Source organism: Treponema sp. OMZ 855, from assembly GCF_024181145.1.
Classification (GTDB): Bacteria; Spirochaetota; Spirochaetia; order Treponematales; family Treponemataceae; genus Treponema.
This window is the reverse complement of the sequence record NZ_CP051194.1, coordinates 574,393-689,735: the sequence shown is the minus strand read 5'-3', so window position 1 is coordinate 689,735 and position 115,343 is coordinate 574,393. Positions and strand designations below refer to the sequence as shown.

At 45.9% G+C, this 115,343-nt stretch carries 92 protein-coding genes and 3 tRNA genes (1 of these 95 running past the window's edge); 31 read left to right on the top strand and 64 right to left on the bottom strand.

The annotated features are described in order from the left end of the window. Nucleotides 1-332, top strand: partial view of an epoxyqueuosine reductase QueH gene (locus E4N65_RS03180; protein ID WP_253674013.1) — the 3' portion only. It extends 295 nt beyond the left edge of the window; the window shows 332 of its 627 coding nt (coding positions 296-627); its start codon lies beyond the left edge, outside the window; it ends in the stop codon at nt 330-332. A gap of 357 nt (nt 333-689) precedes the next feature. Here the strand turns inward: E4N65_RS03180 and abc-f are convergent, their stop codons facing one another. Continuing rightward, the gene (gene abc-f / locus E4N65_RS03175) at nt 690-2,717 is read right to left on the bottom strand and encodes a ribosomal protection-like ABC-F family protein (protein WP_253674012.1); all 2,028 of its coding nucleotides are present in this window, start codon (nt 2,715-2,717) and stop codon (nt 690-692) included. Next, a complete protein-coding gene (locus E4N65_RS03170; protein ID WP_253674011.1) occupies nt 2,717-4,036 on the bottom strand; it encodes an SH3 domain-containing protein in 1,320 nt (439 codons plus the stop codon). Before E4N65_RS03170 ends, abc-f begins: the two co-directional genes overlap by 1 nt. A 97-nt stretch (nt 4,037-4,133) precedes the next feature. On the opposite strand from E4N65_RS03170, the gene E4N65_RS03165 reads away from it, so the two are divergent. Beyond that, nucleotides 4,134-5,378: an extracellular solute-binding protein gene (locus E4N65_RS03165; RefSeq protein WP_253674010.1), complete on the top strand. Its 1,245-nt coding sequence runs from the start codon at nt 4,134-4,136 to the stop codon at nt 5,376-5,378. 16 nt (nt 5,379-5,394) lie between these two features. Here the strand turns inward: E4N65_RS03165 and E4N65_RS03160 are convergent, their stop codons facing one another. From E4N65_RS03160 to E4N65_RS03135, 6 genes are all read right to left on the bottom strand, one after another. Beyond that, a complete protein-coding gene (locus tag E4N65_RS03160) occupies nt 5,395-7,068 on the bottom strand; it encodes a BamA/TamA family outer membrane protein (protein ID WP_253674008.1) in 1,674 nt (557 codons plus the stop codon). Nucleotides 7,069-7,226: 158 nt separating this feature from the next. Next, nucleotides 7,227-7,940: a phospholipase D-like domain-containing protein gene (locus E4N65_RS03155; protein ID WP_253674006.1), complete on the bottom strand. Its 714-nt coding sequence runs from the start codon at nt 7,938-7,940 to the stop codon at nt 7,227-7,229. Between the two features lie 37 nt (nt 7,941-7,977). Then, nucleotides 7,978-9,657 (bottom strand): DUF5312 family protein, encoded by a 1,680-nt coding sequence (locus E4N65_RS03150; protein ID WP_253674004.1) that lies wholly within the window; start codon nt 9,655-9,657, stop codon nt 7,978-7,980. An 8-nt stretch (nt 9,658-9,665) separates the two neighbouring features. Further along, complete coding sequence (gene dusB / locus E4N65_RS03145) at nt 9,666-10,724, bottom strand: tRNA dihydrouridine synthase DusB (RefSeq protein ID WP_052185444.1); 1,059 nt, start codon at nt 10,722-10,724, stop codon at nt 9,666-9,668. Then, nucleotides 10,721-11,494, bottom strand: a complete 774-nt coding sequence (locus E4N65_RS03140; RefSeq protein ID WP_044013259.1) for a TatD family hydrolase — start codon at nt 11,492-11,494, stop codon at nt 10,721-10,723. The genes dusB and E4N65_RS03140 overlap by 4 nt, the downstream gene beginning before the upstream one ends. 116 nt (nt 11,495-11,610) lie before the next feature. Then, entirely contained in the window at nt 11,611-13,431 is a 1,821-nt protein-coding gene (locus E4N65_RS03135) for a phosphoenolpyruvate carboxykinase (GTP) (RefSeq protein WP_044013261.1), read from the bottom strand. Nucleotides 13,432-13,667: 236 nt separating this feature from the next. On the opposite strand from E4N65_RS03135, the gene E4N65_RS03130 reads away from it, so the two are divergent. Both E4N65_RS03130 and E4N65_RS03125 read left to right on the top strand, forming a co-directional pair. Continuing rightward, on the top strand, nt 13,668-14,471 hold the full coding sequence (locus tag E4N65_RS03130) for a MetQ/NlpA family ABC transporter substrate-binding protein (RefSeq protein WP_044013263.1): 804 nt from the start codon (nt 13,668-13,670) through the stop codon (nt 14,469-14,471). A gap of 154 nt (nt 14,472-14,625) precedes the next feature. After that, a complete protein-coding gene (locus E4N65_RS03125; RefSeq protein WP_235619748.1) occupies nt 14,626-15,264 on the top strand; it encodes a tetratricopeptide repeat protein in 639 nt (212 codons plus the stop codon). An 11-nt stretch (nt 15,265-15,275) separates the two neighbouring features. Here E4N65_RS03125 and E4N65_RS03120 read toward each other — a convergent pair whose 3' ends face one another. Genes E4N65_RS03120 through E4N65_RS03110 form a run of 3 tightly spaced genes read right to left on the bottom strand, consistent with a single transcriptional unit; the run spans nt 15,276 to nt 20,931 of the window. Beyond that, nucleotides 15,276-16,208 (bottom strand): TIGR03943 family putative permease subunit, encoded by a 933-nt coding sequence (locus E4N65_RS03120; protein WP_235619817.1) that lies wholly within the window; start codon nt 16,206-16,208, stop codon nt 15,276-15,278. 48 nt (nt 16,209-16,256) lie between these two features. Next, nucleotides 16,257-17,300 (bottom strand): FAD:protein FMN transferase, encoded by a 1,044-nt coding sequence (locus E4N65_RS03115; RefSeq protein WP_253674002.1) that lies wholly within the window; start codon nt 17,298-17,300, stop codon nt 16,257-16,259. A gap of 34 nt (nt 17,301-17,334) precedes the next feature. Next, nucleotides 17,335-20,931 carry an alpha-amylase family glycosyl hydrolase gene (locus tag E4N65_RS03110; RefSeq protein WP_044013271.1) on the bottom strand — a complete coding sequence of 1,199 codons (3,597 nt, stop codon included), beginning with the start codon at nt 20,929-20,931 and terminating at the stop codon, nt 17,335-17,337. A gap of 123 nt (nt 20,932-21,054) precedes the next feature. Between E4N65_RS03110 and E4N65_RS03105 the strand changes: the two genes are divergently transcribed. The 3 genes from E4N65_RS03105 to E4N65_RS03095 all read left to right on the top strand — a co-directional run bounded on the left by E4N65_RS03105 (nt 21,055) and on the right by E4N65_RS03095 (nt 23,917). Then, on the top strand, nt 21,055-21,942 hold the full coding sequence (locus E4N65_RS03105; RefSeq protein WP_044013272.1) for a fructose bisphosphate aldolase: 888 nt from the start codon (nt 21,055-21,057) through the stop codon (nt 21,940-21,942). 382 nt (nt 21,943-22,324) lie between these two features. Next, nucleotides 22,325-22,525, top strand: a complete 201-nt coding sequence (locus E4N65_RS03100; protein WP_144389643.1) for a hypothetical protein — start codon at nt 22,325-22,327, stop codon at nt 22,523-22,525. A gap of 474 nt (nt 22,526-22,999) precedes the next feature. Continuing rightward, nucleotides 23,000-23,917, top strand: a complete 918-nt coding sequence (locus E4N65_RS03095) for an Rpn family recombination-promoting nuclease/putative transposase (RefSeq protein ID WP_044013275.1) — start codon at nt 23,000-23,002, stop codon at nt 23,915-23,917. Between the two features lie 122 nt (nt 23,918-24,039). On the opposite strand, the gene E4N65_RS03090 is transcribed toward E4N65_RS03095, so the two are convergent. Further along, on the bottom strand, nt 24,040-24,468 hold the full coding sequence (locus E4N65_RS03090; RefSeq protein ID WP_200877763.1) for a hypothetical protein: 429 nt from the start codon (nt 24,466-24,468) through the stop codon (nt 24,040-24,042). Nucleotides 24,469-24,664: 196 nt separating this feature from the next. Next, nucleotides 24,665-31,132, bottom strand: a complete 6,468-nt coding sequence (locus E4N65_RS03085) for an Ig-like domain repeat protein (protein ID WP_253674001.1) — start codon at nt 31,130-31,132, stop codon at nt 24,665-24,667. A 485-nt stretch (nt 31,133-31,617) separates the two neighbouring features. Between E4N65_RS03085 and E4N65_RS03080 the strand changes: the two genes are divergently transcribed. After that, nucleotides 31,618-32,889 (top strand): glucose-1-phosphate adenylyltransferase, encoded by a 1,272-nt coding sequence (locus tag E4N65_RS03080; protein WP_253674000.1) that lies wholly within the window; start codon nt 31,618-31,620, stop codon nt 32,887-32,889. Between the two features lie 107 nt (nt 32,890-32,996). Here E4N65_RS03080 and E4N65_RS03075 read toward each other — a convergent pair whose 3' ends face one another. After that, complete coding sequence (locus E4N65_RS03075; RefSeq protein WP_253673999.1) at nt 32,997-33,155, bottom strand: hypothetical protein; 159 nt, start codon at nt 33,153-33,155, stop codon at nt 32,997-32,999. A gap of 35 nt (nt 33,156-33,190) precedes the next feature. Between E4N65_RS03075 and E4N65_RS03070 the strand changes: the two genes are divergently transcribed. Together E4N65_RS03070 and E4N65_RS03065 are read left to right on the top strand one after the other, a co-directional pair. After that, nucleotides 33,191-33,469, top strand: coding sequence for a BrnT family toxin (locus E4N65_RS03070; protein ID WP_016523312.1), 279 nt, complete (start codon nt 33,191-33,193; stop codon nt 33,467-33,469). Continuing rightward, complete coding sequence (locus tag E4N65_RS03065; RefSeq protein WP_081984373.1) at nt 33,435-33,737, top strand: BrnA antitoxin family protein; 303 nt, start codon at nt 33,435-33,437, stop codon at nt 33,735-33,737. Before E4N65_RS03070 ends, E4N65_RS03065 begins: the two co-directional genes overlap by 35 nt. A 180-nt stretch (nt 33,738-33,917) precedes the next feature. On the opposite strand, the gene E4N65_RS03060 is transcribed toward E4N65_RS03065, so the two are convergent. Together E4N65_RS03060 and E4N65_RS03055 are read right to left on the bottom strand one after the other, a co-directional pair. Next, nucleotides 33,918-34,787 (bottom strand): alpha/beta hydrolase family protein, encoded by an 870-nt coding sequence (locus E4N65_RS03060; protein WP_253673998.1) that lies wholly within the window; start codon nt 34,785-34,787, stop codon nt 33,918-33,920. Nucleotides 34,788-34,884: 97 nt separating this feature from the next. Beyond that, nucleotides 34,885-35,751 carry an Rpn family recombination-promoting nuclease/putative transposase gene (locus E4N65_RS03055; protein ID WP_253673997.1) on the bottom strand — a complete coding sequence of 289 codons (867 nt, stop codon included), beginning with the start codon at nt 35,749-35,751 and terminating at the stop codon, nt 34,885-34,887. 197 nt (nt 35,752-35,948) lie between these two features. Between E4N65_RS03055 and uvrC the strand changes: the two genes are divergently transcribed. After that, the gene (gene uvrC, locus E4N65_RS03050) at nt 35,949-38,036 is read left to right on the top strand and encodes an excinuclease ABC subunit UvrC (protein WP_253673996.1); all 2,088 of its coding nucleotides are present in this window, start codon (nt 35,949-35,951) and stop codon (nt 38,034-38,036) included. A 45-nt stretch (nt 38,037-38,081) separates the two neighbouring features. Here the strand turns inward: uvrC and E4N65_RS03045 are convergent, their stop codons facing one another. After that, nucleotides 38,082-38,981, bottom strand: a complete 900-nt coding sequence (locus E4N65_RS03045; RefSeq protein ID WP_253673994.1) for a radical SAM protein — start codon at nt 38,979-38,981, stop codon at nt 38,082-38,084. Between the two features lie 6 nt (nt 38,982-38,987). Beyond that, a complete protein-coding gene (locus tag E4N65_RS03040; RefSeq protein WP_044016913.1) occupies nt 38,988-39,770 on the bottom strand; it encodes a sulfite exporter TauE/SafE family protein in 783 nt (260 codons plus the stop codon). A 485-nt stretch (nt 39,771-40,255) separates the two neighbouring features. Between E4N65_RS03040 and E4N65_RS03035 the strand changes: the two genes are divergently transcribed. Then, nucleotides 40,256-41,440: a hypothetical protein gene (locus E4N65_RS03035; protein WP_044013291.1), complete on the top strand. Its 1,185-nt coding sequence runs from the start codon at nt 40,256-40,258 to the stop codon at nt 41,438-41,440. Here E4N65_RS03035 and E4N65_RS03030 read toward each other — a convergent pair. The 7 genes from E4N65_RS03030 to E4N65_RS03000 all read right to left on the bottom strand — a co-directional run bounded on the left by E4N65_RS03030 (nt 41,422) and on the right by E4N65_RS03000 (nt 50,147). Beyond that, entirely contained in the window at nt 41,422-42,084 is a 663-nt protein-coding gene (locus tag E4N65_RS03030) for a hypothetical protein (RefSeq protein ID WP_253673992.1), read from the bottom strand. The two genes, E4N65_RS03035 and E4N65_RS03030, sit on opposite strands and share 19 nt — an antisense overlap. Nucleotides 42,085-42,103: 19 nt before the next feature. Continuing rightward, nucleotides 42,104-43,279 (bottom strand): tRNA uracil 4-sulfurtransferase ThiI, encoded by a 1,176-nt coding sequence (thiI, locus tag E4N65_RS03025; protein ID WP_044013294.1) that lies wholly within the window; start codon nt 43,277-43,279, stop codon nt 42,104-42,106. Between the two features lie 98 nt (nt 43,280-43,377). Continuing rightward, the gene (locus tag E4N65_RS03020) at nt 43,378-44,718 is read right to left on the bottom strand and encodes a hexokinase family protein (RefSeq protein ID WP_044013296.1); all 1,341 of its coding nucleotides are present in this window, start codon (nt 44,716-44,718) and stop codon (nt 43,378-43,380) included. 206 nt (nt 44,719-44,924) lie between these two features. Further along, nucleotides 44,925-45,962 carry an aspartate--ammonia ligase gene (asnA, locus tag E4N65_RS03015; RefSeq protein ID WP_044013298.1) on the bottom strand — a complete coding sequence of 346 codons (1,038 nt, stop codon included), beginning with the start codon at nt 45,960-45,962 and terminating at the stop codon, nt 44,925-44,927. Between the two features lie 144 nt (nt 45,963-46,106). Then, nucleotides 46,107-47,135 carry a glycosyltransferase family 2 protein gene (locus E4N65_RS03010; protein ID WP_253673991.1) on the bottom strand — a complete coding sequence of 343 codons (1,029 nt, stop codon included), beginning with the start codon at nt 47,133-47,135 and terminating at the stop codon, nt 46,107-46,109. Between the two features lie 8 nt (nt 47,136-47,143). After that, nucleotides 47,144-49,651, bottom strand: a complete 2,508-nt coding sequence (locus tag E4N65_RS03005; protein WP_044013301.1) for a hypothetical protein — start codon at nt 49,649-49,651, stop codon at nt 47,144-47,146. Between the two features lie 193 nt (nt 49,652-49,844). Next, nucleotides 49,845-50,147 carry a hypothetical protein gene (locus E4N65_RS03000; protein WP_044013303.1) on the bottom strand — a complete coding sequence of 101 codons (303 nt, stop codon included), beginning with the start codon at nt 50,145-50,147 and terminating at the stop codon, nt 49,845-49,847. Nucleotides 50,148-50,186: 39 nt separating this feature from the next. Between E4N65_RS03000 and E4N65_RS02995 the strand changes: the two genes are divergently transcribed. Then, entirely contained in the window at nt 50,187-50,981 is a 795-nt protein-coding gene (locus E4N65_RS02995; RefSeq protein ID WP_044013305.1) for an Rpn family recombination-promoting nuclease/putative transposase, read from the top strand. A 214-nt stretch (nt 50,982-51,195) separates the two neighbouring features. Here the strand turns inward: E4N65_RS02995 and E4N65_RS02990 are convergent, their stop codons facing one another. Then, nucleotides 51,196-51,939 (bottom strand): YebC/PmpR family DNA-binding transcriptional regulator, encoded by a 744-nt coding sequence (locus E4N65_RS02990; protein ID WP_044013307.1) that lies wholly within the window; start codon nt 51,937-51,939, stop codon nt 51,196-51,198. Between the two features lie 332 nt (nt 51,940-52,271). Here E4N65_RS02990 and E4N65_RS02985 point away from each other — a divergent pair, with 332 nt between their 5' ends. Continuing rightward, nucleotides 52,272-52,457 (top strand): hypothetical protein, encoded by a 186-nt coding sequence (locus E4N65_RS02985; protein WP_158506654.1) that lies wholly within the window; start codon nt 52,272-52,274, stop codon nt 52,455-52,457. 222 nt (nt 52,458-52,679) lie between these two features. Here the strand turns inward: E4N65_RS02985 and ligA are convergent, their stop codons facing one another. Continuing rightward, nucleotides 52,680-54,605, bottom strand: coding sequence for an NAD-dependent DNA ligase LigA (gene ligA, locus E4N65_RS02980; RefSeq protein WP_044013309.1), 1,926 nt, complete (start codon nt 54,603-54,605; stop codon nt 52,680-52,682). 385 nt (nt 54,606-54,990) lie between these two features. Between ligA and E4N65_RS02975 the strand changes: the two genes are divergently transcribed. Next, nucleotides 54,991-55,809, top strand: coding sequence for a transporter substrate-binding domain-containing protein (locus tag E4N65_RS02975; protein WP_044013311.1), 819 nt, complete (start codon nt 54,991-54,993; stop codon nt 55,807-55,809). A gap of 15 nt (nt 55,810-55,824) precedes the next feature. Continuing rightward, nucleotides 55,825-56,652 carry a substrate-binding periplasmic protein gene (locus E4N65_RS02970; RefSeq protein WP_044013313.1) on the top strand — a complete coding sequence of 276 codons (828 nt, stop codon included), beginning with the start codon at nt 55,825-55,827 and terminating at the stop codon, nt 56,650-56,652. A 35-nt stretch (nt 56,653-56,687) separates the two neighbouring features. Here E4N65_RS02970 and E4N65_RS02965 read toward each other — a convergent pair whose 3' ends face one another. Further along, nucleotides 56,688-57,971: an MFS transporter gene (locus E4N65_RS02965; protein WP_253673990.1), complete on the bottom strand. Its 1,284-nt coding sequence runs from the start codon at nt 57,969-57,971 to the stop codon at nt 56,688-56,690. 130 nt (nt 57,972-58,101) lie between these two features. Between E4N65_RS02965 and E4N65_RS02960 the strand changes: the two genes are divergently transcribed. Further along, nucleotides 58,102-58,788: a class II aldolase/adducin family protein gene (locus E4N65_RS02960; RefSeq protein ID WP_253673989.1), complete on the top strand. Its 687-nt coding sequence runs from the start codon at nt 58,102-58,104 to the stop codon at nt 58,786-58,788. 79 nt (nt 58,789-58,867) lie between these two features. Here E4N65_RS02960 and rpsG read toward each other — a convergent pair whose 3' ends face one another. The 17 genes from rpsG to E4N65_RS02875 all read right to left on the bottom strand — a co-directional run bounded on the left by rpsG (nt 58,868) and on the right by E4N65_RS02875 (nt 75,711). Beyond that, complete coding sequence (gene rpsG / locus E4N65_RS02955) at nt 58,868-59,338, bottom strand: 30S ribosomal protein S7 (RefSeq protein ID WP_044013319.1); 471 nt, start codon at nt 59,336-59,338, stop codon at nt 58,868-58,870. 12 nt (nt 59,339-59,350) lie between these two features. Then, a complete protein-coding gene (gene rpsL, locus E4N65_RS02950; RefSeq protein ID WP_016518396.1) occupies nt 59,351-59,725 on the bottom strand; it encodes a 30S ribosomal protein S12 in 375 nt (124 codons plus the stop codon). Nucleotides 59,726-59,812: 87 nt separating this feature from the next. Next, nucleotides 59,813-64,144: a DNA-directed RNA polymerase subunit beta' gene (gene rpoC, locus E4N65_RS02945; RefSeq protein WP_253673988.1), complete on the bottom strand. Its 4,332-nt coding sequence runs from the start codon at nt 64,142-64,144 to the stop codon at nt 59,813-59,815. Nucleotides 64,145-64,162: 18 nt separating this feature from the next. After that, nucleotides 64,163-67,660, bottom strand: a complete 3,498-nt coding sequence (gene rpoB, locus E4N65_RS02940) for a DNA-directed RNA polymerase subunit beta (protein ID WP_044013324.1) — start codon at nt 67,658-67,660, stop codon at nt 64,163-64,165. A 316-nt stretch (nt 67,661-67,976) separates the two neighbouring features. Next, nucleotides 67,977-68,366, bottom strand: a complete 390-nt coding sequence (rplL, locus tag E4N65_RS02935; RefSeq protein ID WP_044013326.1) for a 50S ribosomal protein L7/L12 — start codon at nt 68,364-68,366, stop codon at nt 67,977-67,979. A gap of 99 nt (nt 68,367-68,465) precedes the next feature. After that, complete coding sequence (gene rplJ / locus E4N65_RS02930) at nt 68,466-68,999, bottom strand: 50S ribosomal protein L10 (protein ID WP_044013328.1); 534 nt, start codon at nt 68,997-68,999, stop codon at nt 68,466-68,468. A gap of 1 nt (nt 69,000) precedes the next feature. Further along, nucleotides 69,001-69,681, bottom strand: a complete 681-nt coding sequence (rplA, locus tag E4N65_RS02925) for a 50S ribosomal protein L1 (protein WP_044013330.1) — start codon at nt 69,679-69,681, stop codon at nt 69,001-69,003. Further along, the gene (gene rplK / locus E4N65_RS02920) at nt 69,682-70,116 is read right to left on the bottom strand and encodes a 50S ribosomal protein L11 (protein ID WP_200877775.1); all 435 of its coding nucleotides are present in this window, start codon (nt 70,114-70,116) and stop codon (nt 69,682-69,684) included. It lies immediately after the preceding gene. Between the two features lie 108 nt (nt 70,117-70,224). Beyond that, entirely contained in the window at nt 70,225-70,779 is a 555-nt protein-coding gene (gene nusG, locus E4N65_RS02915) for a transcription termination/antitermination protein NusG (RefSeq protein WP_044013334.1), read from the bottom strand. A 9-nt stretch (nt 70,780-70,788) separates the two neighbouring features. Beyond that, entirely contained in the window at nt 70,789-70,968 is a 180-nt protein-coding gene (gene secE, locus E4N65_RS02910; protein WP_044013336.1) for a preprotein translocase subunit SecE, read from the bottom strand. A 21-nt stretch (nt 70,969-70,989) separates the two neighbouring features. Continuing rightward, a tRNA-Trp gene (locus E4N65_RS02905) sits at nt 70,990-71,062 on the bottom strand. A 46-nt stretch (nt 71,063-71,108) separates the two neighbouring features. After that, nucleotides 71,109-71,279: a 50S ribosomal protein L33 gene (gene rpmG / locus E4N65_RS02900; RefSeq protein ID WP_016523242.1), complete on the bottom strand. Its 171-nt coding sequence runs from the start codon at nt 71,277-71,279 to the stop codon at nt 71,109-71,111. A 26-nt stretch (nt 71,280-71,305) separates the two neighbouring features. Then, a tRNA-Thr gene (locus tag E4N65_RS02895) sits at nt 71,306-71,378 on the bottom strand. A 58-nt stretch (nt 71,379-71,436) separates the two neighbouring features. Next, a complete protein-coding gene (locus tag E4N65_RS02890; protein WP_253673987.1) occupies nt 71,437-72,903 on the bottom strand; it encodes a hypothetical protein in 1,467 nt (488 codons plus the stop codon). Between the two features lie 144 nt (nt 72,904-73,047). Beyond that, on the bottom strand, nt 73,048-73,521 hold the full coding sequence (locus tag E4N65_RS02885; protein ID WP_044013343.1) for an arginine repressor: 474 nt from the start codon (nt 73,519-73,521) through the stop codon (nt 73,048-73,050). Between the two features lie 162 nt (nt 73,522-73,683). Further along, on the bottom strand, nt 73,684-74,724 hold the full coding sequence (gene queA / locus E4N65_RS02880) for a tRNA preQ1(34) S-adenosylmethionine ribosyltransferase-isomerase QueA (protein WP_044013345.1): 1,041 nt from the start codon (nt 74,722-74,724) through the stop codon (nt 73,684-73,686). Between the two features lie 81 nt (nt 74,725-74,805). Next, the gene (locus E4N65_RS02875; protein WP_253673986.1) at nt 74,806-75,711 is read right to left on the bottom strand and encodes an RluA family pseudouridine synthase; all 906 of its coding nucleotides are present in this window, start codon (nt 75,709-75,711) and stop codon (nt 74,806-74,808) included. 165 nt (nt 75,712-75,876) lie between these two features. Between E4N65_RS02875 and E4N65_RS02870 the strand changes: the two genes are divergently transcribed. The 5 genes from E4N65_RS02870 (at nt 75,877) to E4N65_RS02850 (ending at nt 79,445) form a co-directional block, all read left to right on the top strand. After that, complete coding sequence (locus E4N65_RS02870) at nt 75,877-76,293, top strand: hypothetical protein (RefSeq protein ID WP_044013347.1); 417 nt, start codon at nt 75,877-75,879, stop codon at nt 76,291-76,293. 150 nt (nt 76,294-76,443) lie between these two features. After that, nucleotides 76,444-77,436, top strand: coding sequence for a DHH family phosphoesterase (locus tag E4N65_RS02865; RefSeq protein WP_253673984.1), 993 nt, complete (start codon nt 76,444-76,446; stop codon nt 77,434-77,436). A gap of 79 nt (nt 77,437-77,515) precedes the next feature. Continuing rightward, nucleotides 77,516-77,707 (top strand): 50S ribosomal protein L28, encoded by a 192-nt coding sequence (gene rpmB, locus E4N65_RS02860; protein WP_006189625.1) that lies wholly within the window; start codon nt 77,516-77,518, stop codon nt 77,705-77,707. Nucleotides 77,708-77,806: 99 nt separating this feature from the next. Then, nucleotides 77,807-78,463, top strand: a complete 657-nt coding sequence (locus E4N65_RS02855) for a DUF1007 family protein (protein ID WP_253673982.1) — start codon at nt 77,807-77,809, stop codon at nt 78,461-78,463. A 13-nt stretch (nt 78,464-78,476) separates the two neighbouring features. Further along, nucleotides 78,477-79,445: a HoxN/HupN/NixA family nickel/cobalt transporter gene (locus E4N65_RS02850; protein ID WP_253673980.1), complete on the top strand. Its 969-nt coding sequence runs from the start codon at nt 78,477-78,479 to the stop codon at nt 79,443-79,445. A gap of 131 nt (nt 79,446-79,576) precedes the next feature. Here the strand turns inward: E4N65_RS02850 and E4N65_RS02845 are convergent, their stop codons facing one another. Genes E4N65_RS02845 through E4N65_RS02830 form a run of 4 tightly spaced genes read right to left on the bottom strand, consistent with a single transcriptional unit; the run spans nt 79,577 to nt 81,597 of the window. After that, complete coding sequence (locus E4N65_RS02845) at nt 79,577-80,053, bottom strand: hypothetical protein (RefSeq protein ID WP_253673978.1); 477 nt, start codon at nt 80,051-80,053, stop codon at nt 79,577-79,579. 21 nt (nt 80,054-80,074) lie between these two features. Next, entirely contained in the window at nt 80,075-80,722 is a 648-nt protein-coding gene (locus tag E4N65_RS02840) for an RNA polymerase sigma factor (protein ID WP_044013372.1), read from the bottom strand. A gap of 3 nt (nt 80,723-80,725) precedes the next feature. Beyond that, nucleotides 80,726-81,097, bottom strand: a complete 372-nt coding sequence (locus tag E4N65_RS02835; RefSeq protein ID WP_044013374.1) for a hypothetical protein — start codon at nt 81,095-81,097, stop codon at nt 80,726-80,728. Between the two features lie 17 nt (nt 81,098-81,114). Further along, nucleotides 81,115-81,597, bottom strand: coding sequence for a flagellar basal body-associated FliL family protein (locus tag E4N65_RS02830; RefSeq protein WP_253673976.1), 483 nt, complete (start codon nt 81,595-81,597; stop codon nt 81,115-81,117). 80 nt (nt 81,598-81,677) lie between these two features. Here E4N65_RS02830 and E4N65_RS02825 point away from each other — a divergent pair. After that, a tRNA-Leu gene (locus E4N65_RS02825) sits at nt 81,678-81,761 on the top strand. Nucleotides 81,762-81,917: 156 nt separating this feature from the next. Then, nucleotides 81,918-83,738, top strand: coding sequence for a signal peptide peptidase SppA (sppA, locus tag E4N65_RS02820; RefSeq protein ID WP_044013377.1), 1,821 nt, complete (start codon nt 81,918-81,920; stop codon nt 83,736-83,738). A gap of 425 nt (nt 83,739-84,163) precedes the next feature. Here sppA and E4N65_RS02815 read toward each other — a convergent pair whose 3' ends face one another. The 5 genes from E4N65_RS02815 to E4N65_RS02795 all read right to left on the bottom strand — a co-directional run bounded on the left by E4N65_RS02815 (nt 84,164) and on the right by E4N65_RS02795 (nt 90,075). Then, on the bottom strand, nt 84,164-85,174 hold the full coding sequence (locus E4N65_RS02815) for an ABC transporter ATP-binding protein (RefSeq protein ID WP_044013379.1): 1,011 nt from the start codon (nt 85,172-85,174) through the stop codon (nt 84,164-84,166). A gap of 14 nt (nt 85,175-85,188) precedes the next feature. Then, nucleotides 85,189-86,250 carry an ABC transporter ATP-binding protein gene (locus tag E4N65_RS02810; RefSeq protein WP_253673974.1) on the bottom strand — a complete coding sequence of 354 codons (1,062 nt, stop codon included), beginning with the start codon at nt 86,248-86,250 and terminating at the stop codon, nt 85,189-85,191. A gap of 2 nt (nt 86,251-86,252) precedes the next feature. Then, entirely contained in the window at nt 86,253-87,329 is a 1,077-nt protein-coding gene (locus E4N65_RS02805) for an ABC transporter permease (RefSeq protein WP_044013381.1), read from the bottom strand. A gap of 8 nt (nt 87,330-87,337) precedes the next feature. Continuing rightward, nucleotides 87,338-88,267: an oligopeptide ABC transporter permease OppB gene (gene oppB, locus E4N65_RS02800; RefSeq protein ID WP_044013383.1), complete on the bottom strand. Its 930-nt coding sequence runs from the start codon at nt 88,265-88,267 to the stop codon at nt 87,338-87,340. Between the two features lie 206 nt (nt 88,268-88,473). Further along, on the bottom strand, nt 88,474-90,075 hold the full coding sequence (locus E4N65_RS02795) for a peptide ABC transporter substrate-binding protein (protein WP_044013385.1): 1,602 nt from the start codon (nt 90,073-90,075) through the stop codon (nt 88,474-88,476). A 173-nt stretch (nt 90,076-90,248) separates the two neighbouring features. Between E4N65_RS02795 and E4N65_RS02790 the strand changes: the two genes are divergently transcribed. The 3 genes from E4N65_RS02790 to E4N65_RS02780 all read left to right on the top strand — a co-directional run bounded on the left by E4N65_RS02790 (nt 90,249) and on the right by E4N65_RS02780 (nt 93,945). Continuing rightward, a complete protein-coding gene (locus tag E4N65_RS02790; protein ID WP_044013387.1) occupies nt 90,249-91,154 on the top strand; it encodes an alpha/beta hydrolase in 906 nt (301 codons plus the stop codon). Between the two features lie 8 nt (nt 91,155-91,162). Then, a complete protein-coding gene (locus E4N65_RS02785; RefSeq protein ID WP_044016916.1) occupies nt 91,163-92,407 on the top strand; it encodes a peptidase U32 family protein in 1,245 nt (414 codons plus the stop codon). Nucleotides 92,408-92,751: 344 nt separating this feature from the next. After that, nucleotides 92,752-93,945: a ZinT/AdcA family metal-binding protein gene (locus E4N65_RS02780; RefSeq protein ID WP_044013389.1), complete on the top strand. Its 1,194-nt coding sequence runs from the start codon at nt 92,752-92,754 to the stop codon at nt 93,943-93,945. A gap of 133 nt (nt 93,946-94,078) precedes the next feature. On the opposite strand, the gene recG is transcribed toward E4N65_RS02780, so the two are convergent. The 3 genes from recG to E4N65_RS02765 all read right to left on the bottom strand — a co-directional run bounded on the left by recG (nt 94,079) and on the right by E4N65_RS02765 (nt 99,846). Beyond that, entirely contained in the window at nt 94,079-96,145 is a 2,067-nt protein-coding gene (recG, locus tag E4N65_RS02775; RefSeq protein WP_253673972.1) for an ATP-dependent DNA helicase RecG, read from the bottom strand. Between the two features lie 108 nt (nt 96,146-96,253). Beyond that, on the bottom strand, nt 96,254-97,249 hold the full coding sequence (locus E4N65_RS02770; RefSeq protein WP_044016918.1) for a glycosyltransferase family 2 protein: 996 nt from the start codon (nt 97,247-97,249) through the stop codon (nt 96,254-96,256). 8 nt (nt 97,250-97,257) lie between these two features. After that, nucleotides 97,258-99,846, bottom strand: coding sequence for a hypothetical protein (locus E4N65_RS02765; RefSeq protein ID WP_044013393.1), 2,589 nt, complete (start codon nt 99,844-99,846; stop codon nt 97,258-97,260). Nucleotides 99,847-100,111: 265 nt separating this feature from the next. On the opposite strand from E4N65_RS02765, the gene E4N65_RS02760 reads away from it, so the two are divergent. After that, nucleotides 100,112-100,777: a DUF2715 domain-containing protein gene (locus E4N65_RS02760; protein WP_253673971.1), complete on the top strand. Its 666-nt coding sequence runs from the start codon at nt 100,112-100,114 to the stop codon at nt 100,775-100,777. Between the two features lie 195 nt (nt 100,778-100,972). Here E4N65_RS02760 and E4N65_RS02755 read toward each other — a convergent pair whose 3' ends face one another. Together E4N65_RS02755 and E4N65_RS02750 are read right to left on the bottom strand one after the other, a co-directional pair. Next, nucleotides 100,973-101,872, bottom strand: coding sequence for a hypothetical protein (locus E4N65_RS02755; RefSeq protein ID WP_253673970.1), 900 nt, complete (start codon nt 101,870-101,872; stop codon nt 100,973-100,975). Nucleotides 101,873-101,952: 80 nt separating this feature from the next. Further along, entirely contained in the window at nt 101,953-102,885 is a 933-nt protein-coding gene (locus E4N65_RS02750; RefSeq protein ID WP_253674861.1) for a LysM peptidoglycan-binding domain-containing M23 family metallopeptidase, read from the bottom strand. A gap of 95 nt (nt 102,886-102,980) precedes the next feature. Between E4N65_RS02750 and E4N65_RS02745 the strand changes: the two genes are divergently transcribed. After that, a complete protein-coding gene (locus E4N65_RS02745) occupies nt 102,981-103,226 on the top strand; it encodes a hypothetical protein (protein ID WP_253673969.1) in 246 nt (81 codons plus the stop codon). A 168-nt stretch (nt 103,227-103,394) separates the two neighbouring features. Here E4N65_RS02745 and E4N65_RS02740 read toward each other — a convergent pair whose 3' ends face one another. The 5 genes from E4N65_RS02740 to E4N65_RS02720 all read right to left on the bottom strand — a co-directional run bounded on the left by E4N65_RS02740 (nt 103,395) and on the right by E4N65_RS02720 (nt 113,759). Continuing rightward, nucleotides 103,395-103,565, bottom strand: coding sequence for a DUF362 domain-containing protein (locus tag E4N65_RS02740; protein ID WP_044013508.1), 171 nt, complete (start codon nt 103,563-103,565; stop codon nt 103,395-103,397). Between the two features lie 63 nt (nt 103,566-103,628). Further along, nucleotides 103,629-106,274, bottom strand: a complete 2,646-nt coding sequence (gene mutS, locus E4N65_RS02735) for a DNA mismatch repair protein MutS (protein ID WP_253673967.1) — start codon at nt 106,272-106,274, stop codon at nt 103,629-103,631. A 1-nt stretch (nt 106,275) separates the two neighbouring features. After that, nucleotides 106,276-106,794 (bottom strand): OmpH/Skp family outer membrane protein, encoded by a 519-nt coding sequence (locus E4N65_RS02730; RefSeq protein WP_253673965.1) that lies wholly within the window; start codon nt 106,792-106,794, stop codon nt 106,276-106,278. Nucleotides 106,795-106,807: 13 nt separating this feature from the next. Beyond that, the gene (gene bamA / locus E4N65_RS02725) at nt 106,808-109,249 is read right to left on the bottom strand and encodes an outer membrane protein assembly factor BamA (protein ID WP_044013514.1); all 2,442 of its coding nucleotides are present in this window, start codon (nt 109,247-109,249) and stop codon (nt 106,808-106,810) included. 100 nt (nt 109,250-109,349) lie between these two features. Then, on the bottom strand, nt 109,350-113,759 hold the full coding sequence (locus E4N65_RS02720) for a translocation/assembly module TamB domain-containing protein (RefSeq protein WP_253673963.1): 4,410 nt from the start codon (nt 113,757-113,759) through the stop codon (nt 109,350-109,352). Between the two features lie 335 nt (nt 113,760-114,094). On the opposite strand from E4N65_RS02720, the gene tmk reads away from it, so the two are divergent. After that, a complete protein-coding gene (gene tmk / locus E4N65_RS02715) occupies nt 114,095-114,724 on the top strand; it encodes a dTMP kinase (protein ID WP_253673962.1) in 630 nt (209 codons plus the stop codon). 3 nt (nt 114,725-114,727) lie between these two features. Then, entirely contained in the window at nt 114,728-115,342 is a 615-nt protein-coding gene (locus E4N65_RS02710) for a hypothetical protein (RefSeq protein WP_253673961.1), read from the top strand. The last annotated feature ends 1 nt before the right edge of the window (nt 115,343 follow it).

Sequence of the window (115,343 nt, the reverse complement as noted above, 5' to 3'; positions counted from 1 at the left end):
ATCAAGAATTTCTCGAAATAGCGGAAGGCTATACGGATTGCCTTGAAGGCGGGGAACGGTGTTTCCGCTGTTATCGGCTCCGGCTTGCAGCAACGGTACGCGAGGCAACAGCCCAAGATTTCGATTTTTTCTGTACAACGCTTTCTCTCAGCCCGCTCAAAAGTGCGGCAAAAATCAACGAAATCGGCATAGAGCTTGCCACAGACAAGTGCCGGTGGCTGCCGAGCGACTTCAAGAAAAAAGACGGCTATCTGGAGTCCATTAAACTGAGCAAGGAGTTGGGGTTGTATAGACAAGATTACTGCGGCTGTGAGTTCTCCCTCACCTTTTGAAAATATACGGCACATCATCAAAAGTGTACATCCTTGTACACTTTTGATGGCGAATTTCGGCTTTGCCGAAATATCGCTACTGTTTAAACCAGCGGCATCCGTGCCGCTACTGTAAGTAGTCCTCGACGTACATCAAGTACGCCTGCGGGTGTTTTTTGTACGCTCCTAGCATCTGCATCGTCTGTTTCAAAAGGCTTACGGAAAGGGTGCAGCTACTTCGTGCTGCACATAAATTAATCCTCAACGTGGCAGAAGCGGCACGGATGCCGGTGGTTCTAAACAGCAACCAGTTTGCTTGCAAACTGGCAGCCCAAAAATGTACACGGATGTATATTTTTGGGCGAGGACGGCGGTGGTTCAACTGCCTGAATCTTGGGCGAGAGCTTCCCACTGTTCTGTAAGTTCAGCGGAGGTTGCTTGTAAGGCATGAATCTGCTGCAGAATGCTGCGTGCTTTTTCGCCGTCGGTATAAACTTCGGGGTCTGCGAGTTGGTTTTCCAGTTCTCTTATTTTGTTTTCGGTTTCGGCGAGTTGTGCAAAAATACGTTCTTCTTCCTTTTCACGTTTGCGCTTTTCCGACCGCAGCCTTTTTTGTTCTTCATAAGAAAGAGCTCCGCCGCCGATACCGCTTAACGGCAGCTCTGTTTGTGAACCGGAAGACGCCATCGATGCTTTACCGGAGAAGGCACTGCTTGTTTTTCCGGCGCCCGGAGAATCCGCCGCCTGCCCCGGTTTTTCAATCGGACTATCAGCTGCCTCGGCGGCGATCCGGTACAGGTAATAGTCGTAGGTGCCCGGGAAGTTTCTGATACGGGTACCGGCGCCGGGCGTTGCCGAAGCTGTCAGTTCAAGGATGCGGGTCGCAAGCCCTTGGATAAAAAACTTATCGTGCGAAACAAAGATAACCGTCCCTTCGAACCGCTGCAGCGCATCGAGCAGCACATCTTTAGAATGAAGGTCAAGGTGATTGGTCGGCTCGTCTAAGATGAGGAGGTTAAGCGGCCTCAACAGCAGCCGGAGCAATGCCAGCCTGCTTTTTTCGCCGCCGGACAGCACGGAAAGCTGCTTATGGATATCGTCGCCGCGGAACAAAAAGGCAGCGAGCATATCGTAGAGTTTCGGTATAAGATGGGTCGGCGCTTCCCGCTCCATCAGCTGCATGATAGTTTCGCTGCCGGTAATCCGCTCGGCCTCATCCTGCGAAAAATAACCGGTGATGATGCCCGCCCCGTACTTCACAGAGCCGGTATACTCGGAATCTTCACCTGCCAGTATCCGCAAAAAAGTGGTTTTACCGGCGCCGTTTCGTCCTGCCAATGCGATCCGCTCTTGTTTGGTAACGGTGAGTTCCGCGTCTTTCAGCACGAGCCGTTCTCCGTATGCCTTGGTAATCCCTTCGGCTTGCAGAGCAATATTTCCCGAATGAGGGGCAGGCGGGAAACTGAAATGAATTTTCTTTAAGTGTTCCGGTAATTCGATGCGCTCAAGTTTTTCGAGCCGCTTTACCCGATCCTGCACCGCCGCGGCTTTTGTCGCCTTGTAGCGGAACTTCCTGATAAAGTCTTCTGTTTTTGCAATTTCCAGCTGCTGCTGCGCATATGCTTTTATCAGCGATGCAAGCTCTACCTCCCGCGTCTTTTCGTAGTTGGTATAGGTTCCGGCATAGCGCTTAAGTGTTCCGTTAAAAAGTTCATACGTTTCGTTAACCGTTGCGTCCAAAAACGAGCGGTCGTGACTAACCAGCAAAAAACCGCCGGTAAACTTTTTCAGCCAGAGTTCAAGCCAGCTGCGCGCTTCAATATCGAGATAGTTGGTCGGCTCGTCCAAAATGATGATATCCGCACCGCTCAAAAGAATCTTCGCAAGCGCAATGCGCATCTGCCATCCGCCGGAAAACTCATCGGTCAAACGGGTAAAATCTTCCGATGTAAAGCCGAGCCCGCGCAGCGTTTCATCTGCCAACCGCTGCCTAAAATACCAACCTGATTGTTCAAGCTCGTCTTGCAGGGCGTGATAATCGTGCGCAAGCCGCTCCGCCTTGGCGGTATCGGCTTCTTCGCTCATAAGCTTGCCGACTGCTTCGAGCTGTTCCACTAGCTGTGCCCCGCGGGAAAAAGCGGTATCGGCTTCTTCTGCCAGCGTTTTACCCCTGTGCACAATACCTGACTGCGGCAGGTAGGCAACACGGGTGTTCTTTTCCATCGAAATAGAGCCGGAATCTGCCTGCATCACCCCTGCAATAATCTTCATCAAGGTAGACTTACCGCTTCCGTTGGCTCCGGTGAGCGCCGCCTTTGTCCCCTGTGTCAGTACAAGCGTGATATTTTGGAGAATATCGCGATCGCCGAACGCAAGAGATATATTTGAAAGCTGGACAAACGGCATTATTCTTCCGTTCCTTCCGTCCCGAAAAAGAGGATAACCGGATTGAGGCTGCGCACGGAAGCAACACCGTCGGTAATATTCTCCGGCTTTACATACTCAAGCTTAACGCCTTGCTTTGACACCGTGTAAAAGAAATCAATCCAGTCTCCGCTGCCGTCAAATTTAAACGACAGAATCCCCATATATTCGGTTTTAAGTTTAGCACTGATAAAATATCGGATTGCAACGGAACCGGAATTCCCTACCCCCTTAGGAATAATCGTCGGGGATAACACTTGGTACCCTTTCCAATGGAAACGCCCGCCATCCGTAAATTCGAGCACACCGTAATTTACGGAATTAAACACCGGACCGGTTGTAACAAGGGTTTGCAGCGCATCGTTCCGGCGTTCCGTTTCCGCTTGCGCAAGTTCCTGCGGGTCTTCTTTTAGCGTAATAAAATACCGTATTTGTACCCGACCTTTCTCATCCGTATAATTGATGGCAATCGTATCCGAATCTCTGATTTGCAGCAGGAGCGGAGAACCTTCAAATTGGTAGGCTCCCATCCGGTTTTTTGTAATACCGGTATAAGAAAAAGCAAGCTGCTCATCTTTCAGCATAATACGTGCAACACCCGTTCCTTCTCCGGGGAAAAAGCCGAAATTATCCGTCATCCGTTCAGGATCGATCTGTTTCTTTCGAATCATATCGCGGTAATATTCGGGATACCATCGGCTTTTTAAGATACTTGTCAGAATCTCATCGGCTACCGTTTCCGTTGTCTGCCGGGATACGGATGGTTCCCCTTCATCATACATAAAGAGATTGTAAGAAAAACACCAACCGCGGGTGCCGTCGTTGGTCATCACATAAAGCCAATCACCTTCCAAAGGTTTATCCCGTGCGATAACCGGAGCCCCCTCCCCTTTCCAAAGAACTTTTACGATCTGACTTTCGCGCAGACGGTACACTTGCTTACCGGTGTTATCGGGCGTAGAGCGGAGCGGCAGACCGTCAAGCTTTACCGCGGCATACACAGAACGGTATTCGGCAGTCTTTTTGATATAGGCCTCTGCTTCACGCTTTGAAGCGCAAAAGGTGAGCTGCCAGAGCGGAATTTCTATCTTTTGTTTATTCAGCTCGGCAATATATACCTTCGAAATATTCGACCGGACGAGAATCGGCACTACATCCGATGCTGTCAAGTTATACTCAGGGATTGACCAATTGACAACGCCGTAACCGATTTTTTTTGAACACCCGGTTATCGTAAAAAAAACGAAACAAAGAACCGTTAAAATAAGCTTAGTATTATAAAAACAACGCAATTTTTTCATACTTACGGATTATACTTTAAAGCCCGTATCCGCGCAAGGATATTACACCCTTAAAGAGTCATTGACAAGGTGATTATTGTAGTCATAATGGATGAGTATGAAAAAATTCCTTTTTATTGCAGCGTTTGTATGTTGTATGCTATCTGCGTGCAAAAATGCTGAGGATTCGATTGCCGTTATTTGGACTAACCGTACTGAATTCATCTCTTATTGTGAGGCTTTTAACAACGCCCAAAGCCGTTATAAAATCACTGTCAGCTATAAAGAAAACCCATCGGATGCTTTAATGGCAGCATCCGAAGAACCGGATATCGTCATTGGCCCTTGGCTCAGAGGTGATGCAACTCGGGTAAAATTCAGTAAGTTAGGAGGGATGCTTTCTAAAAAGAAAATTGATCCGGATACTTTTTATCCGTTATTATTTGAACTGGGAAATATTAACGGGGCACAGTATCTCTTGCCGGTCAGCTTTAATTTACCGACCATTATTTTCTCCGCATCACAAAAAAATTTAGTAAAAACAAATTTTACACTTTCTCTTGAAGAAATGAGAGAGCTTGCCGCAGCGTACAATAAAAAAAGCGGCTCGGAATATACTAAAATGGGTTTTTCACCCCGCTGGGATACCGATTTTCTCTATGTTACCGCACAAGGCCTTGATGTATCTTTTGAAGAAACAAAAAGTCTCTTCTCGTGGAATGATAAAATGCTGCAGGAATTGATTACGTATACGCGGCGCTGGTCGGAAGAAGTCAATACAAGCGCTGCGGCTGAGGATGAATTCAAATTCAAATACCTCTATGATCCGCCGTATACGTTGATTACAAACGGACGCTGCCTATTCTGGTACTTACCAAGCGATAAACTGTTTTCATTAAATAACGAAAGACTAAAATCGCTCGATTATCGATGGATGAGTTACAACGGCAAAACACCGGTACAGGATGAAATTATATATGCAGGAATTTGCAAAAAGGCAAAAAATACGGCAGCGGCACGGGCATTCTTGCTTTGGTTCTTTAATGAAGAAAGTCAAAAAGATCTGCTTGCCCGCTCCCAAACCGATAATATGATCGCGCCTTCTTTCGGATTAGCGGGAGGTTTTTCCGCTATAAAGAATGTAACCGAAAATATTTTTCCGGTTTATTATCCGCTTTTACTCAAACATTTGCCGCAAACCGATGATTTCTCCGCGCCGCATATCTTACCCCATAACTGGCTGCTGCTTAAAAAAGAAATTATCTTTCCGTACTTACGGGATCAAACGCGGATATTTGCCGGTGATGACAAACCGCTATCACTCAATAGACGGGTATCTGATTGGTATAAAAAGCCCCGCTAATCTTTATCAAAAGCCGTTAATAATGTAGACCGATTCCAATAAATATTTCGGTGATTGATTCTCCGTCTCGTTTTGCTCGCCCGTCGAGACCGGAAAGATTTTTAAGTTCCGTTAAATCAAAGCCGGCACTTGCCCTGACATAGATACTCCGCATCTTTTCAGGATAGACAATCACTTCCAGACCGCCCGCATACCATCCGTCTGCCGGATGATAGTACCGTCCCGTTTTTTTATCGTGTACTAAAGCAATATCCAAGAAAGGAACAAGCTGGATATCGCAATTAAAAAAACGCGTCCATGAAACGCCGGTAATAGCTTGAAAATCGAGTGAAGCAATCCGAATAGGGATATCAAGATTAAAGGTAAAAGCAGTATCCGTCTCGATCCGTTTATTTAAAATACCGCGAAGCGTAGAACCTGCCTGCGTACTGGTACTTCCGAATAAATGATAAAAAAACTGCGTCCGCCCATATATTCCCACCCGGTTGACAAATGGATAATATCCGGCTAAAGAGGTGGAAAAGCTGATACTCATATTTCGTTTGTCGTAAAATTGATAAGCATACGTATTACTGAGCGAAAACGAAAGCCCTTTCCTAAAATTCAATTCCCAATTCACCTTTGAAAGAGAAAGCGTATGCCCCCAATGAAATGTCCATTTTCTAAGACTGTCTGCCTGTATACCGTCAAACGCCCAATTTCCCGCAAGGCTCATGGAAGGTGTCCATACGAGCGAGCCAAAGTTTTTCACCTCAGTAATCATAACAGGAGCACGTACAAATAATGTCGTTTTAAAATAATACCGGTCATCAGGATATAAATAGCCTAACCCGCTCGGCCGTCCTTGTTCGATTTGTCCTTCTTCAGAGGAGCTTGACGACCCCGTAATAGACATTTGGCTTGATGCACGGTCGTTAATTGCCAATTCAGGTAAAAGCCCGAATATTAGAGAGAGCCGCTTGTTAAATTTGACTGATGCCGTCAGTCCCGTACCGATATTTATTTTAGGGGGTTCTTTGTATGCGTAAACAATTTCGAAGTTGTTATCCCATAACAGATTAAATGCCCCCACTTTGAACGGTAATGCAAAATTGATTGAAGATGAAAAAATCTGCTGATTTGTTTCGGTTGAACGATATACAACATCTACTTTTAAGGGTTGCAATGTTCCGATAAAATTGAAATCCTGCATTTTCAGCTTCAATTGGAAGCCGCTATTCGAATCGAAAGAAGGATAAGGAACTACAATGAAATTCCATGTATCGACGACTGAAACTGTAATCGTAACAGGTATTACTGCTCCATTATCCGGAGTGCCATACTCTCTATCGATTTGAGCCGATTGAATAACCCGGATATTTTTAAATTGCTGTTCAAGCTCTCTAAGATAATGCAGCATCTCTTCTTCCGAATTAAAAATACGGACGGTGTCAATCGGAACAGCTTGAGAAAGCGGATATTTCCGTGTCAGCCCTTTAATATTGTAGTTGACGGCTGTTATTTGATAGCTTTGCACAAGAGGTTCTTCGGCAGGTTTATCGGCTAGGGGAGACTCTGCCGGAACATCAATAAGAGCAGCTGGTGCGGGTTCCGTTTCCTGTGCATAAACAACTGCAGTAAAGAAAATGCATACGCTGACAATAATAGACCGTATCAAACGTATATATTTATATGGCTTATATTTAATCATACTATATCCTTCTAAAAAGCAACAATAAACCTTACCTGTTTAACATATTGACATCTGTTTAAGCAAGAGGGACACTTTGCTCACCGGTTATTATTTTTCTTCCGGCAGATATTGGGTTGCTTCTTCAAATACGGCGTGCCCTGCATTTACGGCGGCTTTCAAAAGATCTCGTAAGGAATAACTTCCTTAATATAAAGATAAACAGTCAGTTCGGCAGTAAATTTTCCGCTCGAAACATAGAGCCGCGGGTTATCTTTGATCAGCATCTCTCCGTGGACGGTCTTGGGCTTATTTTTAATGTTTTTTCGTAAATATCCTCGAACGGCGGCAAGCGCTGCATTCCGATAGGCCTGTCGTATCCCCTCTATCTCAAGCTTGCGTTCTGCACTTCCGGAACCTTTGCCGGTAATATAATTGATGCGAACCCATTCCGTTCGATGTAAAGCAATGGCGTCGGTAACGCGGTATTCCGCCCAGCAATACAGGTATGGATATTGAGGGCGAAGCTCCGTAACGGATAAACGGCTGTCGTTTGAATGGATGGATTGAAGCGGTTCCAGTTCAAACTCTTCTGCAACGGCTCTCCGCTTATCAAACGGGGTATACGAGAACTTCCAACCGTAGACCATGCCTTCCATTATTGTTTTCGATAATTCGGACAGCGCTTTTCGCGGCGGTAATCGCGTGCCCTGTATGTCGTTATCCATAACTCCAGGCTGAGATTCAAGGAAAACCCATACCGGTGCACGGATAATGAGGGCGTCGTTTATTCCTGAACCCGAATAGCTGTCGGCATATAAGAAAGAGGCAGCACAGAGTAAAAAGAAAAAAAAGGATAGCTTACGAAACAGCATAGTTTTGTATATCATCATTTTACTTGATAATTTTTCCGGCACTAATGTTTAAACACTACTTTTGCACCGGTTTTACGGTAGACCCCGTACTTGGTACGGTAGTAGGAAGCGGTGCTCCCGGTTTTCCTTTTTCGATAGAACCGAACACTGCATAATTTTTCATTATCTCGAGAAACATAGCAAAGATGTGCCGATCCTGTTCCAAGCGGATAAAGGATTCTTTATTCTTTGAGCTGACGACAAGAGCTTTTATGTTTGTAATCAGTTCGGAAGTAGGCGCTTTTATGTCCTCCAATAAATGCTCGGTAAAAGCATACAGGTCGGCATAAGCTTTGCTTCCGGTTTGTACGATAGCCTTTGCCTGCATATTTGCAATATCAACGATTTTCTGCAGCTGTTTTTTCATATCCTTGCCTTTTTCGATCTCTGTAATATAGCCTTGAATTTCAAGAAGATTGCATTGACCTTTCGGCTTAAAAAGCTGTTCAAAATTAGTTATTTTACCCAACAGCATTTCGCAGGAACGGTAGATTGCCGCATATTGACCTTCAATCTGTTTGTTCGCAAAAAAACCTTCAATCAACAGAGATTTTAAAAAAGTTTTATAGTGCGTTTCAAAATACATTTCGGTAAACGCCTTTAACAATTGTATCGGTTTAACCCAATCAAAAGAAATCGGTGAAAGATTTTGAATAGCGTCATTAACTGCATCATTATATCCTTCCAACGGCTTCAACTGACCGCTCCCAAAGCATTTTTCGATTAAGCCGGTAATATTCGTTTCCTTGGTGATTTTTAAAAGGCGTTTTGAATCTGCCTGAAAGATTTCACTGCTTCGATCAATATATTCCTGCAGCGGTTTGGATTCGGAAACGGTTATTTTTTCTTTAAAATTGGGGTCTTCCTTAATCAATTTCAACATTATCGGTATCGTTGTCCGCTTCAGCTGATTTGCAAGAAGGTTTTCGACCGTATTCAGCGTTTTTTCCAGTTTTGCACCTGCTTCATCGGTAAAATTTCCTAAACTCCGTGCCAAAAAAATGACATCGTTAATCGTCGTCTGTGTGATAGCAACATGCCGTACGATAAATTGGAAATCCAGCAAATTTTTTACCACATCACCGGCAAATACTTCTTCAAAATTATCTTGAGAAATCGATGCCGGTGCAGCGGTATTGAGCTGCAAGTTATTGTTAAATTGATTGAGAAAAGACGCATAGTCAAAATCGCACAAATCGGAAAGATAAAAGAGTTTGATCAACTCCTGTTCACGGGTCTTAAATGCGGGTGTATGAAACAAGCGGATAAAATTTTTAAAACTATGTATTTGTTCTTGCAGTGTATGTTCCGTTTCCTGATAGTTTTTACACTTTGATAAGAGCTGGCTCCGAGCCTGAAAGGTAAAACTCCGATGTTGTTTTATCTGCTCTTCCGACAAGATCGCCTCAAAAAAAAGGTCTTGATATTTTTCGGACGCGCGTATATCAGGGGAATTAACCGTCTTGTCCAGAATCGCTTTCACCGGTTGTAAAAAATGATACAGCTGATACAACAACGAACCGAATGCCGGAAGCAGTATTTTACCGGTATGGTATAACGGCGGATTGAGCTTTTTGAGTTCTGCGGCGTAGCCTTTAAGCTGCCGTTTCTTTTGATACTCCGGTGATGAGGAAAAAAAGAGTCCTTCAAAAAAATCCTTTATTGACGTAATAAGAGTATTGATAAAATCAAACATAATAATCCTCACCTATTGTTATCGGTATGCGGCTGTACCGCTTGTAATGAGAAGTTCTCTAAAATCCTTTCATAGTCTTGTATGGAACTCGCCTGTACCAACTGTTCACGAAGCTTTGCTCCCCCTGCAATTCCCTTGGTATAAGCGGCAAACCGCTTCCGCATTTCTCGGCAGGCGATCTGTTCCCCTACTTCTTCACACAGCATCATGAGTTCTTTTTTTGCCGTTCCGATTTTATCCTCAGGCGTTATTTCGGAATAGGCGCCGGTTTGCAGCCGTTCCCGTGTTTGCCGGAAGATAAAAGGATTGCCCATAGCTCCGCGCGCAAACATAACCCCCGCACATTGAGTGGAAGAAAGCATATCATGCGCTGCTTCCGGGCTGAACAAATCACCCGACCCGAATATGGGTACCCGCCCCTGCATCAGCTGTACAAGTTGTGCCAAAATATCCCAATCTGCCGTTCCGCTGTAGCATTGCACACAGGTACGGGGATGAATGGTCAACGCCGCCGCTCCTGCATCAACGGCTGCCGCGGCAGCTTCTTTCCACGTAAGCTCGTTTTGCGACCAGCCGGAGCGTATTTTTACCGTTACCGGAACAGCGGCATCCATTTTGCCGACAGCTTCCGTAACCGCCTTAACCGCTGTATAGAGCTTTTTCGGATTCCTCGTTAATGCGGAACCAGCCCCCGTTTTGGTGATTTTCGGTATCGGGCAGCCGGCATTGATATCGATACATTCCGGATGATACCGTTCGATGATACGTACTGCTGTTTCCGCCATAAAGTCGGGATTTGCTCCAAATATCTGTACTGCATACCGCCGCTCGTTATATGCACGGGCGATAAGCTTTTCCGTTTTTGCCGAGTTGCGGATATATGCCTCCGACGAAACCATTTCAGTATAGGTAAAATCCGCGCCCCAATCAACACAAATAGACCGGAAGCTCCTGTCGGAATACCCTGCTACGGGGGCTAAAAAAATATTCCCGGGAAGTGTTAGGCTTCCTATTGTTACCGGCCGGTAAAATCCGCCGGCCGTTTCTGCTGCATTCAAGTTATTCATTCCGGCAGATTAAACGCTTTACAGCTGTTCTTCCACAGTTGAGCCGCTAATGCTTCCATATCCATCTTTAAAAGCTTCGCCATAAACTCAACCGTAGCCACGGTATTCGCCGGCATATTACGCTCTTTCCGGTAGGGCGCAGGCGGGATAAACGGACTTTCGGACTCAACCAATATGCGGTCAAGCGGCAGCGTGCGTACTGTTTCATGCAGATTACGGGCATTCCGGTATGTCAGATTACCCGCAAACGAGAAATAGAGCGGCAGCTTCAGCGCGAGCTGAGCAAATTCGGCATCTTCTGAATAACAATGTAGAATGCCGCCTGCTTCGGGCATCCGCTCGGAAAGGATGTTCAACACATCCTTTCCCGCATTCCGGTTATGAATAACGACCGGTTTTTTCACTTTTGCCGCTATTTCCAGCTGCGTAATAAACAACTCTATCTGCGAGCGCTGGTCTCCGTATTTTTTGTAATAGTCGAGCCCTGTTTCCCCGATGGCAATAACCCCCGGCAGCTGCGCCCCTTTTTCAACCTGAAGCGCCCAGTCCTTCCCCGGAGCCGTTACCTCCGACGGTGAAACGCCGATAGCATAATACACTGACTGTTCGGTTTTGAGCGTTTCATATACCGAATAAAAATCATGCAAACTATTACAAATACTGAGTATTCTGGTTACGGAAGCCCGTTTGGCTTCTTGGATAGCGCGCAGCTGCGCAAGAGGATCGTTGTAGAGCAATCCGATATGGGCATGGGTATCAAAAATTTGCATCGCGGCTCCTCCTTTATGCAGCAGTTTCACAAAATAGATACAGGGCGTTTACAAAAGTCGGTTACATGTGCTTTGCAGCCTTCCAAATAGAAACGCCCGACAATGTTCCGGTATGATTAACCGAGCCGTTTTTCCAGCGTGTTTAAGGCTTCGGTAAGCTCTTTGGGTAGTTTACTACCGAATTTTGGATAGTGATTTTCGCGGATATCCGCAATCTCCTTCTTCCAGCCTTCAGCGTCTACCGAAAGAATTTCTTTCATTTGTTCCTTCGACACGTTGAGTCCTTCGGTATTGATAGCCCCGTCTTTAGGCATCCAGCCGATAGCGGTTTCTACAGCATTGTCTTTGCCGTTGCAGCGGTCGAATATCCATGCGAGTACACGGCTGTTTTCTCCGTAGCCGGGCCAGATAAAGTTACCGTCCGCATCCTTGCGGAACCAGTTGACGTAGAAAATCTTGGGCAGCTTGTCCGCCGTCGATTTTTTACCGATGTTAATCCAATGCTGAAAGTAGTCGCCCATGTTGTACCCGCAGAAGGGGAGCATCGCAAACGGGTCTCGGCGGATGCTGCCGACTTTTAAGTCGAGCGCTGCGGCGGTAATCTCCGAGCCGACAATCGAGCCGAGGAATACGCCGTGGTTCCAATCGCGGGATTGGTGTACCAGCGGGATAGTGCTCGGACGGCGGCCGCCGAACAAGAACGCGGAAATCGGTACGCCTTTGGGGTCTTCCCATTCGTTTGCAATCGCCGGACACTGCTTAGCAGGCGCGGTAAAGCGGGCGTTCGGATGTGCAAATTCATCGCCTTTCGGGCTTTTATCCGTCGGCAGCGCATCGCGGGTATTACCCTTCCAGTCTACCAGCTTACCCTTTGCAGGATGACCGATCTGTTCCCACCATATATCCCCATCTTCCGTTAAGGCACAGTTGGTAAAGATGGTGTTTTCTTTTATCGATTCCATTGCGTTTTTATTCGATTGGTCGGAAGTTCCCGGCGCTACACCGAAGAAGCCCGATTCGGGGTTAATGGCATACAAGCGACCGTCCTCACCGAACTTCATCCATGCGATATCGTCTCCAACGGTTTCAACTTTCCAGCCGGGAATCGTGGGAATAAGCATCGCAAGATTTGTCTTACCGCAAGCTGAGGGGAAGGCTCCGGTAATATACTTTGATTTTCCTTCAGGATTGGTAATTTTTAAGATGAGCATGTGCTCGGCCAGCCAGCCTTCGTCCCGCGCAAGTACGGAAGCGATACGCAGCGCAAAGCACTTTTTACCCAACAAGGCGTTTCCGCCGTAACCTGAGCCGTAAGACCATACCAGCCGCTCTTCCGGAAAGTGAGAAATATATTTATGTTCCAGCGGAGCGCACGGCCACACGCCGTCATCGGTTTTGCCTGCTTCAAGCGGCTTCCCGACCGAGTGCAGACAGGGAACAAATGCACCATCGGTACCGAGCGCATCGAGCACCTTTGTGCCGACCCGTGTCATAATGTGCATATTGCAGACAACGTACTCGGAGTCGGTAATTTCGATACCGATTTTTGCAATATCGGAACCAACGGGTCCCATCGAAAAGGGAATAACATAGAGGGTACGCCCTTTCATGCAGCCCTTGTACAGCGCACTCATTGTTTTTTTGAGTTCAACGGGATCCGTCCAGTGATTTGTAGGGCCGGCATCATCTTCTTTTTTTGACGCGATAAAGGTTCTGCTTTCTACACGAGCGACATCGGAAGGATCGGAACGGAACAAAAAGCTGTTCTTCCGCTTTTTTAAGGGAGTCGCCAGTTTTACATCAACCAATTTTTTCATCAGCCGGTCATATTCTGCCGTCGAACCGTCACACACATATACGCTATCCGGTGTACACAGCGCCGCTACCTCATCAACCCATTGACGAGCTCTTGTATGTTTGAGCGTATCTATCGTCATTATTTTTCCTCCAAATATATAACGTGTTTGTATATCGTTTACATTTTATAGTATACATTATAGATGATAATCGAAATATCGGGTTTCTGCAACATTTTTCTCTATTTGCACAGCCCTTTTTAACAATGGTAGTTTTTCCCGCTTAACCTCATATATTCCCTTCTATAACAACCCTAGACAGAGCTTAAAGATATATAGTAATCTAGCGTTCATTCCAATGGAAAGGAGACTAGTTTATGAAAAAACTACTCACATTACTGCTTGGCGCAGCTCTTTGCGCAAGCTTATCGGTTTCCTGCGCGAAAAAAGAAAGCAGTCAAAATATTTTGACTGTTGCTGCAAGTCCGGAACCTCATAAAGCACTCTTGGAGCTTGTAACGGAGGATCTTGCAAAGGAAAATATTACGCTCAAGGTTACCGAGTTCACCGACTATGTAACCCCCAACGATGCGGTCGAAACGGGCGAACAATTCGCAAACTTCTTCCAGCACGTTCCCTATATGGATACTTTTAACAAGGAACATGGGTACCACCTAGTCAGTGTAGGAACGGTTCATATTGAACCGCTTGCGCTGTATTCAAAAAAATACGGAAACCTCTCCGAATTTAAAAGCGGCGATACCATTGCCATTCCGAATGACCCGACAAACGAAGCGCGGGCATTGTTATTGCTTGAGTCCGCACATATTATCACCTTGCGTGAGGGCGCAGGTTTAGCGGCTACTCCGCAAGACATTACCGCAAATCCTTACAACTTACAGTTTAAGGAAATTGAAGCAGCAACACTCCCGCGCGTGCTTGCAGATGTCCAAGGAGCTGTCATCAACGGAAACTATGCTATCCCGGCAGGTCTTTCCGCTGCAAAAGACGGTCTGCTTGTTGAAGGAAAAGACTCTCCCTATGCGAACGTGATTTCGGTTAAACAGGGAAATGAGAACGATCCGCGCATCAAAGCATTGATAAAAGCGCTGCAAAGCGATAAAGTACGTAAGTATATTACGGAAAAATATCCTAACGGAGAAGTTGTCGCGGCATTCTAGGAATGTAATTACAAGCCTCTAAAAAGGATTGATTTTTAGAGGCTTTCTTATTTATCGGCTGCGGTTCAACGGTTGACGGCTAGGCATCCCCTACGAAAGAGAGGTTGATAAAATGAACGTACAACAGAAAACGTATAATTTTATAAAACGCACTATGGTGATCCTTACAGTGTTACTATGTGCATCGGGAGTCATCTATGCGCAAGAAAAGGCGGATGCGCTGAAGTTATACCGCACCGGACGCAGCTTAGACAGTGCGGGGCGAACAGAGGAGGCAAAAACGTCATATACGGCGGCAGTCGATGTATGCCTTGCCGAGCTCCGCCAAAACCCGCGCAATATGGAATCATACACTGTCTATACGTGGTCGCTGTTCCGTCTGCATAGATACCGTGAAACGGTAACAGTCTGCAACGAGGCGCTTAAAATCGCGTCGGATGTGCGGATTATCGAAACATTAGGAGAAGCCTACTTTTATCTCAACGATTATAAAGAGTCCCTCCGCCAAATGGAACGGTATATCGATATGGCGCCGACCGGAGAGCGGGCAAGCATTGCCTACTTTTATGTCGGCGACATTTACCGCTTAACAAAACGTTATCAAAAGGCTGATATTGCCTATTCCGCAGCAGTGCATTTGGAACCGTCGAATTCACTGTGGTGGTACCGGCTTGGTCTTGCCCGCGAACTGGCAGGATATAAACAAAGCGCACGGGATGCATTCCAACGGGCGCTTAATATACGGAAAGATTATAAAGAAGCGGCGGAAGCTCTCGCCCGCGTACAGCTGTAAAAAACGCACATCTATGGATAAATATACTCCCGCTGCGGCGGCTCGATCTTTTTTACCGTTTCTACAATAATAAGCGGATCAAAACTATCCTTATACGGCTTTTTTGACAGCGTACCGATAACCTCAATCCATTCGCCCTCGGTAAGCGCTTGAACATCACTCCACTGCGCAAGGACACCGACCGGCTGCATATCGGCAGCACAGCATGTCATCATCATACGGGCTAAGGCGAATTCATCCTTTTCGAACAATTCCCCATCCTTCCACACAGAGCCGGTTGCCGTGATTTTCTTTCCAACCCATGCATCGGGCTTTGTATACAGCTTGGTAAGCCATTGCGCAAACGTATCGCTGTCCATAACGATACCGCCGTCTGCACTCGGTATGTTCCGTTCTGCAATGGCAGAAGTAGCGGAAGATGCTTCCGTAGGAGACACAGCAACAGAAGGCAGCACAGCACCGGAAGAGGCGCTTGCCCGAGCATCACCGGCGGAAGGCAATGCAGCAACAGGCGCAGCTGTAATGGAAGAACCCGCAGTCCCTTCACCGAGCGAGCCGGTATACGCAAATTGAGAAAATCGCACCACTGTTCCCAATGCCGCTGACATACCAACCAAGGCAACGGCAAAGACGGCAATACCGAAAACACCTGCGCGTCCGCTGCGGACGTCTCCTACAGGACGATCAAAAACAACCGCAGAATAGCCACTCGTATGCAATGAGGTATGCCGCTGCGATTCCTGTATCACTTGTTTAAATTTGAGTATGCCGATAATAAAAAATACCGCCGCTGATAATAACAGCACGGGTATATGCCGCTCATGCACATAGCGGTATACCGAACCGGAAACAACGACGCCGATAAAATACAGCGCGAAGCCGAAGAGGATTACCGTCTGCACCATATCTTGAAAGCGGGTGTTTTTGGTGTATTGTTTTATCATTTTCACAGCGGCCTCCCTAACTATCTTGCAATACGCAAAACCGGCAGTTTATTTGTTTGCAGCGTTTTCATTCGTATTCGCGAACCGGAAGGCAGAATTTAAAATCACGATATTTTTTTCAAGATCGCCTGTTGTACGGACGCTGTTATCATCAAAGATAAAAAGCGCTTCCGTATCGGGAAGTCCAGCAAGCAGTGCAGCAGCCTTCTCATAGCCGAGCACAAAGCACGCTGTTGACAAAGCGTCCGCGTCGGTTGCCGAATTGGAAAAAACAGATACCGCAATCATAGTACTCCGCACCGGATATCCGGTTGCAGGGTCGATAATGTGATGATAGCGGACGCCATCCTGCTCAAAATACCGCTCATAGCTGCCGGACGTAGAAATACTGCGGCTTTCAATCGGAGCGGAAATAACCGGCTGCCCCTGCCGGACACGCGGATCCCGAATACCGATATTCCAGCGCTTGCCGTCCGGCCGGGTTCCCACAACGGAAATCGTACCGCCGATATCGATGACGGCGTGCACAATCCCAGCCTGTTTCACGATGCGGGTAAGCTCATCGGCGGCAAACCCTTTTGCAATCGCCCCTAAGTCAAGCTTCATCCCAGCCTTTCTCAGAAAAACCGCTGCGCCGGTCAGCTGTACATCCTTATAGCCGGTACTGGAAAGCGCCGCCTGAATATCCTGATCTTCGGGCTTCCGCGCATTCTCGAATCCGATATTCCAGAGCTTGACCACGCTGCCGATAACAGGATTGAACGCACCGTCCGTCTTTTCGGCAAAAAACACAGCACGTTCAAACAGCGGGTATATATCTGCCGGTACATTAACTGCGGATATACCGGACGCCTTATTGATATCGATAAGCGTAGAGCTGTCGGCATTTGCGCTTAAATGCCGTTCAAGCTCCTCAAGCCGTTGTGTACAGGTTTGAAGTAGGGCTTCGGCTTCCGCCTGCGGCATTTCCGTAAATAGTTGGATGTTACACACGGTTCCAAGCGCAAACACAGTACGGCTTTCTTTTCTAACGGCAGGCTTACAAGAAGCAAGCAACAACACAATCAAGAGAAAAAAACAATGCTTTTTCATTTCGATTTCACATACCTTGCACGGATAAGCCGTACTATTTTAACGTACCGGCAAAAAGCTTGAGGTACCGATCCACTTGATATCCCGACTTATGGATTGCTGCAGAAAATTCCGCATCAAACCGGCAATATTTTTCTACCGAAGCGGCAGTTTTCTTCATACACTCAGCCTGTTTAACCGGCCGTGCTGCGGAAAGAAAAAGCATCGCTGCCATATCGTCGGCAAGCAACTCTCCCGATTCACGGTTAAACCACTTAATGCCGTCCCATTCATGAATACCGAGCCGGATCATGACATTAGGATCCTGCGCCATCCGGTTGACAATACCGGTTCTGCGGATAGCTTTCTTTCCGCGGGCATTATGCACATAATAGAGATACTTTACCGTATCGGCCTTATTTTCAATAGGATCAATATCAAAGCCCTTTGAACGAACCAGTGCCGCAAGCTTTTCGTCGAGGTGCAAAAAGGCAAAGAGCCTTCCGATATTTTCTTCCATCTTGTAATAGACAGCAATATCTTCAACAGCCATAAGGAACACCGAACCGAACGATACGAAAAGCTGCGAAGCCGTTCCGCACATTTTATGAATAAAGACGGTTACGGCAGGTGTCATCGCAGTCAGCGGCATTTCCCGTACCAGCAAACCGGAAGCCGAGAGGAGAAGCCGATACATACGCGCCCGGAACAGAGCCAATAACCGCTTTACGGATGTTTTAGCTGCCGGAACTTTCTCTTCAAGGAATTGTGCAGTCTCCTCACTGCGGTACGTTTCTTCTAAAGCGGTCAAAAAAGCGGCAGCTAACGGTTCAAGCTTGTTGATAAACGAATGTATCTTTGACTCCGTTTCGCGCGGGGTTTCAGTATGCTTACAATCCTTTACCAGCTGCATACAATCTTGCATTGTCTCTTTTGACACGCACGCAGCAAGCGCATCATAGAGCTTCTTAAACTTGATCTCGTTGATTCCCATCGCAACATCTGCAATACCGCTGCCGTTGAGTTTTTCATACAACTTTTGATACTGTCCGTCCGGAGTGTCGGTTACCTCATAGATGTTTAAAAACACCTGTGTTTCAAAACCGTTGAGAGCAGCAAACAAACCGTGTTCCGCAATCTCGCTGTTTTTTCTGATAAACCATAGTTTTGAACGCTGTTCTTGAAAAATGACAAACCGATCCGCAGTAACCGTCAACTGCAAGCCTTGCGCAAGCGTCCGCTGTACCAGCCGTTTTTCATCATCGGCTTCCTTAACGGCATAAGCAACAGACATATTGATCCAGCCGGCAGCCTGTTCATATTTATTATTATAGAGAATGAGGGATCGGGAATCCCCGTGAACATTCGACCACGCAAAGACATTTTCGTTTACCTGTCCATCCGTCCAGAAATCATAGAGCAGGAAGTTCTCTACACCGGAGAACAGACGGCGAAGCCGCATCAGCGGGAAAATTTCCCTACAATGCCGCTCAACAAGACCGGTGTTTACCTGCTCATCGTAATAAGCACGGCGGTATTCCATACCGTATTTTTCTTCAAAGCCTTCAATCTGTCCGTGCCCGAACATCGGCAGTCCCGGCATCGCAACCAGCATGGTACAAACGCCGAAGTATTTATCATCCCTGCCGAACTGCGCCACAGCGGTTTCTTCATCGGGATTATTCATAAAATTGACATAACGCTTTAATATTTGCGGGTCGAACTCAAGGGTGTTCTTGATAGTCAACCGGTATTGTGCATTATCTTCCCGCTTGAGCATATTCATAAATGCGGAATTATAGACACGGTGCATACCGAGTGTTCGGACAAAATAGCCTTCCATCATCCAAAAGGCTTCTGCCAACAGAAGCGTATCGGGCGCTTCAGCTGCACAGCGGTCTACTACCTCACGCCAAAACTCTTCGGGAAGCCGCTTTTGGAACTCCTCTGTAGAAAGCGCAAAACGGGAACGGCTTGCGATATCCCCTCCCCTGCCCGGCTCAGGATACCACAGCCGCCGGATATGCTTTTTTGCCAGTACCATTGCCGCATCGAAGCGGATAATCGGAAAATTCCGTGCAACGTGCAAAATCTTTCTGATAACCTCTTCACGGGCTTCGGGATTAAGAAAGTCAATCTGCGCGGTATCGTTCCACGGCAGCCCTGTTCCGTCATTTCCGTGGTAAATATATCGGGTATCGCCGGTATGGTGATCGACCCGCTTAAACACCACGGCGCAATCCGTCTTTGAATAATAATGGTTTTCAAGATAAATACCGACACGGGAATCGTGAGAAAGATTTTCACCGTCAAAGCTATAGCCCGGAAAGGGACTTTCGCGGGTTTGTATAAAAAGATCAGGCCGCTCAATAACCCACTTTGAATCTATACCGGTATGGTTCGGCACCATATCCGCGGCAAGCCGAATACCGCGTGCACCGGCGCGTCTGCGCAGATTTTCAAGCGCTTCCCATCCGCCGATTTCACCGGCTATTTCATAATCCATCAAACTGTAGGCACTCGCTGCCGCTTCCTGATTCCCGCATATCTGCTTAATCCGTGCGCTTGCAGGGGAACGTTCCCACACGCCGATAAGCCACAGTGCGTTGAAGCCCGCTTCCGCAAGGATGTTAAGCTCTTCATCGGGAATTTGATCGAGGCGGGTAATAGACCGCTGATACTTTTTGCTGAGCTGATCCAGCCACACCAACGTGCTTTTGGCAATCATCACAACGTTCGGCATCCACTCGCGGTCGGCGCTGAACCGTTCATACTCCTGGGTCAGGTCTTCAAAATGATACGCGTCGGCTCCGCCACTTCCGCATCCTTGCCATGCAGCTTTTTCTTCTTCGGAAAGGATATCCTGACTTGTTAAGAGCCTGCCGATAAACTCGCTGAGCAAATCGAGCCAGTGCATTTTGATATATTCAAGCTGCCCTTTCAAACTGAACGGCGCATAAGAAACAGGCGCTTTAAGCAGCGAAATCAGATCGATTTTTTCCGGACCGAATACCTCATTTTGGGATGACCATTCGCAAAGGCTGTTCCAAAAACAATTATACGCAGGATTCGCTGCGAGCTGTTCATCGGTAAAAAGCGGATAAAAAGGTTGGAAGGCAGGATTCTCATTTGCAAGTTTACAAAGAATCAATTCTTCAAACGCACGGTATTTATTTTCAATACCTGATACCGGATCGGTATTGCCGAACCAATCCTCGACGGACATTGTTCCGCCGTACACTTCGGCAGGAGGAAATTCCGTGCAAAATTCGAGTAATAAATCGTCGAGGTCGGGCAACTGTTCCTTTGCGAGCTCCGCTTGCACAAATTCATAGCCGCTGCTAAAAAAATCGGTACGTACATCCCGCCGATAGAGCCGGCACATATAATGGAATATTTCATCGATGAGTCCCATCGCATTCAGTTGTCCCGCCTTTAAATACTGCTCGGCGCGCACCGGCATACCGAACGCACCCGATTCGACAACTTCGTTATACTGAAAAGTAAACGCATAAATATCGTTGATATTCCGTATGATTACATTTCCGGTCGATGAAAAAAGCGTTTTTGAAAACCGGCATTTTGTACGTATATTGCGGTTGATATGAAATTCCATCGTTTGAAGAAAGCTATCGGCATACACTTTTTGCATAAAATATCCTCGTATTCTTCAATTATACGCTGAATATCCGAAGATGTGAAGATGCCGACAGACTAGCGTTTTTCGCCATCATAGGATATACTAACACCGCAGTATGTTGCAGGAGGTTTTACTATGGACAAGCAAAAAATAGAACGGATGCGCACCGGAAAAGGATTCATCGCAGCCCTCGATCAGAGCGGCGGCAGCACGCCTAAGGCCTTAGCTGCCTACGGTGTTGGGGGCGATGCTTACTCAAATGAAAAAGAGATGTTCGATATGGTGCATGCCATGCGGACACGGATTATCACCAGTAAAGAATTCGATAAAAAACATATCCTTGGTGCTATTCTTTTTGAGCAAACAATGGATCGCGATATAGAAGGTATCCCGACGGCAGATTATCTGTGGGATAAACGCGGTGTTCTTCCGTTCTTAAAAGTTGATAAAGGACTTGCAGACTTAGCTGAAGGCGTTCAGATGATGAAGCCGATGCCCGATTTGGAAGCATTGCTGAAGCGCGCCGTACAGAAGCACATCTTCGGAACAAAAATGCGTTCGGTGATAAAGGAAGCAAATCCTGCAGGCATCAAAAAAGTTATCGACCAGCAGTTTGAAATCGGACTCCAGATCGCAAAGCACGGGCTTGTACCGATTATCGAGCCGGAAGTCGATATTCACAGCCCCGATAAAGCAAAGTGCGAAGAGATTCTGAAAACGGAAATCCGCGAGCACATTGCAAAACTGCCGAAGGATGTACTGATTATGCTCAAGCTCAGCATTCCGACGCAGGCAGACCTGTATAAAGAATTTATTGACCATCCGCAGGTTGTACGTGTCGTTGCGCTTTCGGGAGGCTACAGCAGAGAAGAGGCTAATGCCTTGCTGGCAAAGAACCACGGTATGATCGCGAGCTTCTCCCGCGCCCTTGCTGAGGATTTGCGTGCACAACAGTCGCAAGAAGAATTCGACAAAACGCTCGCGGCCGCAATTAAGGGCATCTACGACGCTTCGATTACATAATCAACCTTCCGCATAAGAAAAGGCAATTCATAATTAAAAATTATGAATTGCCTTTTCTTTCTCCTACAACCTCGCCGCAGAGACAGAGAGCGGGAATCATTTAATCTAACCACTGATATCTTTAACGAAAAAGTTCTGAATTATCACTCCCTTTTTCAAGCTGTTTTTCTACCGGTGATGCTATAGGGGATAAACAGGACAGATTTTTAATGACGGTACAACAAAAATAATCGCAAATAGTACAGCTGCCGAACATGCCGAAAAAGAGTTAAAAGCTTTTTTATCGTATATGAACAGGAAACCACCGGAAACTGCATTTACCAAACAGCTTGACAAGCGAGTAAATGAAACCAAAGAAGACGAAGAAAAATGGAGGGAGTATATGTTATTAAAATCATTTGAAATGGATGCACGTAGAGCAGGCATCGCCGAAGGTATACAGCAAGGCATACAGCAAGGTTTTGCCGATGGCTCTTACCGGAAAGCACTTGAAACGGCAAAGATTATGCTCGAGCGAAACTATCCACCGACAGAAATTTGTCTGATGACAGGGCTTTCAAAATCTGAAATCGAAAAACTATAATCCAATCGGTCGGTGGTAAAACTTACCACTAACCTTTTCCGCACTGCCGGATACCGGTGCTTGCAGGAAGCGTCATAACCACCCAGTCTCCGATCAATGCGCCGGAGGTACCGATACTCGTTGTCCACGATTATCATTCACCCATATATCGCTGCTCCAATGCGCATCGTATATATTGAGGAGGCTGAAAGAGCCTTCTAACATACCTTTAACCTGCGGCACTATGGTCAGCACATCTACCGCGTTGCTACTCTGACAGGGGGTCAGAGATTCCAAGCAGCAGCGAGATTTGTTTTGTGCACAAATCTCGTCGTTAAGCAGTTGTACACGGATGTACAACTGCTTAACAGTCTATTTCAAAAGGCTTACGGAAGGACTTCAGCAATCCTAATTAAAAATTCATAATTTTCCCCATTTTTTTAGCCATTTTTGCATCCGTGCTATATATAAGAGATATATTCACAGAGGTAAAAGATGAACGACACAATGACCCTCACTCTTAAAAACGATTATTTATTCAAGCTCTTACTCGGCTCGGAAGAGAACAAAGCCTGCTTGCAGGACTTCCTTGAATGTGTTCTGGATATGCCGACCGGTATGATTACCGACCTCGAACTGCTGGATAAGGAACTTACCAAAGATGCGATCACCGATAAGACCGGTATTCTCGATGTTAAACTTCGATTAAAAGACGGAACAGCAATCGATATTGAAATTCAAAACTCTTGGTCTGCCGAATTTATTCCTCGAACACTGTTCTATTGGGCTAAAATGTACATTGAGGGCTTTAAAGAGGGTGAATCATACACCAGCCTTACAAGATGCATTGCCATCAATCTAATCTCACAAGGATTTAAGCTCAATAGAGAGATGCACTCTGGCTATAGCATACAGGAGCAGAATAGCTATCAGCCGCTCACTGATTTATTAGAGATACACTTTCTAAACTTATCGGCAGTAAAAGGAGCTGAGATACGGCAAAGTATCACTACCAAAAAACAGGAAAAGCTGCTAAACTGGTTACGGTTTATAGAAACGGACGACAAGGAGGAAAGAGCAATGTTAGCAATGACCTCTCCGATATTGCAAATACTAAATGAGAAAATTGATGTTTTGAGTCTAAGTCCTGAGGAGCGGAAGCTGTATGAATCGAGGATGAAGCTGAAAAGTGACATTGCAACTATTTCTGAAGTGCAATTCAAGGCAGGAGCCGAATGGGGTCTTGCGGAAGGTAAAACCATCGGTCTCGCAGAAGGAGAAGCAAGGGGACGCTCCCAAGGTTCCCGCCAAAAAGCGCTCGAAACAGCACGGAACCTTCTGCAACTCGGCTTATCTATTCAAAATATTGCAACAGCAACCGGCTTAAGCCGCGAAGAGATTGAAAAGCTGTAATTCATTCAATGGGGGAAAATAATTAAAAATTAAGAATTATTTTCGATTATTTCTTGATTATTTTTTTTCATACTATCTTTTTACCTCAGCCAAAAATACTCGACCAATATCCATTTAACTTGCTATGGTATCCACCGATACTTTCTAATCATATCTTCTTCTTTTGTTTCAAATTTTCTTTTATCTTTCTGCACTACTTTTTTTAATAACCATCCACCATCTTTTCCTGCTTCATCAACGGGATCGGCTTTTTTTAAATTATTATGCTTTTCCCATAATTTAATCATAGGTGTATCATTCCAGTAGTAATTATCACCTCCCATTAAATCACGTAGAGAGAACCATTCATTTTTTCTATTTTTACACCAACAATACACCGCACCTTGCAGAAAGTTTATAATATCTCTTTCTTCATCAGCAGAGATTCCTGAAACCGCTCGTAATTCATTGTTACCGATTGTTATCATGTTTTCCTCACTTTTGCAAACCCTTTTATCCGAACGGCTCGGAACACCGCACCATTCATATAAAAAGCCCGGTAAGTGCTGCATACCAGGCTTTCAATCATCCCCGCCACGGATGGCGGTGGTTCTCTCAGCAGTAGCGATATTTTGGCTTTGCCAAAATTCGCGTTCAAAAATTGACAAGGAGGTCAATTTTTGAACTTGCCACGGACGGCGGTGGTTCCATGCAGTAGCGAGATTTGTGCTTGCGCACAAATCTCGCGTCCAAGAATTGACACGGATGTCAATTCTTAGACAGCACCGCCATTTCGTAATTCTTTGTTGTAAAGTACGCGGCAACAACCTTATTTGCATAATCACCGCTCGAAGGTACACCCTGACAAATCGTGTACTGCTGAATACCGTTGCTTGCGGGAACAGTCATTACAACCCAGTCACCGGTAAACTTATTGTTTACCACACCGGTTTTTACCGTACCATCGGAACCGATGCCGTCTTTCAGCCATGCAATACGTGCTGCATTTTTGGAACCGTAAAAACCGTTATGATAGTAGCTGATGTACGGAACCTGCTTGGTGCCTTCTTTACGTACACCTATTTTAAGGAATGTCCCCGGATTCATATGGGTATCGACTGTAGCAACTTTAAAGTCTGTAGAAACAGGCTTTGTTGTCCCTTTTACTTTATCCGGCGGCAGGTAGGCGTATTTTACCCCGCCTTTACTGCTTGAATAGTAACCGATATGCAAACCGTCCTCATCATCAATTACCACATCAACATAGAGAGGTGCACCGCCGTCAATCTCAACCGCATGAGCCTGCCATTCGTTTGTTTTACGGTCTCCTCCGACACCCGGTGCCGTGTAGCTTGCACCCATATCGCGATAGCTGTATACCAATCGGGAACCCGTTGCATCATACCATACGGCAACAGCACGATTTGTAGAAGTCAGTCCCACCGCAGCATACAAGCCGCTTTTATAAGTTGTGGAATCGGCCGTATCTGCAATGATTTCATACCCCTTGGCGGAACCGGATTTTTTGGGTGAATCGGGATCGCTACCGACACCATTGTTGCCGACATTGTAGGCAATTCCACCAGTTATGGCAGTTCGTGTGCCGCTTACTGTCGGTACACTTGTTTCTACATTGATAACCGTTCCAAACCTAAATTTAACAGCCGAATCATCTTTCATATTTCCGTCAAAATAAACCATGGCAATTTTAGCAGGATCAGCTGTTGTACCTCCACCGCGTACGGCTATCTTCGGAATACGTACACGGTTTACATCATATACATTTGTCAACTCATTGTCGCAGTTTTCCAATCGTGTTTTATTCATACCTAAGCTGTAGTTAGAACTATTAGAAGGTTGTTGGAAACAGAACGAAAAACCTGTACTCTGACCGGTAGCGCGATCTGTATCTGTAGCACCCAAGTAGGGATTACCATTGCCATCATATCCTATCATTGTATTCTGGAATTTACTATAACAAAACTCCCAGTCATCTGATGCCGTTACTGTACCGTTCTTGCTAATTTTAGTTGAAAGCCGCATAGCATCCCAACCACCGCTACCGATCGTGCGTAAGTTTCCGAACGCCAGATAATAGTTACTTTCCTTATCCATCACGAACTGCGGGCTTTCCATCGCATTGTTATTGATAATGGGTTCCATCTTCCATACAAAAAGCTTGCGGTTTGCATTGAGGATATCGTTATTAATTCCGTTATCCTCAAGATTGTACGGCTTGGTAATATCCACCTTGTTGTTTATCGAATCGATACTGTTTACGCTAACCTTCAGTTCGTCGCTTGTACTGGTAGAAGAATCAAGATAAATACTTTCGAGTGCATTGCCTAAATCTCGAGTTCCCAAAAAAGCATTTCCATAAGTGCTATTATGCTTAAGGTTAAAACCCTTTATATGTATTTTTCTTTTTTCTTTTTCTGCAGAAGATTCGGTTGTTTCCCCAGCCCGTACCGGATATTCGCCGGTCGATGCACGTGAGAAAGCCCCTTTAAATCCGCCGTCTGCACTTGTTAATCCCGTTACTACCTCCGTTATATATGGAACAACGTTGACCTTTGTTTTAGGCTTGTTTGCAGTATAAGCGTACATATAAACTTCATCTGCCTCAATCGGAACATCATCTTCAAGGGTTGCCGTATTACCTGTTACGCTTCTTATACGTGTGAGGTATTGCGTTTCTCCTTTTGTAAACACAACAAACTGTCCGGGCTTTTTATTTGCGAAAACAGCGTTTTCTGCAGATCTTTTTTCAGTCCGGGTAACGCCTGTTGTTTTGGCTGTAGTCACTCCGGTGTCGGAAAATGTCGTTGTTCCATCGTTAGCCGTTACTTTAATGTCTTTCGCAAGCCCTACGCCCGCTTTTTCAGTGTCCCAATCAATCTGCCATGTAACGTAATAGCCAAGATAGTCGGCACCGAGTTTTTTTACCTTTAATACAATACCATCTGCCGAAGTTATTGTTCCAGCCGTCCACGGCCCATTGCCGGAAAGCGCAGCTGTTAACGTTTTACCGGATACCTCAGCTGTAATTGAATCAATTTTAATATTGTCATACGCAAACCCGCGGATTGTAACCTTGCCCGAAACGGAAGGGTGATCGTTGCCTAAACTGTTAATCTTTGCAATTTCCACATGTCCGTTAGCACGGCTGTTTTGATACAATGAGTTGTCGTCCTCCTTATTCCAGTGGAACGGAAGAATGACCACCGTCGGCGGTTTAGTATCGATAGCTTCAAAGAGCGTATTGATTTTAACTTCAGCAAAAGAACTCTTTCCAAACGGAGCTGTGCCGGTCGGTGAACAGTCGTGTGCACTATCCCACAATTCCAGCGTCAATTCTTTGGTTGTTTCGCCTGTAGTATTACCGATCGTATTCAAATTGGCTGGGGTCAATGTTATGATGCCGCCGTTGCCGATATTTTGCATATCATGCCCGGCTAAAATAGCATTGTTGTATTTCAGACTGTATTTAACCTGTCCCTGTCCGCCGTCAAAATTCACCTTTATTTTCGAATTGGTTTCATTTTTAAAAGCAAATGCACTGCTGGTATAATTCGCGGTAAAGTCGAGATTAGAATCTACGTCTATATTCTTGAGGGCTTTGTTCACATTATTATTTGCGAACTCGACAGCACTTCCTCCTATGTCAGTAACGAGCGTTATTGTCTTTACCTTTATCGGCTTATTTTTTACCCGCACATCGACAGGAGGAGCATTATATTCATTACCGCTCTTGTCGGTTATCTTGTAATGCAACGTTCCCTTCCCGTCTTTAAGCGAATCGAGATTTATCTGTCCTTTCCAAGTAACCTGCCCGCCAAGCTGCCGCGTTATTTTATTTGTATTATCGGTTTCGGTTATAATCGTGTGGGCTGTTGACCCATTATCTACCGTAACCCATGCCTCAACTTTTGCAACACCGGAACCGTCGTCATTCGCAACGCCTTTTACGATCCACGGACTGGAGGAGCTTTCATTATATATCAAGGTTTCCGGTTTATAGAGGATATAGTTGTATTCTTTAGTTGTTGTCGAAGGAGTAAAACTCACCGTACTTCCCAATACGCTTGTTACTGTCAATTCAGTATTGTCGGCTAATATTTTGCACCCCGCACCCGAAGATGTGTTTGCTCCCAAGTCCCGTAATTTATCGGCAAGAGCAGCATTTGTAACCGAAGAATCGCCGAAGTACCCGCTGTTGATATATAAGCCCGAGCCGAAGAAACCTGTCGGGGCAGTCGTATCAAATCGGAATGTAAACGTACTATCAGACTTTAGACCTGTAGTTGTATCTTCTGTAATTTCAACCTTGATCGAAAAATCATTACCCGACATACCGCTTATATTAAGCGGTATGCTTAACGTATAGCCCGAAACACCACCTGCACTATAAGGTGTAAGCCACCCTGTGGGCGCCGTAGCTTTCGTATACGATATACCGCCGCTCATTTTGCTTGAGGTAATTTTAACCTCTTTTATTCCAGACGGATCGGTCAATTTTGCCGTAAGCTTTTTGCCACTTCCAATCCACATATTCGTTTCGTAATTTTGTGGTGACGGCGGCATCGAAATATTTTCGATTTTTACGTCGGTAATTAACGGAGCATCTTTATCAACGATTATTTTTACCGGTGTCGTCCACTCGCCCCACCGATCGCTGTAGTTCTTATTTTTTGCACGGAATCTGAAATACAAATCTTGCCGCTGAGATGTACCGTTAAACGCGCCGTTTCCATTTATTTCAAGCCGCCACTCAGATCCTTTTTCGCCAGGCCCGGAACCTGTTCCCGGGACACGCTGTCCGTTTCCGCCTTGATACCAATTGGCATCATACCCACCTCCGCTTGTTCCGAAGGTCATGTTCGCCTGATTGGTAAAATCAGTGGTCTTTGAAAACTGTACATATACCTCACCGACAGCGCTTGGTCCGCCGGTAACAGCGCTTGCCGTACCGAAAATTTGTATAGTACCGCCGACAACAGCATCTGCTTGCGGAGAAAGTACTCTTACTACAGGCTTCGTTCCGTCAGAATTAAAAAGAATTTCTTTTACATGAACCTTTGCATTACCGAGCATATCTTCACTACGGATATAAAGCGGTACTTTATAGTAAGAACTCGTGCCGACTTGGGTTCCGTAATTTTCCGGATGAGCACTCATCGTATCCAAATCAACATCCACGTTCCATGACCCCTTTGTAGAAGTGGTCATATTCTGCCAACCTGAATCGGTGAGCGCAGGTGTAGAAGACTTTTTACCCAGTATATATTTTGTACCGGCCTCTTTAACGCTCGATCCTGTTCCGTCGGTAATAGTGCCCGAAATAGTGATTTTCCCCGCTTGCGGGTCGGCAGGAAGAGGGTAGCTTATATCAGCAGTGGGCGGTGTTTTATCAATCGCAAAATCGGTTTTATCCGCATCGGTTGAACCTGAACCCGCCTTAACCAAAAAGTGAATTTCATGGTCGCCGTCGGACAGGCTGCTTACATCAATTGTAGCCTTATATTTATGATCGCTCTGATCTGCGGGATCAGCTTTTGTAAGCACTGTCGCTGGGTACGGACTGGTGGGTACAGATCCACCTATATTATAATAAACAACACCCGTTGAATCGATGCCGGTAACAGCGGCAAAGATTTCAAAATTCCCTTTTTGGAAACCTTGCGGGCGAATCGCCCGTATACGCGGCCCGTTTCCGACGGCAAGAAAATTTATGATGTATATACCGTCGTTCACGGAGTTGGAATCGTCGTACGCTTCAAAGGTATGTGTGCCTGAAGGATGCGTATCTGTGCCTTTAACTTTTAAGGCATAGTAACCTTCGCCCCAATCGGGATTGAAGACACAGGTTATGCGTAAAGACCCGCCTTCTACGGTGATATTGTTTGTATTTGCCAAATCGGAAAACTTTACAAGTGTTTTTTCTTCAAGGTTTGTGCCGGTTTTAAAGCTGTCTTCTGCAGTGCCGGTTCCGTTCCACTTTGCCAATACAATTTCAATATTGCTTTCTTTATACTGTGCAAGAGCGGCTCCTTTTACTAATGGAGTGTTATCCTTATTACGGATAAGCTCTACCGAAAAGGAGGTCTCATTTCCGGTTTTAAACAGCATGGAAGAAGTATGCCCCAAATTTAAAGTGTTTTTAGGCAGGTTTTTTACGCCGATAACCTTAAATCCCGGCGATATGCTGGGATCCAGTTTAAAAGTACTCCGCTTTTCTTCCATTTTTGTCATTGCCGATTTAAGCGTGTTTAAGGCGTTCGTATCGCCGCGCAAGGCCAGTATCTTTTGGTCGTGTTCGTTTTTATCCGAACCTTTTTTACCGGCAAAATAGTCGCTGATTACTTCGGGGGTATATCCTTTTGCTATGACATCGATATAAATAGAATCCCACACATAATACCAGTCGGCCTTATTTCCTTCTCCGGACGCACTACCGCCCTTATATTCGCGGGCGTTATCATACAAATATAGTCGGCCTCTAATAGGCTTTGTTCTATCTTGCGCTTGTAAATCATATAAAGGGTTTGTAGGAGATGTGCTGTAAACGGCAATTTTAGCATTTATATTCTTGCCGACATACATGTTTTTTATAGGCGCCGTTCCGTTGACAAGTACTTCAAGTTCTTCTACCGTATTTTGTTCACCTGCCTGCCCGACAACAGAAAAAGTTGCTCCGTATCCGTCTGCCTGGGGCGTTGTCGTTTCATCTTTACCCACAATCGTCGACGGCCGCGACACAATAAATACCGGCGGCGTGTTGTCTATTTTATAGTTCTTGGTAAATGTGGACGTCTTTCCACCCTTGTCGGTAACGCTGACAATTGCCGTATATTCGCCGTCGGGAATGGGATACACTTTTACCAGATCGTGCCCCGGTTCGGTTCCCGTCGATTCGTTGTTTACGCTTATTGTCCACGAGGCCGAAACATTCCCTTTGGAAAATCCTTCGGCTTCATACGCGCGGCTTCTTTCTTTGGTTTCGATATTTTCAAAAACAACCGAAATCGATTGGATACCGTCGTCATCCTTTGCCGTACCCTTTAAAACAAACGAACCCCGTATCGGCGTCTCACCCGCATCAGGATAGGTAATCTCACCGCTCGGCGGAAGAATATCGATCTGACCGCCCAAACCTACATACGGTTTACAGGTAATACCTGCAAGGGCAGTTAATATAATCAGTACAAGAAATACTGCGCGATTCATCTTTTTCATAAGCCTTTTCTCCGCTCCATTGAGCAAGCGTTTCTAACACACTCCGGCGATAAAAACGCACTATAATTTCTTCTGCTTCGCTTCTCTGCGGCAGAGCTTTACCGTCTTGCTTTCACCTCTGAGCGGTAGCGGCATGACCGCTACAACTTTCTGCTATCCCGCTTCCCGTATCGGCAGCAATAGCGCAAAACTTTAATGTTGCCAGTAATAAACTTTTTATACGATTACTTTTTATGGATGACTTTTAGAGGGCGGCAGATTACCGCATATATTACTAAATCTCACTTGATGTATACCGATAATTCAATGCTTTGTCAAGCGCAGTATAAAGAACAAGAATAATTCTTATTTATTTTTATGGCAAAAAATAAAAAACTCGTTTATACTGATAGTAATAGAACAACGCTTAAATCTCAGTGTGTTCATAGATACTTCTCTCGGTTTTTGCGGAATACGCCTCTGCAAATATCATAAAAGGAGGATATATGCCGAAAGTATTATCGATTATCTTGGGAGGCGGAAAAGGAACTCGTTTATACCCGCTTACTCAATCCCGTTCAAAACCGGCCGTACCGTTCGGAGGGAAACACCGTATCGTCGATATACCTATCTCCAACTGTATTAATTCCGGTCTTAGGCAAATTTACGTATTGACTCAATTTAACTCCGCATCGCTGCATCTGCACATTGCACGGGCATACCGTTTTGACAGTTTTTCAAACGGCTTTGTAGAAATCCTTGCTGCAGAGCAAACGTTTGAACATTCAGGCTGGTACGAAGGCACCGCGGACGCAGTAAGAAAAAACTTTACTCACTTTAAAACGCAAGATCCGAAATACTATATCATCCTTTCAGGCGATCAATTATACCGTATGAACTTAAAAGAGTTTTTAGCGCAGCACGAAGCTTCCGGAGCAGACATTACTATCGCCTGTACGGCAGTAAACCGCCGCGACGCTTCCGGATTCGGTATTATGCAGATTGATAAACAATCAAACATCACCGCTTTTATGGAAAAGCCCGGCCCCGATAGAAATATCGATGAATGGAAGATCCCTGCACAGTCGGGTATTTCAGTCGCAAGTCCCGATAAAGAATATCTCGCTTCGATGGGTATTTATATCTTTAATGCAAAGGCGATGGAAGAATGCTTAAACAACAATATGACCGACTTCGGAAAAGAAATTATCCCCGCTTCGATTAAAGATCATAAGGTTTCGGCGTTTGTGCATAACGGTTATTGGGAAGACATCGGTACCATCCGTAGTTTTTACGAAGCAAACCTTGATTTAACGGAAATTACGCCGCAATTTAACTTTTATGATGCGGAAGCGCCGATTTATACCCACTACCGAAATCTGCCGGCTTCAAAAATCAACGGAGCGCAGTTGGATCGTGTTACCTGCAGCGAAGGTTGTGTTATTACCTATGCGACAATTACCCGCTCCGTCATCGGTATTAGAACCATTATCGAGGCAGGAAGCGTATTGGAAGGTGTTGTCTGTATGGGGGCGGACTACTACGAATCCGACAGCAGCAAGGCGGTAGACGAAAAAGCCGACATTCCATGTATCGGTATCGGAAAAAACTGTCATATTAAAAAAGCGATTATCGACAAGAATGCACGAATCGGGCATAACGTATCCATCGGTATGGGGGAAATCCCGCCCGACGGCGACTACGGCTATTATCACGTTGTTGACCGCATTTACGTTATCACCAAGAACGCAATTATCCCCGACAACACCGTCATTTAACAAAAAGGGCAGCCGCTTGCAGTTTTTCCAATGCGGTTGCCCTTCCCTGCTGAACTTTTCCTTTATTGTTTTATTTTATATTCCTGGTACTTTTAAACGGTTAGCGTCTATAACGTCTTTTTAAACCATGCAATCGTTTCGCCGGTAAGGGTATGCAGCATAGTTAAATCGCCGGAAAATACAAGGAACGTATGATCAGCGCCTTCCAGAATAAGGGCACGGCTTTTTTTGTTCTTGGCGCTGTTTACGATATTGACAACACCCATTTCATGATGTACATTATTTTATGGAGTAACCTTTCATGTATTTTGAATGGGACGAGAAGAAAAATAAGACAAATATTAAAAAACATGGCATCTCTTTTGAAGAGGCGTGTCAGATATTTACTGATCCGCACCTTCTTCTTATTCCAGATCCATGTGATTCTGAAGAACGGTGGAATGCCATTGGTTTTGTCGAGACTATCCTGTTTGTTGTCTATACAGAGAGGAATGACGGTACACTGAGGATTATATCAGCTCGCAAGGCGAACAAGGAGGAAATAAATGGCTATAAAAACAATGACTTTAGACGAAATTAATAAATCACCTAAACTATCAAAAGAGCGTATAGAAGAAATAATGGCTTTCGATGAAAAATTTGATGATCCTGACTGCCCTCCGCTCACGTCGGAGCAGCTGGCACAAATGAAACCAGCCCATGTGATACATCCAGAATGGTACAAAGTTAAAAAAGCTGATGTTCATATCAAGATTGATATTGATATTCTGGAAGCGTTAAAAGCAGGCGGCAAAGGGTATCAGACAAGAATCAACGAAATTTTGCGCCGTGCTGTTATGCCTCAGTAAATCACTCTTGGGATACATCAATAGGCAGATTTAATAGGGTATGAGTTTGGAAGAGCGAAAAGAACCGTCATTTAACAAAAAGGGCAGCCGCTTGCAGTTTTTCCAATGCGGTTGCCCTTCCCTGCTGAACTTTTTCTTTATTATTTTATTTTATATTCCTAATACTTTTAAACGGCTCGTCTATAACGTCTTTTTAAACCATGCAATCGTTTCACCGGTAAGGGTATGCAGCATAGTTAAATCGCCGGAAAATACAAGGAACGTATGATCAGCGCCTTCCAGAATAAGGGCACGGCTTTTTTTGTTCTTGGCACCGGCTGCTATCGTCTGCGCTACGGAAGGCAGCACTACATCATCTTTGGAGCCTGCGATGGCTAAAATCGGGGCTTTAATCGCAGCAAGTTCCGCCGGATAATTGATTGCCATTGCATTTTCATAATAAGCGGGGCTTTGTTTAAGCGGCGTCCGCCATGAATAGGTTACTTCATAATAGCCGTTTTTCTTTGCTATTTCGTATTGTTCTTGCTCTCCGCTTTTCTGATCGTAGGCGCCTGCCCATGTAAGCACACTTTTGAAGACATCATTCCGTGCAGCTGCTAAAAGAGCGAGCCTTCCGCCTTGACTCCATCCCATAATCCCGATTCTTTTTGCATCGATATTCTTCAATGCACAAAGATATCGATAGCAGCTCAGAGCGTCTTCGATACCTTTATCATAGGTAAAGTCGATATAATCGCCCTTGCTGTCACCGTTTCCGATGTAATCGAACCGAATGGTGGCAATACCCGCACGTGCCATTTCAGGCGCAGTGTAATCGTAAGCCATACCTGCCTCATGGCGGTTTGAACCGTTTCCGTGCAGCATCACCACTGCGGGAAACTTTTCGCCGGGTTTTCCTTTAGGAAGGGTCAGCGTAGCAGGAATTTCGTGATCTCCTGCGGTGATAAATATATCTTGTTCGGTATATCCATACTCTTTCGCACCCGCAGAGGCAAAAACCGGTATCAGCATCGCAGCCGATACACATACAACACAGAGCAATTTTTTCATACTATCTCCTATAAAAAACTGTTGCCGTAGATTGTAGCACATTTAATTACCGCTCTACAATATCGCGCTGCCATGTACAATACTAGGTAAAGGTAGATTACAGTGCTTCAACATCTTCTTTGGTAAGCCCGGTTGCCTGTGCTATTTTTTGTACGGATAAGCCGAATTGCAATAAGTTCTTTGCCGTTTCGAGCGCTTTTTGGCGGGAGCCTTCGGCAAGGCCGAGCGATTTGCCGCGCTCAAGGCCTTTCCGTTCAGACTCGCTTATCATCGAGAGCCGGTCGCTTTCATATTCCCATGCTGCCTCATACCGCTTCCGTTCTTGCTCATCCAGATAAAAGATGTCCATCACCTTATTTGCCTTCGCCATTACCGGATTTCCTTGTGCGAGCATAGACCGCTCCTCCTTACTGTCTGTTTTGATAAACATAAGCCATTTTTCTAGGCTTGTCAAACTCTCTTTTTGCAGCTTTGTTAAGTCTAAAAAGTGAATCTCCAAAAGCTCATCCAAGAGTGTTTGTTCTTCCGTTTCCCGTATCTGATAGATTGAATGTATCTTTTCGCTCAGCTTAAACGGGCTATTCAGCACATTGATTGCAATACACTTTTTCAACTGCGCATACTGGAAGCCGCTCATAAAATGTTCATGGATCAGTTTAGAACAGTAAAAGATACTGCGTTTAGGATAATAATCAAAATAGGTATTCTGCATCTCTACATCGATTTTACGGCCGTCGCGTAAGCGGATTTTAATGTCGAGCCGCCCGGTTTTATCGTTGTAGAATCGGGGAATCTGTTCGCTATTTTTGATACGGACGTCATCAAAATCATCTTTGCTCAAAAGGGTAACCAAAGAGAGAAATTCGATCATGATATCCTTATTCTCTTCAGTACCAAAGAGCTTTTTGAACGCATAATCGTTTCGAGCGGTGAACCGCATCGAGTTACTGTGGGATTTGCTCATTTTCACACCTCCTACAGTCCTTATGCGACTTTCGGAGGAAAATGGCTGGAAAAAACACTATAATTCACGTCAAAAATTCATCATTTCTTAAATTAAATCTAACTGAGTCTTTAGCATAGTCTATAAATGATAAAAATATCCGGTTATGCTCTATCAATATTGCCATTACGCACCGGTCTTAGTATTATCCTTACGGTATGAGTGAACAAGCGGATGTGCGTGAGGCGCTTCATCAATATGCGCTGTCGGCGCCTAAAACCAGCGGCGTGTATCTGTGGCGGGATGAAAAAGATATCGTTATTTATGTCGGAAAGGCGAAATCGCTCAAGAATAGATTGAGTTCGTATTTTGCGTCAAAGCGGGATATTAAAACCCGTATCCTCGTTTCGCGCGCGCGCCGCATCGAGTATATTCAAACCGATAATGAGTATGAGGCGCTGCTGCTTGAAAATAATCTGATTAAAAAATACAAGCCGCGCTACAATATCAATCTCAAAGACGGGAAAACCTATCCCGTGCTCAAAATTACCAATGAACGCTATCCGCGGCTGTACCGAACGCGGCGGATACAAAACGACGGCGCCCGGTATTTCGGCCCCTTCCCCAATGTGCCCGCTGTTGATGATTTTTTGTCGCTCATTAAACGGACCTATACACTGCGGCAATGCAAGCGCTTAAAAAAGCGCGAGCCGTGTCTGTATTTTCATATCGGCCGATGCAGTGCGCCCTGTGCGGATAAAATTTCCGAAACCGACTATCGAAAGGATATTGATGAAATTGCGCTGCTGCTTGAAGGAGACTTGAAAAAACCGCTCGCCGAATTAACGGAAAAAATGAAAGCAGCAGCAGCAGCCCGCGAATTTGAAAAAGCCGCCCGTATCAGAGACGGAATGCAGGCGGTACGGGCGCTTCGAGGCCAAAACTCTGTTGAAGATATGGATCCGGAATCCCGCGACTATATCGGCTGGGCGGCGGAGGGAGCGCTGATCACCTTTACGGTATTTAAAATGCGGGGCGGCAAGGTTGTCGGGCGGGACTTATACCGGACGGAAAGCCTCAAAGATGAAGCCGAGGTTTTACCCGAATTTCTCATTGCCTACTACACCGACCCCAAACAGATTCCGCCGCATATCTTCGTGTGTGCGGGGCAGGAATATGAACTCGCGGAGCAATGGTTTGCCGACCGGCTCGGCGTTAAAGTTACCATCACGACGATTCCGTTGGAAGAGCGGAAACAAGCGGCCGAGACAGATAGCGATACCGAAAACCGTACCACTGTGAACGAATATGCATATCATAGTGATACCACCGAAGCGGCAGCCGCTGAAAAAACGCCGGTATATGGCGCCGTTACACCTGATGAGGCTGATACCACACCGGTATCCGGCAGTGCAAGCGAACCGGAGATATCAAAACAAACAGCGGCTACATCAAATAGCGCAGGTAGGTCGGAGATATCGGAGCGGTCGGCAGCAGACCGGCTGCCTCCTTCCGTACTTCGGCGGCATAAAGCGGCGCTTGCAATGGCGCAGTTTAACGCTAAAGAGGACGCTGCCCGCCGCGTAAAGGAGCTGGGAGACTTCCCTGCCCTGGAAGAACTCCAAAAGATATTATCGCTTGACCGGCCACCCCACCGCATCGAAGGTTTCGATATCGCTCATTTGCACGGCAAGTACACCGTTGCCAGCCTCATCTCGTTTAAGGACGGCAATCCCGACAAAAAGAACTACCGGATTTTCAGGCTGCGCACTACGGACGGCATTATCGATGACTACGCCTCCATGCGGGAAGCGGTGGCGCGGCGGTATACCCGTTTGCTGAACGAAGCAGCGGAGCTGCCCGACCTGATTATGATAGACGGCGGCATCGGACAGGTAAATGCGGCCAAAGCGGTACTCGATGCCTTGGAGCTTGATATTCCGTTGGTGGGGCTTGCAGAAAAAAATGAAGAGCTCTACCGGCCGCATATCAACAAGCCGATTGTGCTGCCGCGGCGGAGCGCAGCCTTACGGGTACTCCAGCGGGTACGCGACGAAACGCACCGGTTTGCCAACACCCGCAACAACCGGCTGCGGTCAAAAGAAGAACTACATTTGCAGTTTGAACAGCTGCCCCACATCGGAGAAAAACGGGCTGCGCGTTTGCTGCGCAGCTTTTCAAGTATTGAAAAGCTCGCGGCCGCTTCCGCGGAAGCGGCTGCCGCCGCGGCGCGGATTACGCAGGCTCAAGCGGAAGAAGTGATTGCCGCCGCCCGGGAAACAGCTGCACGGTCGTCCTCCTTATAAAGGAAATATACAGTCGATCGTAGAAATGCGGCTCTTAAAGATGCTCTATAAATAGTATTTCCGGTGTTCAGGATATACGCCCCGCTCCAGAACGCGGTTGACTTGCGCAAGCATTGCGTCCCTATCCTGTGGCAGCGTTCCTTTCAGCGTTAAAAAGTTGGAGGCATGATTGGAGCGGAAAATCACCGGAGCGGTCATCTCTTCAACATGAATATTCTCTAAAATCAGCTTTAATTCTCTTACAACCTCTTCAATTCCGACAACTGTGTACTTTCCTTCGGCGGCGGCTTTGGTAAGATAGCTGCCGTCCTCAAGCCGCAGCGTGAGCAGCCCCGCATAGGTCAAATACATTTTGGAGATAATCTCGCCGGTTTTAATCGCATGCTGCGTGTTATCCCGTTCGGCACCGTTAATTCCTAAAATAAAGGTTGCCGACAGTTCCATTCCCGCATCTTTCACCTTGTTGGAAAGTTTGATCATCTCCGCCGCCGTTGTTCCCTTCCGGATAAACTTGAGCGTTTCATCGTCGCCGCTTTCCACACCGAGGTACAAAAGCGTCAACCCCTTTGAGGCTAGCAGCTTCAAGTCTTCCGGAGATTTTTGTCTGATATTGAGATGAGTTGCATAACAGGACACCCGTTTGCACTGCGGAATAACGGCAGTAATCGCGTCCAATACTGCGGCCAAGTATTCTGTCGGGGCGGTTAACGCGTCGCCGTCAGCCAAGAACACCTTATCGACACGGCGGTAGTGTTCGGCAAACATGACGAGTTCCTGTTTCACCGTTTCAATCGGCTTAATCCGGAATTCTTTTGTCTGATACATTCCGCAGAACACACAGCGGTTATACGAACAGCCGAGCGTTACCTGCAAGATTAACGAATAAGCCTCGCTCGGCGGACGATACAGCGGATAATCATAAGGATCGTAAAGCGAATAATTCATAAGTACCTATGAGAACAGGAATGTCCCGAAAACATCGTAAAAGAGTTTTCCGAACAGCAAGATAATAACGCAGATCATCAACGGTTTGATAAACGCAGTGCCTTTTTTTATTGCAAACCCCGCCCCGATATAGTTTCCGATGATACCGAATACGGCTGCAGGAATTGCAATGGAATAGACGACCTTGTTGCCGGTTATGACAGCGATGAGTGTTGCATAATTCGATGCAAGATTCATAACTTTCGCATTGCCGGAAGCGGTTTTAAGGTCGTACTTCATCCATGCGGAAAAAACGATAATGGCGATGGTGCCTGTTCCCGGACCGATCAGTCCGTCGTAGAAGCCGATAAGCAGACCGGTACACGCAGCCAAGACAAACGCTTTCTTTTTTGGAATCTCGGCCGACTGATTCTCCGTACCGAAGTTGCGTTTAAATAAAAGAAGCACGGCGACAATCGGGAGAACAATAACCAGTACGGTTTTAAGCGTTTCCTGATTGATCATCAATGCGATTCTGATACCGATATATGAAGATAGAGACGAACAGACGGCGGAAACCGCCGCGACCTGCCAGTCAACCGCGCCATTCTTAAAAAAACGCGCTGCGGAAAGTGTGGTGCCGCACGCAGCGGAAAACTTATTGCACCCGATTGCCGTATGAGGCGGAAGTCCGACAAACAGATACGCAGGCAGCGAGATTAAGCCTCCGCCCCCTGCTGCAGAATCGACAAAGCCCCCTAAAAAGACAAAAAACCATAAGAACGCAAGCGCCCAGATACTTATATGCATAATCATATTCTATCATCCTTTTGTTCTTTTGAAAATATACGATGCATCTGCGTTGTCGCTTCACAAAAAACAGTCCTCAACGTACAGTAAGTACGCCTGCGGGTGTTTTTTATGCGCTCCTAGCATCTGCATCGTCTCTTTTCAAAAGCGTTGGCTCAAAAATATACGGGTAATTACTTTGTCGCTTCATAAAAATTAATCCTCAACGTATCAGGACGGACAGGGATGTCCGGGGTTATAAGCAGCAGCGAGATTTGTGTTATGCACAAATCTCGTCGTTAAGCAGTTGTACACGGAGGTATAACTGCTTAACAGGCTATTTTCAAAAGGCTTACGGTAAAAAGACTGTTCAGAACCGCCATGGACGGCGGTGGTTCTAGTCAGTAGCGTGTTTGAACCGATGATATAGTATTTTTTACAACAAACGTATATATTGATAGTGTTCTCTTATCTTATAATCATGGGATGAACAAAGGCGGTTTTGTATGGATAATCTGAAGAAAAATTTAGCGGACAGAAAAAAAGAGCGGGAAGCTTTACAAACAATGCTTAATTCATTGTACAGAGAATACGGCGAAACCCAATTCGAATATGTTTTGCAGCGTAAAGAAACAATACCTCATATTAACGAACAGGACTTTGAAGCATGGAAAATACTGAGAGAGTCCCGCCGAAAGGATTCGGATACTGTTTTGAGTATTAAGACGGCACAATCGCGGCAAAATGAATTAAAAGTTTTTTCTAAAGAAGTTGATAAACTATTGCATGAACAACAGCGTACCTATGAAGCAGCGCGGAATGATTTTATTTTACTGTTCTTTCAAACCTATCACAATAATTCACTACCGCAAATTGCACAGATCGTTCAATCAATTGAACCGCTCAAAGACTCTATCGAGAAGGTACAGCAAGACAAACAAGAACTTGAACGCCAAAAAAACGATGCACACTTTTTTAAAAAGCTGACTTTGAGTCCGCAGCTGTTATCACTCAAAGGAAAATTAACCGGTTTGCAGAAAAAGATGAATGAGCAAATTATTGCCGCAGGAGAAGAATTCCTCACCGATACTGTTATAAAAGAGGTACGCGGCGCTTCCTTTCCGGAACAACTTGAAACAGCGTATCTTGCCCTCCAAGCAATCGTTGCCAAGCAAGATGAAATGGAAGACAGAAAGGCAACACTGAATGCCGAGCAGAAAAAGCTTACTGAAACGTTAACGGAATGCGGTGTTATCGATACTCCCCAGAAGCGAATCAATGTTCTGGCGGACATCATAAAAAATACGGATGAGAAAATTGAAGAAGCCGAGAGACGGCAAGGTTCACAGTATAGCGATATCTTTTATACCGATGCAGGCACACGTACCGAAGAACCCCTTTCCAGCGTACCGGATCCATTTAAAACGTACTTAGATTCTATTGCAGAGTATCGTGTAAAGCTGGAAAAAAATGCGATCGACATCGAATGTATCGAAAACGAAATCGCCCTTGCCGGCGAGGTACATAAAATAGAAACATTACAAAAAGCCATTGCCGGATATAAAGACGGCATTGCTCAGTACGAAAAGCTCATCGAAACAGCCGAACGGGATATCGCACGTGCAGAAGAAATAAAACTGGGGCTTCAGGAAAGAAATAATGAACTGAAATCTCAAGGCTCAGGGGACTGAGAAGGAATTCGAGTGATAGCTCCCAATTCCCATTTTTTCGGTTTAAAGAAACCTTGAGCGTATACAGCGCCAAAACCGGGTTCATACAGATGAATTTTTCGTATCTGTTTTGTTATGTTCCATTTCTTAATGTACATACCATAAGATTCCAGAAAATTGAGCGGCTGCAGCTTCGTAAAACCGCATCGAGTATCGTATGCAGCCGTTGCAATCTCAATGTAAACACTGTAAGGAGCATTAAGCTCCATTTCAAGCGGATTTTGATTTTGATTAAAACAAGCCCCAACCTGTACGCTCACAAGATTATCTATCGGTAAAAGCTGCTCAACGGGATATCCCCCATAACTAAACAATGTTCGTGCATTACGGAGCATATCTCCCGATATTTCAAGCCGTTTGTTATTCATCGCAAGATAACGGTACATACAATCGATCAGTTCAAACAAGTTAATATTTGTCTCTGCTGCTGAGCCGAGTATGAGTTGTATATCTTCATCGTTTACATAATAGATACTGTTCTCCTGCATCGGCCTCGTCGAAATTATTTTTTCAATCACAGGATATGCCTCATCAGCGCTCATACCCACTAAGAGAACGGAAGAAAAAAACAAAAGATATAAAACAGGTAATAATTTTTTATGCATTATAAATAAAATCCTTTCTTTACGGCAAAGCCCATTCTATTTTTTTTGTTTCACGCTGCTCGAAGGCTTCCATGAGCAACGGCTCTATATCTATACGCGCATAGATATCTTCGGCATCTTTCTGCCGTGTATGCAGTACCGGATGTTTGGGAGAAAACAGTACGCAGCAATCTTCATACGGCAGTATGGAAGTTTGATAGGTACCGATATCAACTGCATACCGTATGATTTCTTCCTTGTCCATACCGATAAGCGGACGCAGAATCGGAAGTTTTGCACAGCTGTCGGTAATCGTAAGGTTTTCGATTGTTTGGCTTGCCACCTGCGCGAGACTCTCTCCCGTAACCAAGCACTGCGCATTAACCTTTTCAGCCAGCATTTCGGCCGTGTGCATCATACACATACGGAGCAAAAGCGTCAAATAGGCTTCAGGCACCGTCCGCTTTAGATGCTGCTGTACCTTGGTAAACGACACAACGGTCATGTATCCGCCGAGTCCGTAGCGGGATAAAATACCGGCTAAGGTTTCTACCTTTTGCTGAGCTTCCGGCGACGTATACGGATGGGAATGAAAATACACGTAATCGACTTTCATACCGCGGAAGAGCATTTTATATCCGGCAACGGGGGAGTCGATTCCGCCCGAGAGCAGCAGCAGCGCCCGCCCCGAACAGCCGCAGGGAAGCCCTCTCCTGCCGGTATGCTCAACGCCGTAAATGAACGCTTGCTTTTCGCGTACCTCGATGCTGATAACCGCATCGGGCTTGTGCACATCGACGGTTAAAATCCCCGCCGTATGGATGGTGCCTCCTACTTCCCGTGCAATATCATACGAAGTAAGGGGAAATTGCTTATCGGCGCGGCGGGCTTCAATTTTAAAGGTGCGTGCGCCTTGCGCCTGCAAGGCCTTGGCTTCGGTAACAGCCGTTTCGGAAATTGACTCAAGCGTTTTGTCCGCCGGTTTTGCCTGCGCCCAGCTCGTAATACCGAAAAGGTGATTTAGAGCCGCTTCTACCCGCGGCTGCAAGGCCTCATCAGCCCGTACATACATCCGCCCGGCGCGTACCTGTACGTTTGGTACCGCTCCGTCAAAATAGCTTCTGAAGTTTTGCGCAAGCCGCCGCTCAAAATCCTTTAGGTTCCCTTTTTTAAGGTTGATTTCTCCGATTTTTGCCAGATAAAAAAGCTCCGCCATGTAAGTCTCGTTAAACCTCCGTTACATTGTTACAGCGCGCCTCTAAAAACTCGGTTAGATTTGCTTCGTATCCTTCGGAATAGAGGTGCGCTACATTGTTAAATCGTGCCCGCGATGGCGGTGCCGAACGTAATTGCATTGTCGAGGGATACCACATCGAAATAAAGGCCTCGCTCTTGCGTCAGCACCCGATAGAGGTGCGCAATAACGGCATCATGCAAGCGGTACGTTTTTAAAAACGTTGTACCCTCTGAAAGGATACAAACCGGCAGCGCAGGATTTTTTCCCTTGCCTGTTTTAATAACAGCCGCGGCAATATTCCCCGCAGCAAGCCGTGCCGTGCGCATAATTAACACATCCAATATCCGGCAGAGAACCTCGCGGTCTTCTTCCGTGCCGCCTGCTAACAGCTGTCCGAGCGGGGTTTGATCGGAATACGGTGCTTGCAAAAAGCGGTTTACATCGATAAGCGGAAGGTCGGTAATGGTAGCAAAAGCCTTTTTAACGCCGGCGGAAAAAAGATTGTCCGCAGCGGCTGCCCGTATCATCACCGAAGCAACCGATCCGAGGTAGGCGCCGGAGCACATTTTTTCAAACCAAAACATCTGCGGCTGGTCGGTCTTTTTTGCAAATGCTTCATCAAAATCGCTGCGCGGCTGTTTGTTCGACTTCCCCGACTCGCAGACGACAATCTGTGCGGGCAAGGCGACCGTACCGGCGCTGTTCGACGCAATTTTCGGAATATTCTGATATTCGATATACGCAGCGTTCATTCCGGTTCCGAGGATAAAGCCCACATACGAATCGTATTTTTTCCCGCCGACAGCAGTCGATGCCCCTGCGAGAAGCGCCGCAACCGTATCGTTTAATAGTACAATGCGTTTCAGCTTATTCCAGCCCCGCTGCATCAGCGCCGCCTCCAGATTTTGACCGACCAATGAGCCGATCACTTCGGGCGCTTTGATTTCCTTAGAGAATTGCAGCACTTCGCCGTCGCCTGCCGGAGTAATTTTCATCGCATACGAAAAGCAAAACGCGATAGAATCCGCAGCGTTTTTCAAATGGTCTAAATAGGAGGCGATGGTAGCAAAAAATTCCGCTTTAGAGTATTCCCTATCGGTTGCCGGCATCGGCTTCCGCTCAAGCTGACTGATGGACGGGATGCTGTTTTCGTCAAAGGTAACCAAGCATGACCGGAAATTGGTTCCGCCCGCATCGATAACGATAACCGAAGTATTCTTGGGCGGCTGCTGAGGCGGCATAAACCACGTCGGAATCATATCCAGCGCCGGCCCCGTACCAATGGGAATGCTCGGATCCCGTTTCAGCCCTTCTTCTATATCATACAGCAGCGTATCGATAACCGTATTGACCGTGGGGCCTTCCGCATCAAAATTATGCCGTCCAAAAAACGCAGCGACCGAATGCCGAATGTCCATTGTAATGCCTCCCGATAAATTCATGGGGATGTCTCAAAAGTTGGTTACTTTTTCGACATCCCCGCGAGTTTAAAACTAAGTCTTTATAAAGTAATGACTTAGTTTTAAACATCGCATCTAAATCTAAGGAAACTGTCCAAAAACTGAAGTTTTTGGACAGCTCAAAGCATCTCTAAAAACTAACCGAGTTTTTAGAGATGCCCATTCTATAATAGTAGAATGCTCCGTCCCGCACACTGCGCCCGCATATCGTCGGGCCATACCGAAACCTGCGTTTCACCGATATGGGCTTTCCGCAAGAAGAACATACAGAGCCGCGACTGCCCGATTCCTCCGCCGATGGTTTGGGGCAGTTCTCCGTTCAGCAGTTTGGTATGAAAAAACAGCGATGCCCGTTCCATGCAGTTGCGGGCGGCAAGCTGTTCCCTCATCGTTTGAGGACTTACCCTGATCCCCATCGAAGAGAGTTCAAGCACATCCTCCAATACGGGATTCCACACCAACAAGTCTCCGTTTAATCCGTGCCGTCCGCTGCCGGTTTCGGTAATCCAGTCGTCATAGTCGGGCGCCCTACCGTCATGCGGTTCTCCGTTTTTGAGCGGAGCGCCGATACCGATTAAAAAGACAGCACCGTACTGTCGGGCGCATTTCCGCTCCCGCTCCTTTCCGGAAAGATTGGGATACTGCGCATAGAGATCTTCCGCATGGATAAAGGTGATATGTTTCGGCAGAATCGGCTCGATCGCCGAATAGTTATCATAGATAAAAAACTCGGTACACTTTAAGCAATCGTATATCTTTTCTACCGTTGCCTTCAGAAAATCGAGCGTTCGGTCGGACTCCTCCATCGCGAGCTCCCAATCCCACTGATCGACATAGAGCGAATGGATATTATCAAGTTCCTCATCAGCTCGGATCGCATTCATATCGGTATAAATACCGAAGCCGGACTGTAATCCCATTTCCGCTATTTTAACACGCTTCCACTTTGCAAGCGAGTGTACAATCTCAAGTTCCTGCTCATTCATATCCTTTACCGGAAAATGTACTGCCCGTTCCGTACCGTTCAAATCATCGTTCAAGCCCTTTCCTCTGGGCACAAAGAGCGGCGCCGTAACGCGGGTTAAGTTCAAACGGGTCGATAAAGTGAGCTGAAAAAAGTTTTTGATACGGACGATAGCCTGTTCCGTTTCTTTACCGGTTAAAACCGGCCGGTAGTGTTCGGGGATATAAAGATGCGGCATAAGCTCTGACTTTCCTTAATGATTTTTACGGAGAATGCGTCAATTTATCCTTTTTCCGGGGAAAAAACAAGGGTACATCCGTATCAAAGAAATATGCCGGACTGATAGATCGGCATCCGGCGTCAAGAGCGCATAGATCCGCGCCTATGCAAGCCCCCACCACTCATCCAGCATAGCCCGTGCCTCTCTTTGTAATGAAGGAACCACACAGGCTTCCAGCTGCTTGAGGTTATCGGCATAGTGAGCGCGGCCTGAATCCTGTACAGACTTGAGGATATCGCCGTCAATAGCGGGATGTTCATCCAAATAAGAAAGGATAATGGTAAAAACCGAAGCAACGGAGCATACCTTTTGCCATTCGGAAAGGTCGGCGATTGTACGGCGGGAAGTAACGCCGGTGTTGATACGGTAGTGATACACAACATCCCGTATGCCGACATATGTATGCACTTTTTCGGTATACCCGTCCTCTAATGCGCCTACAGATTTCGATGCAGTCAAGGCAATAAAAAAATAGAGCAGCATATCTTCCGCCATTGTACAATAGGTAAACGGAATTTCGCCGTACGCTTTTTGAACAAGGTCTGTTTTAAAAAGCTTGCCCCATACGAAACTGCTGTATGAGTGTTCAACGATATATGTGCGGAGGATTTCATCGCCGGTTAAAACACCATCGTACACATTCTGCGCCCTTTGAGCAAAGACTGCAACACGCGTGTCCGGTTCTCCTTCCATACCGCACACCGCAGCCTTGCCGTGTACAATATCGGCACCCGACGTAGCGGCTACATCGTACAATAGACGGAGAGCATTAGGCGGCAGCTCATCGTCCGGGTCGGCAAAGGCGAGGTATTCGCCCGATGCCGCAGTAACCGCTGTCCGGCGCGCTTCGAGCGTACCGAGGTTTTTACTATGTTCCAAAAACACGAGCGGCAACCCCTGCGCTTTAAACCGCTTTGTATATGTTTTAATAATACCCCGCAGTTCTTTTGCACCGGGACTGCCGTCGTTTACAACGATGGTTTCAAAAAGCGGCGCTGCATCCTGCCGTAACACGCTTTCAAAAAACCGTCCGATCAGCCCCTCCGTCCCGTACACGGGAACGCAGAGGCTAACGAGCGGCTTCTGCCGAGCCGCTCGCCCAAAGCGTGCGGCTCGAGAAATAAAACTCATCCGACAGTTTAGTCCCACTCAAAGCCTGATTCTTGTAACGTCTTAGAAAAGCTTCCGCCCGAATTCTGTTCGTCTTGTAAACGGCCTTTCAAATCGTACTCCAATACCTTATCGGCATTTTTACAGTAAGGCCGATCAGGGTAACTAGCCAGTCCTTCTTTACCCCATGCACCGTCCGAGGCGATGATGAGCCTAATCCGCTCGGCTTCGTCGTATTTTACGGCAATAAAGCGATAAAAGCCGTAACCGACTTCATTCCCTGCCGTACCTACAGGATCCTTTTTAGCCAATTCGACGGCACTGCCGGAGAATCCATCCTTCGTGCTGCCGATTTTATACAGCTTGCCACTGTTTTTAAAGGTATCGGCTTGGTAATCGAAACTAATTTCTTTCATACCGTTCTCTTCTTTTGAAGTGATGGCATACAACACACCGTCGAGAACCTGTAAGTCGTTAACAAAGGCTATCGTGTTCGTATAGGGGTCGAACGGAGGCGAAGTCGGTTCCGTAGGAGTTTCTTGAAATGATCCGACATCTATTGTTCCTTTATCGGCTCCGTCCTGCTTGTCATATTTCTTTACCGATAATGTATAACCGGCAGGAGATGTGCTCCTTGTCCTTGTGCCGACAAACAGCCCGTCCTTGTTTGCTGCAAGCGCGGTAACGGGAGCGGTATCCACATCAAACGTTACATCATATGGTAACCCATCAGGTTTATTGGCAACTGACGCACTACTGAACGGAGTGCCTAAAGGCCAGCTATATTTTACTATGTGTCCACCGGGACCATCCTCATATGTATAATACAAATAATTTTGTCCGTCGGAAATATCTACGGCAATTGCAGAAACATCATGGGGTGTTAGAAAAGCATCCACACCCTGCGTATCATACGAGCCGTCTTCTTTCAGCGCAAACCGTCTAACGTTGCAACCAGAACTATCTTTCCACAAAATATACAGATTGCCGTCTTGGTCGTAACAGAAAACATCGGTAGGCTGCACGGAGTCTTCAAAAAGCTTATTCGTAGCGGAAAATGCTTCCGTTCCGTCTGTGCTTATCCAATAGTTCATGGGGGAAAGAACCATGGCAGGGCTTTGCTTTTCCCACAGCAGTATCTTTGTATTGGGCTTTTTATAGACGGCGTGCTCTGTAAACCATGTTGCACCAGAGTCACGGAAAGACAGACTACCGTTTCTGCGGTTGAATGCGGCGATGCGATCTTGATTGCCGTTTACACGGAGATTTTCATTGAGATACTCGATATTTACACCGTCATCCGCTATGTAGATATTGTCTTCGTCATAGCCGATAAAACCGACGGGGTTAGAGAAAGAGGCTGACTCGAAGGGAAGGGAGAGATCAGTACTACCGGCTTTGGAATGAAGTCCTTCCGTATTTTTCTTGGTAAGCGTACTGCCGGAATATTCATAGCGAACGAGCTGCCCAAGCGCATACTTTTTTCCTGCTTCCTCTTTCTGCTGGGTAAGCAGACAGTACACGTCGTCATCCTCGGCAAAAAGACCGGTACAATCGGGAAGATCATTTCCAAAGGCGGAAGCTGATCGAAGTTGATTCAAGTTCTGACTCGCTAGTGTCGTCGATTTAAATTTTAAAGTCTTATTGCCCGGAGTGGGAAGATCTTCAAATCCAAACTCACAGGCAGACAAAGTCTGACCATACACAGCAAACAGTACATCATCATCTACCGCAACGGCACTAGCACTTGATGCCGGTGCACTCGGGAATGCAGCACTGCTAAAAGATTCAAACGAATGATCTTCTTTCTCCTTGAAGCAATAGACGGTATCCTCCTTAAGCAAAAAGATATAGTTATCGTCCTGATCAATCACTATATTATCAATACTACCGATAACAACGCCGGACGGCAGTACAGCAGCAAGAGCAGCTTCAAATTCGGTATCCTCATTTCCCTCCACATTAAAGCGTTTAAGATGAGTAGATGAAGTATCTTCATACAGCACATATATTCTGCCGATTTTATCCCGTGCCGTTACCGGTTTTTTGCCGATAAGAATTCCATCGAGCAGTTTTCTACCGTTTTGCGTGCTCAAGGATACGATATTACTCCCCGAAGGGTCTTTTCCTGTAATATAAAACAGCAGATTGGCGGCAACTTTCAGCGTTTTAGATAGCTTTACGGCAATGAAATTATCCCCTGCCATAACAGTGTGCTTCTCGGAACCGTGCCACGCTCCTGCCGCTGTTGTAACAACCGCTTTTACGGTAATTTTTGTACCGATAGCAAGCGTAACCGTAACCGATGTTGTTTTCCGTGCTAATTCAGTTCCCTCTTCATCCGTAATGGTGATAACGGTATTATTCTCATTAAGCGCAGGGAGGCCTTTTCCATCAACTGAACGGGCAGTTCCGCCTCCAATAACAACCCGTACCGTGCCGGTGTCTCCGCCGGTAAGCATACCATTACATGCCGTAAACGCAAGGCACAGCATTGCCAAAAGAATACTGACAGAGTTCACATACTGCTTTTTCATATTCTACCTCCTCGTATATCCCCTTTTGTCTTTATCATAGAATTAAACATGCTATCTTTTTAGGTAACCACACTTTACCTTTTTTCGCAAGTTTATTATATACTGTCTTTAAAAAAAATACAAATAGAAATGCTTACCAGGGCAACCGCATTATAAAATATTTTCAGAGGTTACCTTCCTTCTGTGCGAAATTTTACTTAAAATTTTGCACATTTTTCCAGCAGACGGGTAAACGCATCAGGTGAGTAGGTAAAAACCATGGAAAAATTGAAACTGTGGAGACCATTTGAACCGCAGACAGAACTGCCACGGATGCCAATTCCTTGGCGTTGCTCTGCTCGAATAGGCTCAATTTTTCCGCGGGGGCATTAAAAAAACGACCTGATGCGTTTACCCTGAAATGCTTGCTGTTATTGCATTCTTTGCAGTCTTTGTGCAATTCTTTTTTTCGCTGTTCTTCATAAAAAATAAAAAAAGAAGTGCTTTTTCCAGCCATTTTCCTCCAAAAGTCGCATAAGGACTGTAGGAGGTGTGAATGACTAGAAAACCCTTTGAAGAACTAACTATTTCCGATGACTTTATGTTCTGTAAAGTCATGGAACACGAATCGCTGTGCCGGCCGTTTCTTGAAATGCTCTTTAGTGCACAGATCGATAAAATCACGTATCTTTCGTCTCAGAATACGGTTACGACTAATTTGGGCGCAAAAACCGTCCGCCTTGATGTACTGGTAAAAGATGAAGACGGTGCATCCTACGACATTGAAATGCAAGTAGGAAACGAGTATAACATCCCCAAACGGATGCGGTATTATCAGGCAGTACTTGATGTCGCATTCTTGGATAAAGGTTATTATTATAAGGCATTAAATAACAGCATTATCATTTTTGTCTGTCTCTTTGATCCTATAGGTAATGATAGAGCAGTTTACACGTTTGAAAATATCTGTATCGAAGATAAAAACATCCCCTTACAGGATGGAACAAAAAAGATTATACTGAATGCGAAGGCATTTAAAAGAACAGATAATCAAGAGTTACAAGGTTTTTTACAGTATGTGAAAACAGGCAAAGCAACAACCGATTACACGAGGAGGATAGAGCAGATGATACAGACGGTAAAAAGAAATGAATTAGCACGGAAAGAATACCACATATTACCGGCAGCCCTGATGGATGCGATGGATGAAGGCAAATCGCTTGGTCTTGCTGAAGGTTCCCACCAAAAAGCGCTTGAAACGGCACGACTGATGAAGCAAGCCAATTGCGAAATACCGTTTATCGAAAAAATGACAGGATTGAGCAAAGAAGAAGTGGAAGCGATTAACTAATTAAATATTTTTCATTAAGAATTTTTAATTAGAGAGACCACGGGAAGTGCCGCGTTGATTCTACGGCCGCAATAAAACAAAAACGCCATACAAACCGCTGAAAACAACGAGAGTATGGCGTTTTTTTATAGAGGAAGCCTCTAAAAACCTCAGTTTTTAGAGATTTTCCTTAGATTAGATTATTTTTGCGATATTAAAATTACAAAATGTACCGCTATTCCTCCGGCTCAAAATCATCGGGAATATCGAGGTTTGTGTATACGTTCTGAACATCGTCATCTTCTTCAAGACGTTCAACCATTTTTAACACTTTACGGATTGTTTCTGCCTCCAAACTCATATATGTTGCGGGAACCATGGAAACTTCTGCAGAAACGGATTCAAATCCTTTTTCCTGTAAGGCTTCAAGCACGGAAGCAAAGTCGTTGGGATCTGTTGTTACCGTAATAATACCGCCGTCAGCCTGAATATCTTCCGCTCCGGCTTCCAATGCCTCTTCCATCAGTTTTTCTTCACTGACGACTTCGGCATCATACTCTATAACGCCCTTGCGGTTAAACATATAAGCTACCGAACCGGTGGCACCGAGGTTACCTCCGTTTTTGGAAAAAAGGTTACGCACATTGGCTGCAGCCCGGTTTTTATTGTCGGTCAGTACTTCCACCAATACCGCAACGCCGCCCGGCGCATAACCTTCGTACAACAGCTCTTCATAGCTTGCACCGCCCAATTCGCCGGTACCTTTCTTTATAGCCCGTTCAATATTATCTTTCGGCATATTAGCCGCGCGTGCTTTTAATATTGCAGTTCTTAATCGGGGGTTACCATTCGGATCCCCGCCACCCATACGTGCAGCTATAGAAATTTCTTTAATAAACTTTGTAAACATCTGACCGCGTTTTGCGTCAGCGGCCCCTTTTGCGTGTTTAATCGTCGCCCATTTACTGTGTCCAGACATTATATACTCCTTCCGTCTTAATTAAAAGGTAAAAAACAAAATATGCGCAAAAGGTATATCATATAAACACAGCTCTGTCAATTATATGTCTTTTGCAAATATGCGGGGCATCTACTGCGTCACACGGCAAAAAAGTGTCCTCAACGTATCAAAGATACGCCTGCGGTACTTTTTTGCCTAACTCCTTGTATCTGCACCGCCTATTTTCAAAAGCGTTGGAGATACGGCGCATCTGCGTTGTCACATCGTCAAAACTATACGTCCGTGTACAGTTTTGACTGCGAGTTTCACGCTCACACGAAACATCGCTTCTGGTTGAACCAGTGGCATCCGTGCCACTTCTGAAAATGCTCAACGTACAAAAAGTACGTCTCCGCTTTATTTTTGCTCGCACCTTGAAATTTCAGAACGGACACGGATATTCGTGGTTCCATGCAACGCCGAATTTGCCGTGCAAACTCGGCGTTGAACAGTGTACACGGAAGTACACTGTTCAACAGGCTATTTTCAAAGGCTAACGGAAAAGTTAATTTCAAAAGCGTTGGAGATACGGCGCATCTGCGTTGTCACATCGTCAAAACTATACGTCCGTGTATAGTTTTGACTGCGAGTTTCACGCTCACGCGAAACATCGCTTCCGGTTAATACGAGCGGCATCCGTGGCGGTACTGAACAAAAACTCATCATTAAACAATGCACACGGATGTCCATTTGCTGACGAGGTATCTACGAGACCGGCATTAAAATAGTTTTAAAAACTCGTCTTCGGTGATAATCGCAGTGCCGAGTTCCTGAGCTTTCTTGTTTTTTGACGAACCGGAATCGGGCGTATTGGTTACCAAATAGGTAAGTCCCTTGGTTACCGACGATTTTACCGCCCCGCCCTTTGCTTGAACCATCGCTTCAGCTTCTTTTCTTTTAAGCGTATTCAGTTCTCCGGTAAAGCAGAAGCTTTTTCCTGCGAGCGGAAGATTTCCTTGAGCGGCGGCTGGTGCTTGAATAACGATCATTCCCGAACCGGTAAGCTGCAGCATTTCTTCTTTTGCATCGCGGAGACCGAGCGTCAGCGTATGGGCAAGGATGCTGCCGAATTGGTACACGGCGGCAAACTCTTCCTCTGAAGCTGCAAGCAATTTTTCGAGGGTATCAAAGCCTGCGTCAACCAGCTTTTCTACCATGATACGGCCGATACCTTCAATATCAAAACCGGCAATAAAGACCGGCAGTGAGATTTCACGTTTAGCGTGCAATGCGCGGTGTACTTTTTCCGCCGACTTTTTTCCCATGCGTTCGAGCGCTGCGAGTTCTTCAATAGTCAGTGTATATAAATCGGAAATAGAACGGAGGCGCTGTGCATCAAAGAGCTGTTTGAGGAGCACTGTCCCGAAGTCTTGAATATCGAGGGTATTGATCCATTTTTCTATCCGGTGATGAATGAGCTTAGGGCAAGCCGGATTCGGACAGTACAAGCGAGTACCTTCGTCGCGGAGTGCAGTACCGCAACTCCCGCACTTGCAAGGCTGTTCGATGGGCGCGCTTGAATCGGGATTTTCGATAAGCGCTTCTATCTTAGGGATAATCTCCCCTCGTTTGGTTACCAACACTCTACTGCCGATCCTGAGGTTCAGCTCCGCAATCATGTTCGGGTTGCAGAGGTTTGCCCGCTTAACGGTTGTGCCCGCCAGCTGAACCGGATCGATCAGCGCGATGGGGGTGTAGGTAGCGCCCGACTCACTCCACTCGACGCTGCGCAACGCGGTAACCGCTTCTTCAAGGCTGAACTTAAAGGCGATTTGTTTTTCCGGCCGCGCCCTGCTGAGGTCTGCGGTATCGATACGGTCGTTTTTAACGACAAGGCCGTCGATGTCGTAGGGAATAGTGCTGCGGATATCCATAACATGGGCGCGGTAATCGATAACTTCCCGGACGCCGGCGCACCGTGTAACCGGTACCTGTAAAAAGCCCTGTGCTTCAAGCCAACTGAGTTTCTCGGTTTCTGTGGTGAACGGCGCCGCTTCGGTAAAGGGTTTTCCAACTGTTCCTGCGGCAGCATCATAGCAAATAATTTCGAGGTGCTCGCTACCGCTGCCGTCCTTCCGCTTCATCAACCCGTTCGCCGCATTCCGGCAATTCTTTTTATCGGGATAAAAACGGCGCAGCACCTCTTTGGTCATCAGCACTTCGCCTCGGATACCACCGGAAAAGGGAGCTATGCCGGTAGAGGCGGAATCGCCTTTCAGCTCAAGTACGACGCCCTGCATCTTTTTAACATTCGCGGTAATATCGTCTCCGATTTTGCCGTCGCCCCGTGTTACCGCCCGAACGAGCCGCCCCTTTTCGTATTGCAGCTCCATACTGGCGCCGTCCAGTTTGTATTGTACCAGAAAATCGGAGAACGGCATCTTTTCCGCCCATTTTTGGAAACTTTCGGGATCCGCTGCTTTTTCTTGGCTCCCCATCGGGATAATGTGTTCCGCCTTCGGGAAGCCGTCGGCGCTGTCCTTAGGTACCGTTGCAAATAAGACATTCTGAGGGTCGATGCTTCGCAGTTCGTCCCACAATAAATCAAAATCCGCATCCGAAATTTCCGGTTCTGCGTTATAGTATAAGTCCTGATGCTTTTTTATTAGCGCTTCAAGTTCTTGTATCCGTGTATTCTTTTCCATAGTGAAACCATACTACATTTCGCACATTTTTTCCAACAGGAGAGCAGGCAACAGGGTAAACGCATCAGATCGATTTTTAACATCCCCGCAGAAAAATTGAGACTATTCGACCAGAGTTGAACCTCTTCGCGGTTCAAATGGTCTCACAGTCTCAATTTTTCCGCAATTTATATCTGCTCTGCCTGATGCGTTTACTTCTTGGCTGGAAAAATGTGCGAAATTTTGAGTAAAATTTCGCACAGAAGGAAGGCAACCGCTAAAAATATTTTTGATGCGGTTGCCCTGAAGTAGGCAATAATTTCTCTTTACAGGACACATAAAAAATGGTAGTGTTAGTATACTTCTCCACACGAATAAGATATTATTGAAGGTTTTAGAGACAAATATGAAAAAATGGATAGCTGTGTCTGCGGCATTCTGTATACTATTTCTTTTATTTTCTTCATGCCGCCGCAGTCATAAAATTGAATACATTGAAGATCCGTCTTGGTCAAAAGTTCAGGTAAAAGCCACACTGGTCATCGGCGTTTCAGATTTTGTTCCCATTCTCTCCTTTAGAAATGAAAAGAATGAAATAGTAGGGTATGATATCGATATATTGACGGAATTATGCCGCCGGATCGGTATTCATCCGGTTTTTTACCCGATAGATTGGACGCAAAAAGAAATGCTTTTGAATAGGGGAACAATCGATTGTATTGCAAGCGGTTTCAGCCTTACGGAAGAACGTAAACAACACTATAGAATGTGTACGCCGTATCTTCAGAATACTAAAATTGTCGTAGCGCTTGCAAGAAAAGACTATCAAACATTGGCACAGCTGCGGGACAGAAGGATAGCAGTTGAGGCAGGAACCGGAGGCGACGAAGCATTATTGAACACAGAGGTGTTAAAAGATCATGTTATTATCCAAACGTACAACTCTATCGGTAGTTTATATACCGCCCTCAATAACGGAGTGTGCGATGCCATCGTATTGGATCTTATTTATTCCTGTAATACGCTCGATCGAAATCCTCAATACAGTATTATCAACGAGGCGATTGCAACCGAATATTACACGTTCGCTTTTAGGAAAACGGACGGTTCGCTTGTCGCCAAAATCGAATCCGTTTTAGCTGAAATGGAGTCCGACGGCACTATTCCGGCTTTTTCTCGGAAATGGTTCGGTTCCAATCTATCCATACTTAATATCAGACTGTAATGAGGCTGAGGTAAAATGAAGGTAAAATTTATTTTCGGTATTTTTTTGTTGTTTACAATCCTTTCTTGTACTGGCCGCCGGACGGATCAAGAAGGAATCAATGATTCCTCATTGGCAAGAGTTATTATCAACAATGAACTCGTAGTCGGGGTTGATCCATCCACTCCTCCTCTTAGCTTTTACTCCAGTACAGGTCAAATTGCCGGATACGAAATAGATATTGCACAAGCGGTAGCCGATAAACTCGGTGTAAAGTTAAGACTTGTACCAATTAGCACAGCAAACAGAATTGCCAAACTTGAAAACAGGACAATTAATTATATCGCAAGCGGTTTTATCAATAATGAGACAAATGCCGAACGCTTTTTATTAAGTACACCTTATTTACGGGACGCGTTGGTAGTTGTGGTGCTTCGCAGTATGGACGGTACCGTAATGTTCAATCAATTTTCTGATTTACGGAATAAACGGATCGGTATGTTGGCAGATGAAGAGATGCGCGAAATAGTTATGAAGTCTCCCCTCTATATAAATAACGGCCGCCGCCCATATCTTTATCCCCATCAAGAAGATATGCTGACTGCGTTGGACTTCAAACAGCTTGATGCTGTCGTAATGAATTTGCTGACATATTACAGTAAAATTACAATAGAAAAGAAACTATACGAGGCTCTCGGAGATCCGATCATCATTACTACCTATAGCTATGCATTCAGAAAAGAAGACAAAGAATTAGCGGAAACGATGAATGCTTTGCTTTACGATATGGCACGAGACGGATCGCTGCGGAGAATATCCGCAAAGTGGTTCGGTGCCGATGTGTCGATAGTTGGAAAATACTAACAGACACGAATCCGGGAGAGCTAGAAACAGTTGGTTTAGATTTTTGGAGAGTTCCCGCTAGTATTTTCATTTCGCATGATCAACAGATAACATGCGATGCCGATAGCTGGAAATACGCTAAATAATAAAAAGAGCGCAGGGTACCCCATGTATTCGATAATATACCCGCCGATTATGCTTCCTATTACATAGGCAATACCGTTTGCGGCAGTAAAAAAGGCCATAGCGGTTACCGTTTTGCCGCAGCTGTGCAAAACGCAGAGCAGCACACTCAATGGATAGAATAATCCGAAACTAAGCGAATGCAAAAGCTGCCCGACAATAGCCCCACGGATTCCGGGAATAAAAATATAGCAAAAATTTCGCACAATGACAGTGAATAAACAGAGGGGAAGAAGTCGCTCTTTACCGAAACGCCGGATACATTTCCCAGAAATAATAAGCAAGGGGATTTCCGCCATTGCCGACAGCGCCCATAAACCGGCAGATGCTTCTATTTTAATATATTCCTCGACATAGAGCGAAAAAAATCTTTGGCTGGGAACCAATCCCAAGAATGCGAGAAAGATCAACAGCAAGCATTCCCAAAACTGCTTGGAGAAAGCAGCAGGTTTTGTTGAGCACGGTGCTTTCGGTTTTACTAAATCTTTCGGGGACGGCTCTACTACCAATGGTTCTTGACCATCCGATATCTCAGCAGCCCATCGGTTTTGAAGTTCCTCATCATTGTCTTCGTTTACACAAGCAAATGAGAAATCGTATAGATCAGGTACCCACCTGAGCATTAGTATAAACAACAATGCACCTGCACTTATACTTAAAACAATGGATGTCGGCTTTTTTCCCGAAATAAGCGGATGGAGCTGTAAAAACAGATTCATACCGACAAATCCTACAGAACCGAGTGCCCGTATTTTTCCGTACTGATCACTATGTTGTCCGAGTACCTTTGTAGTAAAACCGTCCAGCACGGGCACCATCCCCTTAAAGCCAATGGCAAAAATACCGAGGCAAATAGCTGTGCTAAAAAATGAATGAAAATGGAGAAGAGGCAGCAGCAATACTGCAATATCAATCCCGAATACACACATTACGAACCCATATCGGCCGGTTTTATCAAGCTGCCGTGTAATAAAAAAAGGTGCACACACACCTACGATTTCAATAACGCCAAGTAGGATGCCGATCCGTGCTGTTGAAAATCCAAGTGTTCTCAGCATAATCGGCAGATAGGAATTGATTATTGCATACAGTGAAAATAGCAAAAAGTACGGAAACCCTCTGCGTAATATCAGCGGCTGTTCTATCGACTTTTCCATACGATTTATACTCCTTACGACCGGATTGTGAACATACCATCCGCACGAATAATACAAATATGCATAGGTTTTGTCAAAATAATAAGCGGGTGAAATTGACAGAACGAGATTCCGCAGTATACTAAACGCTATGAATATTTCAGAGATTAAAGATCAGATGTGCGACATTTGCCACAAAATGTGGCAGCTTGGCTGGGTAGCATCAAATGACGGAAATGTATCGGCTAAGCTGGAAGACGGAAATTTTTTGGTAACGCCGACAGGCATCAGCAAAAGCCTTATCACGCCTGAAAAATTGCTGATCATTACCAAGGATTGCGAAATTATTGAAGGTGCCCACGGTTATAAACCTTCGTCGGAGATTAAAATGCATTTACGCTGCTATCAAGACCGCGATGATGTCGGCGCTGTCGTACATGCGCACCCGCCCGCCGCAACAGCCTTTGCAGTTGCACATTTGCCGATGGATCGCTATACCACGATTGAATCCGTTATTACCATCGGTTCGGTACCGCTTACCCCCTATGGAACACCGTCCACCGACGAAGTTCCCGAAGCGATTGCTCCGTATTTACCTGAACATGATGTATTTCTTCTTGAAAACCACGGAGCACTCACCCTCGGCCGCGATCTGCTAATGGCATATTACCGCATGGAAACTTTGGAACTTTCCGCAAAGATCAGCATCTATGCTCATATCCTCGGCGGAGAAAAAGAAATCTCCCGCGATAATATCGATCGCCTGTGCCGTATGCGCGCCGACTATAACGTATGGGGTAAGCACCCCGGATACAAGCACTACCGGAAAGATGAATAAAAAAAAGCCTTGAAACAGTATGCTTCAAGGCTTTTCGTATTACGCTGCATTACCGATAACGATCGGTAACTGCAAACAACTACCAGCGATAGTGAGCAAACGCTTTGTTTGCTTCCGCCATACGGTGGGTATCTTCCTTCTTTTTGAAGGCAGTACCGGTATTGTTGTATGCGTCAATAACCTCGGCAGCCAAACGTTCGGACATGGCATGACCGTTCCGGCTGCGGGCAGCGCCGATAATCCAGCGCATTCCGAGCGCCTCGCGGCGGGATTCGCGGATTTCGATCGGTACCTGATAGGTGGCACCTCCAACGCGGCGTGATTTTACCTCAACGAGCGGCTTAACATTCTCAAGCGCTTTGGTAAATACGGTAAGCGGATCTTCTCCGGTCTTCGACTTAATTACATCAAAGCTGTCGTAAAGAATAGCTGTAGTAACGGATTTTTTTCCGTCGAGCATCATACGAGCAATAAACTTTGAAAGCACAACGCTGTTGTAGCGTGCATCCGGCGCGATCGGTCTATTGATAGTCTTCTTTTTCCGTCCCATAATAAACCTCCCTTACGCCTTAGGCTTCTTAGCGCCGTACTTTGAACGGCCGCGTTTACGATCGGCAACGCCGAGCGTATCCTTTGTTCCACGGATGATGTGATACCGCACACCCGGTAAATCCTTAACACGGCCGCCGCGGATTAAAACGACAGAGTGTTCCTGTAAGTTATGTCCAATACCCGGAATGTAGGCAGTTACTTCGATACCGTTGCTCAAGCGCACACGGGCAACCTTCCGCAATGCGGAATTCGGTTTTTTCGGCGTAACCGTCATTACACGGGTGCATACACCGCGCTTCTGCGGGCATGACTGCAATGCAGGACTCTTGGTTCGCGAGACGACCGCTTTTCGGCCCTGCTTTATCAATTGATTAATTGTAGGCATTTGCCCTAACTCCTTATATCTCTCCGCCAGCACTACGGATTAAGTTATAACAACAGCTGTTTATTTTAATGTAGTATACGCAGTCTGTCAATCCTCGAAATCTCCTGAAGGTTCATCAAGAGGCGCTTCATCATAAGAAGTTTCAGCGGATTCCATATCCCCATAACCGAGTTCGTCATCCGTATCGAAGTCTTCTTCCATCTCCGCTTGAGCTTCGGCAGCCTCCGCTTCTTCCAACTCGCGTCTGCGCCGTTCGAGGATTTCGTTTACCTGCTCGTCCAAGTCGCTCATATTCTTATCGAAGAGCTTAACCGACCGATACTGCGACATACCGGTACCGGCGGGAATCAGATGGCCGATAATAACGTTTTCCTTTAAGCCGCGCAGCTCATCGGTTTTACCGGCAATAGCAGCATTTGTTAAGACCTTCGTTGTCTCTTGGAACGAAGCCGCCGAAATGAATGAATCGATATTCAATGCCGCCTTGGTAATACCTTGGAACATCGGACGTGCAATAGCAGGCTGACCGCCCTCCGCAGTAACACGCTTATTCTCTGCATGGAATTGGTATTTATCAACCTGTTGACCATAGATAAAGCGAGTATCGCCGACAGACATAACCTCAATTTTCCGAAGCATCTGGCGGACAATAACGCCGATATGCTTATCATTGATAGAAACGCCTTGCATCCGATAGACATCGCGGATCTCATTCATCAAATAATTCTGGAGTGCATTTTCACCCAAAATTGCGAGAATATCATGCGGATCAAGGTTTCCGTCGCACAGCCGCTCGCCCGCTTCAACGGTATCGCCGTCCCGGACAAGCAACCGTTTGGACATCGGAACCAAGTGTTTATAATCTTTACCGTAATGATCCTTCACGATAACAATTCGTTTACCCTTCAATAAGCCTTTAAACGAAACCGTACCGGCGACCTGAGCAAGCACAGCCGGAGATTTCGGACGGCGAGCTTCAAAGAGCTCCGAAACACGAGGCAAACCACCGGTAATATCCTGCGTTCTTGCAGCAGCCTTCGCAAGTTTTGCGATAACCGTACCGGCCTTAATCTGAGTATCTTCTTCTACCATCAGCTGAGCGCCATCCGGCAGGTAATAGAAGCCGAGTGCGTTACCGGATTCATCGGAGATAAATACACGGGGCTGTAAGGTCATATCCGATTTCAATTCAGAAATATGGCGCTCCACGACGCCCGTTTCATCGTTGACATCCTCTTCGAGGGTCGAACCGGGGATAATATCCTCAAACCGGACAAACCCGTCTTGCTCCGCAAGAATCGGTTCATTATACGGATCGAAGGTAGCAATAACCGAAGTAGCCGGTACGTAATCGCCTTTTTTGACAACAACGGTAGAACCGTTCCTGATTTCGGTTTTTTGTTCGGGAGCTGTCAAATACAGCGTCGAACCGTTCAAATAAGCAAAAGCATTCAATGGGCTTTTTACCACTGTACCGTCCCCAGCGGTATACAACACATCGTCGCGTAGAATACGGACACCCGTTTCTACTGCAACAGAATCCCCTGCGGTAAGATTGTACTCTTTAAGCACTTTCTCAAACAGAAGCGTACCGCGGCGGGTAAACAGCCGATTACCGTCATCAAGCGGAATGGATGTTCCCAAGACATCCTTGATGATGACGGGATATTTAAAGGTGATATGATTCTCTTCGGTTGTGCTGCTTGCCGTACCTCCGACGTGGAAGGTACGCATCGTCAACTGAGTACCCGGCTGGCCGATAGACTGTGCCGCAATAATACCGACCGCTTCACCGATTTCGACAATCTTATTGCGGGCAAGGTTGCGGCCGTAGCACTTCACGCAGACGCCGTGTTTGGACTCGCAGGTTAATACCGTGCGGAGCTTAACGGTCTGTACGCCCGCTTCCTCGATCTTCGCAGCAATTTCATCGGTGATGTATTCGTTTACGTCGATTAAAAGCTCATGCGAAATCGGGTGCTCTACCCGCTCAAGCGTATATTTACCGACAATCCGTTCGCTCAAAGATTCGATAACCTCATCCCCGGATTTTACCGCCGAGTACTCAATACCGTTTATGGTACCGCAATCTTCCTCATTAACAACAACATCCTGTGCAATATCGACCAGACGGCGCGTCAGATAACCGGCATCTGCGGTCTTCAACGCGGTATCGGCAAGCCCCTTACGAGCACCGTTCGTAGAAATAAAGAATTCGATAACGTTCAAACCTTCTTTGAAGTTTGAACGGATGGGTAACTCGATAATATCACCGCTCGGTTTAGCCATCAAACCGCGCATACCGGCGAGCTGACGAATCTGGTTTCGGCTTCCGCGCGCACCGGAGGTCGCCATCATATAAATCGTATTAAAGCCGTCCTGATCCTTCGCGAGTGTATCCATCATTATCGTGGTCAACTCTTCGTTTGTCTTTGACCACACCTCGACGACCCTGTTATACCGCTCTTCCTGTGTGATATGGCCGCCGCGGTACTGACTATATATAGAAAGAACTTCGTTGTTTGCCTTTTCGAGCATGGTCGATTTTTCCTGCGGGATAATGATATCATCCATACTCAATGTTGCGCCGAAGAAAGTTGCATAGTAATAGCCGACGGATTTAAGCTTATCCAGCATTTGAACGGTAACCCAGGTTCCCTTCGTGCGGTACACGGTTTCGATCAGCTTGCGGATTTGCTTATCATCCAATGCGGTATTGACAAACGGAACACCTTCGGGCATTTCTTCGTTGAAAGCAAGGCGTCCGGGGGTTGTTTCCACTTCTTCACCGCGGTAGTTTATCTTGATAAGTTCCTGCCAACCGATAGAGCCGGCCTCTGCAGCCATCATCACCTCAGAAACCGAAGAATACCGGCGGATGTGCTGTCCTTCCTTTAAAGTCCGCTGCTTGGTTAAATAGTACAGACCAAGAACCATATCCTGTGACGGATACACGATTGTCTTTCCGTTTGCAGGGTCGAGTAAGTTTCTGCTCGAAAGCATCAATGTCCAACATTCCATCTGCGCCGCTTGCGTAAGCGGTACGTGGATAGCCATCTGGTCACCGTCAAAGTCCGCATTGAAGGGTTTACAAACAAGCGGGTGCAGTTTGATAGCCTTACCTTCGACAAGAACCGGCTCAAACGCTTGAATACCGAGACGGTGCAGCGTCGGGGCACGGTTCAGCATAACGGGATGTTCGCTGATAACCTCGTCAAGAACGGCAAAAACGGCTGGAGCTTCCTGCTCAACCATGATTTTCGCTTTCTTGATATTGGAAACAATTTCTTTTTGAACGAGCTTTTTCATAATGAACGGCTTAAAAAGCTCCAATGCCATCTTAGTCGGCAGGCCGCACTGCCACAGCTTTAATTCAGGGCCGACAACGATAACCGAACGTCCCGAATAGTCAACACGCTTACCAAGCAGGTTCTGACGGAAACGTCCCTGCTTACCTTTAAGCATATCGGAGATGGACTTGAGCGGACGGTTAGAAGAGCCCTTAATAACACGTTTCCGCTTCGAGTTGTCGAACAAGGCATCCACCGCTTCTTGCAGCATCCGCTTTTCGTTGCGGATAATGATATCGGGCGCTTTAAGGCTCATTAAACGGGTTAACCGGCTATTTCGGTGAATGACACGGCGGTACAAATCGTTTAAATCCGAAGTTGCAAAGCGTCCGCCGTCCAGCTGCACCATCGGGCGCAAATCGGGCGGAATAACCGGAATAACATCAAGTATCATCCATTCGGGCTTATTGTTTGACGTTCTAAAATGTTCGACAATCTCAATGCGCTTTAAAAGCCGCTTATCACTTTTTGCGCCCTTTTCGATCATCTTCATTCTAAGCTGAGCGGCAAGCTCATCCAGATTTAGGTTACTCAATAAGGTTTTAACGGCTTCTGCGCCCATATTTGCGGTAAAGGCGCCGCCGTACCGTTCCTGAGCATCACGGTACTCATCTTCGCTTAACAGCTGATTTTTCTTTAAATCAGTTCCACCCGGCTCAATAACAATGTACTTTTCATAGTACAACACCGAACGGAGCGCCGCAACCGGCAAGTCCAACAAAAGCCCCATCCGGCTCGGTACGGATCGATAGTACCAGATATGAGAAACGGGCGCTGCCAATTCGATATGCCCCATACGCTCGCGGCGTACTTTAAAGTGAGTAACCTCGACACCGCAACGGTCACAGATAACACCCTTGTAACGGATCGATTTAAACTTACCGCAATAGCATTCCCATTCTTTTGTAGTACCGAAAATACGCTCGCAGAAAAGCCCCTCCCTCTCAGGACGCAGGGTACGATAGTTAATCGTTTCGGGTTTTTTTACTTCGCCATACGACCACGCGCGGATCGCTTCAGGCGAAGCTAATTTAATCATAATATTGTCGAAATCTTGTATATCTCTCATAGCCCATCCTCATCTCAATTAAAACTTGGAGCTGTTTTCGGTGATCAATTCTTCATCACGCTCGGTCAGCGGGATTTGCTTTCCTTTTTCATCATAAATTGTGAAGTCTAAAGCCAAACCGCGCAATTCTTGTACCAATACGTTAAACGATTCGGGGATTCCGGCAGCAGTAGCAGCCTGACCCTTCACGATAGACTCATATATCTTTGAGCGTCCGTGCATATCATCCGACTTAATGGTTAAAAGCTCCTGAAGCGTATTGGCCGCGCCGTAGGCTTCAAGCGCCCACACTTCCATTTCTCCCAAGCGCTGACCGCCGAACTGAGCCTTACCGCCGAGCGGCTGCTGAGTTACCAACGAATACGGACCGGTTGAACGGGCGTGCATCTTATCGTCAACAAGGTGTGCAAGTTTCATAAAGTAGATGACCCCGACAAATACGTCGTTTTGGAAGGGCATACCGGTTCGTCCATCGCGCAGCTTTACCTTTGAGTTGGCGGGAATACCCGCTTCCACCAGTTTCTTCTCGATTTGCTCATTGGTCGGTGACTGGAATACGGGCGCCTCGTACCATTCGTCAAGGCGCAAGCCCGCGAGTCCGAGTTCCGATTCCAAAATCTGACCGATATTCATACGAGAAGGAACACCGAGCGGATTCAAACAAATATCGAGCGGCGTACCGTCTTCCATATACGGCATATCCTCTTCCGGTAAAATACGGGCAACAATACCCTTGTTTCCGTGGCGGCCTGCCATCTTATCACCTTCGCGCAACTTACGTTTTGTCGCAATAAGCACCTTGATAAACTCGTCAACACCGGGATTAAGATCATCACCCTGAGAACGCTTCAAACGCTGAACATCGATGACCGTACCTTCAACACCGTGCGGTACACGCAGAGAGGAGTCGCGGACATCCTTCGCTTTCTCACCGAATATCGAGTTAAGCAGCTTAAATTCAGGCGTTGTTTCCGACTCGTTTTTAGGCGTGATCTTACCGATTAAGATATCGCCGGAACGAACTTGCGCACCGATACGGATAATACCTTCCGCATCAAGATTATCGAGGCTTTTTTCCGACTTATTGGGAATATCGCTGGTAATCCGCTCCGCGCCGAGCTTGGTTTCACGGACTTCTGTTGTAAACTCTTTAATATGTACCGACGTGAACATATCTTCTTTCAATACACGGCGAGAAATCAAAATAGCATCTTCGTAGTTATACCCGTTCCACGGCACAAAACCGACCAGAATATTGCGGCCGAGCGCAAGCTCTCCCTGATAGGTCGCAGGGCCGTCAGCAATGACATCGCCTACCTCCACGTGCTGCCCGACTGCAACAATCGGCCGCTGATGATAACAGGTATCCTGATTGGTGCGCTGATATTTCAGCAACGTATAGTCGCGAACTTTTGCTTCCGTTCCTTCCGGCGCATCCGATTCGATAGAAATCTTTTCGGAGGAAACGAACGTAACCGTACCGCTCCGCTTTGCTTTGATTAACACGCCCGAATCATACGCACACTTGCCTTCCATGCCGGTACCGACACGGGGCGGTTCGGGGAATACGAGCGGCACACCCTGCCGCTGCATGTTTGAACCCATGAGCGCACGGTTTGCGTCGTCGTGCTCAAGGAAGGGAATGAGCGACGCGGACACGGAGATAATCTGTTTGGGCGACACGTCCATGTACTGCACTTCTTTTGAACTGCGCGTCGTATAGTCGCCCTGATGGCGGCATGCAATCTGTTCAGCGGTAATCGTACCGTCGCTCTGCACTGCGGTAGATACCTGTGCAATGTAATATTTATCCTCGTCCATCGCCGAAAGGTATTCAACCTCGCGGGTTGCAACACCGTTCACGACCTTGACATACGGCGCTTCCAAAAAGCCGTAGTCGTTGACATGCGCATAGCTTGCCATCGACACGATAAGACCGATATTCGGCCCTTCCGGCGTTTCAATCGGGCACATCCGTCCGTAATGGGTATAGTGAACGTCGCGGACTTCAAAACCTGCGCGGTCACGGGAAAGACCGCCGGGGCCTAATGCGTTTAGACGGCGTTTATGGGTAAGCTCCGCGAGCGGATTGACCTGATCCATAAACTGTGAAAGCTGACTTGCGCCAAAAAACTCTTTAATGGTGGCAACAATAGGCTTTATAGAAATAAGCTCTTGCGGCTTAATCGTTTCAATTTCTTTTGACCCCATCCGCTCGCGCGCGATCCGCTCCATACGGAGGAATGCAGTTTTAAGCGTATTGGTCATCAGCTCGCCGACGGAACGAACGCGTCTATTTCCGAGATGGTCGATATCGTCTATCGAAGCATCCCCGATATAAACCTGAATAAGGTACTTCATTGTGTTTACGATATCGTCGAGAATAAGGGTACATTCTTCAACGGGATGCTCGTAGTCAAATTTTTTATTCAGCTTATACCGCCCCACACGGCCGAGATCATACCGACGGGGTGAGAAAAACATCGAGGTTAAATCTTTTTCGGCAGCCTCTACCGTCATCGGATCGCCGGGCTTTAAGGCTGCATACACAACCGATAAGGCTTCCTCTTTTGTAGGCTCCTGCCCCTTTGCAGCATCGGCAAAGCGGATTTCCTCGCGTTCAAAACAGTTGATAATAACGGGGGAATCAAGGCTGCCCTCTTTTTTAAAATCGATAACGGTAACTTCGGTAATATGGTTTTGCCGCAGTTCATCGACAACGTGGGGATGAATCTTTTCACCGGCCTGATAGAGCGTCCGCTCTCCGGATTCATCAGCTACGGTTATCCGCTTGGCAAACACACGGCCTACCAGCTTATCGTATTCCGTCGTTCCTTCGGCAACCGGCAGCACTTCGGTTTTATAGAAAAAATCGATAATTTGTTCGCGGGTTTCATATCCCAGTGCCCGCAAGAACAGCGTTCCTAAAATACGCTTTTTCTTATCAAGCTTTGCATAAATCAGATCTTTTTTCTGGTCGATTTCAAATTCAAGCCAACTTCCGCGGTAGGGAATAATCCGGCTGGAATAAACGCCCTTATCATGAGAAAAAATAACGCCCGGAGAACGGTGTATCTGAGAAACGACAACACGTTCCGCACCATTGATGATAAAGGTACCGCGTTCGGTCATCAACGGAATGTCGCCCATATAGATACTCTTACGGCGGATTTCACCGGTTTGGTTAAACACCAAGTCTATCTGAGCCTTCAACGGGATAGCATAAGTCAACCCCTTCTGCTTGCATTCGTATTCACTAAATTTAATATCATTTTCATCCAGCGTATATGATTGGTACTCCAGCGTCATGTCGCCGTTCGGGCTTTCAATCGGGAAGGTTGTCCGAAACACATCCTCCAAACCGACTTCCTCCGAAGTATTCCCGCTTTGGTGTGTTCCGCGGCGTAAAAATTTTTCATACGAAGCGAGCTGAATATCAATTAAATTAGGCAGCTCCATAAAATTTTGAATATTTTTTCCAATATACTGGCGATTAACCGTTTTCCGCACAGGCATCCCGTCATCCCCCTTCTCTTACCCGAACAGTTCCGTGCCCCTATAAAAACTTAGGAAGAACACGCCACACTGCACAGCACATAGTATACACTTGGAAATCTCTAAAAACTGAAGTATTTAGAGATTTCCGCTTGTTTTATAATCGACTTATTTTTTAAATAGCTTTTATTTTTACTACTTTTACTACCGTGTTTTTCACCTGGTAAAACTACAAAAGCCTCCCCTATTCATGAGGAAGCTTAACATGATGTTTGAGAAAAATCATAGAATCAAACAATAGCCGGCTGTACTGTACAACCGGCTCATATCAAAAGAATTAAGCAATCGTAATCTCTGCACCGGCAGCTGTCATTGCCTCTTTAATCTTCTGAGCTTCTTCCTTAGAAACATTCTCCTTCAATACTTTCGGAGCGCCCTCTACAAGCTCTTTTGCTTCTTTAAGACCAAGTCCTGCAACAACGTTTCTAACCTCTTTGATTACGCCGATTTTCTTGCTGGGATCAGTCAGGCCTTTGAGCGTTACGGTAAATTCAGTCTGCTCTTCAGCAGCCGCAGCACCGCCCGCAGCACCGCCGGCAACAACTGCAACAGGAGCAGCTGCTGTTACACCGAATACTTCTTCCATAGATTTAATCAATTCGGAAAGCTCAAGAATTGTCTTCTCTTTGATTGCCTCAATAATTTGCTCGTTTGTTAATGCCGCCATATTATCTTCTCCTATAAAATTAAAATTTTACAGCTTATACAAGCTGCAGTAACGGTAGACAGGAAGACAGCGCATGAAGCCTGACTACCGCATTCGGAATTATGCTTCAGCCGATGCAGGTGCAGAGTCTGAAGCGCCCCCTTCTTTATCAACAATAGCTTGAAGAGTACGCACAAACTTCGCAGTCGTTGCATTGACTGTGGACATAAACATTGCAATAAGCTCTTTCTTGCCGGGCAATTTAGAGAATGCTTCGATTTTTGCAGTATCGTAGAATTCCCCGTCAACCACTGCACCTTTTACAACCAGTGCAGGAGTTTCTTTTGCAAATTCAAACAACGTTTTTGCAGCTGCGTTTGCATCTTCGCTCATCATCGCAACTGCGGTAGGCCCGACTAAATAGTCTTTAACATCCAAATTCACGGAGTCGAAAGCGATACGTGCAAAGTTATTACGCACAACTTTGTAGGTACAATTATTTTCACGAAGTTTTGCGCGCAGCTGTGTAATCTGCTCGACAGACAACCCGCGATATTCTGTAAAAATAAATGACGAAGCAGCTTTTAACTCATTCGTAATATTTTCGATAGCAGCCGTCTTTGCAGGCTGCGGTTTATGTGCTCGCAGTGCCATCTTATTCTCCTACCTTATAATCTACCCAGACACCCGGTCCCATCGTAGAACTGACAGAAACCGATTGAATAAAATCAGCCTTCGCATCAGCAGGCTTCTTTCGCCCGATTTCGGTCAAAAGAACCGTAATATTTTCGGCGATCTTGTCCGTATCCATCGAAACTTTACCGATTGCAAGATGAACGACACCGGTTTTATCGGCACGAAATTCAACCCGACCTTTTTTCAGCTCATTGATAGCCGCTCCGATATCGGCAGTAACCGTTCCCGTCTTGGGGTTAGGCATCAAGCCTTTCCGACCAAGCACCATACCAAGCCGCCCAACATCCTTCATCATATCGGGAGTAGCGACAGCGATATCAAAATCAAGCCAGCCACCCTTAACTTTTTCGATATAGTCGGCAGCACCGGCATACGCCGCACCGGCATCCAAAGCTTCTTTTACGCGGTCTTCTTTACAGAACACCAATACGCGCTTTTCACCTCTAAACTGATGCGGCAAAACAACGGTATCACGAACGCTCTGGTTTTTACCCAGCTTCAAGCTGACATGAAGCTCAACTGTTTCATCGAATTTCGCAAACTTCAGCTCTTTTACTAACTCTACAGCCTTGGGAACAGTGAAAAGAGCAGCACTATCGTATTTTTTTAACGCATTGCGGTAATTTTTTCCGTGTTTCATTTAGCGCTCTACCTCCACACCCATACTCCGTGCAGTACCTGCAATAATCTTCTTTGCAGCTTCCAAATCAGTTGCAGTAATATCGGGCATCTTCATTTTTGCAATTTCTTCCAGTTTTGCTTTTGATAAAGTCGCAACCTTCTGGGTTACGGAATTCGCAGAACCTTTTTGGATATTGCAAGCCTTTCTGATTAAAACAGCAGCCGGCGGAGTCTTCAAGATAAAAGTAAAGCTTTTATCTGAATAGACTGTAATAACAACCGGAACAACCAAACCCGGCTCCATCGATTTTGTGCGGTCGTTAAATTGCTGCACAAACTGAGGCGCGCTTACACCATGCGGACCAAGTGCGGGACCGACAGGCGGAGCTGGCGTTGCCTTTCCAGCAGGACACTGCAATTTAATAACCGCAGTAACCTTTTTCTTTGCCATAATTATCTCCTTCTGGTACTAACGGGAAACCATTCCCTCCCATAAAAATGAAAAACCAAAAAACAAGACGATCGGCATCGCTCGGAGCCGACATTTAAAAAAAAGCGATCTTTAAATCAACTCAACTTGAAGCATATCAACTTCAACAGGGGTTGTTCTACCGAATATAGCAACCATTACCCGCAGCTTATTGCGGTCTGCCATAACTTCTTCGACAGTGCCGGCGAAGGTATCAAAAGGACCCTCTATGATCTTAACCTGCTGACCGGGTGTAAACATCTGAGCAGCCCGCGCCTTTTCACCTTTAATCTCCCCTGATTTCTGTAAAACACTTTTTGCCTCATCAGCTGAAATAGCCTGAGGACGAGCATCTCCGACAACACCCAAAAACCCGGTAACACCGTGTATTCTTCTAATCGGAGTACACACCCCCTTCCAGTTTACAGCAGGCAGATCCATTTCAATAAGAATATAACCGGGCAGAAACTTTCGACGAACAACTCGTTTCTTACCATCCTTCACTTCGGTCAATTCTTCTTCAGGGATTTTAATTTCAGAGATAACTCCAGCAGGAATTTCACCGTTTTCTATCAACAGACGTATTGCGCGCTCTATCCTCTTTTCATAGCCTGAAAAGATATGCAGAATATACCATTCCTTTGCCATAACCGTTCCTTAAAAGAACCAGCCGAGGCAAGCGACAAAGAAAGTATCAACAATACCGAGAAAAACAGCAACAAGAATAGTAGATACGATAACAACCTTCACAGCAGAAACAACATCATCACGAGTAGGCCAAACCACCTTACGCAGTTCAGCAACACATTCTTTTCCAAAAGTAATTATTTTTGACATATCTACCCCTTATTTATGAAACAGGCCAGGAAGGACTCGAACCCTCAACATTCGGTTTTGGAGACCGACGCTCTACCATTAGAGCTACTGACCTCTATTCAAAAGTCGCAGGCCATTGCAATCAGTCGGACTTCAAATACTTATTTAACTTTTGTTTCTTTATGTACGGTATGCTTACGATCAAACGGACAATATTTACTTAACTCAAGCTTGCCTTGAATATTCTTCCGATTCTTTGCGGTAGTGTAGTTCTTCCGCTTACATTCAGTACATTGTAATGCGATAAGCTCAACAGATGTTTTCTTAGCCATCACAAACCTCCTAATAAAAACAAAAAAGCTTCCGAGCGGAATCGAACCGCTGACCCCAACCTTACCATGGTTGTGCTCTGCCGACTGAGCTACAGAAGCATAAAGACGCTTGAGAATACCAGAAGAATAAGAAAGTGTCAAGGACTCAATGAAAATTTTACGGATTAAAGAGACCTGCTTCCGGAGCCCGTACCCGTATCATCGCCGTATAAGCATCTTTATTTTTTTCGATAAATGCATCAACCGGTACCTTCCCGCCATCTTCATATATGTCAAGATGGAATTCTCCCAAACTGTCAAAATACGGGAAGAATACAGCTATCCGGTCATACATTCGCAGCTCCGTAGCCGAAGACACCGTGCTAATACATGCAAGATAAAAATGATCGGGTTCGACGATGGTCAAATAATATAAAAGCGGTAAAAGATACGACGTTTGATACCCAGCATATCGTTGATACCCCAAAAAAGCAGGTTGTTTTACCGATCCGTTTTTTGCACTTGCCCCCATCGGAATCGCCGCACCGGTAAGCGCAAAAGGACAGCTGTTTACATCCAAACCGGAAGAGTCGGGATAAACGGTACGCTTCAAATTTAAGCTTAAAGCGGCAGCACCGAGATTTCGTATCCAATCCAATCCGAAAAAGACATTTTGTGTATCCAGATACGGTCTTGTAAAATGAGTTTTAGGCGCATCGGTCTCACGCTTCAAAGCTTCAACAACCGTCCCCTGCCCAGCAACAGGACGAATAATCCCATCAATAATCCACTTTGCAAAACCGGCCGAATCAACCCCTCCGATTACTTCAGAACGTATTTGGTCGATATTCATTGCAGTCGTTATTTCCGATTCGGTTTGAGGCTGCGAGTTACTAATATGTACAGGCTTTCCGTCATGATCAAAACAGCTGTCTTTCAGCCACACCAACCGATACCGAAGGTTTTCGACTATACGCGACATCGTTTTAACGGAGCTGTTATCACGCGGCGGATTAAATAAATCCCATGGAATGATTGACTGACTCAATGCCTTCAACCGTAAAAGCGAAATATGATAGAGTGTTTCAAAAGGGACGCCTATAGCGATATCTTTACGCACATAAGCATTAAAAAGACATATATCGATAAACGACTTACCGCTGTAAGCTTTTTGACTTGCAGGACGAAGAGACACCGACAAAGCGGGATTTTCGCGCGGATATATCTTGATCAACAAAGGGGCACCGGTATCAACCCTTCGGTACAGCATCCATGTCCCTTGCGGTACGAGATTATGCTCCGGCAAACTGTAATCGGTAAGATTGGGAACAATAGAAATAATGTAGACATCCTTACCGTCTTCAGCATACTTTCCCGATACCGTAAACGTATTTCCTTTTGAATCCGTATGCAATTCAGGAGCCTTTTTGACGACTTTTTCAATCGGCGCAGAAAACCATGAGGTTGTAATCGCTTCACGAATTTCAGCAGAATCCGGTATTTGATCCAAAGGATAAAGATGCACGGTTTTCAGATTTTCACCGGCTACCGTTTCGACCGTAATAACGGATTCTTTACTCTCGCCATCTTTTTTGACCGTCGTTGAATTCGGTACGGAGGCATCGGCTCCGAAAACAGCCGCCATACTTATGCATACGAGAATACTTCCTATAAGACAGGAAGGTATCCTAAAACAAACGCTTTTCATACTTCTATGGTATCGGCATTTCAGCATCATATCTTAAAGCACTATCAAGCCACCCCTAAAAACCAACTGAATTCTTAGCTCTCAGTCTTCCAATTCGGGGATCCGGTCTTTCAGCTCACGCAGAAACTGCTCGCCGCTTACTCCTTCCCTCAAACAAATAAACACGCAATTATCACGGCCGGCAATGATACCGAGAACAGACTCAAAGCCCATATTTTCAAGCGCCATCGAAATCAGTTCGGTATGCCCCGAATATGTTTTAATAACTGCCATATTTCCGGAATAATCTATAGAAATATACCCGCGTAAAAAATCTTGAATACCCGCCTGCTCGGTTTCACGAGGATGGTCATCGCTCGGCACTGTATAAACATAATCACCCTTTCCATTGGAAACCTTGCTCACCTTGAGCATCTTTAAATCACGCGACAAGGTCGCCTGAGTAACGGAAAAGCCTTCACGATCCAAATAACCGAGCAGCATTTCTTGAGATTCAATCGGATATGATTTTATCAGTTTTCTGATTGTTTTTAATCTTGTCAGCCGCTGTTTCACTTATGTCACCTACGGAGTAATAGTGCATAAATATTCAAAAAAGTCAATAAAAATAAAAAATATTCAAAAAATATGCATAATCTTGCATAAAATTCCGCACAGAAGACAGGCAACCGCTTAAAATATTGCCAATACGGCCGCCCTAGTCCATTACCACGGTTCTTAAAGAATGAGCATGGCATCGCCGTAAGAGAAAAAGCGATATTTTTTTTCTATTGCATGGCGGTAAGCTGCAAAGATGTTGTCGCGACCGGCAAATGCGGATACCAGCATAACAAGACTCGACTGCGGCGTATGGAAGTTGGTAAGCAGCGCTCCGGTAAGCCCGAACTGAAAGCCGGGATAGATAAATATATTCGTTGCCCGCATTCCGCGGCTCAACTGCTGCGTATCGGATTTCCATGCGGATTCAAGCGTCCGTACCGAAGTGGTGCCGACTGCCAATATGGTTTTACCGCTGCGGTGTGCCGCTTCCACTGTCTCCGCTGTTTCGTCGGAAATAAAAAACTTTTCGGAGTGCATCGTGTGTTCTTCGACTACTTCCGTCCGCACCGGCAAAAACGTACCAAGCCCGACGTGCAGTGTTACAGCGGTACGCGCTATATGCCGCTTATCCAGTTCCTGTAAAATCGGCTCCGTAAAGTGGAGTCCGGCGGTAGGCGCCGCAACCGAACCGGTGTTCTGTGCGTATACTGTCTGGTACCGCGCGGCATCTTCATTTGTGTCGCCGCGCTTGATGTACGGAGGCAGCGGGATATGACCGTTGGCTTCCAGCCAACGGTCATCAATGCAGCGGTCAAAGCGTACATATTTGCAATCAGGTTCCGCTGCATTGGGGGAAGGAGGAGGAATCAGCACGGCACGGGTGCCGTCGTTAAAGGTGTACTCCTTCCCTTCCCGCTGCCGCTTGGCACGCTTTACAATGGTTTTCCACACAAAGCCTTCGTCGAGCGGCTCAATTAACAAAAACTCAGTCTCGCCGGTACCGGTATGGGCATACAAACGGGCATGACGCACTTTTGTATTGTTAAACACCATTAAACAATCAGGCGGTAAAAAATCAGGTAAGTCAGAGAACATCGCATCGGTTAATGCCCCCGTCCGTCTATGTAACACAAGCAGCCGGTCATTTCCGCGTTCGGCTGAAGGATATTGCGCAATCAATTCTTTCGGAAGTTCAAAATCGAAATCTTTTGTAAACATAAGGCCTCAAAAACGGCAAACACTATACCCGAAACCCTCTCTCAGTGACAAGGCAATCGCTTAAAATATTTCCGGTGCGGTTTATCTTGGATGTTTAACTGCACTGCGTCTATCTCCGTTCTTGACACACATAAGCCATTCTTTCGGTTCGGGGATTTCAAATTTCAACTGTTCTCCCGTAAATGGGTGATTAAATTCAAGCGTCCGTGCATGGAGGGCAAGCCGTCCGAAAGGATTGGTCTTTGCTCGATAATTTTCATCTCCGGCAAGGACATACCCTTTCGATGCCAAATGCGCCCGGATTTGATTCTTTCGTCCCGTTTCAAGGCTTAATTCAAAAAGCGTATGATGCGTTCCGCGTTCAATTATTTTGTAATGAGTTACAGCACTTACCGTCTTAAAGCGGGCTTTATCATACGGAACAAAACCTCTATTGTGCGCATTGTATGCAATTTCATCGTTAATAGTGCCGCTGTTCTTAATTACGCCGAAAGTGCTCCGCGCGGCATTTCCCTGCACAGGATTTTCCGCAACAGCACGGTAAATACGCCCCGTTACCAGAGTCTGCCAATGATCCATAATCTTTTTTTGAGCTTTTTCCGTCATTGCAAACATCATCACGCCCGATGTTTCTCTATCAAGACGGTGAACGGCAAAGGGTCTATGGGCTTGAGAATATGTTCCTTTTTTGCGCATCATCCGCTCAAGAACTTCGAGAGCAGTCTGCGCCCTACTTCCCGGATATGGCACGGAAAGCATCCCATCAGGCTTGTAAATCACCGCAAGATCCTCATCTTCATACAGGACTGTAATTTTTTCCCGTCCGAAATCCCGTTTGTGTTTCTTTTCAAATTTTGTTCCGGCTGTCTTTGTTCCGGCAGTCATAATACGATTATCTTTTTCTTTCTGTCCGCCTTTTCCGCCGGAACGTGAAAAAGCAAAACGTGTATTGTGTCCTATGGATTCATGGGAAGAAGTTTTATTCATGCCGCTATACAATCACAAAAGGCACTGCGTGTACAGGGAACCTATAAAAATTCACCCGATTTTTTAGAGATGCCCTACAGTGAGTACATTCGGAGGCAATGCGTATGCTTGCAATTTTTTATATCCATTGTTATAATTTCACTATTATAATTCCGGAGGAATTTTATGAAAAGGATATGCCGTTGTTTCATTTTTTGTGTTTTACTGTTCGGAGCAGTAAGCGTATTTCCGCTTGCAGCCGAATCAAAAGAAGCTGATATATATTATGTCAACACTCAGCTTTTGAAGATATTTTCCCACCCAAAAGGGTACTATGTTATCTATCGGCGAGCGGGATTAGAGACCGGAGAGGCGTTTATCCCGTTCACATGGTTCAGCCCAAAAGAAAACAAGGCGGATATTTCATTTATCAATACCCGTATTAATCCGTACCTGTCTTTCTTTATCCGTGACGGAAAATGTGAATATGTGAGAATTTCTACCCCGAAAGATATAGGATCTCAAATATGGGGTATATTGCCGAATCCTCAACAATATAATGATAAATTTGACGGAGTAGAATCGCTCGCACTTGAGTTCTAATCCGTATCAAAAATAGACGGGGGCCTCTAAAAATCTAACCGAGTTTTTGGAGGTACCCAGGCATAAGGAGCTCTAAAAATGTGATTGATTTTCAGAGCTCCCCATCGGCTTGAGACTATATGCCTATCTTCCATTTAAACTAGGTTATTCATGGCTAATATTATTACACCTGCCGTTCCACAGAAATTAATCGATTTTTTACATTCATACCCGATGTTCCTCATAGCCGGTCATAAAGAACCCGATGGAGATTGCATCGGAAGCAGTATTGCGATGTCCCTTTTCTTACAACGGTTGGGAAAAAAAACGCAGTTACTTTCTGCCGGACCATTTCAACGGCCGGAAATTCGGATGTATGAACCGCTTTTTTCTGCACAGGTACCGGAAGCGCTCATCAAACGCCCTGAGAACACAGGGGTTATCATCGTTGACTGTTCGGGAATAGACCGGACGGGCGACATTGCCGAACAATTAAAAAACTTTCCTTCAATCTGCATTGACCATCACGCTACCAATACGACAAACGAAGCCGGCTCTCTTGTATATGCAGATGCCCCTTCAACAACATTTATCATCCAAACGATTATCGAAGCGATGACAGGCTCAGTAACACGGGAGGAAGCAGAGATGCTGTTTTTCGGACTTTGTACCGACACGGGCTTTTTCCGTCACTTGGATGAACGGAGCGGCGAGGTATTTGCTCATACTGCGCGGCTCGTACAGGCAGGAGCAAACCCGAAATACACCTTTGCAGCGATTAACGGCGGTAAGTCATTCGGGTCGCGGACACTTATCTCGCGCGTATTAGCCCGTATGAAGCCGTATTATGACGGAAGGCTCATCGTTTCGTATGAAACGTATCAGGATAAACAAGAAATCGGCATCGAAAACAGGGATTCCGATATGGCATATCAGCTTATCCAGGGCATTGCAGGGGTAAAAGCGATTTGTATTGTCCGGCAGGATACCGAAACACATTGCAGCGTCGGGTTCCGCTCTCTCGATACTGTTGATGTCAGCATTATAGCCTCTTCCTTCGGCGGCGGCGGGCATAAGCAAGCCGCGGGACTTTATATAGAAGGAATTGCCGAACAACTCATACCGAAGTTTGTTGCAGCGTTTGCCCCTCAGTTTCAAGATTGACATAACATTCGTTTTACAGTATACTATCCTGCGTTTTATTTTGAATGCTGATAATAGATAAAGCTAAGGAAGGTGAACTATGGCACGCAGATGCGATATTTGTGGAAAAGGGCCGATGAGCGGTAATACGGTTAGTAAATCGATGAATCACCAACGCCGCGTATGGCGCCCCAACCTTATCGACGTAAAAACGGAAATTGACGGAAGAACGTTAACCCTGAAACTGTGTTCCCGCTGCTTAAAGAGCAACTATGTTGTTAAGAAAGTCTAAGCATCCGTTTTTTATTCTTATTAAAAAGAGTCCTCAGTAAGGACTCTTTTTTTATATCCGCCTTATATTCCAATGAAAAAACTACCTGAGGTATAAAGAATGATACGGTATACACATAAAAAAATAGTATGCATTTCGATTTTGCTGAGTACCTTGCTGTTGTCAACACCGGTTCAACTGATAGCCCATCCGCACCTCTCCATTTCTACTCAAACCGAGTTTATAGTAAATGACGGGAAAATTCAGGGCGCGTATGAAACATGGACGTTTGACCGGTTTTTCAGTGCGGATATTATTCAGGGCTATGATCTGAACCGAGACGGTCTGTTTGATAAAGCTGAAACAAAAGATGTCTATGACAATGCCTTTATCAACACTAAAAACTACTCATATTTTACCTTTATCCGGCAGGGAGATAAGCGCCATAGCCCCGAAAAGGTGAGCGATTTTTCCGTATGGCAAAAAGACGGCATCGCTTCGTATCGATTTTATGTCGATTTGTCAAAATACAGCGGTGATTTTTATTTTGCCGTATACGATTACAGCTTTTTCTGCGATTTCCGGTATGATGAAAAAACACCGGTACTATTCCGCGGAGCTTCCGGTAAGACTGTACCGACATATACCATTGCCGAAAATAAAAAATATCCTGTGTACTACGATCCTTTCGATACTGCCGACATGACGGCTACGTACAATTCGTGGAAGCCGGGATTGCAAACGTACTACCCAAAAGAAATTCATATTACCTACTAAGGAACACTGCACGATGCGATACGGAGTTATCTTGTTTGTATTCTGTATTCTGACCGGCGCTCTTTGGGCAAACCCCTTTACCGGCAAAAAGGATACGCCTGCCCCCATCCGCACGGAGAAACCGGCTGATTTTATTGTGAACCGGCAAGCACAGCTGCATACAAAGCTCGGCGATTCCATCTATGAGTGGACGCAGACACATTCGGTACAAGCATTCTGGACAATTATCAGTCTTGCTTTCTTTTATGGGATTATGCATGCGCTGGGACCGGGGCACCGGAAAACCCTGGTGTTCTCATTTTATCTGACGAGAAAAGCCCCCGTGTGGGAGCCCGCTGTAACCAGCCTCACCTTAGCGGGGCTGCACGGCATAACCAGTCTCCTGTTACTGCTCATCTTTCGTAACGTGAGCGGCGCGTTATCCGCACATACCGATTCCGCGGCAATTTACCTTGAAGGTTTTTCCTTTATTCTGCTGCTGCTGCTTTCCGTAGCTTCCATCTTGCATCTATTATCCGGTGCTTTTCCCAACCGGTTTCCCCGGCTTCGTTTCAGCCGCCGCTCACTCGCATCCGATCAAAGCAGCAACCCGGCATATAACACAGGCAACTACGGTTCCGCACGGTACAAAAACTACCGCTCGCAAAGCCGCACAGCCGGAAATATACAGTGGGGCGCTTTTTTGCTCAGCGGTATATATCCCTGCCCTGCGGCTTTGCTCGTGCTTGTACTGGTTTCTACGTTGGATGCGGCGGGTATCGGTATCATTGCGGTTATCGGTATATCGGCAGGTATGGCAATTCCCATCACCATTGCAGCATACCTCGCATGGACGGGACGAGAGCGGTTATTTAAACGGATAGGCAAAACGCAAAAATATGCAGAAACCGCCGCATTAGTGCTCTCACTGGCGGCTTACAGTGCGATATTTATCTTTTCGCTTATCGCAGTACTGCCCTTCATCAAAAGCGTGATAGGGTAACACCTCTCCCATTATCAACAACTTACCACATCTACTCTGTAGGTAATACAAAGAAGAACAGAAAGAAACTTGATTCGTGCAAGGGTTCAATACCCGTCATCCTCGGCAACGCTCGCATCGGGGGTGTTGATTTACATTTGCGGCGTAAATTTTTCGGTAAAAAACACTAAGTTCTTTGCAAGAAATACTGCAGAATAGGTAACAATACTGCCTGCACATAAAAGCGCAAAGGGAATCCAAAAAGAATCGCCGAATTGGCTTAAATCGATTTTACCCATATCGCTAAACGGCAGGAGAATAAATCCGAGTATCAAGAACGTGCCGACAGCGAGCCACGGCAGAAATGTTTTGTCTTTTCCCTGGCGGGCGGCAACCGGTGTACTCTGTTTATTCAGCAAGTGTATTGCGTTCATTGTCGCATTCAGCATCCGCTCATCAACTGCAGTAGAGGTATGCACTATTTGCCGCTGAACATTCTCTGCAGCTGCCATCCGGTTAACGGCTTGCCTACACGATGTACAGCATAAAAGGTGCAGCTTGAGTCCCGCTGAAAGCGGTTCATGTTTATCGAGTAAAAGATACTGATCTTGAAAAATATTACAATTCATAGAATCTCCATCCATTAATTGCTAATGGGGCACAACGGCCGGATACGAAAAACTCGATCCCCGATGCGTATATTCAAAGACCGCACGGTCTTCTTTAAGATATTCCCGTAAAATTTTCTTTGCACGGAAGATATGAGATTTAATCGTATTCAACGGCAGTTCGGTAACTGCCGCAATGTCGGTATAGCTCATGTCGTAAAAGAAGTAAAGGTCAATACAAATACGGTAGTTATCGGGTAAATTACTTACCGCCTCACGCACTGACAAGATGATACATTCATTCAAATGTTTTTCTTCGGGATTATCCCCCCGGTACTCAATTTCAGCACCATCTGCAAGTGAGGCATAGCTCCGTCGTTTTTTAACCGAGTTGAGCGCCGTATTATAGGCGATACGCATCAGCCATGTTGCAAACGGCGCTTCCGCCCGAAACGTTCCCAGTGCAGAGTATGCTTTCAGCATCACATCCTGCACAAAGTCCTCACAATCATCGGTGTTGTCAAAAAAGCTCAACCCGAGCATATAGACCCGTTTTTGATATTGCGCCGCCAACACGGCGAAAGCTTGCGTATTGCCGTTTAATACCGCTTTGCACACCTCGTAATCCCGCAGCGTTTGATTAAGCCCTTCTTTTTTATAAACGGCGGCATAATCGGTTGTCATATTCATCGCCTATCCCTCCGTTTTTCCTTCCGGCAAAGCAGCAGGCTTCCGTACTTCATTATCCCCGCTGCGGCGGGTAATTGCGTAAAAGAGCGTAAGGCTAATGCCAAGCGCTAGCGGAATAAGACCTCCGAGTAAAACATAGCCGATTCCGGCAATAAAATAGAACAAGCCGAATAATACGCAGCCGATAACGGTCAGTATAATACCTAACAGCAAGCAAAAAAGACGGACATTCACGATAGGACGGATATAGGTATTTGTCTTAATCTGAAGCATAATCTGCCTATGCCGCCATAAAAAATAAAAAAAGACCAAAACGCTGCCCATCACAATCCCGACAATCGGAATAACGGCGATAATAATCTGCACTGCGACCATTTTTATTGCTTCCTTCCTTAATAAAGAATAACGAATTCCTCAAAATAGATATTATGAATCTGTCCCAATACGAGCTGTTTATTTATCCGTTCCATAAGCGCTCGTTTTATATCTTGCGGCAATTCACTGCTGAGCCGATACGCACTTTCGAGCGAGAACCAATCGAGTATGTTTTTTTTCAGCACTTCTTTTTTCGCAACCAATTCTTCCTGAAACGCGGTATCCGATGCCTTATATTCAAGAAAAGGCTTGAGGATAACAGTGATCGGCGGATTATCGGCTGTAACGGCACGGAGCTGACCAAGGTCACCATACAACGCATATTCCTTAGGAGGAATATAGACGGCGCCCGCATTCGATTCTTCATCCTGCCGGCCGGAAGCCCGTTCTTTTGTCTTTTTGACAACAGCGATAACCGTTCCGACTACAATAACCGTAATCAGAATGATGATAATGCCTCGCAACAGTTTAAATAGTTTGTCCGACGGATATACACTCATATTTGTTGAAGTATACCAAAAAAAAGCGATTGACAAAAGCCTCTTTTTATCTATAATGTGTTCATTGCAATGCGTTTTTTGCCCCGGTGGTGGAATTGGTAGACACGCTAGTTTCAGGTACTAGTGCTTTCACGGGCATGGGGGTTCAAGTCCCCCCCAGGGCAGTCCTTTTATCAGATACGGAACGTATACAATAATAGATACCTCCGGATAACCGATGCCCCTTTTCATTCAACCCCGCACCGCATAAGCTTCTTTCACCGATAATACAGTTTTACCGAAATAATTTTTTAGAAAGCGCTATAGCAAAGGAGTTTCCTATGAAAGATAAAAAACGCGGGTTTTTTCATTTGTTCTTTCGCGGTTTGAATCTTATCCGTCTGATTATTATTAATCTCATATTTTTCATTTTGCTTTTTCTATTTATTGCAGGTATTTACAAATACAATGACGGCACGGGGAAACAAAAAAATACCCGCGTTACGGTTTATGCCGACTCCCTTTTATTGATTAATCCGGCAGGACGCCTTACCGAAAAACCGGATGAATTTGTCTGGCGGAATTACCTGCTGTCGGATACAACTTCCGATGCCGTGTTATTATCGGATATTACCGATGCATTACGCCACGCCGCACATGACCGGCGGATAACAGGAGTTTTACTCGATCTTACCGGTCTCTACGGTATTTCCACAGGACATTTTACCGAATTAAAGACGGCATTGCTTGAATACAAGGACTCCAATAAACCGCTCTATGCATTTTCAACAAGTTACGGATTAGGGCGCTATTACATTGCCTCTTTTGCCGACCATATCTACCTTGATCCTATGGGCGAGGTAGACTTATCGGGATTTTACACCGAATCGCTTTTCTACGGCGAAATGGAACATAAACTCGGCGTTCAATGGAATGTTGCCCATGCGGGGGCTTTCAAGTCGATGGCGGAAACTTATTCACGTACCGAAATGTCTACCGGAGTGCGTAACAATAATCTATCCGTACTGAAAGACTTATGGCACACATACTTACAGGATATAGCCGCCAATAGAGCCGCCGACGCAAACCTCTTCGAAACATATACGGTACGATATAACGATGCACTGCGGAAGGTAAACGGAAACAGCGCCCAAGCGGCACTGGATGCAAATCTCATCACCGATATCGGCACGTACGAAGAATGCGGCGTTGAACTGGGTGTATTGGATGAAGAAACATACGACCTTTCTGAACGGGATTTTATCAACTACAATAAATATAATAAGTCTTTTAAAAAGAAAGAAACGGATAATCGGATCGGGGTTATTTATTTAACCGGTTCGATTACGGGAACTACCGGCAATACTGCCGATAATGCGGACAGTCCTACCCTCGTAGATTTATTCGACGAAGCGGCTGATGACGATTCAATTAAAGCAGTAGTATTGCGGATTGATTCGGGCGGCGGAGAAGTGAACGCCTCTGAAGATATACGGAGAAGTTTGGAACGGCTCTCAAAAAAAATCGGTAAACCTGTTGTTGTATCGATGGGTGATATAGCAGCCTCGGGAGCATATTGGATTGCGTCTTCCGCCGATTATATTTTTTGCTCACCCTATACCATTACCGGTTCAATCGGTGTCTTTGCCGTTTCACCATCTATCCAAAAAGCGGTACAAGAATACTTCGGAATCCATGTAGATGGAGTAAGTGTTTCCGGCCGTATGCCCTATTCAATTTTCCGCAATCCGACCGATGCAGAAAAAACGCAATCGGAATTGGAAGTTATGCATACATACTCAATCTTTTTAGATACGGTAGCGCAAGGCAGAAATCTCCCGCGTGCAACTGTTGAAGAATTAGCTCAAGGGAAAATTTATTCCGGAACACAGGCGAAGGAGCTGCAGCTCGCTGATGAATTGGGCGGTTTTACCGATGCCGTCAATTATGCCGCGACCAAGGCAGGCATAAAAGAAACGTATTCGTTAAAGGTTTTATATAAAGAGCCGCCCGTAGCCGACGAAATCTTAAAAACGTTGCTCGCAGAAAATGCCCGATTCTATAAAACCGCCGATCTGCAAGTATTGCACGAGCTTTTTGGCCTGCGCTCCAAAAAAGGCTTTTATGTATATACCCCCATCAAAGCGCCGATGGAAGAGTGAAATCAAGCAAACGCATCAGACATTTCATCACTCAATGTACATCCGTGTATATTGAGTGATGGCGAATTTGCTATAAAGCACATTCGCTGTTGTTTAATCCCCCCGCCATCCATGGCGGATTTGCAAAACCCCGCAGAAGGATGAGACTTTTCAACCGGAATTGAACCTCTTCTCGGTTCAAATGGTCTGACAGCCTATTTATTTTGCGATTCTCATTTATTCATGCGGAGGGTTTAATACCCGCCGTCCACGGCAACGCTTGCGTCGGGGGTGTTGATTCCGTCTGATGTGTTTGCTCTGCTACGCCTGAAAAAAGTGTGCGAAATTTTTTCAAAATTTCGCACAGATAGAAAACACTTAAAGGTTTACCGCCTTAGTCCTTACAGCATTGCAATTTTCAGTCGTTTGCCGAAAACGGCGACGGCTTATTCGCAGAGGAAGCATGCGACTTGATGGCCGTTCCCTTTGTCTTTCAGCTGCGGGATAGTGTTTTTACAGTGTTCCATACGCTTGGGACAGCGGTCATAAAAGTAGCAGCCCGTGCGCTGTTCCGTAGGTGAAGGCACATCTCCCGATAAGATAATTCGCTTGCGCTTGCGTTCGATTTCCGGATCCGGGATAGGAGCTGCGGAAAGGAGCGCTTCCGTGTACGGGTGCAGCGGTTTTGAGTAAAGCTCTTCGGCATTCGCAATTTCTACGATAACCCCGAGATACATAACCGCAACCCGCGTGGAAATATACTGGATAACGGCAAGATCATGCGCGATAAACACATAGGTAAGCCCGAATTCATCCTGCAAATCCTTAAAGAGGTTAAGAATCTGCGCTTGGATGGATACGTCGAGCGCGCTGACCGGCTCATCCGCAAGGATTAACTCCGGCTGAAGTGCAAGCGCACGGGCAATACCGATACGCTGCCGCTGTCCGCCTGAAAACTCATGCGGATACCGGTTGCGGAAAAAGCGGGAAAGACCAACCTTTTCCATTAATACCTCGACCCTGTCATCAATTTCTTTTTGCGTATACGAAAGGATGCCGCGCTTCGTTAAAATCTGCATCGGCTCTGCGATAATATTTCCTGCCGTCATGCGGGGATTCAGCGATGCATACGGGTCTTGGAATACCATCTGCATATCCTTACGCGCCTGCATCAGCGTATGGTGCGAACAACCGGCGAGCTCCATACCTTTAAACCGGACGGAACCCGATGTCGGCGTATACAGCTGCGCAATGGCGCGCGCTGCGGTTGATTTTCCGCAACCGGACTCCCCGACAAGACCGAGCGTTTCACCCTTTTTTACCGAAAAGCTGATACCGTCCACTGCACGGACAGCACCTTTCTTACGTGAGAAGATGCCCCCTTCCGCAAACGGAAAATGCATCTTTAAGTCTTTAACGGTCAATAATGCTTCCGATTCGTTATATCTTTCTTCCATAAATCCGCATCCTCCTATTCGTTATTTCCCGCAGATTCAGCTGCAGCATTGTTCGATACCGTTGCAACCGCTTCCCCTGCCGGCTTCCCCGACTGATAGAGCCAGCAACTGGTGCGGTGACTAGGGGAAAGGCTATATGAAGCGGGATATTCCGTTTTGCACTGCGGCATCGCTTCGGTACAGCGCGGATAGAACGGACAGCACGGTGGCAAGTCGATAACGTTCGGCGGCTGCCCGCTGATGGAGAATAACCGTCCCGTATTTTTTTTGTCCATCCGCGGTACGGATTTAATTAATCCCCGTGTATAAGGATGTGCAGGATTTGCAAATAATTCATCTACGCCACCCTGTTCTACAATGCGCCCTGCATACATAACACAAACATTGTCGCACATACCGGCGACTAAACCGAGCGAATGGGTAATCATAATAACCGCGGTACCAAGCCGTGCACTCAAATCGCCTATTAAGTCCAAAATCTGCGCCTGAATGGTAACGTCCAGTGCGCTAGTGGGCTCATCGGCAATCAGTACCTCAGGGTCGCAGCTTAATCCCATCGCAATCATAACGCGCTGCCGCATACCGCCCGAGAACTGGTGCGGATAGCAGTCTACTCGCTTTTCCGCCGCGGGGATACCGACTAGCTTGAGCATTTCAATTGCTCGATCACGCGCATCTTTTTTCGATAAGCCCTGATGCAGCCGGATTGTTTCTATCATCTGCGTCGAGATTCTTAAAAAGGGATTAAGGCTGGTCATCGGGTCTTGGAAGATCATCGAGATTTTATTTCCCCGAAGCTGTCTAATCTCATTTTTATCCATCTTGAGCACATCTTTGCCGCCGAACCACACCTCGCCTCCGATGATTTTACCCGGAGGATTGGGAATAAGGTTCATAACCGCTAAATTGGTTACGCTCTTACCCGAACCGGACTCACCGACAATCGCCAGCATTTCGCGTTTATGCAAATCGAAAGAAACGCCGTCAACAGCCTTGACGATACCTGCATCGGTCCAAAACCATGCTTGTAAATTTTTAACCTGTAAGATTTTCTCGTCTGATTTTTGATTATTCATCGTTACACCCTGTTTTTACTCTGAGGATCGAAGGCATCGCGGAGGCCGTCGCCGAGAAAGTTCATTGCAAATAAGAAAACCGTCATTGCGATTGCCGGAACCAACAACTGCCACGGATAGAGCGTCATTACGTTTACACCATCGGATACAAGCGACCCCCATGAAGCCTGAGGTGCGGAAACACCGAGTCCTAAGAACGAAAGGAAACTCTCGTTCATAATAAAGCCCGGAATAGAAAGAGTTGAGTAAATGATGATAATACCGAGCGTATTCGGTAAAATGTGCCGGAAGATAATACGCGGCGTAGAAGCACCCATTGAACGGGCGGCTTCGACAAACTCGGCATTCTTTAAACTGATAACCTGCCCGCGCACGACGCGTGCGATGGTCAGCCACGAAACAAGTGCAATCGCAACAAACAAGATAATAATGCTCTGTCCCAAGATCGCCATCATAATGATAACAACGAGCATGTACGGCAAACCGTACATAATATCGACAAAGCGCATCAATACGTTATCGAGCCAGCCGCCGAAATAACCGCTGACCGCGCCGACCAGTACGCCGATAAATAACGAAGTAATCGTGCCGATCAAACCGATCATGATCGAAATGCGGCCGCCGTATACGACTCGGGCAAACACATCTCGCCCGAGCGCATCGGTGCCCAAAAGATAGCGGCGGTTGTGTACCGGATTATTCGTTACCTCCCGCTCTAAAGCGGCGAGCTCTTCTTTTTGTTTTTCCGAAAGATCAGCCCTACCTTCTTTTTTTGCCGTACGCATCATATCCGCACGACGCATTTTGAGCATCAGATTACCTGCCGTACGAAAAGAGGGCGGCAGATTCTGATGGATAATTGTCTGCTCGGAATAGGAGTAAATAGGCAGCAACGGGGCCAACAGCGAAATTGCAGCATAAAATGCTACAATAAAAAGACCGCCGATTGCCATTTTATTTTTTTTAAGCCGCCTCCATGCATCATCCCATAAGGAGACCGGCTTCATCGACTGGTTGAATTCATTCACTTGCCCGTTATCTTCAGTACGGTTTTCGGTATCTATTTGCTTAGTATCCATCTTCAGCCTCACTTATATGAAATGCGGGGGTCGATAACCGCATAGAGAATATCAACAACAAAATTCATCAAAATCAAAATAACGGAATACATAATCACCGTTCCCATGATCAGCGTATAGTCGCGGTTGAGAGCGGATTGAACAAAGAAGGTACCAAGCCCGGGAACCAAGAATATTTTTTCGATAACAACAGAGCCGGTGATAATACCTGCAAAAGCAGGGCCGAGATAGCTGATAACCGGCAACAGAGCACCCTTTAACGCGTGTTTAAACAGCACAACCGGATATGAAAGTCCTTTTGCATACGCAGTACGGATATAATCCGAACGCAGTACTTCCAAAATACTGGCACGAGAAAGACGCGCAATGTATGCAAAATACGGCAACGACAATGCAAGTGCCGGCATAATAATCGTTTTAAGCCCATGCCGTCCGGTAATCCAACCGGAGGTCGGCAGCCATTTTAATTTTACTGCAAAAAGAAGCATTAACAGCGGGCCGACAACAAATAACGGTACCGAAATTCCGATAACGGCAATAGACATCGATGCGTAATCGGCAATCGAATTTCGCTTTACCGCAGAAACAAGCCCTACAAGCAAACCAAAAAAGAGAGCAGCACAGAGGGAGGTGATACCGAGAATAAGCGAATTCGGCATGGTATTTCCGATTAAATCGTTGACGGTATAATCTTTATATCTGAAAGACGGACCGAGATCCCCTCGCAGCATATTACCCAGATACCGCGTATACTGCTTAAAAAGCGGCTCGTCCAAATGATACTCACGATTGATATTTGCAAGCACCTCAGGCGGTAAATTCCGTTCACTGGAAAAAGGTCCCCCGGGCGCTACCTTCATTATGAAAAAACTGAATGTTACAATTAAAAAAAGCGTCGGCACTAAACTAATTAACCGGCGTATAACAAATCGGATCATGCTTCCCCCAATAGTGTTAACATCTTCCGGGCATCTCTAAAAACGGGAGTCTTTAGAGCTTTCCTTCTAAAAAAGAAGCTCCGCAGGCAGCAAACCCGCAGAGCTTGTATGCCTCCTTGTCCGTTTTAGGATTGTTCGGTGGCATATGCCTATTCGGCGGTTGTAAGATTTTGGAAAAACAGAAATGCTTTCCAAAATTATCTTCTTTATTTTACTTTCTTCAGACCAACGTAGGGGTGGATGTCCTGCGGATTGTTATACCAACCTTCCCACTTTGTCGTATCGATGATGTTCTGGCTGACATACGAATACATCGGCAGTAAAGCCTGATCTTGTTCCAACAGGATTGTTTCTGCATCATGCAGTACCTGGAAGCGCTCCGCGCCACCTTTCATTGTGGCAGCTTTGCGGATTAATGCATCATATTCGGCATTGCCATATTGTCCGTTATTATTGCTGCCGTCAGTTAAGAAAAGTTCCAAGAAAGTATTAGGATCCTGATAGTCACCTGTCCATCCTGCACGAGTTATATCAAAATCATGCTGGTTACGCTTGTCGATATAGGTTTTCCATTCATAGTTTTGGATCTTAACCTCAACACCAAGATTTCGCTTCCATGATTCCTGAACATATTCTGCAATCATTTTATGACCTTCCAGCGTATTGTAAATAACCGTCAATGAGGGGAAGCCTTTTCCATCGGGATATCCTGCTTCTGCAAGCAGTTTCTTTCCGAGTTCGGGATCATAGCCTGCGCCTTGCCCCGGTGTATAACCTGCCATCGGGGGAACCATCGAGCGGGTTGCTACCTGACCGGCTTTTGTTACCTTCTCTACCAACTCCTGCCGATCCAGCGCCAGTGTCAAAGCTTTACGTACACGGGCATCCTGGAGCGGACCGCGCTTTACGTTAAAGATGTAGTAATAGGTAGAAAGCTGCGGAGCAACCTGATAGTCGGGCAGCTGCTTTACTTCGTCGATACGGGGTACCGGAATACCGGTATTCCAGTCAAGCTCTCCTGCCTTATACTTTTCGTAAGACGTATTGCTGTCTTCGATTGGCAAGAACGTTATACGAGAAAGATGCACATTCTCTTTATTCCAGTATTTGTCGTTCGGTACAACGGTAATTTTTTCCTGCGGGACCCATGTTTCAAGCACAAAGGGACCGTTTCCCACAAAGTTGCCGGGCTTAATCCAGTCATTACCGAATTTTTCAATTGTGTGCATCGGCATAGGATTAAAGGCATAATGTGCTAACATATCAATAACATAGGGTGCGGGGCCGGTCAGCTGTACTTCGAAGGTTTTATCATCGACAGCCTTAATTGCAACAGCGGAAGCATCTGCCTTACCGGTATTATACTCCTCAGCTCCTTTTACAACCATGTTGATCATAAATACATACTGAGAGCCTGTTTCCGGTGCCAGCATACGCAGCCATGAATCGACAAATGTCTTTGCGGTGATCGGTGTTCCGTCGCTCCACTGTGCATTCCGTAAGTGGAAGGTATAGGTCATACCGTCTTCGCTGATATCCCATGATTCCGCAACGCCCGGTACTGCAGTACTGGTTTTCGGATCATAGCCTACCAAACCTTCAAACAATGCCATATTGATGCGGTGCTCGGGTACGCCCTGAATTTTTGCGGGATCCAAGCTCTGCGGCTCAGCGCCGTTACCGAGAATAAATTCGGCTGCAGCGTTATTGGCTGCTGATCCCTTTTCACCGCTCTGCCCACCGCAGCTTGCCAAAATCAGCGCTGCGCCTACCAAAGCAGTTAATAAGCATATCATCTTGTGCTTCATACTCTACTTCTCCTTTTAAGTTATAGTGAGTGATATTATTTGATTATACATAATCTTATCATTGTATCAAGTATATTTATACAATAAATCTGAAAAAACCGTATATTTTTGCATTTTTTTCAGAATTGCTCTATAGACTAGCATTATCAAGGAAGATTTTGTATACTACCGCGATGGATGGGACAAATTCACTACGGAAAATACAAAAAGTATTTAAAAAGACCTTGTATTCCCCTAAAGTACCGTTAAGTACTATTCGGGAGGAATATGATTCCTTTTTTTATTCGCCGTATCTGCCGAACAATACGGATATAACGCGCGATACGATCGGTTCGGTGCCGGTAGAAATATTGAAACCCGAAGTTGCAGCGGCAAACCGTGTTATTCTTTATGCACATGGGGGATCCTTTGTAAATGGGTCGTGCAAGGCTTCACGCAATTTTTGCGCTTCGTTTGCTCATGAATGTGCGTGCAAATTATTTTTGCCGGAGTACCATCGCGCGCCGGAATATCCTTTTCCTGCCGGCTTGGAGGATATCTTTATTACCTATCGAGAAATACTGAAAAAATACGATTTTCCTCCGGAATCGGTCGTTATTGCAGGGGATGAGGCGGGAGCAAATTTGGCAGTCGCACTTGTTCACTATTTAAAACAGAAAAAGCTCCCCCAACCTGCTGCGCTCGTACTCATTTCGCCGTGGCTGGATGTTTCATGCTCAAACGAAGAAATGCATACGTTACAAAAGTCCGATAAATTTTTGATGAAAGAATCATTTCAGGCAGTGGCCGGACGCTATACTGCAGCTGACAATTTTCAGAACCCGCTGGTATCTCCGCTTTACGGTTCCTTTGCAGGTTTCCCTCCGATATTTATTCAGTGCGGCGGTAAGGAAATTCTCTTAGCAGATGCAAAGGCTCTCACACAGAAGATTGAAGCGGCCGGCGGACAGGTGCAGTTAGATATATGGCCTGAGATGTGGCATTTCTTTCAGGCGATGGATGCACAGGCAAAAGAAGCTCACTTAGCAGTAGAAAAAATGGGACAATGGGTGCAGTCTCTTTTTATTGAGGAAGAATGATCAACATGATGGAATTGGTAGCCCCTGCCGGCAATCTGGAAAAACTGCACTACGCGTGGGAATACGGAGCGGATGCCGCCTATATCGGCCTCAAAAATTTTTCCTTGCGGGTAAAAGCAGATAATTTTTTTACCGACGAATACAAAACTATCAGCGCACTGAAAGAGCACTATGCAAAACAGGGAAAACCCAAGAAGCTGCTCTGTGCACTGAATATTTCTTTTCATAATGAGGATATTAAGGCCTTTTTGGCAGAAGCCGATTATTTTAGGCTCTACCCTATCGACGCCTTTATTATTCAGGATATCGGAATGGTTTCCGTATTACGCAAACATTTTCCCGATACACCGATCCACCTCAGCACACAGGCAAACTGTATCAACTATGAAGCGGTGCGGGTATACCGCGACTTGGGATTTAAACGCGTGGTACTCGGTAGAGAGGCCTCGCTTGCCGATATTGCCGAAATAAAAGCGCACGTACCGGAGATGGAGCTTGAATGCTTTGTGCACGGTGCAATGTGCATTGCGTATTCGGGGCGATGTCTTATCAGCGCATACCTTACCGGCCGCAGCGCGAATGCAGGAGCCTGCACCCACTCCTGCCGGTGGGACTATTCGCTTGCCGTTGAAGAAAAAGAGCGCCCGGGAGAATACTTTCCCGTAGAAGAGGGCGACGGCTATACGGCGCTGTTTTCGTCTAAAGACCTCTGCATGATAGACTACCTGACCGACTTGAAAAAGGCAGGGGCAGATGCGCTTAAAATAGAAGGAAGAATGAAAAGCCTCTATTATACAGCGCTCGTTACCCGCGCCTACCGGAAACGGATCGACGCCTTATTCGGCAAAATCTCCCCGGCCGAAGCTGAGCCCTTTGTGAAAGAGCTGTACAATACGGCGCACCGTGCGTTCGGTACCGGCTTTTATTTTTCAAAGGATGATGCCAATAAAACAACCCGCGGGGAATCCAAGTCGCCGTATAGCATGGCCGGTACCATCGGGAAAGAACTCGGCGGCAACCGCTACGAATTCATATCGATGAATAAGATTACCGCAGATATGCCGCTTGAATATATCGGCCCCGACATCTGCGCAATCGAAGACTGCAATTACACCCTGCTCGACCCCGAAACCGGCGCTACCCGCGACTGGGTATGCCACGGACATCCCTGCATTATCGAAACGAACGTACCGCTGCGCAGCGGTTTTATTGTGCGTACGAAAAACCGTGAAAATTCGGAAACGACCGCATAGGCCTTATAGATTATGTTTTTTATACAGCGTAAATCAAAGTACTATATCGAACGATCTGTTAGAAACGGTTGACATTTTAATTACAGTTGATTATGATAGATTCACATTATACAGCTATGAATCAGCTATGTGTGTAGTAGATGGTATTCCTCCCAAAAATAAGTGTTAGAGCGGTCTTATAAGTCCCCATAAGGCCGCTCTTTTTTTATTCGGCGGTATTTGTGTCTTCCTGCCGATTTAATACCATGGCGCTCTGCATCGGGATTATGGATTATACAATCTGTCAGCAGTAGTTGACATTTTTTACGATTTTTGTAAGTATAGGCAAACATTAGGAGGTTTAGATGTTATCTAAAAAACATATCGTATACGGAGCGGCGGTATTGCTGCTTGCCGTATTTTTTACCGGATGTAAATCGACATCCGCAGCTGCAAAGCTCGAAGCGGGAAATGAACTTTCTGCGTGGAAGGGCGAATGGCAATCCTTTAGTGCGATTTCCGGCGCGACTCAGCTGAACGACGCATATAGAACGCAAGCGGAAAAGATGCCGTACTATACCGAAGACGGATTAAAGGCAGCAGTTTCCAATATGTTTGCAACACCGATTGCAAAAGTCAAGTTTGACGGTTCTAATACCGTATTGTTTACCGTAATGGACAAAGACGGTAATGAAAAACAAATTCCGTGCGAATACCGTTATACCGGAATGAAACCCATGCAAGGGTTTGAAGGCCATTCATGGTATGCATTTGAAGCGATCAAACCGGTACAAGGCTTAGCGGAAGCGCAATATTTTATTATCGTACCTCCGCATCGAGATTCCGAAGACAGCTTATTGCACTGGCACGCACGGTTCGGCAGCAGAGACATTAAGTCACTGGTAGAAAGCGATCCGCTCTGGTGGCCGACCTACGCCGATACGGCAGTCTCGAACGAAAACCTGTTAAAAGAAATGACCGATACGATTAAGGAAGTTGCGGAGATGTTGCCGAAAGCTCCTCTTATGCCGTATACGGGTAAATGGATCAACACTGCACTGATCTATGACGATCCGCGTCCCGCCGTTCAGGCAGCGTACGCAAAGCTCATTAAAGAATTTTCCGGAAAGAAAGACGGCAGCGACTTTACCAAAGAAGAAATCATTAAGATGGCAAAGAAAAGCTACGGTACTGCTTCCGATTTTACACACCTTGAATTCGTTACCGGAAACGATAAAAACGAAATGGTTGTATGGAAAGGTATGACCGAACTTTCGAGAGTTGCTTACAGCCGTGACGGCGCTAATAAACTGCGCGCTACGGCAAATGCATTTGTTGCATCCGACCGGCAAAAAGCGGGAAAATTCGCCTTTTTATCGATGACGACACCGCACGGCAGTCCCGCGCACATGCATGTATGGTACGGTATGAAGCCGAGCGAAATCGAAAAGACGGACGGTAAAAAGCCGACCTGTATTCCGGCAGACAGCTCTGAAGAACTGGTTGCAAAGCGCGTACTCGATACATGTCGTAAGCTTTTAAGAGAGGCGACAAAATAACCTGATGAAGAGTAGGAATTTATTTCTCCCAAAATAAGTTTTTGAGCGGTCTTATATATCCCCATAAGGCCGCTCTTTTTTTATTCGGAAGCATTTGCAGTAAACCTGTTCGACAATGCGGTTATCGAACAGGTCAAGCATTTGAGTTTTCCCGTTGAGCTAATCCGCGCTGCGCGGCAAGCATTTCGAAGGCGGCGATGCGGGCTTTTTCCAATAGCGCAAAGTCGCGGATGGGATCGGCAAGTTCAAAACCGCAATAGCCGGACTGCTCAACGCCGCCGATGTCTCCCGGCCCCCGCAGCTTTAAATCTTCTTCCGCAATGACAAACCCGTCAGCCGTGCTTGCCATCACCTTGAGCCGCGCCATACCGGTTTCGGTGATATTTTTCCCATAGAGTAAAAAGCAATAGGATTGCTCGCTGCCCCGCCCGATCCTACCCCGCAGCTGATGCAGCGCCGAAAGGCCGAAGCGGTCGGCGTGTTCGATGACCATACAGGTGGCGTTCGGCACATCGACGCCGACTTCAATAACGCTGGTAGCCACAAGGATGTGAATAGCTCCTGCTCGGAACTCCTGCATAATAGCCCGCGCTTCGTCTTCCGGCACCTTGGAATGCAGAAGCGCAAGCCGGTGATGGGGAAAATCCCGCGTCAGCTCCGCGAACATATCTTCCGCCGATTTAAGGCTGAGCGTCTCCGAATCTTCGATAATCGGGTACACAAAATAGGCTTGCTTCCCGGCAAGGATATCCTGCCCGATAAAATAATACACTTTTTCGGCCTTGCTTTCGGGAGCAACGTATGTAATCACCGGCTTGCGCCCGGGAGGCATCGTTTTGATGACGGAAATGTCGAGGTCGCCGAACATCGACAGCGCAAGCGTCCGCGGAATAGGCGTCGCGCTCATCATCAAAAAATGCGGAGCCTTTTTTCCGCTGTCGATGCCTTTTTGGATAATTGCAGAGCGCTGGAGTACGCCGAAGCGGTGCTGTTCGTCGATAACAACCATACGCAGGTTTTTATACAGCGTCTGTGCGGAAAAAAGGGCGTGCGTACCGATGATAAGGTCGATATTACCGGAGGCGAGCTGCTGTAAAAGCTGAGAGCGTCCCGCCGCTTTGAGGTTACCGGTTAAAAAGGCGAGCCGTACGCCGAGCGGTTCCAAAAGCTTTGCCGCGTTATCGGCGTGCTGCCGTGCCAGCAGCTCAGTCGGCGCCATCAGCGCCGCCTGTCCGCCGCCCTCTATCACTTTTAAGCAGGCTAAAAATGCAACAAGGGTTTTTCCCGAACCGACATCACCTTGAATAAGACGGGCGGCGGGCGCCGTTCCGTCGAGGTCGGCGTTAATCTCTGCAGTAACGGTGTGCTGGTCTGCGGTAAGCGTAAACGGCAGACGTGAGATCAGCTCCTTTTGCAGCGGACTGTAGGCGTACTGCAGCGCCGCCGGTTGAGCCGTACCTTCCGAAGCGTCATCCCGCACCGCCGTACGCGGCAGCACACCGCGCCGCTCAAGCGCACGCATACCGACAGCTGCCTCGTACAGGAAGAACTCCTCAAAGATGAGCGCGGTACGGGCGTTTTCCGCCTCCTGCATGGAAGAGGGGCGGTGCATTGCAAACAACACGGTTCTTTTATCGGGATAGCCGTATTTATTTAATACATCGGCGGGAAGTTCGGAGTCGATGCCCCGCGCATACGAATTAAGCGCCTGCTCGATGAGCTTGCGCAGCTTTGTCTGGGTAAGCCCCTGCGTTAGCGGATACACCGGCAAAATACGGCGCTCCGCCGTATCGTATTGTTCTATATCAAACGAACTCGATTGGATAGCCCCGTATTTAACGGAAAAACTTCCGTAGACCAACGCCTTTGTACCTTCGGGAAACGATTTCTCTAAAAAAGGCCGATTAAAGCACGCAAGCTCGCCGCGGGTTCCTTCGGAATCGCAGACAATCAACTTGAGCGTTTTCATACGCCCGTAGCCGAACCATTGCTGATCCATAATCGTTACCGGAACATTCAATTTATGAAACGCATTCCATTCGCTGAGCGTATTATACCTGCTGCGGTCTTCCCATGCGCGCGGCCAGAGCCGTAGTAGATCACCGACCGTCGAGATCCCCAGCCGATTCAGTTGTTCAACAGTTGTTTTCCCCGCCCCATACAAATTTGACACGGGTGTTTGAATTTCTCCAATCAGCATAGGGGCAGTATACCACAAGAAAAAGCCTTACGGCGAGATGTTTCGCCACATGACGAAGCAAATACATCGGAGTGTTTTTAATAGCTCCTGCAAAACGAACCAAAATTCTTAATTACGTACCCCTATTCCCCACCATTCATCGAGCATTGCTCGCGCTTCTTCCTGTAATACAGGAGTAACGCAGGCTTCCAGCTGTTTGAGGTTATCGGTACGGTATGTGCGTCCGAGGGCTTTGACTGCTTTGCGTATTTCGCTGCCGATGGAGGGGTGGTCATCCAAATAAGAAAGGATAATGGTAAACACCGAAGCAGCGGAGCATACTTTTTCCCATTCGGCAAGGTCGGAGATTTCTTTGCGGGAAGTAACGCCGGTGTTGATGCAGTAATTGTAGACAATATCGGGAATACCTCGATATTTATCCGCATATAAGGCAATAAAAAAGTAGGTAAGAACGTCTTCCGCCATAGTGCAATAGGTAAAGGGAATGGCTGCGTAGGCCTTTTGAACAAGATTAGTTTTAAAAAGTTTGCCCCACAAAAAGTCCGAATAGAGGCGTTTTATCAGAAATCCGTGCATAATTGCATCGCCATGTAAAACACCCTCGTATACGTTTTGAGCTCTTCGTACAAAAACGGCAACACGTGCTTCCGGTTCCCCTTCCGTACCGAATACCGCTGCCTTTCCATGCACAATATCCGCGCCGGACGCACAGGCGGCATCGTACAGTATATGGAGAGCCTTTGGAGGCAGCTCATCATCGGAGTCGGCAAAGGCGATGTATTCCCCCGATGCAGCGTTTACCGCTGTCCGGCGTGCTTCCACCAGCCCAAGGTTCTTCCCGTGTTCCAAAAACACGAACGGCAGCCCCTGCGCATTAAATCGCTTTGCGTATATTTTAACAATACTCCGCAGTTCTTTTGTGCCCGGGCTGCCGTCGTTGACAATAATAGTTTCAACCAGCGGTGCATCCGCCTGTTGTAACACTGTGTCTAAAAACCGCCCGACCAGCCCCTCCGTCCCGTACACCGGAACGCAGAGGCTGACAAGCGGCTTGTGCTGCGCTGCACGCCCGAAGCGCACTGCGCAGCGTTGGCGAAAAGTCATCTTACGGGTTATTTCCACTCAAAACCGGAACCGGGACATAACTCCATAGAGAATTTACCACCGGCTTCCTTTTCTTCCGGTGAGTTCAAATTTCCGTCTAAATCGTATTCCAAAACTTTATTGTCACTCTGAGGATCAGGCAGCGGACTCAGCGCCCCCGAAGTATTTCCTCCTACAGCATAAGCTCCATCCGAAGCAATGACGAGCTTTTTCGGCTTAACAGCGATAAAGCGGTAAAATCCATAGCTGACTCCCGGATCCGTACCATCCGGAGGTATGGGACTCTTTTCATGCACTTTCTCTGCGTCACCGGAGAACAATGTTTTTGCAGTTTCAGCGATTTTATACAGTATTCCACTGCTCTTAAATTCATCAATTCCATAATAGGAAAAAGCCGGATCGCCATATTTCATATTCTTCTCTAGCTTTGATGTAATAGCATACAACACACCGTTAACTATTCGCAGATCATTAACAGTGTTATCAATTTTCGTATATTGCGGATAGGGACCACTAGGTTCCGTAGGAGTCAATTGAAGTTCTCCGACAGTAATTGCTCCTTTATCGGCTCCGTCCTGCTTGGCGTATTTCTTTACCGATAATGTATAACCGGCAGGAGATATGCTTATTGTCCTTACACCGACAAACACCCCATCATTATTTGCGGCAAGTGCGGTAACTTTTTCACTTGCCGGAACTGTGATACTATAAGTCTCAGCCTCGGCATCCGGAAAGTCTTCATAACCGGAGGCGTGCCCCCATTTAAACCTTTTTATAGTATGCGGACTACTACTATTCGCCTCTGCATAATATAAATAATTTTCCCCATTGGAAATATCTACAGCAATAGCAGCAATAGTAGTCGATGTTCGTAAATCCAAGTCTCGAGCCGAAGTCTTATCGTACGAACCGTCTTCTTTCAGTGCAAAGCGTCTTACCGTGCAATATAAACTGTTGTCTTTCCACAGTATATACAGATTACCGTCTTGGTCATAGCAGAACACATCGGTAGGAGCAGTAGTCTGTTCGCTGGAAAACCAGAACTGATCGTCAGGAATTGTTGGGCAAGGTGTGTTCGCGTTATCGGCGAGCCAATATTTCATACCATAATAGTTAGGCACAGTAACACCGTTATCGCTTTTCTCCCACAACAGTATCTTCGTATTGGGGAGCTTGTACTCAGGTTTTTGCTCATACCACGTTGCACCCGCATCTTTGAAAGTTACCCCATGAGTTTTCCGATTAAGCACAGCGATACGGTTTTTGTTGGCGGTTATATGCCAGTTCTCATTTATATAGGCAAAATCAACTCCATCGTCTGCGATGTACAGGTTGTCCTCATCGCTGCCGATAAAGCCTACCGGATTGGAAAAATACCGTGTATCAAATGTAATAACGGGATCAGTTCCGCCGGCTTTTGGATTAAGCCCCTTAACGCCTTTTTGTTCAAGAGTGCCGTTGTCTTTATACGCACACTGCACAACCGACCCCACCATATACCACTGGTTACCCGCTACGCTATTCTCGCTGAGCAGGCAATACACATTGTCTTCGTCGGCAAAAAGGCCTGTACAGTTAGTGAGGTTATTGCCGAAAACGGTATCTGTACGCAGTTTAGGAAGATTTAGACTCGCAGCATCAGGTCCTCCAACCGGCTTAAATTGTAATCGCTTACGCCCCGGATGAGCAGGCAACTCTTCAATTTTAAACTTACAGGCATACAAGGTAGTGCCATACACCACAAATAATACATCATCATAAACTGCCGCAGCACTAACATTAGGGGATGAAACAGGAATCGGGAAGCTGTCCTGTACGATATATTCAAACGAATGGTCTTCTTTTTCTTTGAGGCAATAAACGGTACTACCGTCAAACAAAAAAATGTAGTTATGTTTTACATCAATCGCCATATTCGTTATCGTATCGATAGTAGAGGGCGGCAGTGCATCGACAATCTTATCGTGAAATCCGGTATCGGTACCGCCATTCCCTTCTACATCGATACGCCGTAAATGAGTAGTCTGGGTAACCGAGTGCTTATTCCGATACAGTACATATATTCTGCCGATACTGTCCCGTGCAATAACAGGGTGAACATCATGATGCGCACTATGCTCGATAGGAATATTCTTTAAAAGCTGTTCACCGCTTTCCAGCTTGAGAGATGCCGCACGTCCGGCACCGTTTATAAGGATATTCCGCATGATCTTCGGTGTTTTAGACAGCTTTACGAAAATTAAATTGTCCCCTGCCGTAACGGTGTGTTCTTCTGAACCGCGCCACTCGCCTGCCGCCGTTGTAACCTTCACTTCTATAGTAATTTCCGTACCGACGGGAAGTTGAAGCATTACATCTGTCCTGTGTTCTGCATCTACCAACTTATGCCCATTTTCATCGGTAACGGTGATTGTTGTATTATCTTTGTGAAAAATAGGCAGTCCTGCCGCATCAACTGAACGGGCTGCTCCCCCGCCCCCAATAACAACCCGTACGGTGCCGGTATCTCCGTCGGTAAGCATACCGTTACATGCCGTAAATACAAGGCACAGTACTGCAAAAAGAATACTGACAGAGTTCACATACAGCTTTTTCATATCCTACCTCCTCGTACTAGTCTTTAGGCTTTATCATAGAATTAAATATGCTATCTTTTTAAGTACCCACACTTTACCCTTTTTTTTAAATATAGTATACACCGTTTTCGATAAAAACACAAACACAAATCGTGAGTATACGGGACAAACCGCCTTTCATAGGGATTCCGGCCGGTGCGTTTGCCCTGTAGTGTTTCATTGACTGAAACAAGCAAAAATGCCATACTTGCGCTAACTTTATACCTTTTTAGGAGGATTATAAGATATGAAGAAAAGACTTTGTATGCTCTGTTTACTCACCGTATTTTCGGTAGGTTTTCTTTCCGCTAACGTAAAGATGAACCTTGAGCTCGGCCCGGTGTACACCTATTTTGGCAGCCGCGAGCCTTCCGGCAGCGGACACAAATCATGGACAGCTCATACCGGCGGTTTGAATATACTGTTCGGCGTCGAATTTATTCAAAATTTCGGAGTATACGGAACTGCAAATTTTGCTTTCGGAAAGGACTATTGGTATAAGACTTCATACCCACGGTCATATTCAGGAAACTTGATAGATGCAGACTTAACCTATGCAATCGACAGCCAGTTCGGGTTCTTCTACGTATTCCACCCCGTAAAGAATCTGGATTTAAGACTCGGTGCCGGACTCGGCATCGGCGGAAGCGGGCGAAACTACCCTGAGGGGTCAGACAAAAAGGAAAAATCACAGGTCAATATCGGCGGCGGCGTCGATTTGAATATTTCTTATATGTTTACTAAAATGGTCGGAATCTACGGCGGCGTGTCGGATACTTTATATGCCCCCGTATACACGAAAACTAAAACAAAACATAGTAACGGTTCCATCGGTACACAAGAAGATCCATACGTATCCGGCAAGATTGCCAATTCATTAAATATCAAAGCAGGAATAAGATTAGTATTTTAAAAGCAGCCTATCCGCCTTCATATCCTTATTACGCCGCAGCGCTTTAGAGGAATGAAAGCGGGTGCACAAAAAAAAAGCCGGTTAAAGAACCGGCCCGCCGTCTGGCTATCGGCCGGTTAATGGGTGGGAGGGGAACTAACCGGCCGATACTCTATATATCGGCTTTGATGTACTAAACCTTAATGCATTTCAATTTTAATTTGTAATTTCCTGCAAGAGAACATCCATCGTCATCGTCATTTCGTAGGTCTTTCCTTCCTCAACGGTAATTTGACGGGTGAGTTCATACGTTCCCATCTTAAAGACAACGGTATGCACACCTACGGCAACCGGCAGCGGTTCTTTTGAAAGCGTTATCTCTTGATTATCAAGAAACACTGCAGTGTGTTCGGGTGCTTGTATGTGCAGTAACGGCGTAATAGATTTCAACTGAACTTCCAGCTGCGTGATTTTTCCCCGCTCGACAATACAGGAGCGCATTTCGGTTCGATACGCATCCGAACTGATACTTACCGAATACGTTCCCGGCAATAACAGCTGCAAATCTTCGAACTGTGTAAGATATTCGTTATTCAGCTGCACGGTAATCGGTTTTTGTTCCTTTTCGGGAAATTGAAGCTTCAGCTTTAAGCCGCCTTCAGCAATCAGAAGGGGGCGGATGATAACCGTAAAAGAGGCTTGCTCAAAATCGTCAGGCAAGCCTTTCATAACAGGACTCAGCCGCAGCATAATAGGACTTACACCAATGAGGCCTGTATACGGTAAGAGTTCGCTATTCTTTATGTGCTTAAAAGTATAGTCTTTTTTTACCGGAATCCTCAGAATATGCGAAAACCTATTCGGCAGCAGCGCCGTGCTGATCTTTTTTGCAGAATAGTCGATATATTTCTTTGAAGGTTGCGGTTTTATATCGGTATACACCGTATAGGCGATGGAATTAGGATAATTCATACTTGCCTTATCCTGCTTTATTTCAAGTTCTATCCCTTCCAAAAACAAAAAACCGCTTTTAACCGCAAATGAAACAGCGTCATTATAACCGATAGTAAGCGATACGGGTTCAAACGCATCCCTGTCAAAGACATACGAATGCATATTACCGACCCTAAAGCTGTCAGCGTAAAAAAAAGAAACGGCAAAAAAGAAAAAATATGATGTTATACACAAGAGCTGCTTCATGACTTTGCTTTCTTTGTATCAATGAAAAGAGACGGATTCTTTGCCTTTCCTTGCTCGCGTACCTCAAAGTGTAGATGAGGCCCCGTGGAAAGACCGGTAGAACCGACATACCCTATTACTATACCTGATTTTACCTTTTCATACAAGCGGGCTTGAACCTTGCTGAGATGTCCGTACAGACTTTCCCTGCCGTCATCATGGCGTATCAGGATGTAATTGCCGTAGATATTGCTGTATGCAATTTCAATAACCGTACCTGCTGCACAGGCATAGACAGGACTTCCGGTTGGAGCGGCAAGATCGATGCCTGCATGGTAGGTTGATTTTCCGGTAAAAGGGCTTTTCCGCATACCGAAGTCTGATGTAACAACGGCATGCTGCAACGGAAACCGATAGAACGGAACAAAAAAGAAGCTGCGCACGGTGCTGTCAAGCATCGCATTTGGAAAACATTCTACCCGTATCTTTTTCTCGGGATTTGCAGCGGAAGGGAGCGTAATGGAAAAGGATTCGGTTTTAAGCTTTTTACACAGCGCTTCGGTCAATTTTTCGATATCGGAAACCGCTTTTTCGGGAAGATAGAGCGCCGGTAAAGCCGGCAGCAAGAGCATTTTGCCTGAAATATCGGTTTTGACGGATTCGATACCGTTTAAAGTGATCAATGCATCATAAGGAATACTGCATCGGGCAGCGATTCGGATAATGGTATCCTCTTTTCGTGCTCTATAGCGGTAAAATTGCAGGGGTAATTCATGGGCGGTTTTTCCGGCTGCAAGCGCTTTCCGTGCATAGAGGACATCATCGCTATATTGCTGAAAAATATGATTTTGCGGAGACAGCTCCGGTATCAGCGGCAGTTCCGCGTACTGGGCTGCCGCAACAATATGAATAAAAAAGATAAATGCGCAGCAGAGCGGAAATTTTTTCATCACCGGAAGCGCTATATCCGGTCTTCCGAAAACCCAAAGGCTACGAAACCGTATAATATAAACGAGAGGATAAGCACCGAAAAGGCTAAGATACGATGATAAGCAAAAATAAATACAAAGAAGAGGATCAATCCTCCGAAGAGAATGAGCTTTTTTATGAGCGAATAGAGGAATCTTCGCGGATGGGCTTTATAGCTTTTTATACTGCGCTTAACAATAAAAAACAACAGAAGGGCGGAAAAAAGCAAAAGACTGATAGCGGTATACGTTTGTGTGTACCGCGTTGCCAACAGCCAAAGCGGATAGACAATGCAAAAGCTGAAAAGGAGGCAGCCTCCTAAAAGTAAAACAAATGTACACACCTTCAAAAATAGGGACTTATAACCGGCCGCTATTTTATGAAAATACTCTTTCACGCTTTAAACCTTTTACAATAAAATAGTAGCGGCAGCCTGTGCATACCGAACCGTTGAGAGCGGTTCCAGAACTGCCGCCAAGAAACCTACACGTTATTCTTCGGAAATTGCTTCCGTAGGACAAACGCCGGCACATGCACCGCAGCTGATGCAAGCATCAGCATCGATAACTCGTGCGCCATTTGCTTCACTGATAGCACCTACGGGGCATTCGCCCTCGCATGCACCGCAATTGACGCAAGCATCGGAGATCTTATAAGCCATAATCATACTCCTTGATATGTGTGATGCCCGTATCATAATCAGAACGGCTGAAAATTGCAAGCATCAGGAGTACCCGGCAAAGAGCGTTTTTTTCCAACGGGTAATCATTTGCAGCGCTTGAAGCGGCGTAATTTCGTCGGCGTTTGTAGAAAGGATTTCGTTTATAACCATTTCTTCATCACTAAAGAGATTCTTTTCCGGACTCGTTTTCTTCTTCGCCGGTACGGTAAAGTCCGTAGGTATGGTAGTACCGGGCACTTGTGCGTTCAGCAGCTCCGTCGCCCGCCGGATAACCGTTTCCGGCAGCCCGGCAAGTTCCGCAACGTGCACCCCGTATGAATGGGCTGCGATCCCTTCGATAACCTTCTTTAAGAATACGATTTTTCCTTCGGTTTCCAATACATCCAAACAAAGCTTTTGCAGCCGCGGATGGACAAGTTGAGCCAGCTCATGGTAATGGGTTGCAAAGAGGGTTTTTGCACCGATCGTATGCAAAAGATATTCGCTTACCGCCCGCGCAATTGAAAACCCGTCCCCCGTCGAAGTACCTCTACCGATTTCATCCATAATAACGAGGCTGTTAACCGAGGCATTCCGCAAGATATAGGCAGTTTCGGTCATTTCGACGAGGAAGGTAGATTCCCCACGGGCGAGGTTATCGCTGGCGCCAACCCGGCAAAAAATACAATCGACGGGGGTAAGCAGCGCTCTTTCAGCCGGCACAAAAGAACCGACCTGTGCAAGCAGTGTAATGAGGGCAGTCTGCCGCAAGAAGGTGCTCTTACCGGCCATATTAGGCCCGGTAATAAGCGCAAACGAAGGGATATCAGAAGCGGCAGAAGAAGAAAGCCGTATGCTATTCGGCACGAATTCGCCTGTAGGCAAGTGGTTTTCTACGACAGGGTGCCGCCCTTCGCAGATATCCAAAATCCCGTCGGCGGAAAATTCCGGTTTTACCCATGCATGAAGCGCTGCGGTATATGCAAAGGATTGAAGCACATCCAATTCTGCAATTTCTTTTGCAAGAAGATGCAATAGTTCAATTCGATTATATACTTCCGTATGTACTGCAAAAAACAGCTCTTTTTCGCAGGCGATAATGTTTTCGCCGACATCGTTCAGCTTTGTTTCAAGCTTACTTAAAGCCTCCGTCGTAAAGCGGTCGGCAGTTGTCAGCGAGCGGCGTCTAATAAAATGCTGAGGAATCTCCGCCGTTTTAAGGCTGCCGTGGGTTACCTCAAGGAAATAACCGCTTAACCGGTTATACTTGATTTTTAAGTTTTTAATCCCCGATTTTTCCCGCTCTTTTTCCAAATAGTTTTCCAAAAGCTTATTGGCGTTATCCCGCGTATCGCGCAGTTCATCCAGTTTTTTTGACCAGCCCTGCTTAATCAGTCCGCCTTCTGAAAGGACAATCGGGCAATCTTCGGCGATGCTGTTATCCAGAAGCGTATAGATCCCCTCCATATCATTGCTCAGTTTTTGCGGCAGCTGTAAAAAAAAGAGGCCGTTCCTTTTGCTCAGCCGGGCAAGTTCGATGCAGGCTTTAAGGCTCTGCTTAATTCCTAACAGATCCTTTCCGTGAGCCCGCTGCATGGCAACCCTGCCGGTAAGCCGGTGGATATCAAGCACTGCCGCAAGGGTATTCCGCACGGCAGCGAGCGCCTTTTCATTGCGGAAAAGCAGCGTCGTTTTATCAAGCCGTGCGTTTATTTCTTCGGCGGTTCGCAGCGGATGGTAAAGCCAGTGCCGCAAAAGGCGCGTCCCCATTGCCGTCTTTGTATAGTTGACGGTTTCAAACAGGGTAAAAGAATCCGTATTGTCATGCAGATTTTGCAGCAGCTCAAGGTTTTTACGGGTCGCATCATCCATCATCACAAAATCAGAGTCGCGGTATACCTTTATGCCTGTAATATGGGGCAGCGCCGCTCCTGTCGTTTGCTCCAAATACTGAAGCAGCAGCCCTGCCGGCGGTAATTCGGGAGATGCAGCCGTTAAGGAAAAGGATTTAAGGGTTTCGGTACCGAAGCACGCACACAGCCGCTTTTCTGCGGACACGGCGGAAAAATGCCAGTCGGGATAGAGGTTTTGCAGCATCTGCGGATATTCTCCGCACAAGGTTTTTAAATCCGGCACCGAATCGGCCAGCGATATTTGAATAAGGATTTCCCGCGGCTGTACACGGCCGAGTTCTTTTTTGAATTGCTCTGTAAAATCGGCACGCGGAAAAGAAGTAGCAAAGAATTCTCCCGTACTGACGTCAAGATAGGCAAACCCGATAAATACGTCTGTAACGGCGCCGCAAGTAATTTCTTTCGGTGTACAGTAAACGGCGGCAAGGTAATTATTTTGTCCTTGATCAAGAAAATCTTCCCCCGTAGCGGTACCGGGGGTAATCACTTCTACAATCTTTCGTTCGGTCAGTTCTCCAGGGACGACCTCCGAAACCTGCTCGCAAATCGCAATTTTTTTTCCGGCGCGCAGCAGACGCGCAATATAAATACGTGAAGCGTGATAAGGAATGCCGCACATAGGACTTCCCGTCCGCTGTGTCAGCGTTAAATTCAGCAGTTTGCTCACCTCGATTGCATCATCATTGAACATCTCATAAAAATCGCCTAAGCGAAAAAAGAGAACAGCATCTCTATACTGCGCCTTTATTGAGAGATACTGCTGCATCATCGGGGTGAGCGACGCCGGTTTTGTCATATTAGTTTGAACTGAGCTCTCGGATAACGGTTTCCGTAATATCGACAGTCGGGCTATACCAGATAATTGCTTCGCCCTGTTGTAAGTTTAGTACCATCGTATACCCCTGACTTTCTGCAATCTTTTTAATTGCGGCATAAAGGCGGGAATAAAATACATCATCACTTACCAAGCTCTTCCGCAGCATTGCCAACTCGTCGTTACATGCCTTGGAATATTCAAGCAAGAAACTTGTCTTTACGTCGATTTCAGCCTGATATTTTTGGACGGCATCGGCTCTTCCGATTGCTTCCGCATCTACTTTTCTTTGACGAAGGGCAATAATTTCATCGGACATCCGCTGTATTTCAGCTTGATACTTTACCTGTTTTGCCTGATAGTCGCGAACGGAACGGGAATCCCGCAAAAAAGTAGAGTAAATACGGGAAGTATCGACAACTGCGAAACGGGTTATCTGCTGCGCGGATAGTGCAACGGCACCCGCCGCAAGACAGAATAATATAAAAGCATATTTTTTCATCTATTTGCTCCTCTTATAGGTTAGGTACATTAAACGATAATACGAAGCGCCAATCGGCTCCTCTTCCGTTTCCCCACACCAGCTTACCATTCTGTGCTTTAAAGGTGTTTGCAAACATCAGCCGCAGCGGGAATTGAGGAATAACAAAGCGCAATCCCGGCCCAAAGCTGAAATAGTAATCATCAATTTTAAAGGTTTTTAAATCGGCCAAATCCTTTTTGACGGCGGCCGCATCAGCAAAAAAGTCAAAGGAGAGAATACCGTGCGCTAATGGCCATCTAAATTCTATCCAATGGTTGATCAGCACATTCCCCTTGCCGGTCGATCCCAGCGTCAGCCAGCCTCGGCCGGTAAACATACCATCAATAGCGAGTTTACTGCTATCTCCGATGAGGCTGTTCGGCATCGGTATCTGGAACGAGAAACCCGTATAAAAGGCCAGTACAAATTTGAGGTTCCAAATTTCAGAAACAGGATAATCGACAAGAGTAATATATGCTTCCGCTTTTGTTTCGGAACGGAAGAAATATTCATCTTCAACTTTTGGTATAAGACCGAAGAAAGAGATTTGTTCACTTAAAAACCAGCCTTTGCTTGGGTCATAGGTAATATCGCGCCCGTCAAGCGAAAGCCGTGTCCAAAACGAGTTGCTGAGCCGCCATTTAGCCTCCTGCTGCCGTATCGTCGGATCAGCTGCGCGATAGAGAGACGTATCATAGAAGTTCTTGACCAATGAAAAGTTTACACCGCCGCGCAGCGTAGTTGTAAAGAAACGGTTATACCATCGATATCCGGTATGAACGCCGAAGGTTGTTTCAAAGCGGTCATATCGCATCCGGTAAGCATTTGCCAAGTCTTTATTCTTTTCAAATTCTTCTTTATTTTTAAACGGCCCGTAAGGGAATACCATATCCTGATAATCAAACAACGATTTATGCGTAATCGATAAATCAAACCCAAGCGTCAACGGATAGCCAAGAAACCAGTTTTCAGCATAACCGAGTTGAAGTGTTTGATTATCCGTTGCCGCAGTCGCATTAACCGATAGTTCGTTTCCGCGTCCTGCAAGGTTCCGTTCCTGCCATTGCACAAATAACGAAAGTGGGAAACTGTCGGCATCCGAAATACCCGAAAAGGTAATTCCGAATTGAATACTTGCCGTCGACTGCTCTTCAACATTGAGGATGACATCGATCAAATCCTGCTCGGAACCGGGCTGTACATCCGGAACAACCGTAGAAAAATAACGCAAATTAAATAAATTACGCAAACTATTGGTAAATTTTGATTTTGAAAACACATCTCCCGGCTCAAATAGGAGCTCACGAAGTATAACATAATCTTTTGTCCGTGCATTACCACGGATAATAATATTTTCGATATGACTTCTACTTCGTTCAACAATAGTAATCACGAATGATACTTTTTTAGTGGTCGAATCACGCTGCATTGCTTTTGCAATATAATTCGAAGTATAACCGTTTTCAAAATACATATCGGCGATGGCTTGAAACCCCTGTTCAAATCGAGTCATATTCAAAACACTGCCCGGTGCCAGTCTTATTTTTGCACTTAAATCTTCGGTAGAAAAAATCTTATTTCCCTCAAAAGAAGTTCCGTTGTAAGTATACTGTTCGCCTTCCATAATGATATATGTCAGCTTTACCATGTTCTTTTGCGGATCGGATTCCGAATCTATATCCTTAACAATATTTTCAACATGAGCATCGATATAACCGCGTTCACCGTAAAATTGCTGTATAGCTATCTTATCTTCTGCGAGCAGACTCTCTTGAAAAATTCCCTTGACAAGGAATTTGGCCGGTTTGGTAAGAAGGACACCTTTTAGAGCCTTTTCTCCGACAGCGGTATTCCCTTGGAAGGCAACTTCGGAAACAATCGTTTGCTTTCCTTCCGTAATGGTAAATTCAAGGATAACGCCGCCTTGGGGACTTTCGGACACATTTGAATTCACAACGGCGGATGCATAACCTTTTTCTATATAGTAATTTTTGATAGTTTGTTCGTCGGCATTCTTTTTTATCTCATTGTAGATATCGCCTTTTTTCAACAGTACCTTGGATAAAATATCGCCGCGCGAAATTTGATAATTTCCCGTTACCTTTATTAGGGTAACGACAGGCTTTTCGGTTACTTCAAATTCAAGCCGAACATACTGATAATCGATGTCGGCAGGAACCGCTTTGGGCACAATGTCGGAAAAATAATCAAGCGCATATAATTTTTGCAGTATTTCCGAATACGTTGCATCGGAAAAGGGCTTTCCTTTAAATGAATCAAAAATACCGTCCATTTCGGTTTTTGATACGCTCTTCAACCCCTGAAAAACGATGGTTGTTATCGGTTTGTTTTCATACCAATTATCGGGAGCTTGTGCCCATAAAAAGCAGAAGGATAACATGAGTACCGTTACGGCTATCACCTTTTTTAACATTAAAGACTCCTCTATCTCATTTACATCATCTTATCAACAATATGATTACCGCCGAGCATTTTTGAACTGCACGGCAATACCCTCTTTGAGGGTATTGAGTTTAATATGAATATTTCCATGAAAAAGTCAATGCAGCATCTCCTACAAATAAGGTATCCGGTTTTGTAGGGGCGACCGACCAACGAAGCAAGAAGAAGGGTGTTGCCATTTCCAAACCGATTTCAGGTTGAAATAAAAGATCCTTATAAACAGGACGCTTTGAGCCGCCGTTTTTAAGCGATTTGGAATCATAGTGGCTTAAGTGCAGCAGCGCATCCGCATAGATCGCCGAACCGAAATATTTCCCTATATAAACACTTGTATTATCAAGATAGTTACTCATTGTTAAAACAGTATTCTGGTTTGCAGCGAACAGGTTACCAAAAATAGCATTTTGCAGCAACAACGTGCGGAAAGAAAAAGCATCCAACCCTAAAAAATCCCTGACTTTGCTTTCCGCTTTTTTGAGAAAACCTACTTGTGCCAGAATATCGGAACTGGAAACCAACAGATTTTGCCATAGATTATCTTTCCCCGTATCGCCGATAGCCACTTGTCCCAATAGCTGCATAATTTCATTCGTAGAACGGGGCGGATCCGAGCTGATTTCCGGATTAAAACTGAATAATGACTGATCCTTTGCCGTCAAGACAAGCCGGAGCGGTTCACCGCTACTGTCACGATCGCGGATTTCTGCCCTTAATGTTACCAACGGTTCAATTTCCTTAGCCACATCTGCAAAGGAGATGGAACCTTCACGGATATAGAAACTGCGCTTAATATAGAAAACTTCTCCTCCCCGCATTTTTATATCACCTTTCATTGTAAAGTTACCGGTTTCGGCATCGGCAATCAGTGAAAGTGGAGAATCGGTAGGAACAAGTGTTCTTAAGATTGGAAAATCTGCAGTCGGCCAGCGGAATTCGGCCTTATGACCAAACTGTAAATCCAGCTTCATATCAAAAGCAATATTACTCTCCCCTCCATATTCGGCATTGAACTTATCAAGATTATCAAATTTAAACACAAAGTAGCCTGAATCGAATGTTGCGGAGCCGTATACGCCGACAAGCGTAGGTGTTACCTTTATCTCAACGGTACAGCCGACAAGACCGTCCGCTTTGAACAGGATATTATCGGTCTTAAATACCCCCATCTTGGTTCCCAGCGTTCCACATTGAACTGAAATATTGTTGGGAATCCAACCCGAAAATTCTGCGGTGCACCGCGCCCAAATATCCGTCGAAGGCCCTTTCAATACGGTATACGGTACCTCAAGCCCCGTACCGTCCGCAATGATATCGAGTAAAACAGGCCCATAGACCTCCGGTGCATAGCGGGGAGAATTGACGGTTATATTCTGCCCGACTAATTTCCCATTAAACTCAGGCTCCATCGGTTTGCCACCGATCGTCAAATCTCCTGTAAGCGTTCCACCGTAAAAGAGTACATAATCCAAACCGGTTATATCCCATATCCGTTTAACGTCAGCACGGATACCCGACACTTGCAAATTTAAAGCATCTTTTTTTACCGTGCCGTCCAAATTAAACTTGAGCGGAAGAGATTCCGCCAATTGGAGCGAAACAACCCCATCGTCTAAAATAAAGCCGGTTATATCATCATTCTTTCCGGCATAAAACGCGGTAACCCCCGGATCACGGATCATAGAAAGCGGCACCGTATTCTTTCCCTTAAAGTCACCGAACTGCCAATCGCTCAAAGAAATATTAATCGTAAAGCGCTTCGTTACGTTGTTGAGCCGGGAAAGCAGCGCAGATTGAGCTTTTTCGTCAGGCTGCACGCCGGTATACACAGTACCGATATGCGCTTTAAGCTGTTTGTCGGCAATCATACCGGCATAATCGGCTTCGAGCCTTCCGGACATTTCAGCAAGCGAAAAATTACCCGCTATATCGGAAACCTCATGCGTACCCCATTTAAGCCGGGTAATATTCAGATCCGCTTTTTCATCTTCTATCATAAGGGAACCGGCCAGGTTCAAATCTTCTCCCTGAACAAGCATCGAAAGTTGAGACAAATCCAATCGAGCTAAAAAGGAATCCGAAGCGGCCGAAAACACCACATCCGCCGACACCGCATGCTGCTTTCCTTGCGTGTATAAAAAGCGAGCCAACGAAATGGCATCAAGTTTAAGCGAGCCGTCTGCACGGATATCTCCGCTTGAAAGATCAAGCTTTGCTGCAAACTCAAGTTTTTCGGCGGCATCGGGGGAAACGAGATTCATCGCAGCAGTGTAGCTCTGTCCGCCTTCACTATCAGATGCAGAAGCTGTCGTTACGGCCAGCGTACCGGTCAGCGCGTCGTCATCGCCAAGTTTTACTTCAGTCAAAAGCAATCCCGAAGGATCTGCTTTTCCCATAAACTTAAAGCCAATCTTTGCCGGAGCAAATGAAACAGGTGTACCATAACTGACGTACCCGTTATCGATAGCATAAAGCCAATCCGTACGATTATGATATTGAAACTCCGAATCCAGGGTTAAAAAGAGGGGCAAAAAAGGCAGCGGTATTTCATTGGTTTTGACGGTTCCTTTGAAGCCGGAACCTTTTTCATAAAGAGCACTGATTGCAAGACCATAGTCACCGTAAATATTGAGAACATTCTGAGAAAAGACTCCCTGCACCTGATAACCGATCGAGTTAATCGCTAAAGAACTGGTAAAAATAATATCGCTTAAATGCTCAAATTCGGCATTGATATTTCCGCGAACGGACATATTTTTGTAGGATAGTTCGATATCGGTCAATGCAAAGGAAGATTGATTGCCTTTTACCGATAACAGTGCATAAAAGTCATTCAGTATGTTTGAAACTAAGACGAACCTGGTGCAATTATATGAAAAACTGCGTAAATCACTCGAAATATAAAATTCGGTTGTACATTGGAGCGATTCAACGGCTTCATGCGGTATATCGACACCCGGAACGGCCGCTTCAATAAAGCTGCAGATTGTACCGATACCCACAGCGTCGAATGTTCCATGCAGCTCTACAAAATGAGGAGAAGCGGAAGTGCTGCTGCCTTCGTTATAAATATAAGAGCCGTCAAAACGATACTTTCCATATCCGTCTTCGGCCGATAAGGTATAATCGGCTTTCTGGGCCGAAGGATTAACTGCTAAAGTGATGTTATGAAGGGCTCCTTCGCCGGCGGTCAATTTCGGTATTTTGCAAAAGAAGGTCTTTCCTCGCGTAAAAAACTGAAAATCTGCAGCCGCTGAAGCGCCGGACGGAAGGTTAAACCGTCTTATGGCAGCCGTTCCGGTAGGAATCATGGTGTTGAGGTTAAAAGTAAATTCGGAAAAAATATCTACATCTGCCCCTGATAATGAAAGCCGTGAAACATCTATCTTTGCATCTTTTCCTTCCGCCGCAAGCTGCAAGCGAGAAGATGCAAGCCGGTATGAAGAGAACGTCAACGGCGGCAGATCGAAACTTAAATCGGTATCCCATTGGATATGCTGCCCCGAAAGCGCAAATTGAACATTGCCGGACATTGTTATAGAAGCGAATTGGGCGATACTTTTGGGGGCATTATATACCCTCACGGACTGCAAAGGAGCAAAATCTTTGCAGCTAAACCGTCCGTTTATATCGTTTGTTGCAATATTCCAGCTTGCGGTAAAGTCAACGGGCTGAAAATCTTGCATAGTGTTAAAGGTAAAAACTTGATCACGATAATCAGCAAATAGTTTTACCCGGTGTATACCGAAACGATCGGTGGAAATATGAGAAAAATCGGCAACAGCCGAACCGGCAGTCAAATTTTTGTTAAACTTTCCTTCGATAGTAAGACCCGTTTCGGCCTGACCGATGGCTGTATAATCAGCATTGCGGTAGAAAGCCGTACTGCTCAGACTGACCGTTAATGCCTCCGCATTGATGCCGAAATAGCCCTCCGTTATTTTTGCATCAATATCGTGCACAGCATTCCTAAATCTCAAACGGACATTTTTAACATGCACATTCAGCATTTGAGAGGAAAGAAAAGAAAGAATCTGTTCGGTATTTGCAGATGACTGAACGGAAGGTTGAGCATCCATCGCCGCGTTAAGCTTGTCGGCAAGTGCTTTATTGTGCACTAAGTCTATGTCTATAAATCCGTCGGCAATATTCACGGAATCTAAAATTTCGGCAGTATTCCCCCATAAGAGCGCCCAGAATCGGTATCGGATGGAAAAAGCTTCAAAAGAAGCCATTTCCATATTATGTTCAGCGTCATAGACTTTTACATTCCGTAATGAAACCGACCGCAAAATCGAAGGAGAAAGCGATTCGTAGGACAGACGTATATTGTATGTTTGCTCCAATTCCGTCAAAACTACCGAACGCACTGCCGTCAATTTTTTTTCCAGCGTCTGCATCAGAGGACGGAGCATCGCAAAAGAGAATACAAGTATACATAAAAATAGTAAAAATTCTATTTTAGACCGTACCGCAGGTTTCATCGGAGGGCTATTATATCAGAAAAGAAATTGCTATGATAGATAAGCATGCTAGACAAACACATCAGGAGCCTTTTAAATTTCCCCGCAGAATAAATGAGGCTGTTCAACCTTTCCTTTTGAAAATATACGGCGCATCTACTGCGTCATACGCTGAAAATAAATGCTCAACGTATATAAATACGTCTCCGCTTTATTTTCAGCTAACTCCTTGTATCTACACCATCTATTTTCAAAAGGCTAACGGAAAGGTTATTTTTTGTCTGATACGATTGCCTTTCTGTAGAAAAATGTGCAAAATTTTGGATAAAATTTCGCACAAAAAGGAAAAACTATAGATGATTTTGAAAAATTTTGTTGTGTTTGAGGGGCTTGACGGGACGGGGACGACGAGCCAGATACGGTTGTTACAGGAAGCGTTTGCTTCCCGCGGGCGGCAAGATGCCGTACTGTTTACTTGTGAACCCACCGATGGTTCCATTGGGAAGTTAATCCGCGAGGCGCTTTCGGGTACAGTAGACTTCGATGCCCAAACGATAGCCTACCTTTTCGGAGCGGATCGTTGTGAGCATATATATGGTAAAGAAGGTATTTTAGCCCAGCTTAAAGCAGGAAAAGCAGTTTTTTCCGACCGCTATTTGTTTTCCAGCCTTGCCTACCAAGGTTTGGCTGCCGGAAAAGAACTGGCAGGGGCAATCAATGCACCGTTTCCGCTCCCCGAATACCTGTTTTTCTTTGACCTGCCGGCGAAAACTGCGATGGAGCGAATCGAAAAACGGAATATCCCGCGGGAAATATACGAAAAAGAGACGTTTCAGCAAAAAGTTGCGGACGAATATCAGGTTATTCTCCGGTATTATGCGGAAACGGCACCGGATATGCGGATTATCCGTATCGACGCTGCTCAATCGATAACAGAAATTCACGAAAAGATATGGAGTATCGTCTGCAATCTGCCGATAGTATGAGAGATGAAAAGGCGTTTTTGCTTATCCGCAGTGTTACTTTTTTTCTCATTCGCACAAACGGCGTTACTGCCTGCGTACTTTGTAACGTATAAAGAGCAGTATTATAAGCTCTATCATATTCATTACAAGCAGTATCCCGATGATACGCTCGAGAACATTTATTGGCTGGAAAAGGCAATTAATGCGGATTTTTGCAATCCTCTGTATGCATTGGGAAAGATCAACGATAAAACGGACTGGGAAAAATACCGGTACCTGTTTATGATGCACTTAAACCTGAAAATGGTAGAACAGCACCTCCGGCTCGGTATGAAGTATGATAAGCAGGTCGCATATTTTTATAATGCGCCGTGGAAAGAGCAAAACATCGAAAGCTTAAAAATGGCCGAAGATTGTTATAATACCGCCTTGTTTTATTGGAAAGAAGCAACGCTTTGGGCGGAAAAGGCAAATGTGCGGAAGTTTCAGTTTCTTTTCTTAACCGACCTACAGTATTGGGAGGATGAACGGGAGCGGATCGCACAAAAAAAACTCAACTATGAACGCACAATAACACGGGAATTGGAACGGCTCGCCAAAGTCCGCGCCGAATTTATCCAAATGGAGGACACATACTGAT

Excerpts from the sequence above, each read along its gene's own strand:
- abc-f (WP_253674012.1), bottom strand. The coding sequence starts at position 2,717 with ATGCCGTTTGTCCAGCTTTCAAATATATCTCTTGCGTTCGGCGATCGC.
- E4N65_RS03170 (WP_253674011.1), bottom strand. The coding sequence starts at position 4,036 with ATGAAAAAATTGCGTTGTTTTTATAATACTAAGCTTATTTTAACGGTT.
- E4N65_RS03165 (WP_253674010.1), top strand. The coding sequence starts at position 4,134 with ATGAAAAAATTCCTTTTTATTGCAGCGTTTGTATGTTGTATGCTATCT.
- E4N65_RS03160 (WP_253674008.1), bottom strand. The coding sequence starts at position 7,068 with ATGATTAAATATAAGCCATATAAATATATACGTTTGATACGGTCTATT.
- E4N65_RS03155 (WP_253674006.1), bottom strand. The coding sequence starts at position 7,940 with ATGATGATATACAAAACTATGCTGTTTCGTAAGCTATCCTTTTTTTTC.
- E4N65_RS03150 (WP_253674004.1), bottom strand. The coding sequence starts at position 9,657 with ATGTTTGATTTTATCAATACTCTTATTACGTCAATAAAGGATTTTTTT.
- dusB (WP_052185444.1), bottom strand. The coding sequence starts at position 10,724 with ATGAATAACTTGAATGCAGCAGAAACGGCCGGCGGATTTTACCGGCCG.
- E4N65_RS03140 (WP_044013259.1), bottom strand. The coding sequence starts at position 11,494 with ATGCAAATTTTTGATACCCATGCCCATATCGGATTGCTCTACAACGAT.
- E4N65_RS03135 (WP_044013261.1), bottom strand. The coding sequence starts at position 13,431 with ATGACGATAGATACGCTCAAACATACAAGAGCTCGTCAATGGGTTGAT.
- E4N65_RS03130 (WP_044013263.1), top strand. The coding sequence starts at position 13,668 with ATGAAAAAACTACTCACATTACTGCTTGGCGCAGCTCTTTGCGCAAGC.
- E4N65_RS03125 (WP_235619748.1), top strand. The coding sequence starts at position 14,626 with ATGGTGATCCTTACAGTGTTACTATGTGCATCGGGAGTCATCTATGCG.
- E4N65_RS03120 (WP_235619817.1), bottom strand. The coding sequence starts at position 16,208 with ATGATAAAACAATACACCAAAAACACCCGCTTTCAAGATATGGTGCAG.
- E4N65_RS03115 (WP_253674002.1), bottom strand. The coding sequence starts at position 17,300 with ATGAAAAAGCATTGTTTTTTTCTCTTGATTGTGTTGTTGCTTGCTTCT.
- E4N65_RS03110 (WP_044013271.1), bottom strand. The coding sequence starts at position 20,931 with ATGCAAAAAGTGTATGCCGATAGCTTTCTTCAAACGATGGAATTTCAT.
- E4N65_RS03105 (WP_044013272.1), top strand. The coding sequence starts at position 21,055 with ATGGACAAGCAAAAAATAGAACGGATGCGCACCGGAAAAGGATTCATC.
- E4N65_RS03100 (WP_144389643.1), top strand. The coding sequence starts at position 22,325 with ATGTTATTAAAATCATTTGAAATGGATGCACGTAGAGCAGGCATCGCC.
- E4N65_RS03095 (WP_044013275.1), top strand. The coding sequence starts at position 23,000 with ATGAACGACACAATGACCCTCACTCTTAAAAACGATTATTTATTCAAG.
- E4N65_RS03090 (WP_200877763.1), bottom strand. The coding sequence starts at position 24,468 with ATGCAGCACTTACCGGGCTTTTTATATGAATGGTGCGGTGTTCCGAGC.
- E4N65_RS03085 (WP_253674001.1), bottom strand. The coding sequence starts at position 31,132 with ATGAAAAAGATGAATCGCGCAGTATTTCTTGTACTGATTATATTAACT.
- E4N65_RS03080 (WP_253674000.1), top strand. The coding sequence starts at position 31,618 with ATGCCGAAAGTATTATCGATTATCTTGGGAGGCGGAAAAGGAACTCGT.
- E4N65_RS03075 (WP_253673999.1), bottom strand. The coding sequence starts at position 33,155 with ATGGGTGTTGTCAATATCGTAAACAGCGCCAAGAACAAAAAAAGCCGT.
- E4N65_RS03070 (WP_016523312.1), top strand. The coding sequence starts at position 33,191 with ATGTATTTTGAATGGGACGAGAAGAAAAATAAGACAAATATTAAAAAA.
- E4N65_RS03065 (WP_081984373.1), top strand. The coding sequence starts at position 33,435 with ATGGCTATAAAAACAATGACTTTAGACGAAATTAATAAATCACCTAAA.
- E4N65_RS03060 (WP_253673998.1), bottom strand. The coding sequence starts at position 34,787 with ATGAAAAAATTGCTCTGTGTTGTATGTGTATCGGCTGCGATGCTGATA.
- E4N65_RS03055 (WP_253673997.1), bottom strand. The coding sequence starts at position 35,751 with ATGAGCAAATCCCACAGTAACTCGATGCGGTTCACCGCTCGAAACGAT.
- uvrC (WP_253673996.1), top strand. The coding sequence starts at position 35,949 with ATGAGTGAACAAGCGGATGTGCGTGAGGCGCTTCATCAATATGCGCTG.
- E4N65_RS03045 (WP_253673994.1), bottom strand. The coding sequence starts at position 38,981 with ATGAATTATTCGCTTTACGATCCTTATGATTATCCGCTGTATCGTCCG.
- E4N65_RS03040 (WP_044016913.1), bottom strand. The coding sequence starts at position 39,770 with ATGCATATAAGTATCTGGGCGCTTGCGTTCTTATGGTTTTTTGTCTTT.
- E4N65_RS03035 (WP_044013291.1), top strand. The coding sequence starts at position 40,256 with ATGGATAATCTGAAGAAAAATTTAGCGGACAGAAAAAAAGAGCGGGAA.
- E4N65_RS03030 (WP_253673992.1), bottom strand. The coding sequence starts at position 42,084 with ATGCATAAAAAATTATTACCTGTTTTATATCTTTTGTTTTTTTCTTCC.
- thiI (WP_044013294.1), bottom strand. The coding sequence starts at position 43,279 with ATGGCGGAGCTTTTTTATCTGGCAAAAATCGGAGAAATCAACCTTAAA.
- E4N65_RS03020 (WP_044013296.1), bottom strand. The coding sequence starts at position 44,718 with ATGGACATTCGGCATTCGGTCGCTGCGTTTTTTGGACGGCATAATTTT.
- asnA (WP_044013298.1), bottom strand. The coding sequence starts at position 45,962 with ATGCCGCATCTTTATATCCCCGAACACTACCGGCCGGTTTTAACCGGT.
- E4N65_RS03010 (WP_253673991.1), bottom strand. The coding sequence starts at position 47,135 with ATGAGTTTTATTTCTCGAGCCGCACGCTTTGGGCGAGCGGCTCGGCAG.
- E4N65_RS03005 (WP_044013301.1), bottom strand. The coding sequence starts at position 49,651 with ATGAAAAAGCAGTATGTGAACTCTGTCAGTATTCTTTTGGCAATGCTG.
- E4N65_RS03000 (WP_044013303.1), bottom strand. The coding sequence starts at position 50,147 with ATGGCTGGAAAAAGCACTTCTTTTTTTATTTTTTATGAAGAACAGCGA.
- E4N65_RS02995 (WP_044013305.1), top strand. The coding sequence starts at position 50,187 with ATGACTAGAAAACCCTTTGAAGAACTAACTATTTCCGATGACTTTATG.
- E4N65_RS02990 (WP_044013307.1), bottom strand. The coding sequence starts at position 51,939 with ATGTCTGGACACAGTAAATGGGCGACGATTAAACACGCAAAAGGGGCC.
- ligA (WP_044013309.1), bottom strand. The coding sequence starts at position 54,605 with ATGGAAAAGAATACACGGATACAAGAACTTGAAGCGCTAATAAAAAAG.
- E4N65_RS02975 (WP_044013311.1), top strand. The coding sequence starts at position 54,991 with ATGAAAAAATGGATAGCTGTGTCTGCGGCATTCTGTATACTATTTCTT.
- E4N65_RS02970 (WP_044013313.1), top strand. The coding sequence starts at position 55,825 with ATGAAGGTAAAATTTATTTTCGGTATTTTTTTGTTGTTTACAATCCTT.
- E4N65_RS02965 (WP_253673990.1), bottom strand. The coding sequence starts at position 57,971 with ATGGAAAAGTCGATAGAACAGCCGCTGATATTACGCAGAGGGTTTCCG.
- E4N65_RS02960 (WP_253673989.1), top strand. The coding sequence starts at position 58,102 with ATGAATATTTCAGAGATTAAAGATCAGATGTGCGACATTTGCCACAAA.
- rpsG (WP_044013319.1), bottom strand. The coding sequence starts at position 59,338 with ATGGGACGGAAAAAGAAGACTATCAATAGACCGATCGCGCCGGATGCA.
- rpsL (WP_016518396.1), bottom strand. The coding sequence starts at position 59,725 with ATGCCTACAATTAATCAATTGATAAAGCAGGGCCGAAAAGCGGTCGTC.
- rpoC (WP_253673988.1), bottom strand. The coding sequence starts at position 64,144 with ATGAGAGATATACAAGATTTCGACAATATTATGATTAAATTAGCTTCG.
- rpoB (WP_044013324.1), bottom strand. The coding sequence starts at position 67,660 with ATGCCTGTGCGGAAAACGGTTAATCGCCAGTATATTGGAAAAAATATT.
- rplL (WP_044013326.1), bottom strand. The coding sequence starts at position 68,366 with ATGGCGGCATTAACAAACGAGCAAATTATTGAGGCAATCAAAGAGAAG.
- rplJ (WP_044013328.1), bottom strand. The coding sequence starts at position 68,999 with ATGGCACTGCGAGCACATAAACCGCAGCCTGCAAAGACGGCTGCTATC.
- rplA (WP_044013330.1), bottom strand. The coding sequence starts at position 69,681 with ATGAAACACGGAAAAAATTACCGCAATGCGTTAAAAAAATACGATAGT.
- nusG (WP_044013334.1), bottom strand. The coding sequence starts at position 70,779 with ATGGCAAAGGAATGGTATATTCTGCATATCTTTTCAGGCTATGAAAAG.
- secE (WP_044013336.1), bottom strand. The coding sequence starts at position 70,968 with ATGTCAAAAATAATTACTTTTGGAAAAGAATGTGTTGCTGAACTGCGT.
- rpmG (WP_016523242.1), bottom strand. The coding sequence starts at position 71,279 with ATGGCTAAGAAAACATCTGTTGAGCTTATCGCATTACAATGTACTGAA.
- E4N65_RS02890 (WP_253673987.1), bottom strand. The coding sequence starts at position 72,903 with ATGGCGGCTGTTTTCGGAGCCGATGCCTCCGTACCGAATTCAACGACG.
- queA (WP_044013345.1), bottom strand. The coding sequence starts at position 74,724 with ATGTTTACAAAAGATTTCGATTTTGAACTTCCGAAAGAATTGATTGCG.
- E4N65_RS02875 (WP_253673986.1), bottom strand. The coding sequence starts at position 75,711 with ATGAATAAAACTTCTTCCCATGAATCCATAGGACACAATACACGTTTT.
- E4N65_RS02870 (WP_044013347.1), top strand. The coding sequence starts at position 75,877 with ATGAAAAGGATATGCCGTTGTTTCATTTTTTGTGTTTTACTGTTCGGA.
- E4N65_RS02865 (WP_253673984.1), top strand. The coding sequence starts at position 76,444 with ATGGCTAATATTATTACACCTGCCGTTCCACAGAAATTAATCGATTTT.
- rpmB (WP_006189625.1), top strand. The coding sequence starts at position 77,516 with ATGGCACGCAGATGCGATATTTGTGGAAAAGGGCCGATGAGCGGTAAT.
- E4N65_RS02855 (WP_253673982.1), top strand. The coding sequence starts at position 77,807 with ATGATACGGTATACACATAAAAAAATAGTATGCATTTCGATTTTGCTG.
- E4N65_RS02850 (WP_253673980.1), top strand. The coding sequence starts at position 78,477 with ATGCGATACGGAGTTATCTTGTTTGTATTCTGTATTCTGACCGGCGCT.
- E4N65_RS02845 (WP_253673978.1), bottom strand. The coding sequence starts at position 80,053 with ATGAATTGTAATATTTTTCAAGATCAGTATCTTTTACTCGATAAACAT.
- E4N65_RS02840 (WP_044013372.1), bottom strand. The coding sequence starts at position 80,722 with ATGAATATGACAACCGATTATGCCGCCGTTTATAAAAAAGAAGGGCTT.
- E4N65_RS02835 (WP_044013374.1), bottom strand. The coding sequence starts at position 81,097 with ATGGTCGCAGTGCAGATTATTATCGCCGTTATTCCGATTGTCGGGATT.
- E4N65_RS02830 (WP_253673976.1), bottom strand. The coding sequence starts at position 81,597 with ATGAGTGTATATCCGTCGGACAAACTATTTAAACTGTTGCGAGGCATT.
- sppA (WP_044013377.1), top strand. The coding sequence starts at position 81,918 with ATGAAAGATAAAAAACGCGGGTTTTTTCATTTGTTCTTTCGCGGTTTG.
- E4N65_RS02815 (WP_044013379.1), bottom strand. The coding sequence starts at position 85,174 with ATGGAAGAAAGATATAACGAATCGGAAGCATTATTGACCGTTAAAGAC.
- E4N65_RS02810 (WP_253673974.1), bottom strand. The coding sequence starts at position 86,250 with ATGAATAATCAAAAATCAGACGAGAAAATCTTACAGGTTAAAAATTTA.
- E4N65_RS02805 (WP_044013381.1), bottom strand. The coding sequence starts at position 87,329 with ATGGATACTAAGCAAATAGATACCGAAAACCGTACTGAAGATAACGGG.
- oppB (WP_044013383.1), bottom strand. The coding sequence starts at position 88,267 with ATGATCCGATTTGTTATACGCCGGTTAATTAGTTTAGTGCCGACGCTT.
- E4N65_RS02795 (WP_044013385.1), bottom strand. The coding sequence starts at position 90,075 with ATGAAGCACAAGATGATATGCTTATTAACTGCTTTGGTAGGCGCAGCG.
- E4N65_RS02790 (WP_044013387.1), top strand. The coding sequence starts at position 90,249 with ATGGATGGGACAAATTCACTACGGAAAATACAAAAAGTATTTAAAAAG.
- E4N65_RS02785 (WP_044016916.1), top strand. The coding sequence starts at position 91,163 with ATGGAATTGGTAGCCCCTGCCGGCAATCTGGAAAAACTGCACTACGCG.
- E4N65_RS02780 (WP_044013389.1), top strand. The coding sequence starts at position 92,752 with ATGTTATCTAAAAAACATATCGTATACGGAGCGGCGGTATTGCTGCTT.
- recG (WP_253673972.1), bottom strand. The coding sequence starts at position 96,145 with ATGCTGATTGGAGAAATTCAAACACCCGTGTCAAATTTGTATGGGGCG.
- E4N65_RS02770 (WP_044016918.1), bottom strand. The coding sequence starts at position 97,249 with ATGACTTTTCGCCAACGCTGCGCAGTGCGCTTCGGGCGTGCAGCGCAG.
- E4N65_RS02765 (WP_044013393.1), bottom strand. The coding sequence starts at position 99,846 with ATGAAAAAGCTGTATGTGAACTCTGTCAGTATTCTTTTTGCAGTACTG.
- E4N65_RS02760 (WP_253673971.1), top strand. The coding sequence starts at position 100,112 with ATGAAGAAAAGACTTTGTATGCTCTGTTTACTCACCGTATTTTCGGTA.
- E4N65_RS02755 (WP_253673970.1), bottom strand. The coding sequence starts at position 101,872 with ATGCATTCGTATGTCTTTGACAGGGATGCGTTTGAACCCGTATCGCTT.
- E4N65_RS02750 (WP_253674861.1), bottom strand. The coding sequence starts at position 102,885 with ATGAAAAAATTTCCGCTCTGCTGCGCATTTATCTTTTTTATTCATATT.
- E4N65_RS02745 (WP_253673969.1), top strand. The coding sequence starts at position 102,981 with ATGATAAGCAAAAATAAATACAAAGAAGAGGATCAATCCTCCGAAGAG.
- E4N65_RS02740 (WP_044013508.1), bottom strand. The coding sequence starts at position 103,565 with ATGGCTTATAAGATCTCCGATGCTTGCGTCAATTGCGGTGCATGCGAG.
- mutS (WP_253673967.1), bottom strand. The coding sequence starts at position 106,274 with ATGACAAAACCGGCGTCGCTCACCCCGATGATGCAGCAGTATCTCTCA.
- E4N65_RS02730 (WP_253673965.1), bottom strand. The coding sequence starts at position 106,794 with ATGAAAAAATATGCTTTTATATTATTCTGTCTTGCGGCGGGTGCCGTT.
- bamA (WP_044013514.1), bottom strand. The coding sequence starts at position 109,249 with ATGTTAAAAAAGGTGATAGCCGTAACGGTACTCATGTTATCCTTCTGC.
- E4N65_RS02720 (WP_253673963.1), bottom strand. The coding sequence starts at position 113,759 with ATGAAACCTGCGGTACGGTCTAAAATAGAATTTTTACTATTTTTATGT.
- tmk (WP_253673962.1), top strand. The coding sequence starts at position 114,095 with ATGATTTTGAAAAATTTTGTTGTGTTTGAGGGGCTTGACGGGACGGGG.
- E4N65_RS02710 (WP_253673961.1), top strand. The coding sequence starts at position 114,728 with ATGAAAAGGCGTTTTTGCTTATCCGCAGTGTTACTTTTTTTCTCATTC.